105 protein-coding genes, 3 pseudogenes and 1 other annotated feature are annotated in these 115,343 nt (G+C 57.2%); of the genes and pseudogenes, 44 read left to right on the top strand and 64 right to left on the bottom strand.

Annotation, left to right across the window (positions count from 1 at the left end):
* The first annotated feature begins 272 nt into the window (after positions 1-272).
* Positions 273-509: a major outer membrane lipoprotein gene (locus tag IFU29_RS00540; RefSeq protein WP_034895178.1), complete on the top strand. Its 237-nt coding sequence runs from the start codon at positions 273-275 to the stop codon at positions 507-509.
* Positions 510-635: 126 nt separating this feature from the next.
* On the opposite strand, the gene IFU29_RS00535 is transcribed toward IFU29_RS00540, so the two are convergent.
* From IFU29_RS00535 to sufA, 7 genes are all read right to left on the bottom strand, one after another.
* Entirely contained in the window at positions 636-1,640 is a 1,005-nt protein-coding gene (locus tag IFU29_RS00535; protein ID WP_191932191.1) for a L,D-transpeptidase family protein, read from the bottom strand.
* Positions 1,641-1,712: 72 nt separating this feature from the next.
* The gene (gene sufE / locus IFU29_RS00530; protein ID WP_191932190.1) at positions 1,713-2,135 is read right to left on the bottom strand and encodes a cysteine desulfuration protein SufE; all 423 of its coding nucleotides are present in this window, start codon (positions 2,133-2,135) and stop codon (positions 1,713-1,715) included.
* A gap of 104 nt (positions 2,136-2,239) precedes the next feature.
* Positions 2,240-3,460, bottom strand: a complete 1,221-nt coding sequence (gene sufS / locus IFU29_RS00525; RefSeq protein WP_191932189.1) for a cysteine desulfurase SufS — start codon at positions 3,458-3,460, stop codon at positions 2,240-2,242.
* The gene (gene sufD / locus IFU29_RS00520) at positions 3,457-4,737 is read right to left on the bottom strand and encodes a Fe-S cluster assembly protein SufD (RefSeq protein WP_191932188.1); all 1,281 of its coding nucleotides are present in this window, start codon (positions 4,735-4,737) and stop codon (positions 3,457-3,459) included. The genes sufS and sufD overlap by 4 nt, the downstream gene beginning before the upstream one ends.
* Entirely contained in the window at positions 4,712-5,458 is a 747-nt protein-coding gene (gene sufC, locus IFU29_RS00515; RefSeq protein WP_191932187.1) for a Fe-S cluster assembly ATPase SufC, read from the bottom strand. Before sufC ends, sufD begins: the two co-directional genes overlap by 26 nt.
* A gap of 50 nt (positions 5,459-5,508) precedes the next feature.
* Positions 5,509-7,002, bottom strand: coding sequence for a Fe-S cluster assembly protein SufB (gene sufB / locus IFU29_RS00510; RefSeq protein ID WP_062743478.1), 1,494 nt, complete (start codon positions 7,000-7,002; stop codon positions 5,509-5,511).
* A gap of 5 nt (positions 7,003-7,007) precedes the next feature.
* A complete protein-coding gene (sufA, locus tag IFU29_RS00505) occupies positions 7,008-7,382 on the bottom strand; it encodes a Fe-S cluster assembly scaffold SufA (RefSeq protein WP_062743479.1) in 375 nt (124 codons plus the stop codon).
* Positions 7,383-7,772: 390 nt separating this feature from the next.
* Here sufA and IFU29_RS00500 point away from each other — a divergent pair, with 390 nt between their 5' ends.
* Positions 7,773-8,177: a hypothetical protein gene (locus IFU29_RS00500; RefSeq protein ID WP_191932186.1), complete on the top strand. Its 405-nt coding sequence runs from the start codon at positions 7,773-7,775 to the stop codon at positions 8,175-8,177.
* 63 nt (positions 8,178-8,240) lie between these two features.
* On the opposite strand, the gene IFU29_RS00495 is transcribed toward IFU29_RS00500, so the two are convergent.
* Together IFU29_RS00495 and ydiJ are read right to left on the bottom strand one after the other, a co-directional pair.
* Complete coding sequence (locus tag IFU29_RS00495; RefSeq protein WP_191932185.1) at positions 8,241-8,654, bottom strand: hotdog fold thioesterase; 414 nt, start codon at positions 8,652-8,654, stop codon at positions 8,241-8,243.
* The gene (ydiJ, locus tag IFU29_RS00490; RefSeq protein ID WP_191932184.1) at positions 8,654-11,710 is read right to left on the bottom strand and encodes a D-2-hydroxyglutarate dehydrogenase YdiJ; all 3,057 of its coding nucleotides are present in this window, start codon (positions 11,708-11,710) and stop codon (positions 8,654-8,656) included. The genes IFU29_RS00495 and ydiJ overlap by 1 nt, the downstream gene beginning before the upstream one ends.
* Before the next feature lie 242 nt (positions 11,711-11,952).
* Here ydiJ and ydiK point away from each other — a divergent pair, with 242 nt between their 5' ends.
* Positions 11,953-13,077 (top strand): AI-2E family transporter YdiK, encoded by a 1,125-nt coding sequence (gene ydiK, locus IFU29_RS00485; protein WP_191932183.1) that lies wholly within the window; start codon positions 11,953-11,955, stop codon positions 13,075-13,077.
* A 442-nt stretch (positions 13,078-13,519) separates the two neighbouring features.
* Here ydiK and ppsA read toward each other — a convergent pair whose 3' ends face one another.
* Entirely contained in the window at positions 13,520-15,898 is a 2,379-nt protein-coding gene (gene ppsA, locus IFU29_RS00480) for a phosphoenolpyruvate synthase (RefSeq protein WP_191932182.1), read from the bottom strand.
* 477 nt (positions 15,899-16,375) lie between these two features.
* On the opposite strand from ppsA, the gene ppsR reads away from it, so the two are divergent.
* The 6 genes from ppsR to IFU29_RS00450 all read left to right on the top strand — a co-directional run bounded on the left by ppsR (position 16,376) and on the right by IFU29_RS00450 (position 22,190).
* Entirely contained in the window at positions 16,376-17,209 is an 834-nt protein-coding gene (gene ppsR / locus IFU29_RS00475; protein WP_191932181.1) for a posphoenolpyruvate synthetase regulatory kinase/phosphorylase PpsR, read from the top strand.
* A gap of 147 nt (positions 17,210-17,356) precedes the next feature.
* Complete coding sequence (locus tag IFU29_RS00470; protein WP_191932180.1) at positions 17,357-18,403, top strand: 3-deoxy-7-phosphoheptulonate synthase; 1,047 nt, start codon at positions 17,357-17,359, stop codon at positions 18,401-18,403.
* A 170-nt stretch (positions 18,404-18,573) separates the two neighbouring features.
* Entirely contained in the window at positions 18,574-19,605 is a 1,032-nt protein-coding gene (locus tag IFU29_RS00465; protein ID WP_191932179.1) for a hemin-degrading factor, read from the top strand.
* Entirely contained in the window at positions 19,602-20,423 is an 822-nt protein-coding gene (locus IFU29_RS00460) for a heme/hemin ABC transporter substrate-binding protein (protein ID WP_191932178.1), read from the top strand. The genes IFU29_RS00465 and IFU29_RS00460 overlap by 4 nt, the downstream gene beginning before the upstream one ends.
* Positions 20,423-21,424, top strand: coding sequence for a FecCD family ABC transporter permease (locus IFU29_RS00455; protein ID WP_191933077.1), 1,002 nt, complete (start codon positions 20,423-20,425; stop codon positions 21,422-21,424). The genes IFU29_RS00460 and IFU29_RS00455 overlap by 1 nt, the downstream gene beginning before the upstream one ends.
* Entirely contained in the window at positions 21,414-22,190 is a 777-nt protein-coding gene (locus tag IFU29_RS00450) for a heme ABC transporter ATP-binding protein (protein WP_191932177.1), read from the top strand. Before IFU29_RS00455 ends, IFU29_RS00450 begins: the two co-directional genes overlap by 11 nt.
* Here the strand turns inward: IFU29_RS00450 and IFU29_RS00445 are convergent.
* The 16 genes from IFU29_RS00445 to IFU29_RS00370 form a co-directional block, all read right to left on the bottom strand.
* Complete coding sequence (locus IFU29_RS00445; RefSeq protein ID WP_191932176.1) at positions 22,187-23,626, bottom strand: protein adenylyltransferase SelO; 1,440 nt, start codon at positions 23,624-23,626, stop codon at positions 22,187-22,189. The two genes, IFU29_RS00450 and IFU29_RS00445, sit on opposite strands and share 4 nt — an antisense overlap.
* Positions 23,627-23,716: 90 nt before the next feature.
* Positions 23,717-24,460: an EAL domain-containing protein gene (locus tag IFU29_RS00440; protein WP_191932175.1), complete on the bottom strand. Its 744-nt coding sequence runs from the start codon at positions 24,458-24,460 to the stop codon at positions 23,717-23,719.
* Positions 24,461-24,816: 356 nt separating this feature from the next.
* On the bottom strand, positions 24,817-25,275 hold the full coding sequence (locus IFU29_RS00435; RefSeq protein WP_191932174.1) for an NlpC/P60 family protein: 459 nt from the start codon (positions 25,273-25,275) through the stop codon (positions 24,817-24,819).
* 72 nt (positions 25,276-25,347) lie between these two features.
* A complete protein-coding gene (gene btuD / locus IFU29_RS00430; RefSeq protein ID WP_191932173.1) occupies positions 25,348-26,079 on the bottom strand; it encodes a vitamin B12 ABC transporter ATP-binding protein BtuD in 732 nt (243 codons plus the stop codon).
* Positions 26,080-26,082: 3 nt separating this feature from the next.
* Entirely contained in the window at positions 26,083-26,625 is a 543-nt protein-coding gene (locus IFU29_RS00425) for a glutathione peroxidase (protein WP_191932172.1), read from the bottom strand.
* A gap of 45 nt (positions 26,626-26,670) precedes the next feature.
* Positions 26,671-27,654 carry a vitamin B12 ABC transporter permease BtuC gene (btuC, locus tag IFU29_RS00420; RefSeq protein WP_342214444.1) on the bottom strand — a complete coding sequence of 328 codons (984 nt, stop codon included), beginning with the start codon at positions 27,652-27,654 and terminating at the stop codon, positions 26,671-26,673.
* Positions 27,655-27,787: 133 nt separating this feature from the next.
* Positions 27,788-28,087: an integration host factor subunit alpha gene (gene ihfA / locus IFU29_RS00415; RefSeq protein WP_017802142.1), complete on the bottom strand. Its 300-nt coding sequence runs from the start codon at positions 28,085-28,087 to the stop codon at positions 27,788-27,790.
* Between the two features lie 4 nt (positions 28,088-28,091).
* Positions 28,092-30,479: a phenylalanine--tRNA ligase subunit beta gene (gene pheT / locus IFU29_RS00410; protein ID WP_191932170.1), complete on the bottom strand. Its 2,388-nt coding sequence runs from the start codon at positions 30,477-30,479 to the stop codon at positions 28,092-28,094.
* A 15-nt stretch (positions 30,480-30,494) separates the two neighbouring features.
* Positions 30,495-31,478: a phenylalanine--tRNA ligase subunit alpha gene (pheS, locus tag IFU29_RS00405; protein WP_191932169.1), complete on the bottom strand. Its 984-nt coding sequence runs from the start codon at positions 31,476-31,478 to the stop codon at positions 30,495-30,497.
* 84 nt (positions 31,479-31,562) lie between these two features.
* Positions 31,563-31,686, bottom strand: a sequence feature (Phe leader region).
* Positions 31,638-31,682: a pheST operon leader peptide PheM gene (gene pheM, locus IFU29_RS00400; RefSeq protein WP_133845469.1), complete on the bottom strand. Its 45-nt coding sequence runs from the start codon at positions 31,680-31,682 to the stop codon at positions 31,638-31,640. Its footprint overlaps the feature before it by 45 nt.
* Positions 31,687-31,796: 110 nt before the next feature.
* Positions 31,797-32,153, bottom strand: a complete 357-nt coding sequence (gene rplT, locus IFU29_RS00395) for a 50S ribosomal protein L20 (protein WP_062743499.1) — start codon at positions 32,151-32,153, stop codon at positions 31,797-31,799.
* A gap of 41 nt (positions 32,154-32,194) precedes the next feature.
* A complete protein-coding gene (gene rpmI, locus IFU29_RS00390) occupies positions 32,195-32,392 on the bottom strand; it encodes a 50S ribosomal protein L35 (RefSeq protein ID WP_005968897.1) in 198 nt (65 codons plus the stop codon).
* 92 nt (positions 32,393-32,484) lie between these two features.
* Entirely contained in the window at positions 32,485-33,036 is a 552-nt protein-coding gene (infC, locus tag IFU29_RS00385) for a translation initiation factor IF-3 (RefSeq protein WP_072277407.1), read from the bottom strand.
* Between the two features lie 3 nt (positions 33,037-33,039).
* Positions 33,040-34,968: a threonine--tRNA ligase gene (gene thrS, locus IFU29_RS00380; RefSeq protein WP_191932168.1), complete on the bottom strand. Its 1,929-nt coding sequence runs from the start codon at positions 34,966-34,968 to the stop codon at positions 33,040-33,042.
* A 316-nt stretch (positions 34,969-35,284) separates the two neighbouring features.
* Positions 35,285-35,428, bottom strand: a complete 144-nt coding sequence (locus IFU29_RS00375) for a hypothetical protein (protein ID WP_191932167.1) — start codon at positions 35,426-35,428, stop codon at positions 35,285-35,287.
* Between the two features lie 219 nt (positions 35,429-35,647).
* Complete coding sequence (locus IFU29_RS00370) at positions 35,648-36,403, bottom strand: DUF481 domain-containing protein (protein WP_191932166.1); 756 nt, start codon at positions 36,401-36,403, stop codon at positions 35,648-35,650.
* A gap of 442 nt (positions 36,404-36,845) precedes the next feature.
* On the opposite strand from IFU29_RS00370, the gene ghoS reads away from it, so the two are divergent.
* A complete protein-coding gene (ghoS, locus tag IFU29_RS00365) occupies positions 36,846-37,136 on the top strand; it encodes a type V toxin-antitoxin system endoribonuclease antitoxin GhoS (protein WP_191932165.1) in 291 nt (96 codons plus the stop codon).
* 98 nt (positions 37,137-37,234) lie between these two features.
* Positions 37,235-38,128 carry a fructosamine kinase family protein gene (locus tag IFU29_RS00360; protein ID WP_191932164.1) on the top strand — a complete coding sequence of 298 codons (894 nt, stop codon included), beginning with the start codon at positions 37,235-37,237 and terminating at the stop codon, positions 38,126-38,128.
* A 35-nt stretch (positions 38,129-38,163) separates the two neighbouring features.
* Here IFU29_RS00360 and IFU29_RS00355 read toward each other — a convergent pair whose 3' ends face one another.
* Positions 38,164-38,703, bottom strand: coding sequence for a YniB family protein (locus tag IFU29_RS00355; protein WP_191932163.1), 540 nt, complete (start codon positions 38,701-38,703; stop codon positions 38,164-38,166).
* A gap of 170 nt (positions 38,704-38,873) precedes the next feature.
* Here IFU29_RS00355 and hxpB point away from each other — a divergent pair, with 170 nt between their 5' ends.
* Positions 38,874-39,545 carry a hexitol phosphatase HxpB gene (hxpB, locus tag IFU29_RS00350; RefSeq protein WP_191932162.1) on the top strand — a complete coding sequence of 224 codons (672 nt, stop codon included), beginning with the start codon at positions 38,874-38,876 and terminating at the stop codon, positions 39,543-39,545.
* Positions 39,546-39,581: 36 nt separating this feature from the next.
* Here hxpB and IFU29_RS00345 read toward each other — a convergent pair whose 3' ends face one another.
* Positions 39,582-40,475 carry a LysR family transcriptional regulator gene (locus IFU29_RS00345; RefSeq protein ID WP_191932161.1) on the bottom strand — a complete coding sequence of 298 codons (894 nt, stop codon included), beginning with the start codon at positions 40,473-40,475 and terminating at the stop codon, positions 39,582-39,584.
* Between the two features lie 114 nt (positions 40,476-40,589).
* Between IFU29_RS00345 and IFU29_RS00340 the strand changes: the two genes are divergently transcribed.
* From IFU29_RS00340 to katE, 5 genes and pseudogenes are all read left to right on the top strand, one after another.
* Positions 40,590-41,804 (top strand): MFS transporter, encoded by a 1,215-nt coding sequence (locus IFU29_RS00340; protein WP_198424980.1) that lies wholly within the window; start codon positions 40,590-40,592, stop codon positions 41,802-41,804.
* A 209-nt stretch (positions 41,805-42,013) separates the two neighbouring features.
* Positions 42,014-42,775, top strand: coding sequence for a 2-dehydro-3-deoxy-D-gluconate 5-dehydrogenase KduD (gene kduD, locus IFU29_RS00335; protein WP_191932160.1), 762 nt, complete (start codon positions 42,014-42,016; stop codon positions 42,773-42,775).
* A 151-nt stretch (positions 42,776-42,926) separates the two neighbouring features.
* Positions 42,927-43,508, top strand: coding sequence for a metal-dependent hydrolase (locus IFU29_RS00330; protein ID WP_191932159.1), 582 nt, complete (start codon positions 42,927-42,929; stop codon positions 43,506-43,508).
* 173 nt (positions 43,509-43,681) lie between these two features.
* On the top strand, positions 43,682-45,079 hold the full coding sequence (locus IFU29_RS00325; RefSeq protein ID WP_062743511.1) for an L-cystine transporter: 1,398 nt from the start codon (positions 43,682-43,684) through the stop codon (positions 45,077-45,079).
* 197 nt (positions 45,080-45,276) lie between these two features.
* Positions 45,277-47,352: pseudogene (gene katE, locus IFU29_RS00320) on the top strand (catalase HPII); the annotation flags it as partial.
* Positions 47,353-47,470: 118 nt separating this feature from the next.
* On the opposite strand, the gene osmE reads toward katE, so the two are convergent.
* Positions 47,471-47,806: an osmotically-inducible lipoprotein OsmE gene (gene osmE, locus IFU29_RS00315; RefSeq protein ID WP_191932157.1), complete on the bottom strand. Its 336-nt coding sequence runs from the start codon at positions 47,804-47,806 to the stop codon at positions 47,471-47,473.
* A 196-nt stretch (positions 47,807-48,002) separates the two neighbouring features.
* Here osmE and IFU29_RS00310 point away from each other — a divergent pair, with 196 nt between their 5' ends.
* The 4 genes from IFU29_RS00310 to cho all read left to right on the top strand — a co-directional run bounded on the left by IFU29_RS00310 (position 48,003) and on the right by cho (position 51,685).
* The gene (locus IFU29_RS00310; protein WP_191932156.1) at positions 48,003-48,587 is read left to right on the top strand and encodes a TetR/AcrR family transcriptional regulator; all 585 of its coding nucleotides are present in this window, start codon (positions 48,003-48,005) and stop codon (positions 48,585-48,587) included.
* A complete protein-coding gene (locus tag IFU29_RS00305; RefSeq protein WP_191932155.1) occupies positions 48,584-49,774 on the top strand; it encodes a multidrug effflux MFS transporter in 1,191 nt (396 codons plus the stop codon). Before IFU29_RS00310 ends, IFU29_RS00305 begins: the two co-directional genes overlap by 4 nt.
* 123 nt (positions 49,775-49,897) lie before the next feature.
* Entirely contained in the window at positions 49,898-50,725 is an 828-nt protein-coding gene (gene nadE, locus IFU29_RS00300; protein WP_191932154.1) for an ammonia-dependent NAD(+) synthetase, read from the top strand.
* An 84-nt stretch (positions 50,726-50,809) separates the two neighbouring features.
* On the top strand, positions 50,810-51,685 hold the full coding sequence (gene cho / locus IFU29_RS00295; protein ID WP_191932153.1) for an excinuclease Cho: 876 nt from the start codon (positions 50,810-50,812) through the stop codon (positions 51,683-51,685).
* A gap of 76 nt (positions 51,686-51,761) precedes the next feature.
* Here cho and spy read toward each other — a convergent pair whose 3' ends face one another.
* From spy to IFU29_RS00205, 18 genes are all read right to left on the bottom strand, one after another.
* The gene (gene spy, locus IFU29_RS00290) at positions 51,762-52,250 is read right to left on the bottom strand and encodes an ATP-independent periplasmic protein-refolding chaperone Spy (RefSeq protein ID WP_191932152.1); all 489 of its coding nucleotides are present in this window, start codon (positions 52,248-52,250) and stop codon (positions 51,762-51,764) included.
* Positions 52,251-52,573: 323 nt separating this feature from the next.
* Positions 52,574-53,575 (bottom strand): succinylglutamate desuccinylase, encoded by a 1,002-nt coding sequence (astE, locus tag IFU29_RS00285; protein ID WP_191932151.1) that lies wholly within the window; start codon positions 53,573-53,575, stop codon positions 52,574-52,576.
* A gap of 72 nt (positions 53,576-53,647) precedes the next feature.
* Positions 53,648-54,976 carry an N-succinylarginine dihydrolase gene (astB, locus tag IFU29_RS00280; RefSeq protein ID WP_191932150.1) on the bottom strand — a complete coding sequence of 443 codons (1,329 nt, stop codon included), beginning with the start codon at positions 54,974-54,976 and terminating at the stop codon, positions 53,648-53,650.
* Positions 54,973-56,442 (bottom strand): succinylglutamate-semialdehyde dehydrogenase, encoded by a 1,470-nt coding sequence (gene astD, locus IFU29_RS00275; RefSeq protein WP_191932149.1) that lies wholly within the window; start codon positions 56,440-56,442, stop codon positions 54,973-54,975. Before astD ends, astB begins: the two co-directional genes overlap by 4 nt.
* Positions 56,439-57,473 (bottom strand): arginine N-succinyltransferase, encoded by a 1,035-nt coding sequence (gene astA / locus IFU29_RS00270; protein WP_191932148.1) that lies wholly within the window; start codon positions 57,471-57,473, stop codon positions 56,439-56,441. Before astA ends, astD begins: the two co-directional genes overlap by 4 nt.
* Positions 57,470-58,690, bottom strand: a complete 1,221-nt coding sequence (locus tag IFU29_RS00265; protein ID WP_191932147.1) for an aspartate aminotransferase family protein — start codon at positions 58,688-58,690, stop codon at positions 57,470-57,472. The genes astA and IFU29_RS00265 overlap by 4 nt, the downstream gene beginning before the upstream one ends.
* 427 nt (positions 58,691-59,117) lie before the next feature.
* A complete protein-coding gene (locus IFU29_RS00260) occupies positions 59,118-60,023 on the bottom strand; it encodes a bestrophin family protein (RefSeq protein ID WP_191932146.1) in 906 nt (301 codons plus the stop codon).
* A 146-nt stretch (positions 60,024-60,169) separates the two neighbouring features.
* Positions 60,170-61,612 carry a YchO/YchP family invasin gene (locus IFU29_RS00255; protein WP_191932145.1) on the bottom strand — a complete coding sequence of 481 codons (1,443 nt, stop codon included), beginning with the start codon at positions 61,610-61,612 and terminating at the stop codon, positions 60,170-60,172.
* A gap of 131 nt (positions 61,613-61,743) precedes the next feature.
* On the bottom strand, positions 61,744-62,646 hold the full coding sequence (gene lpxO, locus IFU29_RS00250; protein WP_191932144.1) for a lipid A hydroxylase LpxO: 903 nt from the start codon (positions 62,644-62,646) through the stop codon (positions 61,744-61,746).
* Between the two features lie 183 nt (positions 62,647-62,829).
* Positions 62,830-63,627 (bottom strand): SDR family oxidoreductase, encoded by a 798-nt coding sequence (locus IFU29_RS00245; RefSeq protein ID WP_191932143.1) that lies wholly within the window; start codon positions 63,625-63,627, stop codon positions 62,830-62,832.
* Complete coding sequence (locus IFU29_RS00240) at positions 63,617-65,155, bottom strand: FGGY family carbohydrate kinase (protein ID WP_191932142.1); 1,539 nt, start codon at positions 65,153-65,155, stop codon at positions 63,617-63,619. The genes IFU29_RS00245 and IFU29_RS00240 overlap by 11 nt, the downstream gene beginning before the upstream one ends.
* Positions 65,148-66,215 carry an ABC transporter permease gene (locus IFU29_RS00235; RefSeq protein WP_191932141.1) on the bottom strand — a complete coding sequence of 356 codons (1,068 nt, stop codon included), beginning with the start codon at positions 66,213-66,215 and terminating at the stop codon, positions 65,148-65,150. Before IFU29_RS00235 ends, IFU29_RS00240 begins: the two co-directional genes overlap by 8 nt.
* 20 nt (positions 66,216-66,235) lie before the next feature.
* Positions 66,236-67,786: a sugar ABC transporter ATP-binding protein gene (locus IFU29_RS00230; RefSeq protein WP_191932140.1), complete on the bottom strand. Its 1,551-nt coding sequence runs from the start codon at positions 67,784-67,786 to the stop codon at positions 66,236-66,238.
* Between the two features lie 10 nt (positions 67,787-67,796).
* A complete protein-coding gene (locus tag IFU29_RS00225; protein WP_191932139.1) occupies positions 67,797-68,408 on the bottom strand; it encodes a DUF2291 family protein in 612 nt (203 codons plus the stop codon).
* 56 nt (positions 68,409-68,464) lie between these two features.
* Positions 68,465-69,400 carry a D-ribose ABC transporter substrate-binding protein gene (locus tag IFU29_RS00220; RefSeq protein ID WP_191932138.1) on the bottom strand — a complete coding sequence of 312 codons (936 nt, stop codon included), beginning with the start codon at positions 69,398-69,400 and terminating at the stop codon, positions 68,465-68,467.
* A 90-nt stretch (positions 69,401-69,490) separates the two neighbouring features.
* Positions 69,491-70,288, bottom strand: a complete 798-nt coding sequence (locus IFU29_RS00215) for a GolD/DthD family dehydrogenase (RefSeq protein ID WP_191932137.1) — start codon at positions 70,286-70,288, stop codon at positions 69,491-69,493.
* A 13-nt stretch (positions 70,289-70,301) separates the two neighbouring features.
* Entirely contained in the window at positions 70,302-71,216 is a 915-nt protein-coding gene (locus tag IFU29_RS00210; RefSeq protein ID WP_191932136.1) for a transketolase family protein, read from the bottom strand.
* A 2-nt stretch (positions 71,217-71,218) separates the two neighbouring features.
* Entirely contained in the window at positions 71,219-72,022 is an 804-nt protein-coding gene (locus tag IFU29_RS00205; protein WP_191933075.1) for a transketolase, read from the bottom strand.
* Positions 72,023-72,400: 378 nt separating this feature from the next.
* Here IFU29_RS00205 and IFU29_RS00200 point away from each other — a divergent pair, with 378 nt between their 5' ends.
* On the top strand, positions 72,401-73,192 hold the full coding sequence (locus IFU29_RS00200) for a DeoR/GlpR family DNA-binding transcription regulator (protein ID WP_191932135.1): 792 nt from the start codon (positions 72,401-72,403) through the stop codon (positions 73,190-73,192).
* Here the strand turns inward: IFU29_RS00200 and cobA are convergent.
* The 3 genes and pseudogenes from cobA to IFU29_RS00185 all read right to left on the bottom strand — a co-directional run bounded on the left by cobA (position 73,135) and on the right by IFU29_RS00185 (position 78,419).
* Positions 73,135-73,977, bottom strand: a complete 843-nt coding sequence (gene cobA, locus IFU29_RS00195) for a uroporphyrinogen-III C-methyltransferase (protein ID WP_191932134.1) — start codon at positions 73,975-73,977, stop codon at positions 73,135-73,137. The genes IFU29_RS00200 and cobA overlap by 58 nt on opposite strands.
* A 9-nt stretch (positions 73,978-73,986) precedes the next feature.
* Positions 73,987-76,791 (bottom strand): annotated as a pseudogene (gene nirB, locus IFU29_RS00190) (nitrite reductase large subunit NirB); the annotation flags it as partial.
* Positions 76,792-77,126: 335 nt separating this feature from the next.
* The gene (locus IFU29_RS00185; RefSeq protein WP_191932132.1) at positions 77,127-78,419 is read right to left on the bottom strand and encodes a nitrate regulatory protein; all 1,293 of its coding nucleotides are present in this window, start codon (positions 78,417-78,419) and stop codon (positions 77,127-77,129) included.
* Positions 78,420-78,891: 472 nt separating this feature from the next.
* On the opposite strand from IFU29_RS00185, the gene IFU29_RS00180 reads away from it, so the two are divergent.
* The 8 genes from IFU29_RS00180 to IFU29_RS00145 all read left to right on the top strand — a co-directional run bounded on the left by IFU29_RS00180 (position 78,892) and on the right by IFU29_RS00145 (position 87,959).
* Positions 78,892-79,404 carry an SH3 domain-containing protein gene (locus IFU29_RS00180; protein WP_191933074.1) on the top strand — a complete coding sequence of 171 codons (513 nt, stop codon included), beginning with the start codon at positions 78,892-78,894 and terminating at the stop codon, positions 79,402-79,404.
* Between the two features lie 112 nt (positions 79,405-79,516).
* Complete coding sequence (gene icmH / locus IFU29_RS00175) at positions 79,517-80,737, top strand: type IVB secretion system protein IcmH/DotU (protein WP_191932131.1); 1,221 nt, start codon at positions 79,517-79,519, stop codon at positions 80,735-80,737.
* Positions 80,737-82,845, top strand: coding sequence for a type VI secretion system membrane subunit TssM (gene tssM / locus IFU29_RS00170; RefSeq protein WP_191933073.1), 2,109 nt, complete (start codon positions 80,737-80,739; stop codon positions 82,843-82,845). The genes icmH and tssM overlap by 1 nt, the downstream gene beginning before the upstream one ends.
* Before the next feature lie 13 nt (positions 82,846-82,858).
* Complete coding sequence (gene tagF / locus IFU29_RS00165; RefSeq protein WP_191932130.1) at positions 82,859-83,557, top strand: type VI secretion system-associated protein TagF; 699 nt, start codon at positions 82,859-82,861, stop codon at positions 83,555-83,557.
* 38 nt (positions 83,558-83,595) lie between these two features.
* The gene (gene tagH, locus IFU29_RS00160; protein WP_191932129.1) at positions 83,596-84,765 is read left to right on the top strand and encodes a type VI secretion system-associated FHA domain protein TagH; all 1,170 of its coding nucleotides are present in this window, start codon (positions 83,596-83,598) and stop codon (positions 84,763-84,765) included.
* A complete protein-coding gene (locus IFU29_RS00155; RefSeq protein WP_191932128.1) occupies positions 84,762-85,538 on the top strand; it encodes a PP2C family protein-serine/threonine phosphatase in 777 nt (258 codons plus the stop codon). Before tagH ends, IFU29_RS00155 begins: the two co-directional genes overlap by 4 nt.
* A 14-nt stretch (positions 85,539-85,552) precedes the next feature.
* The gene (locus tag IFU29_RS00150) at positions 85,553-86,503 is read left to right on the top strand and encodes a hypothetical protein (RefSeq protein WP_191932127.1); all 951 of its coding nucleotides are present in this window, start codon (positions 85,553-85,555) and stop codon (positions 86,501-86,503) included.
* Positions 86,504-86,537: 34 nt separating this feature from the next.
* Complete coding sequence (locus IFU29_RS00145) at positions 86,538-87,959, top strand: serine/threonine protein kinase (RefSeq protein ID WP_191932126.1); 1,422 nt, start codon at positions 86,538-86,540, stop codon at positions 87,957-87,959.
* A 54-nt stretch (positions 87,960-88,013) separates the two neighbouring features.
* On the opposite strand, the gene IFU29_RS00140 is transcribed toward IFU29_RS00145, so the two are convergent.
* Positions 88,014-88,691 (bottom strand): gamma-glutamylcyclotransferase, encoded by a 678-nt coding sequence (locus IFU29_RS00140; protein WP_191932125.1) that lies wholly within the window; start codon positions 88,689-88,691, stop codon positions 88,014-88,016.
* Positions 88,692-88,982: 291 nt separating this feature from the next.
* Here IFU29_RS00140 and IFU29_RS00135 point away from each other — a divergent pair, with 291 nt between their 5' ends.
* The 5 genes from IFU29_RS00135 to IFU29_RS00115 all read left to right on the top strand — a co-directional run bounded on the left by IFU29_RS00135 (position 88,983) and on the right by IFU29_RS00115 (position 95,452).
* Entirely contained in the window at positions 88,983-89,903 is a 921-nt protein-coding gene (locus IFU29_RS00135) for an aminoimidazole riboside kinase (protein ID WP_191932124.1), read from the top strand.
* Between the two features lie 144 nt (positions 89,904-90,047).
* The gene (locus tag IFU29_RS00130; RefSeq protein WP_191932123.1) at positions 90,048-91,592 is read left to right on the top strand and encodes a carbohydrate porin; all 1,545 of its coding nucleotides are present in this window, start codon (positions 90,048-90,050) and stop codon (positions 91,590-91,592) included.
* Between the two features lie 32 nt (positions 91,593-91,624).
* On the top strand, positions 91,625-92,998 hold the full coding sequence (locus IFU29_RS00125) for a sucrose-specific PTS transporter subunit IIBC (protein ID WP_191933072.1): 1,374 nt from the start codon (positions 91,625-91,627) through the stop codon (positions 92,996-92,998).
* Entirely contained in the window at positions 92,995-94,404 is a 1,410-nt protein-coding gene (locus IFU29_RS00120) for a sucrose-6-phosphate hydrolase (RefSeq protein WP_191932122.1), read from the top strand. Before IFU29_RS00125 ends, IFU29_RS00120 begins: the two co-directional genes overlap by 4 nt.
* A 28-nt stretch (positions 94,405-94,432) precedes the next feature.
* Positions 94,433-95,452, top strand: coding sequence for a LacI family DNA-binding transcriptional regulator (locus IFU29_RS00115; RefSeq protein WP_191932121.1), 1,020 nt, complete (start codon positions 94,433-94,435; stop codon positions 95,450-95,452).
* A gap of 34 nt (positions 95,453-95,486) precedes the next feature.
* Here IFU29_RS00115 and chaB read toward each other — a convergent pair whose 3' ends face one another.
* Positions 95,487-95,714 carry a putative cation transport regulator ChaB gene (gene chaB / locus IFU29_RS00110; RefSeq protein WP_191932120.1) on the bottom strand — a complete coding sequence of 76 codons (228 nt, stop codon included), beginning with the start codon at positions 95,712-95,714 and terminating at the stop codon, positions 95,487-95,489.
* A 393-nt stretch (positions 95,715-96,107) separates the two neighbouring features.
* Between chaB and chaA the strand changes: the two genes are divergently transcribed.
* The gene (gene chaA, locus IFU29_RS00105) at positions 96,108-97,199 is read left to right on the top strand and encodes a sodium-potassium/proton antiporter ChaA (RefSeq protein WP_191932119.1); all 1,092 of its coding nucleotides are present in this window, start codon (positions 96,108-96,110) and stop codon (positions 97,197-97,199) included.
* 66 nt (positions 97,200-97,265) lie between these two features.
* On the opposite strand, the gene IFU29_RS00100 is transcribed toward chaA, so the two are convergent.
* From IFU29_RS00100 to hemA, 7 genes are all read right to left on the bottom strand, one after another.
* Positions 97,266-97,685 carry an META domain-containing protein gene (locus IFU29_RS00100; RefSeq protein WP_191932118.1) on the bottom strand — a complete coding sequence of 140 codons (420 nt, stop codon included), beginning with the start codon at positions 97,683-97,685 and terminating at the stop codon, positions 97,266-97,268.
* A gap of 116 nt (positions 97,686-97,801) precedes the next feature.
* On the bottom strand, positions 97,802-98,656 hold the full coding sequence (kdsA, locus tag IFU29_RS00095) for a 3-deoxy-8-phosphooctulonate synthase (RefSeq protein WP_191932117.1): 855 nt from the start codon (positions 98,654-98,656) through the stop codon (positions 97,802-97,804).
* 28 nt (positions 98,657-98,684) lie between these two features.
* Positions 98,685-99,494 carry an invasion regulator SirB1 gene (gene sirB1, locus IFU29_RS00090; RefSeq protein ID WP_191932116.1) on the bottom strand — a complete coding sequence of 270 codons (810 nt, stop codon included), beginning with the start codon at positions 99,492-99,494 and terminating at the stop codon, positions 98,685-98,687.
* Entirely contained in the window at positions 99,491-99,889 is a 399-nt protein-coding gene (locus IFU29_RS00085) for a SirB2 family protein (protein WP_191932115.1), read from the bottom strand. The genes sirB1 and IFU29_RS00085 overlap by 4 nt, the downstream gene beginning before the upstream one ends.
* A gap of 8 nt (positions 99,890-99,897) precedes the next feature.
* On the bottom strand, positions 99,898-100,734 hold the full coding sequence (prmC, locus tag IFU29_RS00080) for a peptide chain release factor N(5)-glutamine methyltransferase (RefSeq protein WP_191932114.1): 837 nt from the start codon (positions 100,732-100,734) through the stop codon (positions 99,898-99,900).
* Positions 100,734-101,816 (bottom strand): peptide chain release factor 1, encoded by a 1,083-nt coding sequence (gene prfA / locus IFU29_RS00075; protein WP_191932113.1) that lies wholly within the window; start codon positions 101,814-101,816, stop codon positions 100,734-100,736. The genes prmC and prfA overlap by 1 nt, the downstream gene beginning before the upstream one ends.
* A 38-nt stretch (positions 101,817-101,854) precedes the next feature.
* Positions 101,855-103,111, bottom strand: coding sequence for a glutamyl-tRNA reductase (hemA, locus tag IFU29_RS00070; RefSeq protein ID WP_191932112.1), 1,257 nt, complete (start codon positions 103,109-103,111; stop codon positions 101,855-101,857).
* Between the two features lie 225 nt (positions 103,112-103,336).
* Between hemA and lolB the strand changes: the two genes are divergently transcribed.
* The 3 genes from lolB to prs all read left to right on the top strand — a co-directional run bounded on the left by lolB (position 103,337) and on the right by prs (position 105,909).
* On the top strand, positions 103,337-103,963 hold the full coding sequence (gene lolB / locus IFU29_RS00065; RefSeq protein ID WP_191933071.1) for a lipoprotein insertase outer membrane protein LolB: 627 nt from the start codon (positions 103,337-103,339) through the stop codon (positions 103,961-103,963).
* Positions 103,960-104,823: a 4-(cytidine 5'-diphospho)-2-C-methyl-D-erythritol kinase gene (ispE, locus tag IFU29_RS00060; RefSeq protein WP_191932111.1), complete on the top strand. Its 864-nt coding sequence runs from the start codon at positions 103,960-103,962 to the stop codon at positions 104,821-104,823. Before lolB ends, ispE begins: the two co-directional genes overlap by 4 nt.
* Positions 104,824-104,961: 138 nt before the next feature.
* On the top strand, positions 104,962-105,909 hold the full coding sequence (gene prs / locus IFU29_RS00055) for a ribose-phosphate diphosphokinase (protein ID WP_085939527.1): 948 nt from the start codon (positions 104,962-104,964) through the stop codon (positions 105,907-105,909).
* Between the two features lie 78 nt (positions 105,910-105,987).
* Here the strand turns inward: prs and IFU29_RS00050 are convergent, their stop codons facing one another.
* Positions 105,988-106,878 (bottom strand): LysR substrate-binding domain-containing protein, encoded by an 891-nt coding sequence (locus IFU29_RS00050; protein ID WP_191933070.1) that lies wholly within the window; start codon positions 106,876-106,878, stop codon positions 105,988-105,990.
* A 110-nt stretch (positions 106,879-106,988) separates the two neighbouring features.
* Between IFU29_RS00050 and IFU29_RS00045 the strand changes: the two genes are divergently transcribed.
* Both IFU29_RS00045 and IFU29_RS00040 read left to right on the top strand, forming a co-directional pair.
* Positions 106,989-108,455: an MFS transporter gene (locus IFU29_RS00045; protein WP_191932110.1), complete on the top strand. Its 1,467-nt coding sequence runs from the start codon at positions 106,989-106,991 to the stop codon at positions 108,453-108,455.
* Between the two features lie 89 nt (positions 108,456-108,544).
* Positions 108,545-109,717 (top strand): GGDEF domain-containing protein, encoded by a 1,173-nt coding sequence (locus IFU29_RS00040; RefSeq protein WP_191932109.1) that lies wholly within the window; start codon positions 108,545-108,547, stop codon positions 109,715-109,717.
* 44 nt (positions 109,718-109,761) lie between these two features.
* Here IFU29_RS00040 and ychH read toward each other — a convergent pair whose 3' ends face one another.
* Positions 109,762-110,046, bottom strand: a complete 285-nt coding sequence (gene ychH, locus IFU29_RS00035) for a stress-induced protein YchH (RefSeq protein WP_191932108.1) — start codon at positions 110,044-110,046, stop codon at positions 109,762-109,764.
* A 272-nt stretch (positions 110,047-110,318) separates the two neighbouring features.
* Between ychH and pth the strand changes: the two genes are divergently transcribed.
* Positions 110,319-110,912: an aminoacyl-tRNA hydrolase gene (gene pth / locus IFU29_RS00030; protein ID WP_191932107.1), complete on the top strand. Its 594-nt coding sequence runs from the start codon at positions 110,319-110,321 to the stop codon at positions 110,910-110,912.
* 38 nt (positions 110,913-110,950) lie between these two features.
* Here the strand turns inward: pth and IFU29_RS00025 are convergent, their stop codons facing one another.
* Both IFU29_RS00025 and IFU29_RS00020 read right to left on the bottom strand, forming a co-directional pair.
* Positions 110,951-111,622, bottom strand: a complete 672-nt coding sequence (locus tag IFU29_RS00025) for an EAL domain-containing protein (protein WP_191932106.1) — start codon at positions 111,620-111,622, stop codon at positions 110,951-110,953.
* Positions 111,623-111,759: 137 nt separating this feature from the next.
* Positions 111,760-113,241: a SulP family inorganic anion transporter gene (locus IFU29_RS00020; protein ID WP_191932105.1), complete on the bottom strand. Its 1,482-nt coding sequence runs from the start codon at positions 113,239-113,241 to the stop codon at positions 111,760-111,762.
* Positions 113,242-113,595: 354 nt separating this feature from the next.
* On the opposite strand from IFU29_RS00020, the gene ychF reads away from it, so the two are divergent.
* Both ychF and IFU29_RS00010 read left to right on the top strand, forming a co-directional pair.
* A complete protein-coding gene (ychF, locus tag IFU29_RS00015) occupies positions 113,596-114,687 on the top strand; it encodes a redox-regulated ATPase YchF (RefSeq protein ID WP_062743563.1) in 1,092 nt (363 codons plus the stop codon).
* A 214-nt stretch (positions 114,688-114,901) separates the two neighbouring features.
* A pseudogene (locus IFU29_RS00010) lies at positions 114,902-115,063 on the top strand (Arm DNA-binding domain-containing protein); the annotation flags it as partial.
* Positions 115,064-115,092: 29 nt separating this feature from the next.
* Here the strand turns inward: IFU29_RS00010 and IFU29_RS00005 are convergent.
* The coding region (locus tag IFU29_RS00005; RefSeq protein WP_191932104.1) for an integrase core domain-containing protein at positions 115,093-115,343 on the bottom strand (251 nt) is incomplete at its 5' end.

The raw sequence follows: 115,343 nt of genomic DNA, 5'->3' as shown, positions 1-115,343 counted from the left end.
TGAGTGGCGCTTTTTTTACAACTTGCGCAAAGGGGTTTCACAAAGCGTCCAATCGAAATTAACGATTTAATCACCCTAAAAGTGACCGACCTGCTGATTAAAATCGCCTGTTTTCGCTTCGTTTTTTGTAAAATAGTGGAAATGAGATGCTTCTTTGAGCGAACGATCAAATTTAAGCACGTTCTCATCAAAAAATTATTCTCATTAGAAAATACTTTGTGTAATACTTGTAACGCTACATGGAGATTAACTTAATCTAGAGGGTATTAATAATGAATCGTACTAAACTGGTACTGGGCGCGGTAATCCTGGCTTCAACTATGCTGGCTGGTTGCTCAAGCAACGCTAAAATCGATCAGCTGTCTACCGACGTGCAGACTCTGAACGCTAAAGTTGACCAGCTGAGCAACGACGTGAACGCAATCCGTTCTGACGTTCAGGCTGCTAAAGATGACGCAGCACGCGCTAACCAGCGTCTGGACAACCAGGCTCACTCTTACCGTAAGTAAGAGTTCTGGTTTTAAAAATGGCGCACATTGTGCGCCATTTTTTTTGCCTGTTACAGCTCTTGGGGGCGAACCCCCTTCCTGAACGCTCCATAACCCCCTATCAGCGATGCCGAAGCCATTAGCAGGTTACGACGCAGGTTTCTCTTTCACCGCCTCTGAAGGCTGCTGAAGCACGCTGGCGGGCACTTCCCCATCCTGCCCCACCTTTTCTCCTTCGTTAACCAGAACCGGCATCCCCGAGCGCCGTTTAATGGCGGCTTTGATCACCGCACGGTCGCTGTCATCACTGTTGATAAACTTTTTCGCCGCAGCGGTCAGGGCAATCGGCAGGGTCTGTGGATCATCCTTCTCGCTGTGGGATAGCGGCTGGTGCACTTCCAGATAGCGTTTGCCGTCCGGTTCGACCGCATACTTGATCGGCTGATTAATGATTTGCACGCGGGTTCCTTTGGGCACGCTGTTGAACAACGCTTCAATATCATCCGGACGCAGGCGGATACAGCCTGAACTGACGCGCATGCCGATACCGAAATCGGCGTTGGTGCCGTGGATCAGATAATGCTGCTGACCATAGGCCAGACGCAGCGCATACAGTCCCATCGGGTTATCTGGCCCCGCAGGCACCGTACCCGGCAGAGATTTACCTTCTGCTGCGTAACGCTTGCGGATATTCGGCGTGGGCGTCCAGGTCGGATTGGGAATTTTCTGACTGATGCTGGTGACCATCGCCGGGGTGTTCGCGCCGAGCTGGCCGATGCCGATAGGATAAACGATCACCTTGTTCTCGCCTTTCGGATAGTAATAGAGCCGCAGCTCTGCCACGTTAACCACAATCCCTTCGCGCTTAGTATCAGGTAGCAGCATCTGGGTCGGAATGGTCAGCTGCGTGCCCGCTTTGGGCAGCCAGGGGTCAGTACCGGGGTTAGCTTCGAGCAGACCCAGCAGGCCCACCTGATACTTTACCGCTACGGCCTCCAGCGGATTGCCATCATTAGGGACGACCCAGGTGGTGTTTTCACCAATCAGGCGGCTGTTATCGGGGGGAAGTGGATACTCGGTTGCACTGGCAGCCTGCATTCCGGCAAGAAAAGTAAGAACAGAAATCCCGGCTATGCGGTAAAAAAGTTTCATGCACATTTCTCGGTTTAAGTGAATAACACCCCACCTTAGCGCAGCGGGGTACTTACCGGGAAGTGTAGCAACTCACGCCTGGATGAGAATCAGCGCTTTCTTACGTATAGCACGGATCATCGCTTCCAGACCCTGCGAACGCGAGGGGGTCAGCTGTTGCGTCAGAGAGAGATCGGCAAACCAGGGGCGCACGTCGAAATCAACAATCTCCTGCGGCGTCATGTTTTGGTACAGCGCAAAGACGATGGCAATCAATCCTTTCACCAGCGCGGCATCGCTGTCGCCCTGCAGGGTGATCCGGCCCTTATCGTCCGTGCCGACAACAATCCATACCTGGCTTTGACAGCCTGGAATGATGTTTTCCGGCTGCTGTAACGCGCCGGCGGCATCGTCCAGGCGCGCGCCCAGTTCAATAATGTACAGATACTTCTCTTCCTGATTAGCGCAACGATTAAAGTTACGCACCAGTTTGTCTTTATCTGGCAGAGTTGCCATTGCTTCCTCACTATCAATCTGTTTCTGAGACGACATTGCCTGAAATGTGACAAGGGCGAGGCAAGCCTCGCCCTCAGGGCTGTATGACAGCAACGCGGTCAACGTCAGCCCAGCAAACGGTGAATACGGGTCAGACCGGCCGCCAGGCGATCGACCTCTTCTTCGCTATTATACAGAACAAACGAGGCGCGACACATGGCCGGCACATGGTAACGCTGCATCAGCGGCATCGCGCAGTGGTGACCGGTACGAATGGCGATGCCATACTGGTCAAGGAAGCTGCCCACATCAAACGCATGGTGCTTACCCAGGTTAAATGCAATCACGCCTGCGCGCTGCTGCGGCCCGTAAATGATCATATCCGGTACGGCGGCCAGCTTGTCCAGTGCATAGCGCATCAGCTGCTGCTCACGCTCTGCGATAACCTCCAGACCGAGATCGCTGACCCACTTAATGGCTGCGCCCAGGCCGACAATGGCTCCGGTGTTGGGTGAACCAGCCTCAAAGCGCCACGGTGCCGCCGCATAGGTCGTCCCCCGGGTCAGGCTGACGGTAGAGATCATCGCACCGCCGCCTTCCCACGGAGGCATGTTATCCAGTAACGCCTTGCGGCCGTACAGGATGCCAATACCGGTGGGCCCGTAAAGTTTGTGCCCGGAGAAAACATAGAAATCGCAGTCCAGATCCTGCACATCGACGGTGTGGTGCATCACCGCCTGAGCGCCATCAATCAGCGTGACAACCCCAGCGGCTTTCGCCTGAGCCACCAGCGCCTTAACCGGGTTTTCCGTACCCAGCACGTTGGAAACGTGGGTGACGGCCAGCAGGCGGGTCCGGCTATCGATCAGCGCAGGCAACTGGGTAAGATCCAGCTCACCGTCGTCGGTCAGCGGAATAAAACGCACCTCTGCCCCGGTACGCTCTGCCACCATCTGCCAGGGGACGATATTGGCGTGATGCTCCATCTCCGTAATGATGATGTTGTCACCCGGCTGCAGCTGACTGCCACCCCAGCTGTTGGCGACCAGGTTAATCGCCTCAGTGGTGCCTTTGACGAAGACAATCTCTTCAGCGGAAGCGGCATTAAGGAAATGGGCAGCCTGAACGCGCACATTTTCCATTTCCGTGGTAGCTTCCGCACTCAGCGTGTGGATACCCCGGTGGACGGCCGCGTAGCCTTGCTCATAGAAACGACTTTCTGCGTCAATGACCGCCTGTGGCTTCTGCGCGCTGGCCGCACTGTCGAGGTAAGCCAGCGGTTGCCCGTTGACCTCACGCGCCAGCAGCGGAAATTCCGCCCGAACGCGGGCCAGGTCAAATGTCATTGCAGGCCTCCTGGAAAACGCTGTGCGATACGCTGCATCACGGCTTCTTTCAACGTTTCATCGGTAATGGCTTCGGTTAACTCTGCAGCAAACGCATAAATAATCATTCGCTGCGCGGCCGCTTCGTCAATACCGCGTGAGCGCAGATAGAACATCTGCTCTTCGTCGATACGACCGATAGTGGCACCGTGACCGCACTTCACGTCATCCGCATAGATTTCCAGCTGCGGTTTCGTATCCACTTCCGCCAGACGTCCCAGCAACAGGTTGTTGTTGCTCATCTGACCGTCGGTCTTCAGGGCGTACTTCGCCACTTTAATATGACCGTTGAATACCGCACGGGCCCGATCGCGGACAATGGTTTTATGCCGTTGACGGCTCTGGCAGTAGCCTTTGTTGTGCTCAAGATAAGTCCGGCTGTCGCAGACCTCTTTATCCAGCGGAAGCATCAGGCTGTTGATGACCAGATCGCTGCCCTCGCCTTCCAGTACGCTGCTGGTGTTATGGCGGGTCAGACCCGCACCCAGCAGGAAGCTGTGGCTCTGCACACGCACATCACGGCCCAGCGTCAGGTCATTATGGGAGAAGTGGTAGCTGCTCTGATCTTCAAAACAGAGATTGTAATGCGTCAGCGCGGCGTTATTACCCACGTCCGCCGTGAAGCGCGCACCGGTAAAGTGCGTGGCGCCATTCAGGGTGAGGTAGTGCTCAATCACCGTGGCTTCCGACGCTTCATCCAGCTGTAAATGATGGCGATAGTGCGAGGTGTTCATCTCGCCGGTCGCACTGCCGCTGCTGATATGCAGCAGGTACAGCGGACGTGCGGCGGCTTTGCCACGCGGAAGCTGAATAGTGGTCACTTCCTCAGCCAGACTTTCTGTCAGGTGCAGGAATACCTCGGGCTGGATAGGCGCACTCAGTTCGCGACGTTCGGCAGCCTGCGTAACCTGGATGCTGAACAGATCGTGCTCGGTATCGCTCAGTGACGGCGCAAAGCGGCCGTCAACAAAGACCAGGCGCACAGCGTCGATGGCCAGCGCCAGACTGTCTACGGCAGCCCTGTCGAGCACCGCAGGCTGCGGCAGGACAAACTGCTGTCCCAGCAGGGTATCCAGCGGGGTGTACTTCCAGTTTTCCTGCTTGCGCGTCGGCAGACCTAAGCGCAGCAGCTGCTGCCAGTGCTGTTGGGCCTGCAGGGAGCGACTGTCACCCCGTGTTTCAAACAGGTGATGCCACTGCTGCAGTGCATTATCACTCTTGGTCGGTAAGCCAGCCATAGCCTTGCTCCTCTAACTGTTTAACCAGTGAGAAATCACCTGATTTCACAATTTTGCCCTGATACAGCACGTGGACGAAGTCCGGCTTAATGTAGTCAAGAATACGCTGGTAGTGCGTGACGATGATGAATGAACGTTTACCGTCGCGCAGGTTGTTCACGCCGTTGGCCACAATTTTCAGGGCATCAATGTCCAGACCTGAGTCGGTCTCATCAAGGATGCACAGATCCGGCTCCAGGGCGGCCATCTGCAGAATATCATTACGCTTTTTCTCGCCGCCGGAGAAGCCGACATTGACGGATCGGGTCAGCAGATCTTCAGGCATTTTCAGCATCTGGATTTTATCTTCGATAAAATCCTGGAAATCAAAGCGGTCCAGCGCTTCCTGCTCACGGTATTTACGTACCGCATTCACAGAGGTTTGCAGGAAGAACTGATTACTGACGCCGGGGATTTCAACCGGATACTGGAAAGCCATAAAGATGCCTTCGCCGGCGCGATCTTCCGGGGACAACTCAAGCAGGTCTTTACCTTTAAACTCAACGGTACCGCCGGTCACTTCATAATCTTCACGCCCTGCCAGAGTGGCAGAAAGGGTACTTTTCCCTGAACCGTTAGGTCCCATGATGGCGTGTACTTCTCCGGGTTTAATCTCCAGATTCAATCCACGCAGGATAGCTTTGTCTTCAACGCTTACCTGTAAATCTTTGATGCTTAACATAATGTTTCCTTCGCAGTGCATTCCGGCACCATGTCAATTCTTTGCGCGGGTTAGCCCACGCTGTGTTCAAGGCTGATGGCCAGCAGTTTCTGCGCTTCCACTGCGAATTCCAGCGGCAGTTCTGAGAAGACATCCTTGCAGAAACCATTAACAATCATCGAAATGGCATCGTCTTCACTGATCCCGCGTTGCAGGCAGTAGAACAGCTGATCTTCACCAATGCGCGACGTGGTCGCTTCATGCTCCAGCTGCGCGGTATTGTTACGCACTTCCACATACGGGAAGGTATGCGCCCCACATTCAGCGCCAATCAGCATGGAGTCACACTGGGTAAAGTTACGCGCGTTGGTCGCGGTTGGCATGATTTTGACCAGGCCACGATAGGTGTTCTGGCTGGTGCCGGCAGAAATCCCTTTCGAGATGATGGTCGATTTGGTGTTTTTACCAATGTGGATCATCTTGGTGCCGGTATCGGCCTGCTGGCGACCGCTGGTCAGCGCCACGGAAAAGAACTCGCCGATAGAGTTGTCACCGCGCAGGATCACGCTGGGGTATTTCCAGGTGATCGCTGAACCCGTTTCAGACTGGGTCCAGGACATCTTGCTGTTCTCGCCTTCGCACAAGGCACGTTTGGTGACGAAGTTGAGGATACCGCCTTCTGAATCACCGCCGGAGAACCAGTTCTGCACCGTAGAGTATTTCACTTCGGCGTCTTTATGGATGATCACTTCCACCACTGCCGCATGCAGCTGGTAGGTGTCACGCACGGGCGCGGAACAGCCTTCGATGTAGCTGACGTAGCTTCCTTCATCGGCAATCAGAATGGTGCGCTCGAACTGACCGGTCTTCGCCGCATTGATGCGGAAGTAGGTCGACAGTTCCATCGGGCAGCGTACGCCTTTCGGGATGTAAACGAAGGTACCATCCGACGCGACGGCGGAGTTCAGCGCGGCAAAGAAGTTGTCGTTTGCCGGGACAACCGTGCCCAGATACTGTTGCACCAGTTCAGGATGTTCGTGAATAGCCTCGCCGAAGGAGCAGAAGATAATGCCCTCTTTCGCCAGCTTATCGCGGTAAGTGGTAGACACCGACACCGAGTCAAAAATGGCATCAACGGCCACTTCCTGGCCTTCACGTACCGGCACACCCAGCTGTTTAAACGCGTCTTCCACTTCCTGGGTCAGATAGTTGGGGGCGTCGGTGCCGGAAGCCTGAGTAGCTCCCGGTTCAGAGGCACAGCTGTCATCACAATTACCGCAGGATGGGGCGGAATAGTAGCTGTAATCCTGATAATCGAGCTTTTTATAGTTCGCCTTCAGCCAGTGTGGTTCTTCCATTTCAAGCCACGCTGCGAACGCTTTCAGACGGAAATCGAGCATCCACTGAGGTTCGTTACGTTTGGCCGAAATGGCACGCACCACATCTTCATTGATGCCGTGCTCGAATTCTTCAGTTTGCAGTTGGGTAAAGAAGCCCTCTTTATAATTCTGAGGGCTGCCTTCCCAAACCTGTACATCATCAGATGTGTCAGTATTACTAGGCATAAGGTTCACTCAACGCCAAAGCTCTCACCACAGCCGCAGGCGTGTTGAGCTTTAGGGTTATTAAATTTGAAAATCTGATTCAGGCCTTCGCGCACGAAATCAACTTCCGTGCCGTCGATGTAGGGCATCGCCTGGAGGGGCACGATTAATACCGCGCCGTTATGGCTGAACACCAAATCATCCGCCGCTGATTCTTTCGCCATATCCATGGTGTAACCAAAGCCGGCACAGCCGGAGGTCTTCACGCCAAGCTTCAGGCCCTTAATCTCAGGGTCACCTGCGGCCAGGCTGATGATTTGTTTTGCTGCGCTGTCAGTGAGCGTCAGCCCTTTCCAGATAAAGTCTTCTGGAGAAAAAGTGGCAGGATTTGCTGATTGCATAATTTACCTCACGATACGATAGCCCTTCGGGCTAGTGTCCCTATGTTAGTGATAACCTGAACCACTTCAACCTCTTGTTTTGCAGGGATAAAGGCTTCAGGTCCAATTTAGAGACGCTTTTCTAAGTTTAGACCCTGTAAAACAGATTGCGCGTTGGCGAAAAGCAGCCTGGCGTGGAAAGATAAGCGTTTGAAAACAAGATGTTTATATTTTGTTATCTTCAACAAACTCTTCATCTGTTTAATTCTAGCTGTTCCTCACACCGCATTTATCGGTATCACCAATTTTTCTGAGAGGTGGCATATATCGATAAAAATTCCCTCTCAGTGATTGAATATTAACGCAGTTATAATATGATAATGATTATCATTAGCGCGAGTGGAACCCGTCATGAATCTGTCGATGAGTGCGTGGCTGCAACATAAAATTGATGAATATAAGTTTTCCGTCCGTGACATCACCGTCGATTTCTACATGGCGCAGGCCAAATTAAACCGGCCTGAATGTTCAATTGAACAGCTGCGTCAGTTCAATGACACCTGCCTGGATATGGCCGAACTCTGCCAGCTAAACGGCGACGATCAGAGTTATCTGCACGCTCTGGGTAAACTTCATCAACGTCTGATTGTTGAGTTAAGCAACACCTCCCGCGAACGGCTGTACCGGATGCAGGCCTGGCAACTGGCGCGCCACTCCCTCAGCCGCCTGTGTCATCAGCTGGCAATGAACGGCGAATGGGATAAAGCGACCGTGTTGCAAAGTGAATTCGTGAAGCACGCGTCGTGGATTATGTGATCCTGAGGGGATTATACCGCGTGCCAGGGATACGAAAAACCCCGTAAAAAACGGGGTTATAGCTCAAATGACCGCAGTAGTGAGACGGGACGTACAGCACAGGCGGTTTTTATCGTCGAAAATTTCGATTTGCCACACCTGGTGCCGTCGGCCGACATGCACCGCCCGACAGACCCCACGCACCTCCCCTTCTCGCGTGGCACGCAGATGGTTGGCATTAATTTCCAGCCCGACCACCTGCTGTTCACCTTCGGTACAGAGATAGCCCGCCATCGAGCCCAGCGTTTCGGCCAGTACCACCGATGCGCCGCCGTGCAGCAGGCCAAACGGCTGCCTGGTGCGCGTATCTACCGGCATCACCGCCTCGATCCGGTCATCCGCCAGGACGGTAAAACGAATGCCAATATGCTCGACCAGGGTCTCTTTACTCCCCTGATTAAGTTGTTCAAGCGTTGCAGGACGTTGCCAGATAGACATCAGACGATCTCCAGTAGTGCCTGCAGAGGGTGGCGTATTCCGTTACCTTCAACGCGTTTCACCTGACTGCGGCAGGAATAGCCCGTCGACAGACAGCGCTGACGGGGCAGATTTTTCATGGCCTGCTGCCAGGACAGGGCGTAAATTCCCAGCGAATTCTCCAGGTTTTTGGCTTCATGGCCGTAGGTCCCTGCCATACCGCAGCACCCCACGCTGACGTTTTCAAGCGTTGCACCAAAGCAGGCAAAGATGGTTTCCCACTGTTTGACCGACCCGGGCAGCGCGGTGACTTCCGTGCAGTGGCCAAACAGATACCAGGCCTGCCCCTCCGACTGTGGCGGCGCACTACGCCCGGCAAGGGCATGTTGCAGCCATTCATGTACCAGCTGGACGTGGAAGTCGCCTCGTTGATCGCCCAGCACCTGCTGGTATTCATCGCGATAGCAGAGCACCAGTGCCGGATCGACGCCAACCAGCGGTATATTCAGTCTGGCCACGCGGTTGAGGAATTCTGACGTCTTTTGCGCTGTGCGCGTAAACTGCTGCAGAAAGCCCTTAATATGCTGGGCTTTTCCGTTCGGAGAGAACGGCAGTACCACCGCCGTGTAGCCCAGCTTTTCAATCAGCCGGACAAAGTCTGCTATCAGGCGGGCTTCGTAGTAGCTGGTAAACGGATCCTGGACCACCAGCACATACTGCGCACGCTGTTCTTCGCTCATCTGTTCAAGATCCTCCAGCGTAGTGCCCAGCGCACGGTGACCGGCCAGCTGCTGTTTCAGCGTCGGTGACGACAGCAATGGCAGATCGACCATACCGATATGACGCTGGCTGAGCGACTTCACCCACGGCTGCCGCAGGAAGAAGTTAACGGTTTTCGGCGCTTTCGCCATCAGCGGGGCATAACTTTCTACTGTCGCCACCAGATAGTCACTGGCAGGACGCAGATAACGAGTGTGGTACAACTGCAGGAAGCGTGAGCGGAAGCCAGGAACGTCGATTTTAATCGGGCACTGCGTCGAACAGGCCTTGCAGGCCAGACAGCCCGACATCGCCTCTTTAACCTCATGGGAAAAATCATACTGACCGCGCTTCGCCTGCCAGCTGTTGCGGGTCCGCTGGATCAGGCCGCGCAGGCTGATCCCTTTCGCCGGTAGCTGCTGCTCCAGCACCTGCGGATCGACGCCCTGCTCTGCCAGCAGGCGCAGCCATTCGCGCGTGAGCGTGGCCCGACCTTTTGGCGAATGCATCCGGTTACTGGTGATTTTCATTGACGGACACATCGGGCTTTTCGCATCAAAGTTGAAGCACAAACCGTTGCCGTTGCACTCCATCGCCCCCCGCCAGTCGGTGCGTACGTTTATCGGGATCTGCCGATCCCAGGTTCCACGCTTCACCGCATCGACTTTCAGCATCGGGTCGTCCACCCCCAGCGGAGCGCAGATCTTGCCGGGATTAAGCCGGTTAGCCGGGTCAAAGGCGGCCTTGATGCGGCGCAGCTCGTCGTAAAGCGTTTCACCAAAGAACGACGGGCTGTATTCTGCACGAAAGCCCTTACCGTGCTCCCCCCACAGCAGACCGCCGTAGCGCGCCGTCAGCGCCACCACCTCGTCGGAGATCTGCTTCATCAGCCTCTCCTGCTGCGGGTCGCACATATCCAGCGCCGGGCGTACGTGCAGCACCCCTGCGTCGACGTGGCCGAACATGCCGTAACTCAGGTTATGCCCGTCGAGCAGCGCACGGAATTCCACAATATAGTCAGCGAGGTTCTGCGGCGGTACGCAGGTGTCTTCAACAAACGGGATCGGCTTGGCACGCCCTTTCGCATTCCCCAGCAGGCCTACCGCCTTTTTACGCATCCCATAGATACGTTCAATTCCGGCGACGTCGTTACACAGCTGGTAGCCGATGATTCCCCCCTCCTGCTGCGCCATCAGTGCGTCGAGACGCTGGCACAGTGCATCCACCTGACTGTCGATCAGCGGCTTATCATTACCGGCAAATTCAACCATGTTCAGGCCGAGCATCTCTTTATCCGGGACGTCGGTGATCAGTTCGTTCACGGAGTGCCAGACGATATCTTCACGCGCCAGGTTAAGCACCTTTGAGTCGACGGTCTCGACCGACAGGGCGTTGGCTGCCACCATAAAGGGAGCATTGCGCAGCGCAGAGTCAAAGGAGTCATACTTGATATTCACCAGCCGCCGCACTTTTGGGATCGGGGTGATATCCAGCGTGGCCTCAGCGATAAACGCCAGCGTCCCTTCGGCCCCGCACAAAATGCGCGTCAGATCGACCTGTTGCAGGTCATCACTCAGGACATGGCGCAGATCGTAGCCGGTGAGGAAGCGGTTAAGTTTGGGGAACTTTTCGATAATCAGGTCTCGCTGCAGTCGGCAGCGGTCGAGCACCACGCGATAGATCTGGCCCTCAGCACCTGGCTGACCGGCGCGTCTTTCGGCTTCACTGACCGGTATCGCGCAGGTGTCCAGCACCTCGCCGCCCAGCAGAACCGCTTTCAGCCCCAGCACATGGTCAGAGGTCTTACCGTAAACCAGCGAGCCCTGACCGGAAGCATCAGTGCTGATCATGCCCCCCAGGGTGGCACGGTTGCTGGTGGACAGTTCCGGTGAGAAAAAATAGCCGAATGGCTTGAGGTAAGCATTCAGCTGGTCTTTGATGACGCCCGCTTCAACCCGTACCCAGCCCTCTTCAACATTTATCTCCAGAATACGCTTCATATGGCGCGACAGATCCACGACAATGCCCTGATTCAGAGACTGGCCGTTGGTGCCAGTGCCGCCGCCGCGCGGTGCATACACCAGCGAGCTGAAGCGGGTTTCTGCGGCCAGGCGCGCAATCAGCGCCACGTCGGTGGTGGACCGGGGAAAAATGACCGCATCCGGCAGCAGCTGATAGATGCTGTTGTCGGTGGACATCATCAGGCGGTCAGCATAGCTTGTCGCCGTATCGCCGGTAAAACCGTTCTGTTTTAAGGCATCCAAAAAACTGAGCACCAGCGGAACGAGACCCGGCGCCTGGGAAATCTGTGGGATCATTATCGGGTGACCAAAAAGTTAGGTGAATCGTTTGCGTTGCTTACACTGCGCAGTTATCCGTTTTATCACATTTTTTTATGACCTGCCGTTATTTCAAAAAACGAAGCAAAAGAATAACCTGTTGTCTCTGTCGTCAAATCGTTTCATCCATCATGATTAAAACGCCAGGGTCAGCATAACCGATGCGCCTGCGCTGATTTTAAGCGTTAAATCGTATTTTTACCTGAGGTCATTGTTAACCGATGAAGAACCCGCAAACTGGTTGGGATCTACCGCAAATCGTGTTTTTACTGCTGTTTATCAGCCTGACGATCGTGGCATGTTTCTGGGTCGTCCAGCCCTTTATTCTGGGATTTGCCTGGGCCAGCATGGTGGTGATCGCCACATGGCCGCTGATGATTAAAATTCAGGGCTGGCTCTGGGGCCGTCGTGGGCTGGCGGTGCTGGTCATGACGCTGCTGCTGATTCTGGTGTTTATTATTCCTGTCGCCCTACTGGTCAACAGCCTGATAGAGAACAGTGCCCCACTTTTTGCCTGGCTCAGTTCCGGCCACGTGCAGATGCCGGAGTTACACTGGCTGAGAAGCACTCCACTGGTGGGCAGAAAACTCTATTCGGCTTACCACAACCTGGTGGCCGGAGGGGGCTCGGCGCTGATTGCACAGATACAGCCTTATATAGGCCGCACGACCGGATTCTTCTTTGCCCAGGCCGGTCATTTTGGCCGTTTTATGATGCATATTGGCCTGATGTTGCTGTTCAGCGTACTGCTGTACTGGCGCGGTGAGCAGGTCGGCCACGGCATTCGCCACTTCGCTTTTCGCCTGGCCTCGCGCCGGGGAGATGCCGCCGTACTGCTGGCAGGGCAGGCCATTCGCGCCGTGGCGCTGGGCGTGGTAGTTACGGCGTTAGTTCAGGGGGTTCTGGGCGGTATTGGACTCGCAATCTCCGGTATTCCTTATGCAGCCATCCTGACGGTACTGATGATTCTTTCCTGTCTGGTACAGCTAGGCCCCTTGCTTGTGCTGGTACCGGCCATCATCTGGCTGTACTGGAGCGGCGATACCACCTGGGGTACCGTGCTGCTGGTATGGAGCTGCGTGGTCGGCACGCTGGATAATGTGCTACGCCCGATGCTGATTCGCATGGGTGCAGACCTGCCGCTGATCCTGATCCTCTCTGGCGTTATCGGGGGACTGATTGCGTTTGGTATGATCGGCCTGTTTATCGGTCCGGTGGTGCTGGCGGTCTCTTACCGTCTGGTTTCTGTCTGGGTACATGAAGCCCCGCCACCGGATGAAGACGCCCTGGCGGTGGTGGAAGAACTGGCGGAAATCGAGGCCGAGTCGCACCAGCCAAAAGCATAGTTTCGTCTTGTTTGCAGCCAGAATGCTGGCTGCAAACATTAATATCTGGAATATTTTCTTCCGCTAAATTCTGCTTTTCATTAACGGAATTTATCACTAAACCCCGCTTTTTATCCTTTTCAGGCCAGACTCAACACCGTTGCTGATATTTTATTCACCTTATTGCGTTAAAAATCGCCGGTCAGGCAGCAAAGTATTATGACTTTTAAACTAATGAGATGATTCTTAAAGACGTCAGAAACGCGGTTGCATAGTATGGATACCAAGTTTGAAACCGCCTCAACGGTTTCTGAACAAAGCATTTCCCCTGAGTAAAGAATTGCTGTGTGTAGTCTTTGCCCATCCCCTGTGATGGGCTTTTTTTTGTCTGAAATTTGACATAAAAAAAGACGCCCTGTGAGGGCGTCTGTGAAAAAAGGGTCAATTTACTGACAGAAACGGGTTATTGCTTCAGTTCAGCCAGACTCAGCCAGGTTTGTACAACGGTATCCGGGTTCAGTGACAGACTGTCTATCCCCTCTTCCATCAGCCATGCGGCAAAATCCTCGTGATCGGACGGACCCTGCCCGCAAATCCCCACATATTTTCCCTGCTTCTTCGCGGCGCGGATGGCCATCGACAGCAGCGCTTTAACCGCATCATTACGCTCGTCAAACAGCTCAGACACCACACCGGAGTCGCGGTCAAGGCCAAGGGTCAGCTGGGTCATGTCATTGGAGCCGATAGAGAAGCCATCAAAATACTGCAGGAAGTCCTCTGCCAGCAGAGCATTGGAGGGAATTTCACACATCATGATGATTTTCAGCCCGTTTTCCCCGCGCTTCAGCCCCTGACGCTCCAGTTCCTCAACAACGGCCTTCGCCTGGGCCACGGTGCGCACAAACGGCACCATGATCTCCACGTTGGTCAGCCCCATCTCATTACGTACCCGCTTCACTGCCGCGCACTCCAGGGCGAAACAGTCGCGGAAGCTGTCGGCCACGTAGCGCCCGGCACCGCGGAAGCCCAGCATCGGGTTTTCCTCCTCAGGTTCGTAGCGTTCGCCGCCCACCAGATTGGCATATTCGTTTGTTTTGAAGTCGGACAGGCGCACTATCACGCGCTTGGGTGCAAAAGCCGCCCCCAGGGTGGCGATCCCTTCCGTCAGACGACTGATGTAAAACTCCACCGGGTCATCAAAGCCTTTCATAAGCGCACGGATCTGCTGCTGCAGTTCCGGCGTCTGCTGATCGAACTCCAGTAACGCTTTCGGGTGAACCCCAATCATGCGGTTAATAATGAATTCAAGGCGCGCCAGCCCCACACCTTCATTAGGCAGGCAGGCGAAATCAAACGCACGGTCGGGATTACCGACATTCATCATGATCTTCAGCGGCAGCGACGGCATTTCATCCACCTGCGAGCTTTTGACCTCAAAGTCGAGCAGCGTGTCGTAAACGTAGCCAGTGTCGCCCTCGGCGCAGGAGACCGTCACCTGATGTCCATCTTTCAAAAGATCGGTGGCGTTACCGCAGCCCACCACCGCCGGGATCCCCAATTCGCGCGCGATAATCGCAGCGTGGCAGGTGCGTCCACCACGGTTGGTGACAATCGCCGAGGCCTTCTTCATGATCGGTTCCCAGTCCGGATCGGTCATGTCGGTCACCAGCACGTCACCTTTTTCGATGCGGTTCATTTCACTGATGTCATGGATCACCTTTACCTCGCCGGCACCGATGCGGTGGCCAATGGCGCGGCCTTCCACCACGACCTGACCTTTGCCCTGTAGCGTGTAACGCTCCATGACAGAACCGTTCGAGCGAACCGTTTCCGGGCGCGCCTGGACGATAAACAGTTTTCCGGTGTGGCCGTCTTTGGCCCACTCGATGTCCATCGGGCGCTGATAATGTTTTTCAATCTGCACGGCCTGGGCTGCCAGCGCTTCTACTTCGCTGTCAGTCAGGGAGAATCTGTCGCGGTCGGCTTCAGGCACATCTTCAATTCTGACCTGTTCGCCATGCTCCCGCGAGTCGGCATACACCATACGGATCTTTTTCGATCCCATATTGCGCCGCACGATGGCCGGACGGCCTGCAGCCAGCGTTGGCTTATGCACGTAAAATTCATCGGGATTCACCGCCCCCTGCACCACCATTTCGCCTAATCCCAGCGCAGAAGTGATAAAGACCACCTGGTCAAACCCGGACTCGGTATCAATGGTGAACATCACGCCGGAGGACGCGAGGTCAGAACGCACCATCCGCTGTACGCCAGCGGAGAGCGCCACGCCACGATGGTCATAACCCTGATGTACGCGATAAGAGATGGCACGGTCATTAAACAGCGACGCATACACATGCTTCACCGCCACCAGCACGGCATCATAGCCCTGTACGTTCAGGAAAGTTTCCTGTTGCCCGGCGAAGGAGGCATCCGGCATATCTTCAGCCGTGGCAGAGGAACGCACGGCGAACGAGGCCTCAGCATCATCAGCAGAGAGCTGGTTGTAGGCCTCATGAATGGCTTTTTCCAGCGCGGGAGTAAAGGGCGTTTCAACGATCCACTGACGGATCTGCTTACCTGCCTTCGCCAGCTCATCAACATCATCAATATTGGTCTTATCCAGCAGATCGTAGATACGCTGATTGACGCCGCTTTGATCGAGAAACAGGTTAAACGCTTCTGAGGTTGTCGCAAAACCGTTAGGCACGGAGACGCCCAGAGACGACAAGTTAGTAATCATTTCACCCAGAGAGGCATTTTTCCCTCCCACCCGATCCACATCGTTCATGCCAAGCTGGTCATACCAGAGCACAAGCGGCAATTCGCCTTTATTGGACATTGAAGCAATCCTTGTAAGATTTAATTTAAGAATATTAGGGACACAGCATTGCTTTCTGAGACTGGCACAAATGGACAGGATTGATAAAGTGTTGAATCGTTCAAGCAGACGATAATTTTATTTTTTAAGAATACTCCGCGTTAAAATCCGCGTTGCGCAACAGGGTGAATAATAAATTAATGCTAATATTCAACGACATATAACCAATGGAATAGCAGAAGGAAAATAGCACTTGCGCAACGAAAAAAGGATTCCCTGAACGCATATTTTTAACGCTAAGGGCGGTAAAAATGAATAGTAAAAAGAAACATCATTTCAATTTATACTCTCTTCTACGATTCGTCTTATTTTATAAAAATAAAAAGTTCATATCACTATATAATGAATTTTTTATTTTGTTTTGCAGGTGGAATCACCATTTGCTTTATCGATGCAAATTAATTTAGTCTGCCATTACCCCCCGTATGCGGAGACAAAATGGACGTGAACGCCGAACGCAGTGTTTTTTATATTTCAGACGGTACGGCCATTACGGCCGAGGTACTGGGCCATGCCGTCCTGTCCCAGTTCCCTGTTGCCACCCAGAGTGTCACCCTGCCGTTTGTGGAAACGGTGCAGCGGGCTCAGGCGGTCAAAGCGCAGATCAATGCGCTGTATCAGCAGAGTGGCGTTCGCCCGCTGGTATTTATTTCGATTGTTACGCCAGAAATCCGCGACATTATTTTACAGAGCGACGGTTTCTGTCAGGATATTGTCCAGTCCCTGGTGGCCCCGCTCCAGCAGGAGTTGGGGGTCGAACCGGACCCGATAGCCAATCGCACCCACGGCCTGACGGCCGGTAACCTGGGCAAATACGATGCCCGCATCGCGGCCATTGACTACACCCTGGCGCATGACGACGGGATCTCATTGCGCGGGCTTGAAGCGGCTCAGGTGATCCTGTTGGGGGTATCACGCTGTGGCAAAACGCCCACCAGCCTCTACCTGGCGATGCAGTTCGGCATCCGCGCCGCCAACTATCCGTTTATCGCTGACGATATGGATAACCTGAAGCTGCCTCCGGCGCTGAAGCCCTTCCAGAATAAGCTGTTCGGCCTGACGATTGACCCGGAGCGGCTTGCCGCTATCCGTCAGGAGCGCGCGGAAAACACCCGCTATGCCTCAATGCGCCAGTGCCGTCTGGAGGTGGGTGAAGTGGAAGCCCTGTTCCGCACCCATCAGATCCGCTACCTCAACAGCACCAATTATTCCGTAGAAGAGATCGCCACCAAAATCCTCGATATCATGGGTCTTACCCGACGGATGTACTGATTTTTCCGGCTCCTCCCGGGATCTCAGGAGCCGGAAATGCTATTCCCCTGCTGTTTTGCGGTTGAAATCATCGCGGTTTGGTTTATGGTGAACGCCATTACTTCCCGGTATTCCTGCCGCTGTGAAGACAACATTTTAGAGACGCCCATGAACAAAACAGATGAACTGCGGACCGCGCGCATCGACAGCCTGGTGACGCCTGCTGAACTGCAGGACCGCCTGCCGATCACTCCGTCCATCGTCCAGAATGTCACCACCTCACGTCAAAAAATTGCCCGCATCCTTAACGGTGAAGATCCGCGCCTGCTGGTGGTCGTCGGCCCCTGCTCGCTGCACGATCCTGCCGCCGCGCTGGAGTATGCGGAGCGGCTGAATACCCTGCGGGATAAATATAGTCAGCGCCTGGAAATCGTCATGCGCACCTATTTCGAAAAACCACGCACGGTAGTGGGCTGGAAAGGGCTGATTTCCGATCCTGACCTGGACGGCAGCTTCAGGCTCAACCACGGGCTGGCCGTGGCGAGGAAGCTGCTGCTGGATATCAATGCGCTGGGGATGCCGACCGCCACTGAATTTCTGGATATGGTGATCGGGCAATTTATTGCCGACCTGATCAGCTGGGGGGCCATTGGTGCCCGCACTACGGAGAGCCAGATCCATCGCGAAATGGCGTCTGCCCTCTCCTGTCCGGTAGGTTTCAAAAACGGTACTGACGGCAATACGCGTATAGCGGTGGATGCTATCCGGGCCGCACGCGTCAGCCACATGTTTCTGTCGCCCGATAAACGCGGACAGATGACCATCTATCAGACCAGCGGCAATCCTTCCGGGCATATCATTATGCGCGGCGGCAAAACACCGAATTACCATGCTGAGGATATTGCGGATGCAGTGGCCCACCTGCGCGAGTTCAACCTGCCGGAGCAGCTGGTGGTCGACTTCAGCCACGGTAACTGCCTCAAACAGCACCGCCTGCAAAAAGCGGTGGCGGACAGTATCTCGCAGCAGATCCGTCAGGGTTCAAGGGCCATTGCCGGCGTGATGATTGAAAGCTTCCTGCAGGAGGGCACGCAGAAGGTCATACCTGATACCCCGCTGGTTTATGGCCAGTCGATTACTGACCCCTGCCTGGGCTGGGATGACACGGCCAGCGTCCTGCAGCAGCTGGCGGACGCCGTCGACAGCCGCTTCTGACCCCAGAGCCGGCCCCTTCCGGGTCGGCTTTTTCCGCTCTCTGCCCCGCTTTGCGTAAACTGTTACTTCCGCGTTAATTTTACTTGCACCCCGCCGCCTTTCATTGATAATGATTATCATTATGATAATGAATCCCCTTTCCCTTTAGCGGCTTCCGTGAGGACACAGCAATGACAGCACACTACCCGCACTATTGTGAATTAAAACAACAGCACCCGGAAAAATACGCCCGCGACCTGGCGGCTATAATCGGGATCAGTGAGGCTGAACTGACGGTGGCCCGCATCGGCCATCAGGCTCAGGCGCTGCGTCCGGCGATGCGTGAGCTGCTGCACGCGCTGGAAGCCGTGGGAGAAACTAAATGTATCACCCGCAACGATTATGCCGTGCATGAGCAACTCGGCGTGTTCAGCAATATTCACCTTAACGACCATGCCGGTATCGTACTGAATCCACGCGCGCTGGATCTGCGGGTGTTCGTCAATCAGTGGGCCAGCGTTTTTCATCTGCAGGAGATGACCACTCATGGCGAGCGTCAGAGCATTCAGTTTTTTGATCTGCACGGTGACGCCGTGCTGAAAGTGTATGCCACCGGGAATACCGACATGGCCGCCTGGCAGCAGCTGATTACCGGTTACCAGACAGAAGCGCCAGCCTCATTCAGCGTGACTGCCGCTGTCCCGGCCTCCTTTTCCGGTGAGACTGATGCCGCGCGCATCGAGTCCGAATGGCGGACAATGACCGACGTACATCAGTTCTTCCGCCTGCTGAAAAAACATGCCGTCTCACGTCAGCAGGCCTTCCGTGCAGTTAGCGATGACCTGGCGCAGCAGGTCAGCAATCAGTCGCTGGCCTCGCTGCTCGAACTGGTGCGACAGGATGGCAATGAAATCATGATTTTTGTCGGCAACCGCGCCTGCGTTCAGATATTCACCGGCCCGGTGGAAAAAGTCCTGCCGATGCGTAACTGGCTGAACGTCTTCAATCCGGCCTTCACCCTGCATCTTCAGGAAGAGCAGATTGCTGAAAGTTGGATCACCCGCAAGCCGACCGCCGATGGGATGGTTACCAGCCTGGAGCTGTTTGCGGCCGACGGTACGCAGATTGCCCAGATCTACGGTCAGCGCAGCGAAGGCCAGCCGGAGCAGACGCGCTGGCGTGAGCAGCTAGCCGCGCTCAGTGCGGAAGGAGCCAGCGTATGAAAGCCCGCTTTATCGCCCTGCTCATCCTGCCGCTGGCGTGGACGACCGCCGCCGCAGAACGAATCGTCAGTATCGGTGGTGATGTTACGCAGATCATCTACGCCCTGGATGCCCAGCAGGCGCTGATAGCACGCGACAGTACCAGCCTGCATCCGGCCGTGGTCAAAAAACTGCCTGACGTGGGCTACATGCGTCAGCTGAATGCAGAAGGGATCCTGGCGTTGAAGCCCACCCTGGTGATCGCCAGCGAACTGGCTAAACCTGCGCTGGCGCTGCAGCAGGTCGCGCAAAATGGCGTCAACGTGGTTGATGTCACCGGAAGAGCCGATATTGCCGCCATCAGTGAAAAGATTGCAACGGTCGCCGCCACCCTGCACCGGGAAGAGACCGGGAAAGCGTTACAGGACCGGATCAAAAAGCAGCTGGCCAGCATTCCGGCTAATCCCCTGCCGGTAAAAGTGCTGTTTATCCTCGCTCATCAGGGCATGGGCACCATGGCCGCGGGCAGCGACACCTCTGCAGATGCGGCGATCCGGGCCGCCGGCCTGCAAAATGCGATGGCCGGCATCCGCCGCTATCAGCCGCTGTCGCAGGAGGGGGTGATCGCCAGTGCCCCGCAGCTGATTGTGGCAACGCGAGACGGTATCAAAACGCTGGGCGGTGAAGCGAACCTGTGGAAACTGCCGGGTATCGCACTGACGCCGGCAGGTAAGGATCAGCAGCTGCTGGTGGTGGATGACATGGCGCTGCTGGGCTTTGGTATTGACACCCCGGGAGCGATCCTGAAACTGCGTCAGGCGGCGGAAGCCCTGCCGTGATGCCGGTCAAAATGCTACGCTGGCTCGGCGTGCTTTTTCTGCTGCTGATCGTGTTTGCCATCAGCGCGGCGAACACCGGCGCGATGTCGCTGACGCTTCCCGTACTGTGGCGATCCGGTCCCGACAGCAGCCTGTGGCAAATCTGGTTTACCATCCGCCTGCCCCGGGTGCTGCTGGCGGTGATAGTTGGCGGGGCGCTGGCGCTGTCCGGCTGCGTGATGCAGGGACTGTTCCGCAATCCGCTGGCCGACCCCGGTCTGCTTGGGATCAGCAGCGGTGCAGCGCTGGCCGTAGCGATCTCAATCGTACTTTCTCTGTCATTACCCGGCGTGCTGATGCTCTACCTCCCTTTACTGGCCGCCTTCCTTGGCAGCCTGGCGGTGACGCTGGTGATCTTCCTGCTGAGCCGGCAGGGACTGACCGGTCTCAGCCGCCTGCTGCTGGTGGGTATTGCTATTAACGCCCTGTGCGGCGCGGCCGTGGGGGTACTCTCCTGGCTGAGTACCGACCAGCAGCTGCGCCAGCTGTCACTGTGGGGCATGGGCAGTCTGAGTCAGGCGCAGTGGCCAACGGTGCTGGTCTGTGCCTCGGTGGTACTGCCCTGTATGGTGCTGGTTCAGCGGCTGGCCACCCGCCTGAACCTGCTCCAGCTGGGCGAAGAAGAGGCGCATTATCTGGGTGTGGACGTACCGCGTACGCAGCGCTACCTGCTGGTACTGAGCGCCTTCCTGGTGGCCTCTGCCGTTGCCGTCAGCGGCGTGATCGGCTTTATTGGCCTGGTCGTACCGCATCTGATGCGCTTCTGGCTGGGCGGCGACCACCGCTGGCTGCTGCCTTCGTCACTGATGAGCGGGGCGATCCTGCTGCTGCTGGCCGATACGCTGGCGCGTACCCTCGTCGCCCCGGCGGAAATGCCGGTGGGTCTGCTGACCAGCCTGATCGGTGGCCCCTGGTTCCTGTGGCTGATCCTGCGCCGCCGCGGAGGTCTTAATGGTGAATGAACTGAGTGCCAGCGGGCTGAGTTACCGGCGTGACCAGCGCTGGCTGATCGACGATGTTTCACTTACCCTGAAACCGGGCGAACTGGTCTCACTGATCGGCCCGAACGGGGCGGGAAAGTCTACCCTGCTGCGCCTGCTGACCGGGTTTATCACCCCTCAGCGCGGTGAGTGCCGGCTACACGGTGAGCCACTGGCGCAGTGGTCGGCAGCCCGTCTCTCTCAGCAGCGCGCGGTCATGCGCCAGCAAAGTAGCATGGCATTTCCGCTTAGCGTATTTGATGTGGTCGCGATGGGCCGGGCCCCCTGGCCGGGCCCGGTGCGGCCGGTGGTGGACGCAGTAATGGCGCTCACTGGCTGTGACCGACTGGCGCGCCGCGACTATCTGCAGCTGTCCGGTGGTGAACAGCAGCGGGTGCAGCTTGCCCGGGCGCTGGCCCAGCTGTGGCGGCAGAACGGCCCTTCCGGCTGGCTGTTTCTGGATGAACCCACGTCAGCGCTGGATCTTTACCATCAGCAGCACCTGTTGCGTTTGCTGTCTCAGCTGACGCAGCAGTATCCCCTCAGCGTCTGCTGTGTTCTGCACGATCTGAACCTGGCTTCGCTGTGGTCCGACCGGGTAATGCTGCTGGCAGAGGGGCGACTGGTGGCCGAGGGTCGCCCGCAGGCGGTGCTGAATGAAGCCACGCTGACGCGCTGGTATCATGCTGACGTAATAGTGCATCCCCACCTGACTGAAGGCGTCCCTCAGATCGCGCTGCGCCGCTAGCTGGAACAGCTCACTTCCAGTTTTTTACCCCACTCAGGCGGCCGACGTGTCAGATCGCTAAACTCTGGCGCGTCGTCAAACGGCCGCAGCAGCGCCTGATGCAGCCGGGTCAGCACGCTGATATCGTCCTGCTCTGCCTGTTCTATCGCCTGCTGCGCGAGGTAGTTGCGCAGGACCAGCGCCGGGTTGGCTCGCTTCATTGCCTGCTGGCGCTCGTCGTCGCTGCGCTCCTCCTGTAACAGCCGCTGACGGTATACGTTGTACCAGTCGTCGAACGCCTCCCGGTCTATAAACTCATCACGCAGAGGCGAACGCGACGCCTGTTGTTCCGTCTGGCTCAGCTGCCGGAAGGTGCGGGTATAATCACTCCCCTCTTTCGTCATCAGCGACAGCAGGCCGGTCAGGATATGATTATCGTCTTTACCGGCCGTCAGCAGACCCAGCTTCGCCCGCATCTTTTCCCCCCAGCAGCGCATCAGCTCTGTTTCATACCCAGAGAGCGCCTGTTTTAACTGTTCAGTGCTCATCAGCCCCGACAGCGCGTGCGCCAGACGGTTAAGGTTCCACAGACCGATCATCGGCTGGTTTTCAAAGCTGTAACGCCCCTGGTGATCGGAGTGATTGCAGATAAAGCCCGGCTGATAATCGTCGAGAAAACCATAGGGACCATAGTCCAGGGTCAGACCGAGAATCGACATGTTATCGGTGTTCATTACCCCGTGCGCAAATCCCACGCTCTGCCAGCTGGCGATCAGCCGTGCGGTGCGCTTCACCACGTCGCTGAACCACAGCAGGTACTTATCCGACTCCTGCTGCCACTGTGGCCAGTGATGGTGGATCACGTAGTCGGCCAGCTGGGTTACGGCATCCTGCTGGCCAAGGTAATAAAAGTGTTCAAAGTGGCCAAAACGCACGTGACTCTCTGCCACGCGCAGCAGCATGGCACCCGGCTCTGCCGTTTCGCGGTAGACGGGTTCATCACTGGTCACCACCGTCAGCGCGCGCGAAGTGGCAATGCCCAACGCCTGCATCGCCTCTGAGGCGAGGAATTCACGTAGCGTGGATCGCAGCACTGCACGGCCATCCCCCATTCGTGAATAAGGTGTCAACCCGGCCCCTTTCAAATGCCAGTCAACCTTGCGGCCGTCAGAGAGCTGCTGTTCGCCCAGCAGCAGGCCACGCCCGTCACCGAGCTGACCGGCCCAGACGCCAAACTGATGCCCGCTGTAAACCTGTGCCAGAGGCTGCATACCAGCCATAAGGTTCTCACCGCTCCACAGACCCACGTTCTCCGCACTGAACAGGCTGTCATCCAGCTCCAGCTCCTGCGCCAGCGGCGCGCTGTGATACAGCAGGCGAGGGTTTTTTAACGGCGTTGGCTGTACCGCAGTGTAAAACCCGTTCATCTCCCGGTACCAGGTGTTATTAAATTGCATGGCGCCTCCGTCAGTGCCAGTGGGAACATCCCCGCAGGCACAGACAGTGTAGTGCGCCACGAGGTTGCCAAACACAGAGAGTTTACAGGGTTATTGCAGCACCCTCTCCCGCAGAGGGACGGGAGATTGGGTCAGAAGTATCAACTCGTCTTCGCAGACGGAGGGGAACAGCGCGCTTTGAATACCGTCGAAGGGATAGTCGCGCACTTTCTGCAGGCTGGGTAAATCATCCGCACCCTGAATAACAATTTCCTGGCAGTGGGGTTTGACATGGTCAAGGATAGCGCTGATAAACGGATGAAAAGATAACCGCTTAATATTGTGCTGAATAAAACCCCTGTCCAGCTTAATACGATAAAACAGATCGTCAAAAACGGCTTTTGACGTCGTCTTTCCGGCCCCATAGTTATTCAGACTTAAGTTAAATTTCTCACTCAGCGCCAGCAATATACTATTATCTCTGCCGGCATTTAAACCGGGAAAGCTTTCGCTGATTTCCAGCTCAATGCAATCCAGCTGGCGCATTTTTTTCAGAATAAACTCACTTTCGAGGATCGTCCGGGCCAGTGGCATATCAATATTTATAGCCACTTTAATTTCATGGTTACTAAAAAAATCGGAGTGTTTGTCAAGAAGATTAATTTGCTGCTGCAACAACAGGACACGCTGGCGGTCATTTAATAATGCCGTCATGATCTCCTGGGGCATAGCCAGATGGCTGCCTGCATGAGTAAAGTGAGTTAACATTTCAACAGACGTCAATCGCCCGCCAGGACTGTATACCGGGCAAAATGCTGTGTAAGTTGTACAATCCGCTTCCAGAAAGATGTTCATCTTATTCGCCATTATTAAGCGGCACTCACCGCATCCTATATCAACCATATAGGACAAGCAACAGCGTAAAGAGACTGTCACGTTGCGGAAATTCAATTGCAGTGTGCTTTTGCTTGTAATCCAGATCGTTAAGCTAACACAAAACTGACATAAACGATGCTTCTTGATATCACTAACCTGACATCATGAATTAATGACGGGTTTCTTTTTACGTTACATTTACTAAAAAGTGGTCAGATGTCACCTGAAATGGGTACTGAGAGGAATTATGCGAAAAGATGTATTTTAAATTCCTTTCGCATATTCAATCCAGGCTGCTGCCTATTAACGCCGGTGGAGAAAGTTATTGTTGGTGGTTAAATACGCCGGGCCTGCCAGAAAACTTTTCGCCAGTAGACATTATCCAGGGACGATCGTGTAACCCCCTGACTGGTAGAAGCATGGATAAACTGGTTATCCGTATCGTAAATGCCGACGTGCAGGCCATTTTCCCCGCTGCCCGTTTTGAAAAAAACCAGATCCCCGGGTAACAGCTGGGATTTGTCGATCTTGGTGCCAATGTCGGTCTGGGCTGTCGTCGTGCGGGGTAACTGCATATTAAAACGATCGCGGAAGGTGAGATAAACAAAACCGGAGCAGTCGACGCCACCACGACTCATACCGCCATAGCGATAGGGAGCCCCCCGCCACTGGCCAAGCTGGTCGTTCAGCTGGGCAATCACCGTGATGGAGTCTGAGAGCCGCCCGTCCGGCGCAGGCGCGCGACTGCTACAACCCGCCAGAAGAATGACTATAAGCACCAGCCAGAAACGCATAACGACTCCCTCAGTAAAAAACAATTGGTAACTGTACGATAATAGCAACTGTCCGCGCCCGGTGCGATCCGCTCACCGCCAGGTTGTCAGCATAGCCTGCCCTGCGGCTTCCACCCGGCGAAATGGGACCTGATACAGCGCGCTAAGGTGCTCAGGTGTCAGCACCTCCTGCGGGCTGCCCTGCAGAGCAGGCTGCCCCTGACGCAGCAGCCAGATGCTGTCGGCAGAGTGCAGGGAGTGATTCAGGTCGTGGCTGCTCATAATGATGCTGACGCCGCCCGCTGTCAGAGACGGCAGAAGACGGTCAAAAGCCGCCTGCTGGGCAATATCCAGCCCGGTCATCGGCTCATCAAGCAGCAGTAGCTTGCCTTCCGGTTGGCTGATCTGCAATAACACCGCCGTCAGGCGCACGCGCTGCCACTCGCCACCGGAAAGCTGCGTGACCGACCGGGAGAGTTTATTGTCAATCTGCAGCGCGGCGGCCAGTGACAGCAGCGTGGCCTCGTGCCCCGGCCGGGCGTGCATCTTTAAATAATGCCAGACCGGCATCTGCCCCGGGGGTGGCTGCTGCTGCGAAAGATAGGCTCGCTGGCGGGCCAGTGCCTGCCCTGACCAGTCACCCAGCGACCGGCCGGCAAGCCGCACCTGCCCCGCCCCGTTCAGCAGACCGGCGATCCGCGCCAGTAGCGAGCTTTTCCCTGCGCCGTTCGGCCCCACCAGATGAATTTTCTGTCCGCAAGCCACCTGCGCACTGAAGGGAAACAGGCGCTCCGCCAGCGCAACGCCCGTGAGTTCCAGCAGCATGAATTATGCCAGCGCCTGATGAATGCTCGCCAGCAACTGTGGATCCTGCGGCGTGGTATCCGGCGAGTAACGCGCTAACACCGTACCGTCACGACCAACGAGAAACTTTTCAAAGTTCCACAAAATATCTCCGGTCTGCCTGGGCGCACGTCCTTTACTGATCATTCGCTCAAGGAAACCGCTGCCTTCCGGTGCTACGGCTTCTGGCCGGGCAGCCACCAGCTGCGCATAGAGCGGATGCCGCTGCGGGCCGTTCACCTCAGTCTTGCTGAACATCGGGAAGGTAATGCCGTACGTGGTGCTGCAGAAGGCCTTAATCTCAGCGTCTGTCCCTGGCTCCTGCTCAAGAAAAGCATTGCACGGGAAACCCAGCACCGTCAGCCCCTGACCATGCATCGCGTTGTGCAGTTTTTCCAGCTCTTCATACTGCGGCGTGAGGCCACATTTTGAAGCGACGTTAACCACCAGCAAAACATCGCCCTGCCACTGTGCGAGAGTTGTTTTTTCGCCGTCCAGCGTCACCAGTTCTGTATCAAAAATACTCATTGTGTCTTCCTGTTTTAACGTTAGAAGATAACAGCCGTCTGGCTGTCAGCGGTGGCTCAATAATAGCCAGATAAACACCGGCGCGCCCAGCGTCGCCGTTACCACTCCCACCGGCAGTTCAGCAGCGGTCAGCGCCACCCGGGAAATAATATCAGCAGCCAGCAGCACCCCGGCACCGGCCAGCGCGGCGGCTGGCAACAGAATACGATGGTCGGTCAGCCCATTGAGCCGCAGAATATGCGGGATCACCAGGCCGATAAAGCCGATTGCCCCGGCGAGCGCCACGCTGACGCCGACCAGCCAGCCGGTCGCCAGCACCAGCAGAGTTCGCCAAAGCACCAGCGGCAGACCGAGCTGTTGTGCAGAAACTTCCCCCAGCGCCAGAAGATTAAGGGCATAAGACTGGCAGGACAGCCAGATCAGCGCCGGGATCAGCGCCAGCATCAGCCAGCCGTAGCGCCAGTCAACCCCGCTAAACCCGCCCATCATCCAGTACATCAGCTGCCGCAGATCCAGACTGCTGCTGAAGTAGACCGCCCAGGTCATCACTGCACTGCAGATAATGCCCAGTGCCACGCCCGCCAACAGCAGGCGGCTGCTGGAGAGGTGCCTGCGGGCGAAACGCAGCAGAACCGCCGTCACCAGCAGCGCCCCGATAATGGCGCTGAGGCTCATCAGCCACGGCTGGCTGCTGCCGGCAAAAATACACAGCACCAGGCCCACGCCCGCTCCGCCGGACACCCCCAGCAGGCCAGGCTCCGCCAGCGGGTTACTGAACAGCGCCTGCAGGGCAGCACCGGTCACGGCAAGCGAGGCCCCGACCAGCAACACGGCCAGCGTGCGGGGAAAACGAAGTTGCCAGACAAACAGCCGGGCATCGGGGGTTAACCATTCGCCAGGCGATATCCAGCGGTCGCCTGAACAGAGGCTCAGCGACAGCAGCAGCAGGCACAATATCCCTAATCCACTCAGCCAGCGGCGTGAGCGACGGCGGGCGGCAGCGATCTCCAGCGAAAGCAGTGTCATAATTGACGTTTTTTAAAGAAAACAGAGAGTTAATTGTAGAGGTTAATCGGCAAAAAGGAAGAGGCAGTGACAGCACAGCGCGGTCACAGGCGGAAAGGAAAAAGGCCGCTTGCGCGGCCTTTTTGAATGGCTGAAATCAGTCTTCTTTCGGTGAAGCGTTCTCAACCCGGCTTTTCAGTTTCTGGCCTGGTCGAAACGTCACAACCCGGCGAGCCGTGATGGGAATATCTTCACCCGTTTTAGGGTTACGTCCCGGACGTTGATTCTTGTCGCGAAGGTCGAAGTTGCCAAATCCTGACAGTTTAACCTGCTCACCGTTTTCTAAAGCACGACGCACTTCTTCAAAAAACAGTTCAACCAGCTCTTTGGCATCCCGTTTGCTAAGACCAAGCTTCTCAAACAGGTATTCAGACATTTCAGCTTTTGTAAGCGCCATAGGTTCAATCCCTCAAGGATGCTTGGAATCGCTCTTTCAGTGCCTCTACGCATTTCGCAACGGTAGCGGCAATCTCCTCTTCTTCGAGTGTCCGGCTGGTATCTTGCAATATCAGGCTGATAGCGAGGCTCTTAAAACCATCATTTACGCCCTTACCACGGTACACGTCAAACAAGTTTACGCCAACTACCTGATTTACGCCAACTTTCTTACACTCGGTGATAATATCTGCTGCTGGCACGTTTTCGGCAACTACTACGGCGATATCACGACGGTTTGCCGGGAAGCGTGAAATGCCACCGGCATCAGGCAGGACGCGGTCTGCAACCTTGTCCCACAGCAGTTCAAACACCACGGTGCGGCCGTTAAGATCCAGTTTACGCTCAAGTTCCGGATGGACCACGCCCATAAATCCGATATGTTCACCGCGTAAATAAATCGCCGCGCTCTGCCCTGGATGGAGTGCAGGATGGGACTCTGCGACAAACTGAATGTCATCGAGCTTACCGGTTAACTCCAGCAGTGACTCTAAATCACCTTTCAAATCATAGAAGTCTACCGGACTGCGCGCCAGATCCCAGTGCTCTTCATGACGATGGCCGCTGATCACGCCCGCCAGCATAACGTCCTGACGGATCCCGAGGTTTGCCTGTGTATCAGGCACAAAGCGCAAACCGCTTTCGAACAGGCGTACGCGCGACTGCTGGCGGTTCTGGTTGTACACCACCGCGCCCAGCAGGCCGCTCCACAGCGACAGACGCATTGCGGACATCTCAACGGAGATCGGGCTGGGTAAGACCAGATTTTCTTCTCCCGGGTGCAGCAGGGCCTGAATTTTCGGGTCAACGAAGCTGTAAGTGATGGCTTCCTGATACCCTTTGTCGACCAGCAACGCTTTAACGCGCTTCAGAGACAGGCTGGCTTCACGATGCTTCGTCATCACCAGACCGGCCTGAACCGGCACATTGGGAATGTTATCGTAACCATAGACGCGGGCCACTTCTTCCACCAGGTCTTCTTCAATAGCGATATCAAAACGCCACGACGGTGCGACCGCCTGCCATTCGCCCTGACCTTCCGTCACGTCACAGCCCAGACGACGCAGAATGTCGCTCACCTCAGCATCCGCAATAACGTGGCCGATCAGACGGTCCAGCTTTTCACGACGCAGGGTGATAGTGGCACGTACAGGCAGCATCGCCTCATCGGTAACATCAATCACCGGACCGGCTTTGCCGCCGCAGATATCCAGCAGTAGACGTGTCGCCCGCTCCATCGCCTTGTGCTGCAATGCCGGGTCAACGCCACGCTCGTAGCGGTGTGACGCATCGGTATGCAGACCATGACGGCGGGCACGGCCGGTAATCGACAGCGGGCTGAAAAAAGCACATTCGAACAGCACGTTCTGAGTCTCTTCGTTGACGCCGGAGTGCTCACCGCCGAAGATACCGCCCATGGCCAGCGCTTTTTTCTGATCGGCAATGACCAGCGTATCGCTGTTCAGCCTGGCTTCGTTCCCGTCCAGCAGCGTCAGGGTTTCGCCCTCTTCTGCCATACGCACCACGATGCCCCCTTCCAGACGGTCGAGGTCAAAGGCATGCATCGGCTGGCCCAGCTCCAGTAGAACATAGTTGGTGACATCAACAACCGGATCAATTGAGCGGATCCCGCAACGACGCAGTTTCTCTTTCATCCACAGCGGCGTAGCCGCTTTGACATTAATACCTTTGACCACGCGTCCCAGATAACGTGGGCAGGCGTCGCTGGCGTCGACACTGATCGGGAAACTGTCCGGCACGGTTGGGGTAACAGGGGTGATTTCTGGTGCGGTCAGCGGCAACTTGTTCAGCACGGCAACGTCACGGGCCACGCCGATAATACCCAGACAGTCGGCGCGGTTTGGCGTCACGCTAATCTCAATGGTGCTGTCATCCAGCTTGAGATAGTCTCGGATATCACTACCGATGGCGGCTTCCAGCGGCAGTTCAATAATGCCGTTGTGGTCGTCGGAAATACCCAGTTCCGAGAATGAACAGAGCATCCCCTCCGATGGCTCACCGCGCAGTTTTGCCGCTTTGATTTTGAAGTCGCCTGGCAACACCGCACCCACAGTGGCGACAGCCACTTTCAGCCCCTGACGGCAGTTCGGTGCCCCGCAGACGATATCCAGCAGGCGATCGCCACCGACGTTGATTTTGGTCACGCGCAGTTTATCGGCATTCGGATGCTGGCCGCACTCCACCACTTCACCGACGACGACGCCGTGAAAAGCACCGGCCACCGCCTGCACGCCGTCCACTTCCAGACCGGCCATGGTGATTTGATTGGACAGGGCTGCACTGTCAATGGCCGGGTTGACCCATTCACGTAACCAGAGTTCACTGAATTTCATTGGTTTTACCCGCCCTTATTTAAACTGTTTGAGGAAACGTAAATCATTTTCGAAGAAGGCACGCAGGTCGGTCACGCCGTAACGCAGCATGGTCAGGCGCTCCATTCCCATGCCAAAGGCGAAGCCGGAGTAGACTTCCGGGTCAATGCCGACGTTGCGCAGCACGTTCGGGTGCACCATGCCGCAGCCGAGCACTTCCAGCCATTTACCGTTTTTACCCATCACATCCACTTCTGCAGAAGGTTCGGTGAACGGGAAGTAGGACGGACGGAAACGCACCTGCAAGTCCTCCTCAAAGAAGTTGTTGAGGAAGTCGTGCAGCGTGCCCTTCAGATTGGTAAAGCTGATGTTTTTATCGACGATCAGCCCTTCCATCTGGTGGAACATGGGGGTGTGCGTCTGATCGTAGTCATTACGATACACGCGGCCTGGCGCAATAATGCGGATCGGCGGCTGTTGCTCTTTCATCGTGCGGATCTGCACGCCAGAGGTCTGGGTACGCAGCAGGCGGGTGGCATCAAACCAGAAGGTATCGTGATCGGCGCGGGCCGGGTGATGGCCGGGGATATTCAGGGCATCAAAGTTATGATAGTCATCTTCGATTTCCGGGCCGGTTTCTACAGAGAAACCGAGCTCACCGAAGAAGGTTTCGATACGGTCGATTGTGCGGGTCACCGGGTGCAGACCGCCATTTTCGATACGACGGCCCGGCAGTGAAACATCAATCGTTTCCTGAGCCAGGCGCGCGTTCATCACCGCAGACTCCAGCGCATGCTTCTGCGCGTTCAGCGCTTCCTGCACCTGCTGTTTGGCCTCATTGATCACCGCACCCGCTGCCGGACGCTCTTCCGCAGGCAGTTCACGCAAGGAGGTCATCTGGAGCGTAAGATGCCCTTTTTTACCCAGGTATTCGACGCGAACGTTATCTAACGCGGCGACATCCTGAGCATCATTGATGGCGGCTTTCGCGCTCGCCACCAGGTCTGCGAGATGTGACATGCTTTCCTCTTCTTCCAGCCACACAGGCTGGTCTGTTTTTTTCAGGACGAATAGCCGCCCGGTCGTTATTTTAAAAGTGCTGAAACGAAAAAAGCCTCCACGAGGGAGGCTTTCAGCGCGATTTTTCGTTTCTTTTCTTTGCGCTAAAGCCCCCGATAATCAGGCGCTAAAGTAAAAAAAGAAACGGAAAATAGCAGTGTTCATGATTAGCTGACCTTAATGCAGTTTCGGTGCGCTCTATTGAAAGGCCGTAGGGTAAAAATGTCAATCTTTTCAGGTAATAAAAAAGAGGGAGACCAGCTCCCTCTTCAATCTGGCTTACGCCAGAGCTGATTTCGCTTTTTCTACCAGAGCAGCAAATACTGCTTTGTCGAATACGGCGATGTCAGCCAGAATCTTACGGTCGATTTCGATCGACGCCTTTTTCAGGCCATTGATGAAACGGCTGTAAGACATACCGTTAGTGCGGGCTGCAGCGTTGATACGCGCAATCCACAGCTGACGGAACTGGCGCTTCCGCTGACGACGGTCACGGTAAGCATACTGACCAGCTTTGATAACAGCCTGGAAAGCAACACGGTATACACGTGAACGTGCACCGTAGTAGCCTTTAGCTTGTTTTAAGATTTTCTTGTGACGTGCGCGAGCAACTACACCACGTTTTACACGAGCCATTTAGCTCTCCTATGTATATTCTGAATGAATTAAAAAATTACTTATGCGTACGGCAGGCAGGCAATAACCAGACCCAGATCGCCTTTAGACACCATACCTTTAGGACGCAGGTGGCGTTTACGCTTAGTAGATTTTTTAGTCAGAATATGACGCAGGTTAGCGTGTTTACGCTTGAAGCCGCCACCGGCGGTCTTCTTGAAGCGCTTGGCCGCGCCACGTACAGTTTTAATCTTTGGCATTTAAAAAATATCCACTTCGCATTGTTAATAAAATGAACCAGACAGGCGCATCTCACCGCGCGCCGAAACGCGCGGCAAGAAGACTTTAGGGCCTACTGTTTCTTCTTGGGAGCGAGCACCATAATCATCTGACGGCCTTCAATCCTTGTAGGGAATGATTCGACCACTGCCAGATCAATATCTTCACACAGGTCTTTACGGACGCGGTTAAGCACTTCCATACCGATCTGCTGGTGCGCCATTTCACGACCACGAAAACGCAGTGTGATCTTGGCTTTATCGCCATCTTCCAGAAAGCGAATCAGGTTGCGTAGTTTTACCTGATAGTCGCCATCATCGGTACCAGGACGGAACTTAATTTCCTTAACCTGGATGATCTTTTGCTTCTTCTTCTGTTCTTTAGAAGATTTGCTTTTTTCGTAAAGGAACTTGCCGTAATCCATTATACGACAAACGGGCGGCTCGGCGTTGGGGCTGATCTCTACCAGATCAACGCCCGCTTCTTCAGCTTTTTCCAAAGCTTCATTCAGACTGACAATACCAATCTGTTCGCCATCGACGCCAGTCAGACGAACCTCAGTAGCGCGAATTTCTCTATTTATGCGATTAGGACGCGCCGGTTGAACTCGTTTTCCGCCTTTAATACTTTATTCCTCCAATTGATGAAGATTGCGACTGCGGATTTCACCCTGCAGTTTCGCGATCACTTCGTTTACATCCATGCTGCCCAGGTCTTTACCGCGGCGGGTGCGAACGGCCACTTTGCCAGCTTCCACCTCTTTATCACCACAGACCAACATATACGGGACACGACGTAAAGTATGTTCACGGATTTTAAAGCCTATCTTCTCGTTTCTCAAGTCCGCTTTTGCACGAATGCCCGCATTTTGCAGTTTTCGGGTCAATTCTGCAACATATTCGGACTGACCATCGGTGATATTCATCACCACAACTTGTACTGGCGCTAACCAGGTCGGGAAGAAACCGGCATATTCTTCGGTTAAAATCCCGATAAAGCGCTCCATGGACCCCAGGATTGCACGGTGAATCATCACTGGCACCTGGCGTTCATTACTTTCGCCCACATAGGAGGCACTCAGACGGCTCGGCAGTGAGAAGTCGAGCTGAACGGTACCACACTGCCATGCACGATCGAGGCAGTCATGCAGCGTAAATTCAATTTTAGGGCCGTAGAACGCGCCCTCACCCGGCTGATAATCAAACGGGATATTGTTTTCTTTCAGTGCAGCGGCCAGGTCAGCCTCTGAACGGTCCCACAGGTCATCACTACCGATACGTTTTTCAGGACGGGTAGAAAGTTTCACCACGATTTTTTCAAAGCCAAAGGTGCTGTACATATCGTACACCATCTTAATACAGCCATTGACCTCATCGCGGACCTGGTCTTCTGTACAGAAGATGTGGGCATCATCCTGGGTAAAACCACGCACGCGCATCAGACCGTGTAAGGCACCTGACGGCTCATTACGGTGGCAGCTACCAAACTCTGCCATACGTAACGGCAGGTCGCGGTAAGATTTTAGACCCTGATTGAAAATTTGCACGTGGCCGGGACAGTTCATTGGCTTAATGCAGTATTCACGGTTTTCAGAAGAGGTGGTAAACATCGCCTCTTTGTAGTTTTCCCAGTGCCCGGTTTTTTCCCACAGCACGCGGTCCATCATAAACGGACCTTTCACTTCCTGGTACTCATACTCTTTCAGCTTGGTGCGAACAAACACTTCCAGCTCACGGAAGATAGTCCAGCCATCGTTATGCCAGAAGACCATGCCCGGCGCTTCTTCCTGCATATGATAGAGGTCAAGCTGCTTACCGATTTTACGGTGGTCGCGCTTCGCCGCCTCTTCCAGACGCTGCAGGTAGGCAGCCAGCTGTTTTTTATCGCCCCAGGCCGTACCGTAAATACGCTGCAACATTTTATTGTTGCTGTCGCCACGCCAGTAAGCGCCAGAAATTTTCTGCAGCTTGAAGTGGTGGCAAAAGCGCATGTTAGGCACGTGCGGGCCACGGCACATGTCCACGTATTCTTCATGATGGTACAGGCCAGGACGGTCATCATGGCTGATATTTTCATCAAGGATGGTGGTTTTGTAGGTCTCACCCCGCGCAGCAAAGGCGTCACGCGCTTCCTGCCAGCTGACTTTCTTCTTGATAACGTCGTAATTCGTCTCAGCTAACTGGTGCATACGCTTTTCCAGCAGCTCAATGTCTTCCTGGGTCAGTGTGCGGTCAAGATCGACGTCGTAGTAAAAACCGTTATCGATAACAGGACCGATAGCCATTTTGGTATCTGGCCACAGTTGCTTGATCGCATGCCCTAACAGGTGGGCGCAGGAGTGACGAATAATTTCCAGACCCGCTTCGTCTTTAGCGGTGATGATTGCTACGCTGGCGTCTTCGGTGATCGGATCAACCGCATCCACCAGTTCGCCATTGACACGGCCGGCAATACAGGCTTTCGCCAGGCCAGGACCGATGTCCAGAGCAATATCCATCACGCTAACGGCGTGGTCGAACGAACGCTGACTTCCATCAGGAAGAGTAATAACAGGCATGAAACGTCCTTAATTGCAGTGGTAACCCACACGTAAGATTACATGCAAATTTAAATTTTTCTTTATACAACAAGCACTTTGCACTTGAAACCGACTCACATTTGCCAGTTTGGTGCACTGCCTGGTACACATTATCGAAAGTGTTTGTTTTACCAGTCACTTACGAAGGAGAACCATCTTACACGCCATGAGTCGAAATTGCACGGATAGCAGGGTTATACCACGTGCTGCGGGAGGACCAGGGAGCTCACCTTCCCCCTTGCCGCTCGGGCTGAAGAACGCTTGCCGTGTGGCAAAAAAAACCGCCCGCAGGCGGTTATAGTGAGTCAGGCTTATCCCCGGACTCGGGAGCAGAAGCGGGATCGTCCTTGCTTTTTTTCTGCGGCGGGTGTTCAGGCTTTCCATCGCCAGGGTGGGGTACATAGTCCGGGTGATCACCCTCTACGGGACGGTCTGACATAAATCCTCCTGTATGACTGACATTCAAAACAGAGTCTAGTCCGCCCCGGCGCCTTAAGCCTAACGGAGCCCGAAGGGTTTTATCACCCTGTTAGGGGCCCGGGATCGGTTCGCGCTTCGCGTGCAAACGGCACGGGATGTCAGTGGTCAGGGGTCAGGGGGGAACGGTCGCTGAGGAGGCAAAAGAACACGAGCCGCAGGGTGCGGCCCGTGCAAAAGATTACATCGCGTAGGAGAGCGTGATCGTCGTTTTGGTATCGGTATGATCCGGTGCCGATTCCGGTGGATTCTGGTTCCACGTCACGTTGTAAGCCATCTTCAGCGCAAAGTGATCGTTGATAGCCACCTGCAGGCCCGTTTCGGAGTTGACGGTGGTATCGTCGCTACCCAGTACGGAAACACCCTGAACGAATTTGGTGGTGTCGGTTAACTGCCACTGATAGCTCAGGGCGCCGTAGGCCAGCGCCTGCGTTTCATGACCGCCTTCATGGTAGTCGTCATAGCGCACGCCAGGACCGGCTTCCACACGCAGCGAGTGTACCGGGCCATTCAGCAGCTGGCGACCGTAACCGGCAGCGAGAATAGAACGGCCGTCATAACCGTTAAAGCGGTCACTCAGCCAGCTTGCCTGACCGAACAGATAATCAGCGGTGTTGATGTTGTAACGTGTACGGCCACCGACCTGATAGGTCTCTGATGAGCGCTCATCATTTGAAGAGGCGTTGCTGGCGTTACCCCACAGGCTGTAGGCGAAGCTGGGCGTATACCAGGTCAGGTTGGTATTGGCGGTCGCTGACGAACTGGTGGTGTTGCCCGACTGCGCCATATAACCGGCGGCGGCGTTACCTTCAAAATCTTTTTTCGCCGTGGAAGGGTCATCCATAACCGTGAAGACGTTATTATCCGCCAGGGCTTGATGACAGAATGCTCCCCCGGAGAGCAACAGAACTACAGACAGCTTATTAAGCGCTTTCATTTAAATGTGACCCGTACGACAGTTTTTAAAAGAGTGAGTCTGAAGCGTTTTGAAGGACGATCAACGCATTTTACGGTTATAATCGTAACAATTTGTTAATTCGCTCTTTTTCCAAAGCATCATGACAAAAAGAGACCGCTAATAAGAAGATTCCCATTAACGCGGCGCATTATAGAGGGTATTTGGTAAGAAAACACCTGCCTGAAAATAACAATTAACGTTAACCCCCACCGTTTTGTGGCCAAAAAACGTCAGCAATGTGACCAAATGTAAATTTCACCCGCCCCACCCTCTCGCCTTTCCCACGCTGACGCAGCGACGCGCACAAATGCGTTAATCGGGCTTTTCGTACTGCGATATTCTGATTTCACTGCTTCCCGGGCAGGGATGAGCTACGCTAAAAAAATGTTTTTTAACGCTGTTTTTAATCAAGAGGTGAAGGATGAGCAATCATGGGATTGGCCAGTATGTGGTGACGTTTCATTATAATGAGAAAGGGTTATCCGACCTGCTGGAGCTGAGTAGCGCCCTGGTCAACGGTGGGTTTTCCACCACGCTGAAGGACGATAACGGTCAGCCGCATGAGCTGGGCACGAACAGCTTCGGCATGATTACCACGCTGTCAGAAGAAGAGATCCGCCAGCAGGCGGCAGGGATTGGCGAGCTGATCCTTGGCGAAGCGCCCGAGGTTGAGGTGCAGTCCTGGGAAAGTTTTCGCAAAAATAGTGGCTAAGTTTTTGTAAAGACGAAGGCTTAACGTGCGCAAACGCAAATATTGGTTATTCTTTAAGCGCTACCATAGTGAAATCACAGCGAAAAGAGGAGTGTCCTATGTGGTCAGCCATCAGTCGTCTGTTGAGTGAACAGTGGGGACCTGCAGAGATCACCGGGCGAACCGAGCTGCCCGGTGGCGATGTACACCCTGCCTGGTATTTGCGCTACGGAGAGCACGAGGTCTTCGTCAAATGCAATCAGCGTGACATGCTGGACCTGTTTACCTGGGAAGCAGACCAGCTACAGCTGCTGGCACGCAGCCAGACCGTGCGCGTGCCGGCCGTCTATGGCGTGGGCAGTGATCGTGAAAGCAGCTTTTTGTTGCTGGAGTATATTCCGCTCAGGCCGCTGGATGCCCACGGTGCCTTTCTACTGGGGCAACAGCTGGCGCACCTGCATCAGTGGAGTGAGCAGCCGCAGTTCGGGCTCGACTTCGACAACAATATCACCACCTCCCTGCAGCCGAACAGCTGGCTTAAGCGCTGGTCAGTCTTCTTTTCAGAGCAGCGAATAGGCTGGCAGCTGCAGCTGGCTGCGGAAAAAGGGATTCAGTATGGCGACATCGAGCTGATTGTGCACTGTACACAGAAGAAGCTGGAGTCACATCATCCTGAACCCTCTCTGCTGCACGGCGACCTCTGGCCAGCCAACTGTGCCGGAAGCGACAGCGGCCCGTGGATATTCGATCCCGCCTGTTACTGGGGTGACCGCGAGTGCGATCTGGCTATGCTCTCCTGGCATCCGGACATTCCGGTGCAGGTTTACGACGGCTATCAGTCGGTCTGGCCGCTGCCCGGTGATTTTCTGCAGCGGCAGCCGGTCTATCAGCTTTATTACCTGCTGAACCGGGCAAACGTTTTTGGCGGGCACTGGCTGGGTGAGGCCCAGCGGGCGGTGGGGGCATTGCTGGATGATGATGCGCTGGGGAAACGCCACGCGCGCCCGGCTTAGCGCCGGGTCACACGCGGCATAGCGAGGCCGGGAGCCTAGTAAATAAACCCGGCCAGCTTAAGCACAAAATACCCGGCGACAACGATCAGCACCGGCAGGATGTACAGCGGGAAAATCTGCAGGAAAATAGTGTGCCGCGGCACCACGATCTTCGCTTCCAGCTGCTCACGGCTGTGCCCTTCTGTTCCGCGCGCTTTCTCCAGGATCATCTGGTCTTCAATACTTTCACGCAGAAAACGCGTCTGACGCCACATCCGTGCGCCGGAAGCCTGCAGAGCAAGCCCAACGAAAATCAGCGCATAGATCGCCCAGAAAAGGAGATTGGTGCTGTGATTAAAGTCCGGAACGGGCGAATGCGTCCAGAAACCGGAGAGAAAACCGGTATTGAAGCGCACCATGTCAATCATTACATGGGCAAAATCCTGCATCACCGCATTGATGCCTTCACGCTGTTCACGGCTCTTTTCCATAAAGCCAAGCAGTGAAATCAGCGTTGATACCAGCGCGGGAATAAATATAACCCAGCCCAGGATACGTTTTATAATCGCAACCCTGCCAGCCTGTTGATACGTCATGCGTTCTCCTGTCCTTCCGATGTCTGCCTGTCAGTTTACCTGCAGTGACGTAAAAGTGCCTGCAAAATACAGACTTAATCACCGCTTTGCACACGCTGGCCCGTCGGATGATAACTTTTCCCCCGCCGCTTCGTGGTAAACTGCCACAAACTGTCAAATGGAGCCGTAGCATGACTTATCACCGCCCCGTACTTGCCGCCATTTTTGATATGGACGGCCTGCTGATCGATTCAGAGCCGTTATGGCAACAAGCCGAGCTGGATATCTTCACTACCCTTGACATCGACCTGAGCCGCCGCGGTGAAATGCCGGATACGCTGGGACTGCGCATCGACCAGGTGGTACGCATGTGGTATGAAACCCTGCCGTGGAATGGGCCTTCCCAGGCGGAAGTCACCCAGCGGATCATCAACCGGTCATTAAGCCTGGTAGAAGAGACCCGGCCGCTGCTGCCTGGCGTTAAGCAAGCGCTTGAGCTCTGCCGGTCAGAAGGGCTGAAAATTGGCCTCGCCTCTGCCTCTCCGCTGTTTATGCTGGAAAGCGTGCTGGAGATGTTCAGCCTGCGCGACTACTTTGAGGTACTGGCCTCAGCGGAATCCCTGCCTTACAGTAAACCGCACCCGCAGGTTTATCTGGATGCCGCTGCCCGCCTGGGTGTGGATCCACTGAACTGCGTCACGCTGGAAGACTCTTTCAACGGCATGATCGCGACGAAAGCAGGACGGATGCGATCCATTGTGGTCCCAGACGCCATCCATGCCGCCGATCTGCGCTGGTCACTGGCGGATGTCAAACTCAGCAGCCTTGAGGAACTGACCGCACAGCACCTGCACGGTCGCTGAATACATACCGGGCGCTGCACGAAGCCGCCCGGCGCTTTACCCCGGCCTCACCTGTCCGCGATATTTTACCGCAGCCACAAAGGCGGCAAAGGCCGGAGAGATGTTTCTTCTGTTGGGGTAGTAGAGGTGGAAGCCCTGAAAATACGGGCTCCAGTCAGCCAGCACCTCGGTCAGTCGCCCGTCCTCAATATGAGGCCGGGCCATAAAATCAGGAACATACGCCAGCCCCACCCCATCCAGCGCCGCGTTGAGGACAGGGAGAGTACTGTTGGACATCAGCTGTCCTTCTACCCTGACATTCATCTTCTGCCCCGCTTTCTCAAATTCCCACGCGTAGATGCTGCCTCCCACGCTATGGCGGATGTTAATGCAGTGATGAGCGGTCAGATCCCGGGGATGCGTGGGGATCGGGTGCTGTTTAAAATAGCCGGGTGACCCGACTACCGACAGACGCCAGTCGGGCCCAAGGCGAACGGCGATCATATCCTGACTGATCGACTCCCCGAGACGTATCCCGGCATCAAAACGTTCACTGACAATATTGGTGAAGCCGTAATCAATACAGATTTCGACATTGACGTCAGGATACTGGCGGAAGAAGGCCGGTAATACCGGGCGCAGCAGCTGTTCAGCGGCGTCATCTGAACAGGTCAGCCGGAGGCTTCCCGCCGGTTTTTCCCGCAGCTCCCCCATGCGTTCAATTTCAGCATTAATCTGCTCGAACAGCGGGCCGACTGACTGCATGAGTCGTTCACCGGCGTCGGTGGGGGCAACGTGACGCGTTGTCCGCGCAAGCAGCCTTACTCCCAGCCTCTCTTCCAGTTTTTTCACGGTATGGCTGAGTGCCGAAGGGCTGACGCCCAGCCGGAGGGAGGCTTTAGTGAAGCTTTGTTCGCGGGCGACAGCCAGAAAAGCCAGGATATCATTCATACGGCGCTCGTTAGATTAATGAATATTATTCAAAAGTTCATCAAAATTACCCCACCTTATCAGCGTACTCAAAGCGTTTTATTCTCTGGCACGGTTATGGAAGGGAACAGCGTTATGAATACCATTGTGAAGAAAGCAAAGAACCGCGCCGATCAGCGCACCCCGTCAGCATGGGGAGCCGTATTTTCTATGGCCCTTGGCGTTGTGGTACTCATCGCTTCTGAATTTATGCCGGTCAGCCTGCTAACGCCGATTGCGCAGGATCTTGGCATCAGCCAGGGCAGTGCCGGACAGGCCATCTCGGTATCGGGCATGTTTGCCGTTATGACCAGCCTGCTGAATACGCCACTCACCGGCCACTGGGACCGTAAAAAAGTGCTGATGAGCTTCACCTTTCTGCTGATCGTCTCCGGCCTGGTCGTCACGCTGGCAGCAGACGGCATCACATTTATGGCGGGCCGTGCGCTGCTGGGGATGGCTATCGGTGGCTTCTGGTCGATGTCGACCGCCACGGTGATGCGCCTGCTTCCCACCCATGCGCTGGCAAAGGGGCTGGCATTAATCAACGGCGGCAATGCGCTGGCGGCGACGGTCGCCGCCCCGCTGGGCAGCTTTCTCGGGCAGTATACTGGCTGGCGCGGAGCCTTCTTTATCGTGGTGCCGCTGGCCGTGGTGGCGTTTGTCTGGCAATGGCGCAGCCTCCCGCTGATGCCAGTAGATCGCCGCCGCCACGGCGTCGCTAATCCTTTTGCCCTGCTGCGTCAGCCTCAGGTTGCGCTGGGCATGGCGGGGATCCTGTTTCTGTTTATGGGACAGTTTGCCCTCTTTACCTACCTGCGCCCGTTACTGGAGGAGGTCACGCGGGTATCGGTCACCCAACTTTCACTGATTTTATTCGCGCTGGGGGGATTTGGCCTTGTCGGTACGTGGCTGATAGGGCGTTTGCTTCAGCACAGGCTTTACGCGTGGCTGGTAGCCATTCCGCTTGCCATGGCACTGATCGCCATACTGCTGATTGTGATGGCCGATGCGGTGATCCCCGTCAGTCTGCTACTGGCTTTCTGGGGTCTGATCGCCACACCGGCCCCGGTCGCCTGGGGTCTCTGGCTCAGTAAGGCGCTGTCGGAGAATGCCGAAACCGGCGGTGGGCTGATGGTGGCCACTATCCAGCTGGCCATCACCGCCGGCGCCGGACTGGGCGGCATCCTGTTTGATGCCTCTGGCTGGTGGAGCCCTGCGGCACTGGGGGCGGGTTTACTGGTTACGTCGGCCGGTTTCGCCCTCGCGGCCCAAAAAAACGGCAACGCCGTGCGATCGTCCCGGCGCTGATCCCTGCGCCAGGTGCTGGGGAAACGGTGCCTGGCGCAGCGCAGCTCTCGCCTTTTATCCATTTCTAACGATTAACGTTAAAAATAATAAAACATCGTTTCATTTTTGTTGTAATCAATCCACCATGTGCCTATGCTTCCTGTACCGGCCCGCGCGCCCCGTTCTGCTGTTTTCACTGCGCGTGCCCACTGACCTATAAGGAAGCCAGGATGATCCTGAATACATTTAATCTTGAAGGCAAAGTGGCCATGATCACCGGCTGCAACACCGGTCTTGGCCAGGGAATGGCGCTGGGTCTGGCTCAGGCGGGATGCGATATTATTGGCGTCAACCGCTCAGCCGCCAGTGAAACCGCAGAAAAAGTCGCCGCGACCGGACGTCGTTTTATCAGTATTACGGCGGATCTGTCCGACAACCGGTGTATCGACAGCGTGATGACGCAGGCGCTGGCCGCCTGTCCCCGGCTGGATATTCTGGTCAATAATGCCGGGATTATTCGCCGGGCAGACGCACTGGACTTTACGGAAGCTGACTGGGATGAGGTGATGAACCTCAACAGCAAGACGCTATTTTTCCTGTCACAGGCGGTTGCCCGCCGTTTTATCCGGCAGGGGCACGGCGGTAAGATCATCAATATCGCCTCGATGCTGTCGTATCAGGGCGGCATCCGTGTGCCTTCATATACTGCGTCAAAAAGCGCCGTACTGGGGCTGACCCGCCTGATGGCCAACGAATGGGCTGCGCACGGGATCAACGTCAATGCCATCGCTCCGGGCTATATGGCCACCAATAACACCGAACAGCTGCGCGATGATGAAGAACGCAATCAGCAGATCCTGCAGCGTATTCCCGCCGGCCGCTGGGGCCAGAGCAGCGATATGATGGGGCCGGTGGTGTTTCTCGCCTCGCCGGCCTCTGACTATGTCAACGGTTTCACCCTGGCCGTCGACGGCGGCTGGCTGGCTCGCTGAACCTGAACGGTACGAGAGGGCGCGACCGCCCTCTTGTTCAACTTACGATCCATCACACTTTATTTATCTTTCGTTACAGCGTCACATATTTATTCTACTGTATATATTCCCTATACTGGATACATTGACAGTTATGTAGCCAGGTATTCTCATGACGGCCGAGGGCCATCTTATCTTTGCCATTGCCAGCGCTATTTTCGCCAAGCGTGCTGAACTGACGCCGGTGCTGGCCAGCGCTGACTGGTGGCATATCATTCCGGCCACGCTGCTCACCTGCCTGCTGCCGGATATCGACCACCCGAAATCCTTTCTGGGGCAGCGCCTTGCATGGCTGTCGCACCCCATCGCGCGGGCGTTTGGCCACCGGGGCTTTACCCACAGCCTGCTGGCGGTGGTCGGTGGCGTGGCTCTGCTGCAGTTGAAACTGCCGTCGGGCTGGCTGATCCCGGCGGATGCCTTCCAGGGGATGGTGCTGGGTTACCTCAGCCACATCGTTGCCGATATGCTGACGCCCGCTGGCGTGCCGCTGCTGTGGCCGTGCCGCTGGCGCTTCCGCCTGCCCCTGCTCCGAAGCCAGAAAGGCAATCAGCTCGAACGCGCCCTGTGCCTCGCCCTGGTGGGCTATGCCATCTGGTTCCCCCCCGGCGCGCTGCCTTTTGGTGCATCAGACTGGACCAGCCAGGTAGTCAGCTCTGCACAAAATCACATCGAGCGCTTTATAAAGCAGCAATAAGCTGAAAAAACGGACAAATATGTGCAAAAAATTATAAATCATTCCGTTTGGATATAAGGCCGCACCACCACTAACTGATACCATTCCGTCACTGGTTTACTTACTGCGCGCCAGAAATTAACTGCCGCAGGCATGACTACACCGTAGTCCGTTTTTTTTTGGAGATATTGGGAATGAATTTTCCACTGATTATTAACCTGGTGGTGTTTGTTGCACTGCTGCTGCTGGTGGCCAAAGCCAGCCGCACGGGCTGGAGTCTGTCGAAAAAAGTGCTGGTTGGCCTGGTGGTCGGGGTCCTTTTCGGCCTGGCGCTGCATATCATCTATGGTGAAAACAGCCCGGTGATTAAAGAATCGGTCAGCTGGTTTAACCTCGTGGGTAACGGTTATGTCCAGCTGTTACAGATGATCGTGATGCCGCTGGTCTTTGCCTCTATTCTCAGCGCCGTAGCGCGCCTGCACAATGCCTCTTCGCTGGGCAAAATCAGCCTGCTGACCATTGGCGTACTGCTGTTTACCACTGCCATTGCGGCGGCGGTCGGGGTGTTCGTGACCTGGCTGTTCGGTCTCAATGCCAGCGGTCTGGTGCAGGGTGCGCAGGAAACCGCGCGTCTGGCTGCCATTCAGAGTAACTATGTCGGCAAGGTTGCTGACCTCAGCGCGCCGCAGCTGCTGCTGTCGTTTGTGCCGAAAAACCCGTTTGCCGATCTGACCGGGGCCAGTCCGACCTCTATTATCAGCGTGGTGATCTTTGCGGCATTCCTCGGTGTCGCCGCCCTGCAGCTGCTGAAAGATGACGTTGAGAAAGGTCAGCGCGTACTGAAAGCCATCGATACCCTGCAGGCCTGGGTGATGAAACTGGTTCGCCTGATTATGAAGCTGACCCCTTACGGCGTACTGGCACTGATGACCAAAGTCGTTGCCACTTCTAACCTCAGTGACATTATCAAGCTGGGGAGCTTTGTGCTGGCCTCCTACCTGGGTCTGGCCATTATGTTTGCCGTCCACGCTCTGCTGCTGTCGGTCAACGGCGTCAACCCGCTGCGCTTCTTCCGCAAGGTGTGGCCGGTGATCACCTTTGCCTTTACCAGCCGCTCCAGCGCCGCTACCATCCCGCTGAGCGTGGAAGCACAGACCCGTCGTCTGGGTATTCCTGAGTCGATTGCCAGCTTTGCCGCCTCCTTTGGGGCAACCATCGGTCAGAATGGCTGTGCCGGCCTGTACCCGACGATGCTGGCGGTGATGGTCGCCCCCACCGTGGGCATCAATCCGTTTGATCCGATGTGGATTGCGACGCTGATCGGTATTGTCACCCTCAGCTCTGCCGGTGTGGCTGGCGTCGGCGGCGGTGCCACTTTCGCTGCGCTGATTGTGCTGCCAGCGATGGGTCTGCCGGTTACTCTGGTGGCGCTGCTGATCTCCATCGAACCGCTGATTGATATGGGCAGAACCGCGCTCAACGTTAACGGTTCCATGACGGCCGGTACGCTCACCAGCCAGTGGCTGAAGCAAACCGACCGGCAGATCATGAACACCGATGCGGATAACGAAGCCGAACTGGCCCACCGTTAATCCGTTGCTGACGGGCCGTCCCCCTGACGGCCCGTTTCTTTTTCCCTCCCTGATTCGCCATATCCCTTCATTTCTCAGGCGTATACTGCTCACTGTTCTATAGTTACTGGTGTCTTAATGCGGTCACCGGAGCAAACAGCATGTCAAAAAATACGCAACACCCCGACCAGCCACAGCCTTCCTGCCCTGTGAATAGCAAAGTAGAGGCCCTTGAACCCTTCCGTAAGGGCGGTAAAAACCAGCCGCTGACCACCAATCAGGGGACGCGAATTGCAGACGATCAGAACTCGCTGCGCGCAGGTACCCGTGGCCCGACCCTGCTGGAAGACTTCATCATGCGTGAAAAAATCACGCACTTTGACCATGAGCGTATCCCGGAGCGCATCGTGCATGCCCGCGGTTCGGCGGCGCACGGTTACTTCCAGCCCTATCGTGATATGAGTCACGTCACCAAAGCGGGTTTTCTGGCCTCACCTGACACCATTACCCCGGTTTTTGTACGCTTTTCTACGGTTCAGGGCGGCGCCGGGTCAGCAGATACCGTGCGGGACATCCGCGGTTTCGCCACCAAATTTTACACAGAGGAAGGCGTGTTCGATTTAGTCGGCAATAACACGCCGGTGTTCTTTATTCAGGATGCCCATAAATTTCCGGACTTCGTCCACGCGGTCAAACCCGAGCCCCACAATGAAATGCCTCAGGGCGGAAGCGCCCATGACACCTTCTGGGATTACGTCTCCCTGCAGCCGGAAACGCTGCACAACGTTATCTGGGCCATGTCCGATCGCGGCATTCCGCGCAGCTATCGCACCATGGAAGGCTTTGGCATCCATACGTTCCGGTTTATCAATGCCGAAGGGCGGGCCACTTTTGTGCGTTTTCACTGGAAGCCAGTGGCAGGCAAAGCCTCCCTGCTGTGGGACGAAGCGCAGAAGCTGAGCGGGCGTGATGCCGATTTCCACCGTCGTGACCTGTGGGAATCAATCGAGGCCGGTGACTTCCCTGAATACGAGCTCGGTGTACAGCTCATTGAGGAAAGCGACGAATTTGCCTTCGACTTCGATCTGCTTGACGCCACGAAACTGATCCCCGAAGAACTGGTGCCGGTGGAACTGATTGGCAAAATGGTCCTCAACCGTAACCCGGATAATTTCTTCGCAGAAACAGAACAGGTCGCCTTCCATCCCGGCCATATCGTACCGGGTCTGGACTTCACCAACGATCCTCTGCTTCAGGGGAGACTGTTCTCCTATACCGATACGCAGATCAGCCGCCTTGGCGGTCCTAACTTCCATGAAATCCCGATTAACCGTCCCGTGTGCCCCTACCATAACTTTCAGCGCCAGGGGATGCACCGCATGGATATCGATACCAACCCGGCCAACTATGAGCCAAACTCAATCAATGATAACTGGCCAAGGGAAACGCCCCCTGCTGCCCGCCACGGCGGCTTTGAGAGCTATCAGGAGCGGATTGAAGGACATAAAGTCCGTGAGCGTAGCCCCTCGTTTGACGAGCACTATTCGCAGCCGCGCCTCTTCTGGCTGAGTCAGACCCAGGTAGAACAGCAGCATATTATTGATGCCTTCTCCTTTGAATTGAGCAAGGTCGGCCGCAGCTACATCCGGGACCGGGTGGTCGATCAGCTGACGCATATCGATATTTCCCTCGCGCACAGCGTGGCAGAAAACCTGGGGATTGCGCTGACCGAAGAGCAGATGCAGACAGCACCGCCGAAAGATGTCAACGGACTGAAGAAGGATGCCAGCCTCAGCCTGTATGCGGTCCCCAGCGGTAATATTAAAGGGCGTCAGGTGGCGCTGCTGACAAGCGACGGCGTTGATGCCGCCGATACGCTGGCCATTCTGCAGGCGCTGAAAACCCAGGGCGTACATGCGAAGCTGCTGGCACCCCACATGGGCCAGGTCCGTGCCAGCGACGGCTCACAGCTGCCGGTTGATGCCACCTTTACCGCGCTGCCCTCACTGGCCTTTGATGCGGTCATTGTCCCGGAAGGGAATATTGATGCCCTGCTGCTACGCGGCGACGCTTGTTACTTCCTGCTGGAAGCCTATAAGCATTTGAAGGTCATTGGTCTGAGCGGCGGGGCACGCCGTTTTGCCGCGCAGTTTGGTCTGGCTGATGACGAACAGGAGGAAGGGGTGATTATTGATACGAAAGCGGAAGGCGTTCTGATGAGCGAATTCCTGGCGGCCATGGCCGCACACCGTATCTGGTCGCGCAGTCAGAAGGCGTTAAGCGTACCGGCATAATCCGTCCGGTTACGGGTCCGTTCTCGCCGGCAAACGCCGGTGGGAACGGAAAACAGCCGAAAAGCAGACATAAAAAAACGGCCACCGAAGTGGCCGTTTTTTGTCAGACAGGGATCGTTTACTGATTAACCTGCGGGTCGGTATCGTAATCTTTACAGCTCTGGAAGCCGTAATTCATCACGCGGCCGGTGTCAGCGTAGCTGACAAAGTAGGTCTGCTGCTTACCGTCGCGCTCACCAATGACATACGTCTGGCAAGTACCACGGGCGTGTACCATGGTGATTTCAGTAGAAGGAGGTCCGGCAATGTCACGAACCTGCTGGCGCGTCATTCCTTTTTTCACATCCTGGACAACAGGCTTAGTCGCATAGCTCTCAGCGCGATCGTAAGCCGTACAACCTGATAACACAGCCAGTGCCACTGCAGCACCAATTAGTCCCGTAACTTTACGCATTTATTATTCCTCGTGTCATTTCCGTGTAAGCATAAGCCTGGAATACAAATGCAGATTTATCAACTTTTTGGCGTCAATTTATTATCACTTTATGCGTGTCACGCTTATAATCCGGCAGTGAGAATGACCCTTCGCATGTCAACCCGGTTTTGTGCATTTGCCCTGACCGAATGTCCAAGCGAACAGCGGAGCGACAATGAGCCTACAGACAGAAGCCCGCGATGCCCGTCATCGCCTGCGTCAGGACGAAATTATCACCGCCGCCCGTCGTTGTTTTCGCCAGCACGGCTTCCACGCCGCCAGCATGGCGCAGCTTGCCAGCGAGGCACAGCTGAGCGTCGGCCAGATCTATCGCTATTTCGCCAGTAAAGACGCAATCATTCAGGAAATCGTCAGGCGGATTATTGATACCCGGCTGCAGGAGATGCTCAGTACCAGCAGTAATGTCCACCTGCCCGAGCTGCTGGCCTGGCGCGAGGTGAACAATGAAGAGGATGAGGCGCTGATGATGGAAGTAGCGGCAGAAGCGACCCGCAGCCCCCGCGTGGCAAAAATGATGATCGAAGCGGATGAGCGTATGTTCAGCCATGCCTGCGAGAAAGTCGCCCGCCTTTACCCGGGTTTTAGTGAAGAGCGTATCCGCGCCAGCGTAGAGATCCTCGCCGTCATGGTCGAGGGTACCGCCTGCCGGCGCATTACGCCGCAAAAAGCCTCACCAGAACGTCTGCATGTCCTGTATCAACACATTAACGACCTTCTTTTTAAATCAGAGGATTCATGACACCTGTTCACTCCCGACGTCTTGGCTATGCCATTACGCTCGGACTGCTGGCGGCCCTCGGCCCGCTGTGCATCGATCTGTATCTGCCCGCCCTGCCGGAGCTGGCACGCGACCTGAATACGCCGACCGCCACCGCACAGCTTAGTCTGACGGCCGGGCTGTTGGGACTGGGGCTGGGTCAGCTGTTTTTTGGCCCCCTGAGCGACAAGTACGGGCGTATCCGCCCGCTGTTGCTGTCGCTGGTGCTGCTGCTAATCGCCTCCATCGGCTGTGCACTGGCTCAGGATATTCACCAGCTGCTGCTGGCCCGCCTGTTTGAAGGGCTGTCCGGCGCGGGGGGCGCTGTGCTGTCACGCGCTATTGCCCGTGATATGTACAGCGGGCATGAACTGACCCGCTTCTTCGCCCTGCTCATGCTGGTGAACGGGCTGGCACCGATTGCGGCCCCGGTGATGGGCGGCGCACTGATGGCGTTCCTTGACTGGCGCGGCCTGTTTATGGTCATTGCCCTGATCGCCCTGATGTTGTTTATTCTGGCGCGCGTCAAACTGCACGAAACACTGCCGGTAGCGCGACGCAGCCAGGGCAGTATTTTCTCCGCCTGGGCCGCGCTGGGGCAGGTCATTACGCATCGTCCGTTTATGGGCTTCTGTCTGACCCAGGGCTTTATGATGTCAGGGATGTTTGCCTATATCGGCGCTTCCCCCTTTGTGCTCCAGCAGATCTATCAGCTCTCTCCGCAGGCCTTCAGCTTCTGCTTTGCCGCCAACGGCGTCGGTCTGATTATCGCTTCCCAGGTCAGTGCGCGTCTCTGCCCGCTCTGGGGTGAGTATCGCGTACTCAAAGGCGGGCTGACGCTGGCGTTTATTTCATCGGCCAGCCTGCTGCTGGCCGGGTTAACCGCTGCGGCGCTGCCGCTGGTGCTGGTTGCCCTGTTCTTTACCGTCGCCAGCAACGGCGTTATTTCGGTGACCGCCTCCTCACTGGCGATGCAGAGCCAGGGCCATCGCGCGGGCAGCGCGTCAGCCGTGATTGGCGTCACCATGTTTACGCTGGGCGGCATCAGTGTGCCAGTGACCGGCATCGGTGGCACCTCGGTGCTGACCATGACCGCCACCATTTTTGGCTGCTATATGCTGGCCATCCTGATGTTTACCGGACTGGCGCAAAAGCCCAAAAAAGAGTAAGCCCTTAACGCGTGGCGCGGATAATAACGGATTGAATGTTGTTGTTTCACGCCAGGCGCGTTAGCTTTAAGAGATATACATCGCGTGTCGCCGTTCGCCGGCGCTGAATCTGAGGAGAGGTCAATGGCATTGCAACAGGAAATTATCGCGGCGCTGGGCGTCAAACCCACAATTGATGCCCGTGAAGAAGTTCGTACCAGCGTCGAGTTTCTGAAGTCGTATCTGAAAACCTATCCGTTTCTGAAATCACTGGTGCTGGGGATCAGCGGCGGTCAGGACTCCACTCTGGCCGGCAAGCTGTGTCAAACCGCTATCAACGAACTCCGTGCAGAAACAGGCGATCAAGGCTATCAGTTTATTGCCGTACGTCTGCCGCACGGTGTCCAGGCAGATGAACAGGATTGCCAGGATGCGATTGCGTTTATTCAGCCGGATCGCGTATTGACGGTGAATATCAAAGCGGCCGTACAGGCCAGCGAGCAGGCGCTGCGTGACGCCGGTATCGCTCTTTCTGATTTCATCCGCGGCAATGAAAAAGCGCGTGAGCGTATGAAGGTCCAGTACAGTATTGCCGGTATGACCTCAGGCGTGGTGGTTGGCACCGATCATGCGGCCGAGGCCGTGACCGGTTTCTTCACCAAGTATGGCGATGGCGGTACGGACATCAATCCCCTTTTCCGCCTCAATAAAGGCCAGGGCAAACAGCTGCTGAAGGCGCTGGGCTGCCCTGAGCATCTGTATCTCAAGCACCCCACGGCCGATCTGGAAGACGACCGTCCCGGCCTGCAGGATGAAGTGGCTCTGGGGGTGACGTATGAGATGATTGACCGCTATCTGCAGGGCGAAACTATCGATTCTGCAGCGGCTGCCACCATTGAGAACTGGTATCTGAAAACCGAGCATAAGCGACGTCCTCCGATCACTGTTTTTGACGATTTCTGGAAAAAATAACCTGCCGGGGCGAACTGAATTCCCGGTTCGCCCCGCAAAATTCCTCTGCTATACTGTATATCTGACCAGTTAGTGGAGTTGTGAGTGACAAGAAAAGCTGCCAGCCATCGCCTCGAATTCGAGGCTGAAGCCATCTATCAGTATCCCGAACAGCTGCGTCCGTGGATCGCTGACCTGCCCAACCTGCCCGGCGTTTATATTTTTCACGGTGAGAGCGAGACCCTGCCGCTGTATATTGGCAAAAGCGTCAATATTCGCACCCGTGTGATGTCACATCTGCGGACCCCGGCAGAAGCGCGAATGCTCTATCAGGCCCGCCGCATCAGTTTTATCCCGACCGCCGGAGAGATGGGAGCCCTGCTGCTGGAAGCACAAATGATCAAGCTGCAGCAGCCGCTGTTTAATAAGCGACTGCGTAAGAACCGCCAGCTCTGTTCCCTGCTGCTGCGGCACGACCGCCCGGAAGTGGTGTACGCCAAAGAGGTCGATTTTTCGCATACGCCGGACCTCTTCGGCCTGTATGCCCACCGCCGGGCGGCGCTGGCGACGCTGCAGAAAATTGCCGATGAGCAGCAGCTCTGCTTTGGCCTGCTGGGTCTGGAGCCGTTAAGCAAGGGGCGGCCGTGTTTTCGCTTCAGCCTGCGCCGCTGCGCCGGTGCCTGCTGCGGCAAAGAACCGCCTGAGGCGCATCAGCAGCGCCTGCTGGCAGCGCTGGAGGCCGTGCGGCTACAGTGCTGGCCCTGGCCGGGGGCTATTGCGGTGGTGGAACAGGGCGTGATGCACAAGCAGATCCATGTGATCAATAACTGGCTCTATCTGGGCTCCGTCAGCGAACTCGAAGACGCCGCTGCACTGTGCAGTACTCCGCCGGGCTTCGACAGTGACGGTTACAAAATCCTCTGCCGGCCGCTGCTGTCGGGTAAGCTACCGGTGATCCCCCTGCCCGTTTCTGGGGCATAAAAAAGACCGCCGACGCTGACCACCGCCGTTCTGGCAAGGTGGGCAACGTCGGCGGTCTCTGTTTAATCAGTGACTTTTAGTCTTCTGCAGGAGGCATTTTACCTTCATGCTGAGGCTTTTCTGTCAGACGTTTCTCAAAATTCTGATTAAACTGTTTTTTCTGCTCTGGCGTCAGGACGTTATACAGCTTGTTCTGCGTTTCCAGCATCGACAGCGCGCGCGCTTTGCCGTTTGCTGACATTTCAGTCGCCTGCGCGTCGGCCTTACTGCGGTCGAAGCTGTCAGCCGCAATAATGCTGTGCACCGCACGGCGCTCTTCCAGAGAAGGACGCTTCATCTCTTTGTGCGAGGCTTTCATGATGGTGCGCATCTGCTCTTTCTGCGCATCGGTCAGATTCAGCCCTTTGAACATTTCGTGCATCCCACCGTGACGCGGTGGCTTATGCATCAGAGGTTTGTCTGCGCCCGCTGGCGGCGGCGTTAGGGTATCCGCTGCGGCATGAACGATACCCGCAGTGCCAAGAGCCAGTGTAGCGGCAACAACAAAAGAGGTTAATTTACGCATAATATTGTCCTTATAGTTCAGTCTGTGGCAATTCAGTTGTCGTGATGTCGAAAGCAAGTTTACGACGCTGAATGTCAATTACCCAGAGCCTGGGTAAAGCCCTGAAAGCATAAAAGACAGATTGACGCCAATCATGGAGAGAATGCGAAGGATTGAGTGAGGAATTGCAAAAAAATATGAATTTACAGGGGTTTGTGCAGAAACTGTGGAGAAGTGTAATACGCGTGTCCGCATAGCGAAAGGAAAAAGTGAGGGTTTATGGCGGAAAAAAGAGCAATGGACAATGCGGCCGTCAAACGGCCGCAGCGTCAGCACCGACGCGGTTACGGCGTCGACCCCAGCGCTTCATTATGCGCGGTGTCTTCCACCAGCATCAGACCGGCACGCAGGCCGCTGGCGACGTCAGGATTCGGGAACAGAACAAACTCCTGCGCCTGCTGCACGTAATAGCGTTTGTCGCCATCTTCAGCCAGCAGGGCCCCCTGCGGAAAGGCGGTAAAGTTCAGGGTGTCGCCGCTCATGTGCAACACAAACCGGTCGGTATGCCGGGTGATCTGCTGTGAAACGCGATAGCGGCGCGGCGCGGCGGCAACTTCAGGCAGCGTCCCCCCGCTGATCAGCGCGTCCAGCGCCTGCACGGCAGCACTGAACTGACTGAGGTCGTTTTCCCCGAACGGCAGCGCCTTACCCAGCTCCAGCGTGCAGCTGGCCGCCTGGAAATGCTGGCTGCTGTAATGGGTAAATGTCCCGCCCGGGGAGCGGTGAAATACCAGCGCTTCCAGCCCGGCCGCCGCCAGCCAGTCCATAAAGGTTTCCGGCCACGGCGTATCACGCTGCGGCATGACGCCAAAGCGGGTATGGTACGAGCCTCGAATGGCCGTGTGCATATCGATATGCCAACGCACCTCTTCGTACTCTCCCGCCTGCCAGAAGTTTTCCATTGCCTGCTCAAGACGCCAGGCGCGGCGAGCTTCCGGGCAGTCTTCATACTGCTGCCAGCGACCACCGAACATCCGGTTCATGTCCCCGTGCAGATAACGTTTATTCTGCCGCAGTGCCGCCGGGTTGCCGTAGATCACCAGCAGACGGGTTAACAGCGGCCGCTCGCCGCGCAGCAGCGAGTCCACCATCTGCTCGAGGATCTCGACGGGGGCGGTCTCATTGCCGTGTACGCCCGCCGAAACCACCAGCGCCATGGATACGGTCTCAGGCGGGGTAATTTCAAGAATGCCCACGTCAATCCAGCGCCAGCTCAGATGCTCATTGCGTCCTTCTGGCTGGGCAGGGATCTGCCCGTTGAGGGTTAAGGTGAGGAAATCCTGCATTGCTACTCCTTACATCAATCGCCGTTCAGCCCTGACAGGCCGGAGAAAACCTCCGGCCCTGCGATCATCGCGTTACTGCTGAAAACGGTAAACATTGCCTAAGTTTAGCAGCTTAGTGAGCTCATCGAGAGCTTCACGTCCTTCCCGCAGCAAATGAGGGTCCGCGAGGTCGGCCTGCGACAGGCGATCGCGGTAGTGCCGCTCCACCCAGCCGTTAAGGGTGGCAAACAGCGTATCATTCATCATCACGGCCGGATTAACGGCCGCCTGCTGTGCGGCGTTCAGCACTACGCGCAGGCGCAGACAGGCCGGGCCGCCGCCGTTACACATGCTTTCGCGCAGGTCGAAGACCTTCAGTTCATCGATGGGGCCGCCGCTGGCCGCCAGCTCACTCAGATAAGACCACACGCCCGGGTGACGGCGCGCTTCATCGGGCAGAACCAGCAGCATTTTGCCGTCGGGCTTGCTTAACAGCTGGCTGTTAAACAGATAGGTCGCCACTGCATCGGCGACGCTGACGCGGTCGTCAGGGACCTCGATGGGCGTGAAGCCCGGCACCTTCTCCGCCAGCCCGGCCAGCAGCGCCGGCTGGTGTAAAAAAGCCTGCTGATGACAGAACAGGACCTGCTGATTGCTGACCGCAATGACATCGTTGTGAAAAACGCCCTGGTCAATCACCGCAGGATTTTGCTGGGCGAAAACGGTGCGCGCGGCGTCGAGCTGATGCAGACGGCTGACGGCTTCGCTGGCTTCACGGGTCTGACGTGCCGGGTAGCGAGACGGTGCCACGCTGCCGTCCATCTCGCTGCGGCCATAAACAAACAGCTGTACCCCCGCGTCACCGTAGTGCTGGCCGAAACGGTTATGGTTAGCCGCCCCTTCATCACCAAACATGGCCACCTGCGGCAGTGCATCATGCACGCTGAAGTGCTGAGGATCGCGGAATATCGCCCGCAGCAGTGCCCCGGTGGTCGGCGCCTCCATCGCGCGGTGAAATTTATTATTCAGGTTGGCAACGGTCAGGTGCACCCGGCTGTCGGCGCTGTCGGCAGAGGGCGACACCGTGGCGGCATTGGCCACCCACATGGCAGAGGCAGAACTTACGGCAGAGAGCAGCGCCGGATTCTGTTTCGCCGCCTGCGCCAGCACCTGCTCGTCGCTACCGCTGAAGCCGATCTGCCGCAGCGCATCAATGTTAGGACGCTCGTGCGGTGGGATCACTCCCTGCAGAAACCCCCTCTCCGCCAGGGCTTTCATTTTCATCAGCCCCTGAAGCGCCGCCAGCTTTGGATTAGACACCTGGTGCTGATAGCGTGTTGAAGCCTCATTACCAAAGGAGAGCCCCGCGTAGTGGTGGGTCAGCCCGGGCAGACCGTCAAAATTCACTTCAAGGGCTTTCATGGCGTCTCTCCCTGCGCGCTAAAATCCAGACCCGGGGAGAGCGTGGCGGGCAGCGACAGGTCAGCCGACTCCAGCGACGCCATCGGCCAGGCGCAATAATCGGCGGCATACCAGGCGCTGGCGCGGTGGTTGCCTGACGCGCCCACCCCGCCAAACGGTGCGGTACTGGCCGCCCCGGTCAGCGGTTTATTCCAGTTGACGATACCAGCACGCGCCTCAATCAGCAGGCGTTCAAATTTCTCACGCTGCGGTGAAATCAGCCCGCAGGCCAGCCCGTAACGGGTGTCATTAGCGATGCGGATCGCACTGTCAAAATCGTCATAGCGTATCACCGTCAGCAGCGGGCCAAAGACCTCTTCATCGGGCAGATTCTGCAGGCCAGTCACGTCAATAATACCCGGCGTCAGGATGGCACTGCTGCGCTGCGGCCACTGCATGGGCAGCAGTACCTGGCCACCAGCATCCACGCGTGCCTGCCATTCACTGAAGATTTTTTCAGCCGCCTGCAGGGAGATGACGCTGCCCATAAACGGCTGCGGTTCAGCATCCCAGCGTCCGGTACGGATGCGGGCGGCCACCTCCACCAGCCGCCGGAGAAAAGCATCCCCCGCCGCACCGCGCCGCACCAGCATTCGCCGGGCGCAGGTGCAGCGCTGTCCGGCGCTGATAAAGGCAGACTGGATAGCAATATGCACGGCCCCTTCAATATCATCGGGATCTTCCACGATCAGCGGGTTGTTACCACCCATTTCCAGCGCCAGCATTTTTTCCGGCTGACCGGCAAGCTGACGGTGTAACTGATAGCCGGTGGCCGCGCTGCCGGTAAACAGCACGCCGTCAACCTGCGGCTCTTGCGCCAGCGCCTGTCCGGTGTCCCGCCCGCCCTGCACCAGATTGAGCACGCCATCCGGCAGTCCGGCACGCTGCCACAGCCGCACGGTCAGTTCGGCGGTCATCGGCGTCAGCTCGCTGGGTTTGAACACCACGCAGTTTCCGGCCAGCAGTGCAGGAACAATATGCCCGTTCGGCAGGTGTCCCGGGAAATTATAGGGGCCAAACACCGCCATCACCCCGTGCGGGCGGTGGCGCAGGGAGCTGTCGCCACTGCTCTGCTCCCCGGTACGGGCGTGCCAGGCGCGGACGGAGATCGCCACTTTGTTGATCATCGCCTGCACTTCAGTCTGGGTTTCCCAGCGGGGTTTACCCGTTTCGCGCGCGATGGCTTCGCTCAGTGCCACTTTGTTTTTTTCCAGCAGACCGGCGAAGGCTTCGGCAACGGCCTGACGCTCAGAGAACGGACGGCGGGCCCAGGCGGGAAAAGCGGCACGCGCCGCTTCGCAGGCGGCGGTCACCTGGGCTGCGGTGGCGGTGTTACCTTGCCATAACGGCTCTCCGTCAACCGGACTGGTTTTACTCAGGATCTCACCGCCACCGGCCAGCCACTGACCATTAATACAGTGCGTCATGCTTTCTTCTCCTCGCGACAAAGTGTCACTACCCGCAGGTTGTCCCCCGGCTGGCAGCCTAAAATTTCGGCCTGGGCCGCCGTGACCGCGACGGTGTCGCGCTGTGGATCGGCAGGCAGCAGCATCACCCGGAAGTGATGATAGTTTTCATTAGAAACCAGGCACAGCGGCAACGTATCATCCTGACGCTCGCTCAGGGAGACGGCCATCAGACGGCTTTTCCGTATCGCCCGCACCCGGTCAATATCACACTCAAGGGTCGGGCCGCCGTCGAAAATATCGACGTAATTCTGGAAGTGAAAACCTTCTGCTTCCAGCACGGCCCGCGCCGGGGCGGTGTGCGGATGTACCTGGCCTATTACCGCCTTCGCCTCTTCCGACAGATAATCGATATACAGCGGATGCTTCGGCATCAGCTCGGCGATAAACGCCTTTTGCCCGGTGCCGCACAGGTAGTCAGCATCGGAAAATGACATGGAGAAAAAGCGACTTCCGACGCTGTCCCAGAAGGGTGAGCTCCCCTGCTCATCAATCACACCGCGCATTTCAGCGACCACTTTCTGCATAAAGTGCTGGCGAAAACCGGCCATAAACAGAAAGCGCGACTTGGACAGCAGATAGCCGTTTTTACCGTTGCGGTAGTCGGGATCGAGGAACAGCGTACAGAGCTCACTGCTGCCGGTGTGGTCATTACTGAGCGACAGCGTGGGCAGCATGTTGTAGACGTTCAGCTCTTTGGAGGCATGAACCTGGGTACCTACGCGAAAGTTGTACCACGGGTCCTGCAGACCCACGGCCACTTCAATCGCACAGATGCCCACCGCTTTTTTGCTTTCACTGTCTGCCAGCACAAAAACGTATCCCTGTTCCGCATCCGGCAGTTTGCCCTGCCAGGTTAACAGCGAACGATCGATACGTGCTGACAGCGTGTCGCTGTCGGCAGGCAGCGAGGTCAGGCCCCCGCCGGTTTTCCCGGCGAGGTGCAGTAACTGCGCGAGATCGTCTCGTTCAACGGGACGAATAAACATCATACGCGGGCTCCTTCAGTGACGGCGCGGCAGGCGCGTTCGAAGCGAGCCAGCCCCTCTTCTACTTCCTGGCGGGTGATAATCAGGGAAGGCGCGAAGCGCACGACACTGGCTCCGGCGATCAGCACCATCAGGCCCTCGGCGGCGGCCGCCTGGTTGATCAGTTTGGCTTTTCCCTGGTAATCCTGATTCAGTACGCAGCCGATCAACAGCCCCAGACCGCGAATTTCGCTGAACAGCTGCAGACGCTGGTTGATCGCCGTTAAACCGTCAACAAACCACTGATGGCGTTCAGCGACCCCGGCCAGCACTTCCGGGCGATTTATTAATTCCATCACTTTACCGCCGACCGCACCGGCCAGCGGATTGCCGCCGTAGGTGGTGCCGTGGCTGCCCACATTCAGATGGGCGGCCAGGGTCTCGGTGGTCAGCATCGCCCCGATAGGGAAGCCGCCGCCCAGCGCTTTCGCCGTGGTCAGCACGTCCGGCGTCACGCCGTAGTGCATGTACGCATACAGCGAACCGGTGCGGCCGACGCCGCTCTGCACTTCGTCAAAAATCAGCAGCGCACCGTGACTGTCACACAGCTCGCGCAGGCCGCGCAGAAAGCCGGGTTCCGCCGGCACCACACCGCCTTCCCCCTGAATAGGTTCGACAATCACCGCGCAGGTCTGGTCGTTAATCAGCGCGGCGGCTGAGGTCAGATCGTTATAGACCGCATGCTCGATTCCCTGCGGTAAGGGGGCAAAATCTTTCGAATACGCTGGCTGCCCCCCGGCGGATACGGTAAACAGCGTGCGGCCGTGAAAGGCATTTTTGAACGCCACAATACCGTTTTTCTGCGGTTGCCCGTTATCCATCGCCACCTTACGCGCCAGTTTCAGCGCGGCTTCGTTAGCTTCTGCCCCGGAGTTACAGAAAAATGCCCGGTCGGCAAAGGTGGCATCGATCAGCTGTTTCGCCAGGCGCAGGATCGGTTCATTGGTATAACCATTGCCGGTGTGCCACAGCAGGGCAGCCTGCTGCTGTAAGGCGCGTTGCAGCTCGGGATGCGCATGCCCGAGCGCATTGACCGCAATACCCCCGGCAAAGTCGATGTACGACTTCCCTTCCTGATCCCACAGTGTCGAACCCTCTGCCTTTACCGGAACAAAGCTGGCCGGGGCATAGGTGGGAACAATCCATTGATCAAAATTTTCACGGGTAACTGACGGTTGCATGGCGGCCTCGTTATTCACATTACCCTGCGCAGGCAGGGTGAATTAAAAGTTTAATTAATGTTAATGAAATGATTCATTGCAGCTCTACTGTAGATTGCACACCGCGTGCCAGCCAGAGAAAAAAATGCATAAACCGGGACCAAACACCGTATATCAATAAGTTACGCAAGATCGCTATTCATCGTTAATGCATAGAAAGTGAATAACAATCTGATCAACGGGGGTTTACAGCATAATAAAAAGCAGAATTATGCAGTGGCGAAATAAAATATCGAATGTGTGATCGAAGCCGGAATTTGGTTTTAAAAAGAGGCAGTTAACGCCCTGAAAAAGGTCAGGCGCACCAGGGTGGCGCACCTGAACCGGGCATGTGGCGGTAATAAGGGAAGCGTAAGGGGGGACTGATAACCGGGCAGCAGCCCGTCCGTCAGGTCAGCCGGTAGCGACTGTCCGGGCGCGGAGTGTCTGGCAGATCCTCGTCCAGATTCATTTCACGCAGGTTGATCTCAATGTTGGTACACATGGCATCCAGCGGCAGGTGGTTAGTCGCCAGGCCGAACGGCATCTCCAGCTCTTCCGCCAGCGTATCCAGCGACAGGAAGGTATAGGCAATAAACACTGAGACCAGCGGCGTCATATAGTGCAAATCGGGCACCAGGGCAAAAGGCAGCAGCGTACAGAACAGATAAACGGTTCTGTGCAACAGCAGCCCGTAAGCGAACGGTACCGGCATGCTGGCCAGCCTTTCACACCCGCCCAGCACCTGAGAGAGCTGATTGATATTGCTGTCCATATGCATATACAGGATGTCGGAAAGATTCCCGCGACGACGCTGCTCGGCCAGCCACTGGGAGAGCTGCAGCTCAATAAAGTTGGTTGGCGAACGCCGTTTCAACACCTCCTCCGCCTCCTCCCCCAGATAGCGGCGAAGATCCTCGCGCGCGTCGCTGTGGCGCAGCTGGTGTTTCAGGCTATAGGAAAAGGCCAGCAACAGAGAGGTGACGCGCGGCGCATCGGCGGGTGAAATGGCCAGCGCAAGGCGCTGCAGCGTGCGGCAGGCGATAAGCAGGTTGCCCCAGAACATACGTGCTTCGATAAAACGACCGAAGCAGACGCTGTTACGGAACCCGAGGAACACCGCGATGGAGACCCCCAGCAGGCTGAACGGCGCCAGGGTCAGCTTAATACCCAGCGTTTCGTACCAGTCGAGACAAAAAATGGCGATCAGGGACATCAGTAAATTCAGCGACAGGCGGAACCAGATGCCCGGCAATACCGAACCGTGCCAGGCGAACAGGCGGATAAACCAGTGACTCTCAGGGCGGATGATCATGATGTGCAGTTGAATGGGATTTTCCGCAGATTGTGCAGAAAATCCCCGCGCCTGAGAAGCGGTATTTTGTGACTTTGATCACCTTTATTTCAGGGCGGCATATTGACAAAAACCCCCGATTCAGCGGTCAGCACAATCCGCTGAATTCAGGGTGCCATCAGGTCGAAACTCCCGACGTCAGCGGGCTGTAGCGTGACCGGTGGGGCCAGCTTCAGGGTGATCCAGTTAGATGTCACCCGCTGCTGCCGACTGTCTTCCAGCGTAACTGACAGATGATACTCATTGCTGGCCCCTTCACTACTGTCCCAGGCCGGGACAATAATGCTCCAGCCCTGAACACTGGCCTTCTCGGTCGGCGGTGTCAGGCTCAGGGCCTGGGTATCGCCCTGCCAGCTGACCGCCCTGATCGGGTTGCTGTTGCGCACCTGTAGCTTCAGCGCCAGGGTTTCACCCGGCTGTACCTGCCACGGAGGGGTGGCGAGGAACACTGACAGCGTTTTCCGCTGCCGGAACTCCATTACCGGTGAATTATTACGATTCACTTCATCATAGCGGCTGCCGCTGAGGGACTTCGCCGCCGCGACATTGCTGGCCGAAAGCTGCTGCCTGAGGGAGACGCCGATGCGGTAATTCATTTTTAAAGCAAACTGATCCTGTGACTCGCCGCTGTCCCCCTCTTTATGGCTGGCGGAGAGGGTAAACAGGGGCACCGGCGTATAGTTCACCCCCAGCGACACGGCCGTGGGGTTAGACATCACATTCCCGCTGTTAAACAGGTCGACCCGCTTGCCCAGATACTGCTCATAGCTCAGGCTAACCCCGAGCTGGCGGTAAAACGGTAAATACCCCTGGGTGGTGATGTCATACCCCCGCGCCATGCGCATCTGCGAAGTGCTGTTGCGGTTTTGCCAGCCCGTCAGAGGATGGTAGTAGTTGGCAGAAAAACGCAGGTACTCGCCCCAGGCTTCCGCACCCAGCGAGCCACGCTGCTGATGAGATTCGAACAGGTCGTCGACAAACGCGTTGTAACCCACCCGCCAGCTTCCGGCGATCCAGCGCTGCCCGACGCCAGCATTGCCTACCGTGCCATAGTCGGTCTGCTGGACGCCAAGCTGGCTAAAGGTCAGATACTGATAGTTGTCCTGCCACGGCGTGAACAGCTGGGCTGAGGTGCCGTTAAAACTGCCTTCGTCATCGACCGCCAGCGACACGCTGGCCCGGCCATAGGGGGAGAGCAACTGCTCCCCCTCGCTGGCGGCACGCTGGGTGGCGGCATCACGAAACTGATTAAATGCCCACTGCCCGGCCTCTTCGCGCAGCGATCGGTCACTGTCGTTGTTCATGCTCGCTTCACCGATGCTTTTCGCCGCCTGGGCAATTTTTGCCGCCAGCCCGCTATCGGTATCGGTGATCCCCATTCCCGGCAGCTGTTGCTGCATCTGACGGAATCGGGTGGGGTCATCAAACGGCGCATCCGGGACACGCGTCGCCTGATCGAAGGCCAGCGCAGGGGCAAGCGGCAAGCCGCAGAGGGCCAGGGAAAACAGCAGGAATGACGAAGGGAAAAACCCGTGGCGAAATCTGTTCATAACCTCAAAAGCAATTTTATTATCTGTGTAAGTGTGAGTTGCTTCACAAAATCATACCGATAACCTTAGCACAGAAAAAGCCGGTGAGGCGAAAAGCCGGCCGCCTGCCTGAGCGCAGCCAGCCCGGACGTTTACAGTGAACGCCAGATAGCGACGGCAATACCGCCAAACAGCAGCCATTTAATCGCGTAATAGCAGGGTTTATTCCACGCCTTCAGGCGTTTCCCCACCTTGCGCACCGCATAGAGGTATTTAAAGATGCGGTTGATGCCGCCGGTGCGGTCGCTGTCACCGTTGGGTGCCGCTGCTGCCCCTACCAGATGACGGCCAACGCAGTGATTAACCGCCTGGGTCCAGCGCCAGAGCATGGGCCGTTCGATGTCGCAAAACAGGATCAGCCGGGGCTGCCCGCTGGTGTTTTCCGCATAGTGAATGTAGGTTTCATCAAAAACCACCTCTTTGCCGTCGCGCCAGCTGTAGCGCACGCCATCGACCTCAATAAAACAGCGGTCATCATTCGGCGTGATCAGCCCCAGGTGGTAACGTAGCGACCCGGCATAGGGGTCACGATGGCGCGGCAGGCGGCTGCCGTCCGGCAGCGAGGCGAACATGGCGGCTTTCACCGAAGGCAGACGGCGCAACAGTGCCGTGGTGTGGGGGCAAAGCGCGGCCGCTGAGGGGTGCGCCTCGTCATACCATTTCAGATAAAAGCGCGTCCAGCCGGTTTTAAAGAAAGAGTTAAATCCCGCGTCGTTATAGCGATCTGACGCTTTGATCTCTTGCAGCGCGAGCAGGCCCTGCCCCTCCTCGCGAATCGTCAGCCAGTTTTCGCGCAGCGTCTTCAGCTCGGGAAATACCTCCGGGGGGAGAAAAGGCGTGGTGGGAAGGCGGGAAAATAGATACATAAAGACATTAAGAGGGGCGACAAAGGTCGAGTGATCGGCCAGCTGCCGCCAGAATCCGTAGCGGACCTTCCCTCTTAAGTGCACGTACAGTACGGTCAAAATCCAGATAACTAACACGAAATATTTCATTTTGCTCTGCCCGTCAGTTGACCGGGATCGTCCTGCTGATCCCGTCGTGAATTGTCAGCCTGCGTTGTGCGGATGAAACGAACCTTCCACCGGAAAATGCACAACAGGAGCGAGTATAATGACTTTTCAGCCGGGCAAAATGGCAGTGGCACGGAAAGGCCGGGGATCGGCTGGCAGACCGCATCAGGACATAATCAGCCCGCCGTCAACGTTGATCGTCTGCCCGGTAATATAGCGCGCATCGTCGGAGGCGAGAAACGCCACCAGCCCGGCGACATCCTCCGGCTGGCCGGCCCGTTTCAGTGGGATCCCCTGCACCCACTCGGCCATCAATTCCCCTTTGCCATATTTTTTCTCCGCGCTGCTGAGGATCTCTCCCCAGACGCGATCGTTGTAGTCCCACATTTCGCTTTCAATAATCCCGGGACAGAAGGCGTTAACCGTAATGTTCCAGGGGGCCAGCTCCTGTGACAGGCTCTGGGTAATGCCGATCACCCCCATCTTGCTGGCGGCATAGTGCGGGGTATAGATAAACCCCTGCCTTCCCTGCCCAGATGAAGTGTTGATCAGGCTACCGGACTGCTGCCTGACCATATATTTTGCCGCTTCACGGCAGCACAGCCAGACGCCGGTGGTATTCACCGCCAGAATTTTATCAAAGTCGGCTTTCGGCATTTTGTCGAAGGTATCAATGGTGATCACCCCGGCATTCTGGATCGACACATCGATGCTGCCAAACCGCGCCGCCGCCTCACGGTACAGCGCCTGTACCTGAGCTTCATCGGTGACATCGACCTGTAAGGCAAGGATCTCACTGCCCCACGTTGCCTTTATCCGATCTGCAGTGGCCAGTACACGTTCGGCATTGGACACCATGACCAGGTTCGCGCCGTCGCGGGCAAAACGTTCGGCGATACCGGCCCCGATACCGCGACAGGCTCCTGTAATGACCACGGTCTTACCACTAAAATCACGATTCATCTGCTGCTCCTTTAGATAGAATGGGGGTGACAGGCTGCCAGAGAGTGCGTTGCACTGCCGCCTGCCAGCCCAGCCAGCTCTGCTGGCAGAGGTCATGGCGCTGCGGGTCCGGCAGCCACAGGTCGTGCTCGGGCATCAGCGCCAGCAGCTGCCCGTCGTTCAACTGACCCAGGGTGCGACGGGCAAGCAGCCCGGCCCCTATCGCCGACAGCTCCGGGGTGCTGCTGCGCGCCACCGGGCAGCCCAGCAGGTCCGCCTGGAACTGCATCAGCCAGGGGTTTTGCGTTGGTCCGCCGTCTACCATCAGCGTTTCCAGCCGGAAGTCTGGATGCTGGCGCATGGCCTCAATCACGTCGGCAATCTGGTAGGCGATGGCCTCCAGCGCGGCGCGGATCAGGTGCGCAGGGGTCACGCCCCGGCTCAGGCCACAGATCACACCGCGCGCCTGGTCGTCCCACCAGGGGGCACCGGTACCGGTCAGCGCCGGAACAAAACAGACACCCAAAGTAGAATCAACACTGGCGGGAAGTTCGTGCAGCGCCCGGCTGAGAACCTGCCCCTTACCGTCAGTCAGCCCGGTAGCCTGTGCCATCCACGCTACGCCATCCCCGGTATGGGGAATATTGCCTTCCAGGCCATATACCCGCCGTTCGCCGTCATGCCAGGCCACCGTGGTTGCCAGCGAGGTGATGCTGGTGTCCGGCGTATCCAGCGGGGCCATCACCGATGACCCCGTTCCGTAGGTGGCTTTGACTCCGCCCGGCGCGCCCAGTCCGTGGCCGTAAAGCGCGGCGTGAGAATCGCCGACCATCGCCATCACCGGCAGGCCATCCGCAATCCCCGTCAGACCACGGGTGACGCCAAACAGGCTGCCGGAAGGGCAAATCTCAGGCAGGGCCGCGCGTGGAATGCCAAACAGGGCCAGCATCGACGCATCCCAGTCACCGCTGCGCAGGTTCAGAAGCTGAGTGCGTGCGGCATTGGAGACATCGCAGCGGAACTGCTGACCGCCGGTGAGGTTCCACAGCAGCCATGCGTCAATGGTCCCCAGACAGAGCTCACCCCTGGCCGCCCGCTGATGACCGTCCGGGGTATTGTCCAGCAGCCAGCGCATTTTCGAGGCAGAGAACAGCGGTGCCACCGGCAGTCCGGTAACGGAACGGATAAGTTCTTCCTGATGGTCACGCTTGAGCTGTTCGCAGAAGGCCCCCGAGCGGGAGCACTGCCAGGTAATCGCCGGGCCCACAGGACGCCCACTCTGACGATCCCAGCCGACGGCGGTCTCGCGCTGATTGCTGATCGCCAGCGCCGCCACGCGCTGTTCCCCGACGATGTTAAGCACTTCCCGCAGCACCGTCAGCGACGTATTCAGCAGGATAAGCCCATCCTGTTCAACCCAGCCCGGCTGCGGTGTGGCGACGGTCAGCGGCCGCGAGGCTTTTGCCACCACCTGACCGCACGCGTCCAGCGCCACCGCTTTCACATTGCTGGTCCCTTCATCCAGGGCAACAATCAGGTCTCTAGCCATGGCTGACCTCAGAGAGCGGCGAGGCCGCCTGCTTTTTTTCATGGCGACGCATCAGCACCACTTTGCTTTGCAGTTTTTGCTGGAACTGGTCGATGACCACGGCGGTGACAATCACCAGGCCCTTAATCACCATTTGCCAGAAGTCGCTGACGCCCATCATCACCATGCCATCAGCCAGGAAGACGATGACGAATGCGCCGATAATCGAGCCGGAGACGCGGCCACGTCCACCCGCCAGCGCCGTCCCGCCGAGTACCGTGGCTCCGATGGCGTCCATCTCAAACATATTACCGGTCATCGGATGCGCCGTTTGCAGCTGCGACGCCACCACCAGTCCGACCAGAGCAGCACAGAGCCCTGAGAAAGCGTAAACAAACACTTTCACTTTGATAACCGGCACCCCGGCCAGGCGGGCCGCAGGCTCATTCCCGCCGGCCGCATAAATGTAGCGGCCGAGGGGCGTTTTACGGGTGATATACAGCCCGGTCAGCAGGAAGCCCACCATCAGCCAGATCGGAAAGTAGATCCCGAGGAAGCTGCCGGAGCCAAGCAGGGAAAAGCCGGTATTGCCTAACTGCGGCACACCGACCAGATTGGCGTAGGTGCTGCCGTCGTTAAACAGCAGCGCGGCACCGCGAGCGATATACATCATCCCGAGGGTACAGATGAACGGTGCGACGCCCAGACGGGTGATCACCGCGCCGTTGATAAAGCCGAGCAGGATGCCAAACACCGCCACCGCGAGGATCACTTCCGGTACGTTGAGAAACAGCACCTGCCCGCCCCAGATCGGTACGCCGCTGGTGAGCAGCGCACCCGCCACCATGCCGCAGATCCCGGCGACCGCCCCCACCGACAGGTCAATGCCGCCGGTGAGGATCACCAGCGTCATGCCTATCGCCAGCAGGCCGGTGATCGCCACGTGCTGGGTCATGATCAGCAGGTTAGACAGAGTGAGAAAGTTCGGCACCATCACGCTGAAAAAGCCCACCACAATCAGCAGAGCAATAAAAGTTCGGGCCTTCAGCAGGTACATATAGAGCAGATATTTTTGATTCATTTTTTCTTCCTCAGGCCCGCTTATTCATGCGGTGTTGACGCAGTGATTAACGTTTCGCGCGTGACATCAGCACGCAGGAGATCGGCTGTAATTCGCCCGTCGGCCATCACCAGAATACGGTCGGCCAGCGCCATCACCTCATCCAGCTCTGACGATGAGAACATCACGGCCAACCCTTCCTGCGCCATTTTGCCGATCAGCTGATATACGTCGGTTTTTGCCCCCACGTCGATACCGCGCGTCGGTTCATCCAGCAGCACCACTTCAGGTCCGGTCATCAGCGCCTTACCCAGCACCACTTTTTGTTGATTGCCGCCGCTCAGGGAGGTGATTGGCAGGTCGGTATCGCTGACTTTGATCGCCAGACGCTGCACCATATCGTTGACCTTTTCACTCTCCTGCTGCGGGCGCAGCAGGCCCAGCGCGCGCCGGAATCCACGCAGGCTGAGGTCGCTTAACGTCATGTTGGTTTTCACCGACATCATGCCGATCATCCCCTCGCCTTTACGATCTTCAGGCACCAGTGCAATGCCTTTTTTCAGCCGGTACTGGAAGTCCCGTTTGTCGAGACATTCGCCGTTCAGCGAAACCGTGCCGTGCTCGCAGCCCATCAGGCCGATCAGGCCTTTGAACAGCTCGGTACGCCCGGCCCCGAGCAGACCATAGATACCCACCACCTCGCCCTTGCGCAGGCTGAAGCCGACGTCATTCAGCTTGTAGCCGCCGTCCTGGCGCAGCGCGGTCAGCCCGCTGACCTCCAGCACGACCGCCCCCTGGCGGGCCGGGGCATAGTCAAACTGTTTTTTCTTGTCACCGACCATCTGCGCGATGATCCACGGCACGCTGGCATCACGCACTTCACGCTCGCTGATAAACCTCCCGTCGCGAAAAATAGTGATGTGGTCGCCAATCTCCATCAGCTCTTCCAGACGGTGCGAAATGTAGATAATGGTGACGCCACGCCGTTTCAGGGCCGCAATCACGCTGAACAGTACTTTCACTTCCGACTGGCTGAGTGCCGAGGTCGGTTCGTCCATAATCAGAACCCGGGTATCTTTTGACAGCGCACGCGCAATTTCCACCAGCTGCTGGTGACCAATGCCCAGTTCCCCGAGCGGCGCGTAAGGATCGACATCCAGCTCCAGCCGTTCCAGCAGGGCTTTCGCCAGCTGGTACTGATATTTCTCATTAATCCGGCCGCGCTGGAAAAACTCATTACCGATAAAGATGTTGTCCATCACGTTCATATTCGGGAACAGGTTCAGCTCCTGAAAAATGATGCTGATGCCGTGCTTTTCTGCCTGCTGTGTGGAGTGCAGCGAGACGGCCTCCCCCTCAAGGAAAATCTGCCCGGAAGACGGTACTTCCACCCCGGCCAGCATTTTCATCATGGTGGATTTACCGGCCCCGTTCTCCCCGATCAGCACGTTGACCTTGTTGCGATAGACGCGGTAGTTCACCTGGTCGAGTGCGGTGACACCGGGATAGAGGCGCGACACATTGCGCGTTTCAATCACCACCTCTGACGGCGCGTCGCGCTCCGGCAGCAGATCGATTTGATATTCAGCCATCATGCCCCCTCTATTTGCGTACCACGTGGGCCGGCGTGATGTCCGGCGGCGTCTGCGGAACGTCCCAGCTGCTGAAGACCCCGTCAACCTCGACGTTATCGCCCACTTTCGGCTGAAACTTTTGCACCTCCGCCGAGGCCAGGTTGTTGATGGCACGCCCGTAGTCGCCAAAAAGCACCTGATCGTTGAAGTCCTGATAGCTCACGCCTTGATAAGCGTCCCGCAGCGCGGTACCGCGGATAATCGGGCCGATCTGCACCACCACCTCCTGACCGCTGACGTCTTTCACCGTCATTTTTCCGCTGCGCGAGGTGGTGTTCACCGCCGTGACCGCCCCCTGAATTTTCACGCTGAACACGCACGGGTTTTCATCCTGACTGCGGTATCCTGAAGCCTTGCAGGCGGCATCAAAATCTTTTGCCGCGGCCAGCGATGTCATCATCTCGCCCAGCGGTTTTGCCGTGCTCACTATCTGCGGCACAATCTTTTGCTGCCAGGTAGCAGTGACGTTTGCCATCGCCGGATTGGGGGGATTTTTTAAATCGGCCAGCTCCTGCTGCGACACAATACGGCAGCCGCCAAGGGCTAAAGTGGCCATTGCCAGCCAGACTCGCCTGGACATAATGCTCTCCTTTGCGCCCCCACAGGGGCGCAGCAACATCGTGTAAAAACGTTAACTCAGGATTTGAAATTAAAGTCCTGCACTTTGTCTGCATTGCCCTGGTTAATCAGGATGCCGCGGAACATGACGCGCTGTTTTTCTGGCTTGATGCCTTTCTGCAGGAAGTTGTCGATATCCGTCACGCCCTGGGCGGCGATGGCCTGCGCCTGTAACATCACAGTGGCTTTCAGCGTCCCGGCTTTGACCGCATCGCGTTCGTCGTTGCTGCCGTCAATGCCGACCACGATCACGTCGTCACGTCCGGCAGCCTTCAGCGCGGCAATCGCCCCCAGCGCGACCGGACCGTTACCGCAGATCACCCCTTTCACATCCGGGTGTGCCTGCAGAATGCTGTCCATAATGCGTTTACCGTCGATCAGGGTACCTTTAGCGTCCTGTCGGGCGATGCTTTTCATCTCCGGGTACTGATCCAGTACCTGGTGGAAGGATTTGGAGCGGGTAACGCAGTTATTGTCGGCGAGATTACAGGTCAGTTCGGCATAGCTCCCCTTCTCGCCCATCTTTTCGACGAAGACGTTGGCGACATCGGAACCTGCCTGGAAGTTGTTATGAGTGATCTGCTCCAGGGCGACGTCATCCACCGGTATTTCACGGTTAATCAGCACCACAGGAATACCCGCCTCTTTGGCTTTTTTAATGGCCGCGACGCTGGCGGTAGAGTCGGCGTTGTCGAGGATAATGCCCTGCACTTTTTTGCCGATGGCGGCATCAATCAGTTCGCTCTGCTTTTTCACATCTTCACCGTGGGACAGCACGGTGGTTTTATAGCCCAGCGCCTGAGCCTTCACATTGGCGCCTTTCGCTTCAGAGGCGTAATACGGGTTATCGAGGGAATTCACCAGGATCATAATGGTGCCTTTCTCCGCCGCAAACGCGGCATGAGAGAAGGAGCAGGCGGTCGCAACGGCTAACAGCGTTAAACGCATTTTCATATTGATGTTCTCGCAATTTGTTATGTTGTTATGTGTAGGTACAGCGTTGATTCTCAGTTTCTCTGGTCTGGGCGAAGTACTTCTTAAGTCTTACCAAATAGTGAAACCACCATCGATCATCAGATCGGCTCCGGTGATCATGTCGCTGCCGTTGCCAGCAAAAAACAGAACAGCGGCAGCAATTTCGTCCGTGTAGGCAAAGCGTCCCATCGGGATCAGCTGCTTCATCGCCTCCCCTTTTTCACCACGCCAGGCTTTCTCGCCCATCGGCGTCAGCACCACGGTCGGCGACAGGGTATTAACGTTAATTTTGTGCGGCGCAAACTCTTTCGCCATCACTTTGGTCATCCCCAACAGCCCGGCTTTCGCTGAGGTATAGGCCACATGGTTATCAATGGCGATGGAGGCCGCCTGCGAGGCGATATTGATGATCTTTCCGCCTTTACCCGCTTTCACCATGCGTTTTGCCACCGCCTGCGAACAGAGGAATGGCCCGGTCAGATTGACAGCCACCTGCTTCTGCCACTCGGCAAATTCCGTTTCCAGTACAGGCTGCAACATCACGTAGCCCGCGCAGTTCACCAGAATGTCGATCTGTCCGTAGTGTGCTTCAACCTGTGCAATTGCCTGCTCGACAGAGTCCGGGTCGGTCACATCACACTGAACAAACTGAACGCAATCGGCGGCAAATTGCCCGGCTACCTCTGCCACTTTGCTCTGTTCAAACGCCGGGTACAGCAGCGCCAGCTTTGCGCCTTTCTCCAGCAGCATCTGGTTGCTGGCCATGGCGATCCCCCCCAGCCCGCCGGTAACGACGGCGACCTTACCGCTCAAATCGCCGTTAATGTCTACGCCGTAGCGCAGATTGACGTCATATTCGTGACTCATTTCCAGACTCTCCTTAAGCGGCAACAAGATTTTCTAACGTGGCGCGCAGGCCTTCAGCATCGATGCGGAACTGGCGACGCAGGGCAGCACGACTGCTGCTGTGGGTAAATTCATACGGCGGGATACCCAGCGGAATAAAGCGCTGGCGCAAGCTGTGCTGATGCAGCAGCTCGCCGATAATGCTGCTCAGACCGCCACTCAACACATGTTCTTCCATGGTGATCACCTGACGGTGTGCGGTAATCAGCTTGATGACCGCCGCTTCGTCCAGCGGCCACAGAGAGGGCAGTGAGACGATGGTGATGCTGTCATCTTTAGCGGCCAGCGCTTCATGAGCCAGCGTCCCCAGGCAGAACACCACGGTGTCTTTACCCTGCTGTAACACCTCTGGTTTACCCGGCACAAACTGGTAATCGGCATCATGCAGCAGCGGCACTTTGTCGCTGTCCATACGGATATAAACCGGGCCTTTGTGGCTGATGGCATGGCGGGCGATGGCGCTGGCCTGGATCGCATCTGCTGGCGCGAAAATCTGCAGATTACCCATCGAGCGGGCGATAGCGATATCATTAGTACAGTGGTGGGTTGCCCCCAGTGGGCCGTAAGCAAAACCGGCATTCAGGCCGAGCATCTTGACGTTGGTTTCTGAGTAGCAGACATCATTTTTCAGCTGCTCATTCGATCGGGCAAACAGGAATGGGGCCGCATTAGCGGTAAAGACGGTGCGGCCGCTCAGTGCCACTCCCGCCGCCATTCCCACCATGTTCTGTTCGGCAATGCCGACGTTGATCACCCGGTCCGGGAAGGCTTTTTCAAACGGGGCAATTTTTGACGTAGAGGTGGAGTCGGCCACCATCACGCTGAGGTCTGCTCCCTCATTCTGGGCTTGCACCAGCGTAGCAATCACGGCGTCGCGTAAGTCTTGCATGATTAATCCTCCAGCTCGGCCAGCCCAAGGGCCAGCTGTTCATCGTCAGGGACGGCGTGATGCCAGGCCGGGACATTGGCCATAAAGGAGATACCGTGCCCTTTTTCGGTATTGGCTAAAATAACGCGGGGTTTGCCGATGCCCGGCTGGTTCACGGCCGCCGCTATCGCTGCGGGATCGTGGCCGTTGCACTCCAGCACTTCAAAACCAAAGGCCAGCCATTTATCGGCCAGCGGCTCCAGCGGCATGATGTCCTCGGTTTTACCGGCCAGTTGCAGGCGGTTGCGATCAACAATCGCCACCAGATTTTCCAGCCTGAATTTGCTGGCTGACATGGCGGCTTCCCAGTTCGACCCCTCTGCCAGCTCGCCGTCGCCCAGCAGCACAAAGGCCCGACGATGGGCGCGGCCAGAGAGTTTGTTTCCCAGGGCCAGGCCGACACCAATCGACAGCCCGTGACCTAATCCTCCGGAGTTGATTTCCACCAGTTCAGGCAGCTTCTGGTGGATGGGGTGCCCCGCCAGTAGCGTATCGTCGCCCATAAACTGGTCGAGGATGGCCGGATCAATGAGCCCCATCGCCGCTGCGCTGCAGTAAAGCCCGCCGGCCCCGTGGCCTTTGGACAGGATGAAGCGATCCTGATCCGGACGCGGACGGCTGCGATCCATCACTGCCATAAACAGGGTGCAGATGATATCCACCTCCGAGAGGTCGGCACCGGTGTGACCTTTACCTGCCCGATGATTCATTTGCAGTACGTAGCGCCGGGCCTGGCGTGCCGTCTGTTTGATTGCCTGAAAGTCCATCATTACCTCTTCATCTGTGACGCCGCGGGCGGGATAGCGTACTGATATGACAGTCTGCTGCGGCAATTTCGTTTTCGAATAAAAATATACGCTATCGTTTATTATCATATTGTGGGGTGGATCATATTTCAAACAAAAGCACAAAAAAGAAACAACACCTTATAAATCAATAAAATAACCGCTAAATATGACAATACCTATTGGTTCTGGAATGTTAAAAGCCAGTTAAATCAACAAAATGAGCAATGTAGACTTTCATTCGAAAATGAAAGGTCCATTTCGCTGTTCTCGCAATTGCTCCGGTCGGGGGTTACTATTTAGCGCAGCAGCCCGGCTGGTGGCCCTGCGACCCGCTTTCAGGTAAAGGGAGTGACTGACATGAAAAACAAAAATGAACAGCTGGCTGATATGCAGCAGCGGCGGGAAAAAATCCTGGAGATGATCCGTGAGGATGGCACCGTCACGGTGAAAAGACTGAAAGAGACGTTCGGCCTGACAGAGGCGACGCTGCGCACAGACCTGCGGATGTTACAGAAAGAGGGGCACGTGCAGCGCTATCACGGCGGCGCAACGCTGATGACAGGCAAGCAAAATACCGGCGCGCTGCTGCTGGAACGGCAGACCCATCTGGAGGCGAAAGATGCCATTGGCCGGCTGGCTGCCCGGCATATCGAAAACGGCGATACGGTGATTTTCGATTCCGGCACCACTACCACCGCTATCGCCAATCATATGGCACACATCCGGCGGCTGTCGGTGGTCACTAATGCGGTCAATATCGCCCTGAAGCTGGGCGGGGAGCCGGGGATCAATATTCTGCTCACCGGCGGAACCTTTAAGTTTCCGACGCTCTCCACCTCGGGTGAAAAAGCGGCCAGCTTTTTTGAAAACGTGCTGGCAGAAAAGCTGTTTCTGGCGACGGCCTGTATCTCCCCCCGCCTGGGCCTCAGCTTCCCCAGTGAAACCGATATCAAAGTGAAAAGTGCGATGATCCATTCAGCCAGCACCGTTTATGTGGTGGCCGATTCCAGCAAAATCGACAAAGTCTCGATGTTTGCGCTGCCGTGCGAGTGGAGCAAAATCCACTATCTGATCACCGACAGCGGCATCAGTCAGGCGTCAATTGCGGCCTTTGAAGCGCTGGGGATCACCGTGCTGGTGGCTGCCTGAACGGCATCCGGGTGATAAAGACTCACGACGTCGCCCACAATTAACAGACTCGGCGACTGCGGCCGGTGTAAGGCCACGGTCTGCGCCAGCCGGTCGAGGCGGGTGATCAGGGTGCGCTGGTCTGCCCGCGTTCCCCGCTCGACAATCGCCACCGGGGTACCGGCATCACGCCCGGACAGGATCAGCTGTTCGCTTAAGGCTTCACACCAGGTCAGCCCCATATAAAACACCAGTGTCTGACGTGCGTCGCGCAGGCTCTCCCAGTCCAGTCGCGGCTTACCGTCGCGCCCGTGACCGGTAATAAAGCGCACCGACTGGGCCAGATCGCGGTGAGTCAGCGGGATGCCGCTGGCGGCAGCACAGCCGGTGGCAGCGGTAATACCGGGCACAATATGGCAGGTTACCCCGGCTTTTTGCAGCCACAGCATCTCCTCACCGCCCCGGCCGAAGATAAAGGGATCGCCCCCTTTCAGCCGGACAACCTGCCGCCCGGCACAGGCCAGATCTTCCAGCAGCTGGTTAATCTGCGACTGTTTCATCCCGTGGAAGCCCGGCGTTTTTCCGACGTCGATGCTCAGCGCACCCGCCGGGATCAGCGCAAGGATCTCCGGGCTGACCAGGCGGTCAAAGATGACGACCTCTGCCTGTTCAATCAGGCGCAGCGCGCGAACCGTCAGCAGATCAACGGCCCCCGGCCCGGCCCCTACCAGCCATACGGCCCCCTGCTGGCCGGGAACCGCCTTCCCGGCCAGCAGTTTATCAAGAGAAGGAATTTTCGCAGTCATCGGTTACCCTCAAGCGGTGATCGTTTTTGCGGCCTGCACCAGCGGCGTGCTGGCGACCCAGACCTGTCCCTGTTCCACTTTTACCGGCCAGCAGCGCTGTGAGAGGGCCGGATTATCCAGGCTCTGCCCGTCACGCAGGCGGAAACGCTGTTTGTACAACGGCGAGATCACCAGCGCATCACCGCCGCTGTCCCCGAGCAGACCGCGCGACAGCACGTTAGCCCCGGTTCCCGGCTCAAGATCGTCCAGCGCGTAAACCTGATCGTCGAGACGGAACAGCGCAATCGGCTGTGAGCCCAGCCGTGCGCCAATCCCTGCCTGCGGTGGAATGTCCTCGATCTGGCAGACGGCATTCCACAGTGAGGTGGGTTGCACCTCGTTAACCGAGCGGCGGAACAGCGCCACGCGATCGGGGCTGGCCAGCGTGGTCTGCCATTCACACTGGTAGCTGTCGACCACGCGCTGCATGTCCGCTTCCAGCTCGGCGGCCACGCCGAGGACGTCATCAATCACCACCTGACGCAGATACGTCAGACCCCCTTCGAGGTTATCCATCCACACGCTGGTGCGCTGCAGGCGGTCAGCGGTAAGGATGTAAAACATCAGCAGGCGGTCGACGTAGCACAACAGGGTTTCATCATCCAGATCGCTGGCAAACAGATCGGCATGACGCGGTTTCATTCCCCCGTTGCCACAGACATAGAGGTTCCAGCCTTTGTCGGTGGCAATCACCCCAATGTCTTTACTCTGGGCTTCGGAACACTCACGCGTACAGCCGGACACCGCCATTTTGATTTTGTGCGGCGAGCGCAGGCCCTTGTAGCGGTTCTCCAGGCGGGCGGCAAACCCCGTAGAATCCTGAACACCGTAGCGGCACCAGGTGGAGCCCACGCAGGACTTCACGGTGCGCAGCGATTTGCCATAGGCGTGGCCGGTTTCAAACCCGGCGGCCAGCAGCTTCTGCCAGATTTCGGGCAACTGCTCCAGCTGGGCACCAAACAGGTCAATACGCTGTCCCCCGGTCACTTTGCAGTACAGGCCATATTCTCGGGCGATCTCACCAATAGCGATCAGCCCTTCCGCGCTGACCTCACCGGCGGGCATCCTTGGTACTACCGAGTAGGTACCGTCCTTTTGAATATTGGCAAAATAGCGATCGTTGGTGTCCTGCAGCGGCAGCAGGGCCGGCGTCAGCAGATACTCGTTCCAGCAGGAGGCCAGCATCGACCCCACCAGCGGTTTGCAAATCTCACAGCCGCTGCCGTGTCCGTGTTTCGCCAGCAGCTGTTCGAAGCTTTTGATCTGGCCGACGCGGATCAGCGAATAAAGCTCCTGGCGCGACCACGGGAAGTGCTCACAGATGTCTTTCTTCACCTCCACGCCCAGGTCTGCCAGCTGGAACTCCATCACCTGTTTGACCAGCGCAGCACATCCTCCGCAGCCGGTTGCAGCTTTGGTGCTGGCCTTCAGCGAGGCCATATCACTGCAACCGGCTTTGACTGCGGCGCAGATATCCCCTTTGGTCACGTTATGGCAGGAGCAGACCTGCGCACTGTCCGGCAGTGCCGCCACGCCCAGGGCTTTCGTCGGCGCACCGGCGCTTTGCGGCAGGATCAGAGTTTCCGGTGCATCCGGCAGGGCCATGCCGTTGAGCATCAACTGCAGCAGAAGGCTGTATTCGCTGCTGTCCCCGACCAGCACGCCACCGAGCAGCGTTTTACCGTCGGCGGAAACCACAATCTTTTTATAAATTTCATGGGGTTCACTGGTCCAGTAATAGCTCTGGCTGCCCGGGGTCGCCCCGTGGGCATCGCCCATGGAGGCCACTTCCACCCCCAGCAGTTTGAGTTTGGTACTCATGTCTGCACCGCTAAAGGCGGCCGCTTCCCCGGCCAGGTTCGCGGCCAGCACACGTGCCATCTGGTAACCCGGGGCGACCAGACCATACAGATTGTCCTGCCAGGCGGCACATTCACCGATGGCGCTGACGGCGGGATCGGAGGTCCGGCAGCCGTCATCAATCACCACGCCCCCGCGCCGGCCCAGCGTCAGCCCGGCTGAGGCCGCCAGGTGGTCGCGCGGGCGGATACCCGCCGAAAACAGCACCAGATCCGTTTCCAGCTCGCTGCCATCGGCAAAATTGAGCCGCAGCGTACCGTCTTGCTGCACGTCAATACTCTGGCTTGCCTTGCCGGTCAGTACCTTCACCCCTAGCGCTTCGATCTTACGGCGCAGCATCGCGGCACCGCCCTCATCCAGCTGTACCGCCATCAGGCGGGGAGAGAGTTCCACCACCGCCGTTTCCAGCCCCAGCGTCTTCAGCGCATTGGCCGCTTCCAGGCCCAGCAGTCCGCCGCCGATCACCACCCCGCGTTTTGCCGTAGCAGCCTTTGCCGCCAGCGCATCCAGGTCGTCGAGTGTGCGATACACAAAGCAGGATGCGTGCTCACTCCCCGGGATGGGGGGCACAAACGGGCTGGAGCCGGTGGCCAGCACCAGCCGATCGTAACCCTGTACGCGCCCGTCGGCTTCACGCACCTGCTGCTGCTGCCGATCGATAGCCACGATCTGACGACCGGTTCGCAGCTGTATGCCGTTCTGTTGCATAAACCCTGGCGGCACCAGCGACAGTTCGGCGTGCCCCTTACCGGCAAAGTATTCCGACAGGTGGACGCGGTCATAGGCGACATAGCGCTCCTCACCGTACACCACTATCTGGAACTGCTGATGCAGCCCTCTGCTGACCATCTGCTCCAGGAAGTGCTGGCCGACCATGCCATGCCCGATCACCACCAGCGTGGGTTTACCGGCGGCTTCTGCCGTCTTGCCGGTGGTGGGTACTCTGCTCTGTGCATTGCTCATCATTGTCACTCCCTGAAAAACTCCAAAAAAAAAGCGCCCACCCCCATGCGTAATGCATGTGGCTGGACGCCGTTATCCAAAGAGGGGTTACACCGCCATTGGCGAAACCGCTCCGTTTTACGTTGTCTTGCCTGTGGCAAGTGCTGCGCCAGAACGCGCTACGCTAAAGCGTCTCTGTTCTGGCGGTCTTGTACTCCCTCAGGACGGGCTGACCCGCTGTCAGCCGCAGATTCCACTGACTGGCACGCCGTGGTGAAGTCGCGGTGGCACCTTCGGTGCGCAGACGACTACTTTTTCGCAGGTTCAAACGCGGAAGCCACCGCGACCAATGCGCTGGCAATCTCCACCATGCGCTTATTCTGGTTCATCGCCATTTTACGTAATGCCTGCCAGGCCTGTTCTTCACTGTAGTCGTGATGGCGCATCAGCAGCACCTTGGCGCGATCGATCTGCTTACGCTCCTCAATGCTGGCGCGCAGGGCAGCCAGCTCATCATCCTGGTCCTGAAGGCGTTTTGACTGCTGCTGGATCATCGCCAGCAGTGAACGTCCCAGCCGAGGGGTAAGCGCGTCGGCCTCCAGCGGCTCTGCCGGAGACGGGGGCGGCCAGGGCTCTCCGGCGATAAACACGCTCCACGCCGGTTCATTCGCTCTGTTCTGCATCTGCTGCTGCAGCAGATCGTCCGTCAGGCATTGCCCCTGCGACTCGGCCAGGGCAATGCTCTGCCGGCAGCGCTGCATCAGGGCCCGGGCCAGCCTGTCCTCAACGGTTTTCATACCGTCAATCCGCCGCGTCAGGCACTGATGCCAGCGCAGCGCCATTGCTGCGTCCGGCTCATCCGTACGTGACGCGGTGCAGGCAATGCGCCTCAGCCGCTCGATATCACTCTCTTCCTGCGCCACCTGCTGCCAGCGTTGCAGGCTGTCAGCGTCCGCAAAACCGGCGAAGTGGCTAAAATTGCGCTCCTGGCTGTCGATCAGCGCGACTAGCTGCTGGATCAGGGCCGGGGTGAGGCCGCCCGAGGCAAACCCCGCAGACCCCGCTGCCCGCTCCTGCCCGGCCAGCTCTTTGCCCTGCATAAAGCTAAACATAGCAATCAGCGCGCGGGAAACGCCAGGGTCCGAAGCGGTATCCACCATTTCAAACACCAGGTTCAGCAGTTGGCGAATAATGTGATTGAACTGCGCCATCGCCTCGTCATGAGACAGGGTGCGCTGCTGCACCTGCTCATGCAGGGCTTCCCGTTCACCCAGCGCCTGCAGCGCTGTGGCAATCCGACTGTAAAGTCGGCTGGAGACCAGACCGTCGCTCTCGTCTTCCGGCAGCGCAGGAAGCAGGGCAATCACCTCACTCTGGCTGCGGCTGACACGCTGCCCGCACTGTGACAGTTCGTCACCGAACACCTGTCCTGAAGTGCAGAGCCACAGATTGCTGGCTCCCCGTTCTCGCTGGATCTCATGGATCAGCTGGCTGACTTCTGTGGTCAGCCTGCCGCTTTGTAAAAGAGAGCGCAGGCTGGCGATTTCCCGCTGGCGCGAAGCCAGCAGATACGCCAGCGGAGAAGGCTCCCCCCCACTCATCGGTCACACCCTGCTGTTTTTCTCATTGGCCTGACACCTCACCCTTTTTTCGTGCACCGCGCGGAAACCGCCTGGCACTTGCCTGAAAACGGGCGTAACGATAACCGCCCTGAACCGGCGGCAATCAATCAGTTATGCTGCTTCATTCGCGCGTGTCAGCATCAGGTATTGCGTGGTTTTCAGGCGGACAGCATAACGCAGGACGGAATACCGGTTATTGACGCTAATCAAATTGCCGTTTTGTCACCTTTCAGGCAAACTCTGTCACGCCCGCCGTCCGCACTATCATGTTCATCCGGCGTCCGCAATGGTTTCCATTCCCAAAAGCGTCAGGTAAACTGGCGTAAGAATTATCTTGATGTAAACCTGTGAATTTTCCTCCCGGAACGTACAGGCCACACCGCGTGCAATCACGCGTTCCTGGAGTCGCTCAGAGTCGCCCTGTCGCATCTGAAAAGAACCCGATTATTTGATGATATTCACGAGGACCATTGTGAAAACTAGCATCGCGTTTACCCTGCTGGCCGCGCTCACGTTATCGGGATGCAAAGCCCCCCCTCCTGCGGTCACTGACGACACGGTTGTCGCCAGCGTCGTGGATGGTGTGACGCTAACGCATCGTCATGCGGTAAAAGCGCCCACGTCTTTCACGCCGGTGAATGAGAACTACCGTGCGCTTTATAACGCCTCCGTAATGACCAGCCCGGACTATGGCGGCAAAGTGGTGCGCTATCTGGAAAACGGCAAGCCTTTTCTGGTGCTGGGTGAAGTGGAGAACCGCTGGTTTGCCATCGCTGACGTCGATCAGCAGCAGCTCGTCGGTTACGTGCCGCTGAAAGCCGGGGTGAAAAGTGACCTGTACGACGCCACGCTGCGCAGCGATCGTCCACGCCCGCGTAAAAACAGCAAAAAAGTATGCGTTGATGTTGGCGGCAAGAGTAAAGCCTGCCGCAACAATAATACGGCGACCTGGATTCTGGAGTAACGCGCCTGATAAGGCTCTTCGCTGCCAGGGATGGCAGCCAACGCGTTTCGTCCTCGTCCGGTAAAGTTTCCTATTTTGCCTCCTGGCATACAGCCGAGAATAACACATCCTCATGACGTCGGAATTTCCTGTTGACCCCGCCACACCGGTCAACCAAGACAATGCCTTGCTGGTCGCCGCCTCGCCGTTGCTTAACGCAATTGTCCAGATCCGCCTGGCGGCTACCCATGACGACCCGGCCGGTTTACGCCTGCAGCTAATCGATGAAATGCGACAGTTTGAGGCACGCTGCAAACAGGCCGGTATGCCTTTTGAAATGATTATTGGTGCCCGCTACTGCCTGTGCGCCGTGCTGGATGAAGCGGCGGCGCAAACGCCGTGGGGCAGTCGCGGTGTCTGGTCGGGCAATGGCCTGTTGGTCACCTTTCACAATGAAAGCTGGGGCGGTGAAAAAGTCTTTCAGCTGCTGTCGCGCATTTCACAAAATCCCGGCCAGCACCTCTGGCTGCTGGAAGTAATCCATTTCTGCCTGCTGCTGGGCTATGAAGGCCGCTACCGCAGTATGGACAACGGCCGGCTGCAGCGCGACGGCGTACGCTCCCGACTGGCGCAGCTAATCCGCGAGGTTCGCGGCGAACAGCAGCAACAGCGCCCGCAAACCGCCGTTGCCGCCGGGCAGAGCTCGCTCTGGCGTCCGCCAGTTCCCCTGTGGGTCTGCGTCACTCTGGCGACGTTTATCGGCTGCATGATATTTTCCACCCTGAACTGGCGGCTGGGCAACGCGGCCGAACCGCTGCTGCGTCAGATCTGGCAAACTCCGCTGCCGAAGGTGGTGGCCGGCCAGCGCAGCACGGCCCCGCAGGCGCTGCTCGATCTGCGCCAGCGCCTGAGCGACCTGATTACGGAGCGCAAACTCGATGTGGCCGACAGCAGCAACGGCAGTAAAGTGATCCTGCCTGCTGACCGGTTGTTCGACCCGGCCACAACGGTGCTCTCTCCTGAGGGACGCGCGCTGATCGCCCGCGTGGCGACCGCGATGGAGTCGGCAAAAGGCACCATCCTGGTCAGCGTTTTCACCGACGATGAGCGGGTGCTTTCCCGCCGTTTCCCGTCCAACTATGAATACGCTGCCGCCCAGGCCCGCGCCGTCAGCACCATGATGGCCCAGCTGATGTCCCAGCCGGGGATCAGCGTTCGCGCCCAGGGACGCGGTGACAGTGGCGCGCTGTTACCGAACGACAGTATGGAGAATCGTGCGCAGAACCGCCGTGTCGAAATCACCCTGTTCGCTGCCCCGGAATCAGACGACAGCCACTCTACGGGGAAAAAATGATGTTTAAGACCTTCTTTTCACTGCTTTCCAGCCGCCTGCTGTGGGGTCTGACCGGCGTCACTGCCCTTTCGGCGCTGATCTGGATGGTGGGCCCGCTGCTGTCACTGACCCCTCTGCAGGCGCTCGACAGCCCACTGAACCGTCAGTTGTTAATCGGCCTGACCTACTTTTTATGGATACTTTTTCAGCTTATCCCTCAGCTCTACCGCGCCTGGTTTAACAGCAAGCTGCTGACGCGCCTGCAGATCAGCAATATCGATCATGCGGAACTGCAGGCGACGGGAGAGATGCTGGATAACCGCTTCAGTGAGGCGGCGCTGCTGTTAAAGAAAACCCAGTTCGGCAAGCGCCGGGGATGGTTACAGCGCTTCAGCGCCCAGTATCTCTATCAGCTACCCTGGTATCTGATCGTCGGCGCACCCGGCGCAGGCAAAACGACGGCGCTGGTGAACTCCGGCCTGGATTTTCCGCTCAGTGATGCGCTGGGTAAAAGTGCATTACGCGGCATCGGCGGCACCCGCCACTGCGACTGGTGGTTTACCGGGCAGGCGGTGCTGCTGGACACCGCCGGGCGCTATACCCTGCAGGAGAGCCAGCGCGCACGGGATGCCAGCGAGTGGCAAACCTTCATTACCCTGTTGAAACGCTACCGTCCGCGTCAGCCGATCAACGGCGTGATCATGACCCTCAGCGTCGCCGATCTGCTCAGTGACTCGGCGGAAGTTCGCCATGCGCAGGCCAGCGCGCTGCGTCAGCGCATGGCGGAACTCCACCAGCAGACCGGCATCGCCTTCCCGGTGTATATCATGGTGACCAAAACCGACCTGCTGAAAGGCTTTATGTCCTACTTCGCCCGGCTGGATAAGCCGCAGCGCGAAGAGGTCTGGGGCTTTACCTTCCCGTGGGAGCCGGGACGGCAGAGCGACCGTCGTCTGCATACGCAATTTGAACAGCGTTTCCAGCAGCTCTCCTCACGGCTGATGGCGGAACTCAGTGGCAAAATGGCACAGGAGAATGATCTCACCCTGCGCGCCGAATGTTTCCAGTTCCCGCAGGAGTTCAGCGCATTACGTCCCCTGCTGGCCGAATACCTTGATACTGTTTTTTCGCCGGACACCAGCGAAACCCCGTGGGCCGTGCGCGGGATGTTTTTCACCAGCGGTACGCAGGAAGGCCTGCCCTTTGACCGGGTGATGGGCGAACTGTCACGTAAGCTGCAGTTGCCACAGCCCCAGGGGCAGTCGATCGCCAGCTGGGACAGCGTAAACCGCAGCGCGCCCATTCCAGCCAATAAAGGGCAAAGCTTCTTTATTCACGGCCTGCTCTGCGATGTGGTGTTTAAAGAGAGCCGTCTGGCGGGCAGTGACCGCTCCTGGGAAGATCGCAACCGCCTGCTGCACCGTACCGGTTACGTGGCGCTCGCGGTCGCTCTGCTTGCCACAACGGGCCTGTGGCTGACCAGCTACACGAAAAATCAGCACTACCTGCAGGAGGTTGCTGCGCGCTTACCCGCCGTGACGCAGCAGGCAAAACAACTCGCCGGGGATAACCGCGGGGATATCCTGGATCTGCTACCCTTCTTAAACAGCCTGGTAGCGCTGCCGCAAAGCCGCAGTTTTGCGCTGGAAGCCCCCCCGCTTTCGCTGCGTGGCGGACTGTACCGTGGCGACCAGATTAGCGATGCCAGCTGGGGACTGTATCAGGGCGCACTGAGAGCCCTGCTGCTGCCCCGGGTGGCGCAGACGATCACCCATACGCTGCGTAACGATGATGGTAAAGATGCGGAGTTCAGTCGGAACGCTCTGCGCGCCTACCAGATGCTGTACCAGCCGCGCAGCTATGACGGTGAGTTTCTGCGCGGCTGGGTAATGCAGAACCTGCAGCGCAGCCTGCCGGCCAGCGTGACAACGCGCCAGCTGCAGCAGCTTGACTGGCATTTGAGCCAGCTGCTGGATCGTCAGATCCTCAGTTCCCCCTACGTGCGTGACAATGCGCTGATGGTGAAAAGGGTGGCGTTAAATCTGGATAATGCCGGACGACCGGCAAATGCCGCTGGATCTGCCGCGATGAGTGAACCGGATCCGGTGCCTCTCAGCCCGGTTCACTGATAAGGTCATCATAATGGCAGAAAAGAATGACCTGGGATGGTATGGCAAGCTGCCAACAGCAGGCGATTTCCTGCAGCGCCGGATCCCGGAAGCGCTGATTGACAGCTGGTCTAACTGGTTTCAGCTCGGACTGGCGCACTGGCATAACCATCACGACGGCACCACCGATCCGTTCAGCCGTGCTCCGGTCTGGAATTTTGCCCTGCCTGCTACGCTGGGCGTCCAGCGAGTGCAGATCGGCTGCCTGATGCCGTCCCGTGACCGGGTCGGTCGTGCCTGGCCGCTGCTGGCGCTGCAAAGCGTGCCGGTCAGCGCCTGGCACCCGGCCCAGCTGTCAGTTTCCGGGGACTGGTTTCAGGAGCTGGGGGGCACCTTGAACCAGGCCGTGCAGCAGCTGCACTCCGTGGACTGGCTGGAGCAGGCGCTGCACGGCATACCGCCGCTGTCGCTGCCCGACACCGGACGCTCCGATATCATGGATGTGATTGGCTATCAGGATCTGCCCTGCACGCTGGGCTGGCGGGAAGTGGCGCAGCGCTTCGATCCGCTGCAGTACACCAGCTACTGGTGGACTAATCAGAGTGACGGCTATCCGCTGACCAGTCACAAACACAGCGGCAATCTGACCGCACAGCTTTTTTCACAGCTCTTTCATCCGGCAGCCGGGCTGAAGCCGGGCCGTCACGGACTCTATCCTCCGATGTTCGAATAGAGTGATTAGGCCAAAGGGCCTCATTGCAGGAAAAACGCATGAGATTGACCATTTTGCAGAACCAGGGCGATGATCCCATCGTCTGTGATTTTGTGCCCCCTGGTGGCACCATTGGCCGCAGCGTTGATAATGATCTGGTCCTGCCGGATCCTGACCGGGCAATCTCACGCCTGCAGGCGCTGGTGCACGTTGCCGCCAGCGGTGAATGCCGCCTGACGAATCAGGGCAGCGTGATTGCGGTGATCCACAACGGCAGCGCCCTGCAGCGCGGCAGTCAGGTGACGCTCGGACACGGCGATACGCTGGCCATCGGCCCTTATCAGATTGACGTCAGCGACCCGCAGCGCGTCAGTGAGCACCCCCAGGAGCATATCGACCCCCTGTCGCTGTTTGCTGACGACAACGACAGCACGGACGACCCGCTGGGAATGCAGCAGCGCGCGGAAGAGTCGGCTGTACCGCGTCAGGACGACGGGTGTGCCGAGGCCGCCGGGCGGCGATCGGCACGGCAGACCTCCGCCCGCCTGGGCATCGACCCGCTTGGCCAGGAGATCCCGGCCAGCGGCCAGGACCCGTCCAGCGGCAGCAACCGTGAACAGCGTCTGATGGCGGCCCTGCTGGAAGGCATGGGGCTGGACGCGACGCTGGACAAAACGCCGTTGACCGAAGATCAGATGCGCATGACCGGGCGGATGCTTAGTTTGTTCTCGCAGGGCACCGTTGCGCTGCTCTCCTCCCGTTCGATCCTGAAACGCGGGGTCAAGGCAGAGATGACCATGATCCTCAACGAGGCCAACAACCCGTTTAAGATCCTCCCCTCCGGTAAAACGGTGCTGATGCAGATTTACCAGAGCCAGATGCCAGGGTTTATGCCACCAGAACAGGCGGTGCGCGATGCCCTGGTGGATCTGCAGGCGCATCAGTTAGGGATGATTGCCGGTATTCGCGCCATCATTGCAGCGATGCTGCAATCATTTAACCCGCAGCGTCTGGAAGAGCATGCCCGCCGCGATGGCATGATGCCGCGCATGACCCTGAGCAGCGGCAAAAAAGCGGCACTGTGGGACTATTTCCTGCGCCACTATCAGAGCACCTCGGGTGAAATCGAGGATGATTTCCACACGCTGTTTGGCGAAGCGTTCCTCCACGCCTACGACATGGAAGTGAATCAATATAAAGATTCGCAAACCCGCCCGGAAGACCTATGAATATAACTTACTCTGCTACCACACAGACTGGTGCCCGCGACAGCAATCAGGACACCACCGGCGCACTGCTGGGACAGCATGCCGCCTGCTTTATGGTGTGCGACGGCGTGGCCGGACGGGCGGGCGGTGAACTGGCCGCCACCATTGCCCGGGATACCCTGCTGGCCCAGCTTGATGTCGATGCCCCACTCCGGCCCGAGCGCACAGCGGCCCTGATTGAAACGACCGAGCAGGCTATTCTCAGCGCGCAGAGGAATAATCCGAATTTTCGCCAGATGAGTACCACCCTTGCGGCGCTGTTTATCGACCGGGATACTCTGCATGGCTGGTGGGTACACGCCGGGGACAGCCGGGTTTATCTTTTCCGCCGGGGGGTAGTACACAGCGTGACCCGTGACCACAGCCTGGTCCAGCAGCTGCAGGACGCAGGTTATGAAAACACGGGAATTAACAGCAACTTACTTTATAATGCACTGGGTGCCGATGTGGCCCATCCGCACGGATTCAGCGAGGTGCTGGCGCTGGAAGATGGCGATGCCTTTCTGATTTGCACCGACGGGTTCTGGAGTCATCTTGCCCCCGCCGAGATGGAACAGGCGTTACGTATGGTCAATTGCCCTGAGGAGTGGCTGGCACTGATGCAAAAAGCCATCGACCGCAGCGCAAAAACAGATAATCTGAGCGCCGTGGCGGTATGGATTGGTTCTCCCCAGGAGACCACATTACTCTTTTCCATGGCGGACTCTGCTCGTTTTCTTCCGCCGCGCGATTAACACCAAGGAATGTTATGAAATTTTGGTTGCCAGCTACGTTGACTCTGTTGTTCGCCACCACGGCCCAGGCGGCAGACTATCGGGCGGTCTATTCCCCCAGCCTGGAGCTGGAAGTGTTTATCGATAATGTCTCCAGCAATGCGCCCGCTGCCTGGTGCCAGGAGACGCTGAACCTGCGTATTGTTTCCGGCAAAAGTACCGAGTCAGATATTCTGACCCGCTTCTTACCGCGCGTCGGCAACCTGCTGCAGAATCAGTGTGGAAAGCTGCTGGAGCTGCCGTGGCAGATGACCAACGCGCGGGGCACCGTGCTGGCTACCGGTACGGCAGCGAAGGAGCAGAGCTGGCGGCCGATTGTCACCGCGGATGCCACCGCCACTGCCACCGCCAGCAACGCTGCACCACTCGATCTGTCGCAGCCGGCGAATGCTGAACCTCTGCAGCATTTTGACCTGCCCGATGGCTGCCATTTCCGTACCTGGTGGGACGATAATGGCAGATCGCTGTTTATTCCCGTGGATAAAGCCATGAGCTGCTCAACGGAGGGCTGGCTGGAAGGCCCCGGTACGCTTACCCTGGCCCACGGCGAGAAAAACCAGTCGCTGGCGGTCAGTTTCTATCAGGGCTACCCGCTGGCTCATCTGCACCCGGCCCCGGAACAGCTTGATGTGGTATCGGTTAACAATCAGCGTCTGGTGCTGGCGCGGGACGATGCGCCGAACAGCTGGCTGGTACTGCCTTTCAACAACAGCCTGCACGTCTGGTCGTTTGACGGCACGCTGCTGATAAAAATGGACAAAGCTCAGGCCAGTAACGGTGCGGCGTTAAAAACGGCAGTCGATGCCGCGCGCAAAACCTGGTCAGGCATTATCGATGCAGGTGTAAAGATGAATGTGCTGCTGGTGGATGACCTGCACGCCGATCTGGCCGACCCGGCGATTGGCGCCTGGCGTACCGTTAACTAACCCCCGCTCATCAGGGCGCCACGAGAGTTTCACTATGTCAGCAAACGAACAACAAAAAAATGTACCCAACGCTCTCCCCGCTGGCTACCGTTTTAACGAGTTTGAAATCAAAGAAGTGATTGGCGGGGGCGGGTTTGGCATTGTCTACCGCGCCTGGGATCACCTGCTTGAACGCACCATTGCGATCAAAGAATATCTGCCGGTCTCGCTGGCCAGTCGGAATGAAGATCTGACCATTACGCTGCGCGGCGAGCGCTATCAGCGCCTGTTTAACGCCGGGCTGAACAGTTTTATTCAGGAAGCACGCCTGCTGGCACGCTTTAATCACCCTGGCCTGTTGCACGTCCTGCGCTTCTGGGAGGAGAACGGCACGGCCTACATGGGCACACTGTTCTACAGCGGCATGACGCTGAAAGCGTGGCAGCAGACCAGCCCGGAGACCATCAACGAAGCGTGGATCCGCCAGCTGTTACCGCCGTTATTCGGGGCGATCAACACCATTCACCGCGCCGGTTATCTGCACCGTGATATTTCGCTGGATAACATCCAGATCCAGGACAACCAGCTGCCGGTGCTGCTCGATTTTGGCTCGGCGCGTAAGGAGATTGGCAATCTCTCCGATGAAATGGAGATCATGCTCAAACCCGGCTATGCGCCCATCGAGCAGTACAGCGAGGAGGGGGACAGCGATCAGGGCCCGTGGACCGATATTTACGCGCTGGGCGCGGTGCTGCATACGCTGATCACCGGTAATCCCCCGCCGGTCAGTGTGGTGCGCTGTATTGAAGATCGCTATCAGCCTCTGAGTTCACTGCGGCCAGAGGGGTATTCCCTGCCGTTACTGCATGCCATTGACCAGGCACTGCAGATGGAGCCCCGGCAGCGACCGCAGTCGGTGGATGAACTGGCGGCGCTGATCGACCTGCCGGTCAGTGAGATGGAGGCGCTGGTGGCCACCGTGCTGGTGCCCCAGGAGGAACCGCTGCAGCTGCCTGACCCGGAACCGGTGGTTCTGGCCGTCAACCCGGCCGCTGGTGCCGCCGAACCCGTGATGCCGCCGCGCGTGGCAAAGCGTCTGTCACGACCGCTGCTGTTACTCAGCGGGCTGGCGGTGATCGCGGTTGCGGCGCTGGTATGGGGGCTGAATCATGACGACAGCGTGCTGCCGGAGCACTCTGCTGCTGCCAGCAACAGTACGCCTGCCGCGACACCCTCCCCGGCCGCTATCCCGGCCAGCGCGCCAGCGATGGCAACGGTATATCTGAAGTTGAGCAGCGATGAGGCGTTACTGCTGAATGGCAGCGTGATGGAAGTCATGCCAAACACCAGCGGTTACGCCTCACTTAATCTGGCTGCGGGTGATTACCATCTGGAAGTGCGAAGTGCCAGCGGCGTGCGCAGCCAGCAGTTGAAAATCGATCGGGCGGGAACCTGGCTGATTAACCCGGGGCGCTGAGTCTTTATGCCTGTGCATCAGGGAGACCGGTGGTGCGGTCGCCCTGGTGGCACCCTAACCCACCAGCCCGTTATGGCACGCCTGGAGCTCGCGCACCCGCTGAACCAGATCAGTCAGGCAGTCGTCATACATGCCGCGCTGCTTCAGCTCCGTTTCCAGCGAAAACAGATACTGCGCATTGGTGCCTAACGGCCCTTTTGCCTGGGCGATCAGCGGCGCGATAGTTTTCGGGCAGGAGTCTGACTCATACAGGGCGTGGCGCGGATCCATCACAAACACCAGCGCGGTTACGGTCCGGCCATCGTCCAGCGCCAGATCACACCAGGTGGGCAGGTAGCAGCCGGTGATCATCTCACGCTTCCACAGTAGCTCCAGCTCTTCATGCAGCCTGGCTTCCGGCAGACAGAAGGCCAGTCCGGTAGTCTGCCCGCCCTCTTTCAGCGCCAGCATGCGCCCGGGCTGACTGGCCGTACCGCGACCGGCCGTCAGCCGCAGGCAGAAGGCGCGATGCCAGCCCTTCAGCGTGCCGGCGGCCACTTCATCCGCTTCGAATACCGGGTTCCACATCAGTGACCCGTAACCAAAAATCCATACCGGACTGTTATCCGGACGGCAGGCCATGGCCGCTGCCAGCGAGGCGGCACGCTGTTCGCAGGTCCACAACAGCGTTTCTTCAATATCACCAAAGGCCGTTTTGCAGTCCGCCTTTAATAAAAAATCTCGTGTTAACATTGCCCCCTCCCACTCCACTGCTTAACGTCCACGCTGTCCTGACTGAGTCCTTTAACGATCTGATTTTCGCAAAAAATTGAGTGCGATGAATGACCTTATGCATTTCCGCGTGCGCAATCAAGTTTGAAGGCGATCACAAAAGAAAAAAAGTTTCACTTAAGTTTGTCGGCAGCAGGCGCGAAATCTTTACCCTCTGAGCGCCTCCTCCGCCACAAACTGATAAAAAGAACTTTGATTTTTTTGCTAAACCAGTTTAGCTTTTCGGCAGATAATCACTTAAGGATAATGATGATGAGCAATAAAATCTGGGTACTGGGCGATGCGGTAGTAGACCTGCTGCCTGAGGGAGAGACACACCTGCTGAAGTGTCCCGGCGGTGCCCCGGCCAATGTCGCTGTCGGTATTGCCCGCCTGGGCGGCAACAGCGGCTTTATCGGCTGCGTCGGCGACGACCCGTTTGGACGCTTCCTGCAGCAGACGCTGCGCGATGAGAACGTCGATATTGAGCGGATGTATCGCGCACCGGGCCAGCGTACATCAACCGTGCTGGTCAGCCTGGATGCGCAGGGCGAACGCCAGTTTACCTTTATGGTGCGCCCCTCAGCTGACCTGTTTCTCACCGCTGACCGCCTGCCGGCGTTTCGTGCCGGTGAAGGCCTGCACCTGTGTTCCATTGCCCTGAGCGCTGATCCCTCCCGCAGTACGGCCATGGAGGCGATGCGGGCAATTAAAGCGGCAGGAGGCTGGGTGAGCTTCGACCCTAACCTGCGTGAGGATCTGTGGGCAGATGCGACGGAGATGGACGCAGTGCTGGCCAGGGCCTTTGCGCTGGCAGACATTATCAAGCTGTCAGAGGATGAACTCGCTGAACTGACCGGCAATGACGGGCTTTCCGACGGCATCGCGGCATTTACCGCGGCTTATCAGCCATCTCTGCTGCTGGTGACCTGCGGCAGCGAGGGCGTCAGCCTGTGGCAGAACGCTACGGTACAGCACTTCCCCGCTCCGTCAGTGGAGGTGGTCGACACTACGGGAGCGGGCGATGCGTTCGTTGCCGGACTGCTGGCAGCGCTGGCGACGGAAATCGATCCGCTGACTCCCGTCCGCCTTGACCAGGCCATCCAGCAGGCGCAGCGCAGCGGTGCCGCCGCGACCACCGCCAAAGGTGCCATGACCGCCCTGCCGCACGCCGCCGACCTCGCCCGATTCTGATCCCTTCCCCGCACAAATTGCCAACCCGGTCACACTTCCTAAACCGGGTTAGCAAATCTGATTGAACAGCACATTCCTGTTAGCTTACTCTCTGCGTCGAACCGGTTTAGCAAAAACAAAACAATCACACTGGGAACCGTGCAAATGATCACACCTCGTAGACTGGCTGTTGCCATCAGCCTCGCCTTAGCCACCCCGGCAGTCAGTTTCGCCGCCCCGACGCTCACCAGCCTCGAAGCGCGACTGATGGCGATGGAGCAACGCCTGCAAAAAGCAGAAGATCGCGCGGCCACGGCAGAAAACCGTGCCGACGCGGCAGAGCAGAAAATTGTCAGGCTGGAAGCCCGCTCACAGCAGCAGCAAAAGCAACCGCAGCAGGCTACGGCCCCCGTTGCCGCGTCCGCCAGCGTCGCGCCACCCACTGCCGCACCGGTGGCCACCAGCAGGATCGCAGATGGCTTTGAGTTCCACGGCTATGCGCGCTCCGGCCTGATCATGAACGACTCGGCCGCCGGGACACAAAGCGGCCCCTTCCTGACGCCCGCCGGTGAAACCGGGGGAGCCGTGGGTCGTCTTGGTAATGAAAACAACACCTATGTTGAGCTGAACTTTGAGCACAAACAGCAGCTGGCGAACGGCGCAACAACCCGTTTCAAGGCGATGCTGGCCGACGGACAGCGTGACTATAACGACTGGACCGGCAGCACCACCGAGCTGAACATCCGTCAGGCCTTTGTCGAACTGGGCAATCTGCCAACATTCACCGGTGCGTTTGATAACACCACCCTGTGGGCCGGTAAGCGCTTTGACCGCGATAACTTCGACATTCACTGGCTGGACTCCGACGTGGTGTTCCTCGCCGGGACCGGCGGCGGGATCTATGACGTGCAGTTGACCGACGGCCTGAAGAGCAACTTCTCGCTGTATGGTCGTAATTTTGGTGATATTGAGGCGATTGATAACACCATTCAGAACTACATTGTCACCAGCAACAACTTTGCCGGTCCGTTCCAGCTGATGGTCAGCGGCCTGCGTGCAAAAGATAATGACGAGCGCCTGAACCCCAGCCGTGAAAATGATAATGCGGGGGATACCGGCGTTCATGCCATGCTGGCCCTGCATAACGACAGCTTCTGGGGCCTGCGCGAAGGCACGGCCAAAACCGCCCTGCTGTACGGCCGCGGGCTGGGTGCCGAAGTTAAAGGCGTGGGTTCTGACGGCAACCTGACGCAACAGGCGGAAACCTGGCGTCTGGCCAGCTATGGTGTGACGCCGCTGAATAAGACCTGGAGCTTTGCCCCCGCCGTGCTGGCCCAGACCAGCAGCGACCGTTACGCCGCAGGCGATCACTATCGCTGGGCCACCGTTAACGCGCGGCTGATCCAGGAGATCAATCAGAACTTCGCCCTCGCGTACGAAGGCAGCTATCAGTATATGGATCTCGAACCACAGGGGTACAAAGACCGCCAGGCCGTGTCCGGCAGTTTCTGGAAGCTGACCGTGGCCCCGACCTTTAAAGTGGCCGACATTGGCGACTTCTTTACCCGCCCGGAAATACGCGTCTTCGCCAGCTGGATGGACTGGAACAGCTCGCTTGACCGCTATGCCAGCGACGACTCGTTCGGCAGCAGCGGCTTCAGCGCCGGTGGCGAATGGAACTTTGGTGTCCAGATGGAAACCTGGTTCTGACAGCTTCATCACAATAATGAAAAGGTGACATGATGGATTTTGAAAAAACAGCCCGGGAACTTCTGCCGTTACTGGGTGGACGCGAAAATATCGCCAGCGCCGCGCACTGCGCCACCCGCCTGCGTCTGGTGATGGTCGATGATGAACTCGTGCAGAAAGAGGCCATTGAAGCACTGGACGGAGTGAAAGGGTGTTTCCGCAATGCAGGACAGATGCAGATCATTTTCGGCAGTGGCATCGTCAACAAGGTGCATGCGGCGTTTGTGAAAGAAGCGGGCATTAATGAGTCCAGCAAAAGTGAGGCCGCCGATATCGCCGCGCAAAAGCTGAATCCGTTTCAACGCATAGCACGCGTACTGTCGAATATCTTCGTGCCGATTATCCCGGCGATTGTCGCTTCGGGCCTGCTGATGGGCCTGCTCGGTATGGTGAAGACTTACGGCTGGGTCGATGCCAGCAGCGCCCTGTTTATCATGCTGGATATGTGCAGCTCGGCGGCGTTTATCATTCTGCCAATCCTGATTGGCTTTACCGCCGCACGAGAATTCGGTGGTAACCCTTATCTTGGGGCTACCCTGGGCGGCATACTGACCCACCCCGCGCTGACCAACGCGTGGGGCGTCGCCAGCGGTTTCCACACCATGAACTTCTTTGGGCTGGAAATTGCGATGATCGGCTATCAGGGCACCGTTTTCCCGGTGCTGCTGGCCGTCTGGTTTATGAGCCACTGTGAAAAACGACTGCGCCGCGTGATCCCCGATGCGCTGGATATCATTCTGACCCCGTTCCTGACCGTGATCATCTCCGGCTTCATCGCCCTGCTGATTATCGGCCCGGCGGGACGGATGCTGGGTGACGGGATCTCACTGGTTCTCAGCACGCTGATTGCCCATGCGGGCTGGCTGGCGGGGCTGCTGTTCGGCGGGCTGTACTCGGTGATTGTGATCACCGGTATTCACCACAGCTTCCATGCTATTGAGGCCGGGCTGCTGGGCAACCCGTCAATTGGCGTTAACTTCCTGCTGCCGATCTGGTCAATGGCCAACGTGGCCCAGGGGGGCGCATGTCTGGCGGTATGGTTTAAAACCCGGGATATCAAGGTGCGCAGTATCGTACTGCCCTCAGCGTTTTCTGCCATGCTGGGTATTACCGAAGCGGCCATTTTTGGCGTGAACCTGCGCTACATCAAGCCCTTTATTGCCGGGCTGGTCGGCGGTGCGCTGGGCGGAGCCTGGGTGGTGACGATGCACGTCAATATGACGGCGGTTGGCCTGACTGCCCTGCCGGGGATGGCTATCGTGCAGGCCAGCTCCCTGCTCAACTATCTGATCGGCATGGTGATCGCCTTTGGTACAGCATTCGTACTGTCCCTGCTGTTGAAAATTAAATTTGAGGTGAAAGCATGAGTGAAGCCCACCTGTTAAAACAGGCGCTGCGGTCGGTAATCTCCGGCCAGCAGCGGGCCGCCGCGGATCGCCACCGCCCGGTATGGCACCTGGCCCCACCGGTCGGGCTGATGAACGATCCGAACGGCTTTATCCACTTCGACGGGCGCTATGTGCTTTGCTACCAGTGGAACCCGATGGCCTGCGCACACGGTGCCAAGTTCTGGGGCCAGTGGAGCTCAGAGGATCTGGTGAACTGGCGGCACGAGCCGATCGCGCTGGTCCCCTCGGAGCCCTGGGAGAGTCACGGCTGCTATTCCGGCAGCGCGGTGGATAACGCGGGTGTGCTGACGCTGCTCTACACCGGTAACGTTAAGTTTGCCGACGGCAGCCGCACCGCCTGGCAGTGCCTGGCCACCCGCGATGAACACGGCGAGTATCAAAAACACGGGCCGGTACTGGCACTGCCGGAGGGATACACCGGCCACGTACGCGACCCGAAGGTGTGGCAGCACGAAGGCCAGTGGTACATGGTGCTGGGTGCACAGAATCTTGCGTCCGAGGGGAAAGTGCTGCTGTTCCGTTCCCCCGATCTGCACCAGTGGACGTCGCTGGGTGAGATCGCTGGCAGCCAGCTTAACGGACTGGGTGATTTCGGCTATATGTGGGAGTGCCCTGACCTGTTTGAACTCAGCGGCACCGCAGTGCTGGTGGTCTGCCCGCAGGGGCTGCCTGCAGAGACCTGGCGCTGGCGTAATACCTTCCAGAGCGGCTATTTTTGTGGCCGCTTTGACTATGACAGCGCGCAGTTTCAACACGGCGAGTTTCATGAGCTTGATCACGGCTTCGAATTTTATGCGCCGCAGACCTGCCTCAGTGCCGACGGCCGCCGTCTGATGATGGGCTGGATGGGGATCCCCGACGGGGATGAGTTCTTCCAGCCGACCCGCGACAACGGCTGGATGCACACCATGACCTGCCCGCGCGAACTGACGCTGCGCGGCGATCGGCTGGTTCAGCACCCCGCCCGCGAACTGCAGCAGCTGCGCTCGCGGGAGAGGAGCCTCGCGGGTCCTGCCGGGACACTGCCGCCGCTGGACATCGACAGTGCCGAGATAGAAATGACGATCAGCGGTACGTGCCAGGCGGATTTTGCCGGAGCCCTGCATCTCAGCGTTAACGCACAGGGGTTAACGTTACAACGTCACAATTTACGCAGCGGAAAACCGGAAGAGCGTTACTGGCAGGGAGAGGTAAAGACTCTGCGTGTGCTGTGCGATCGCTCAAGCGTGGAAATCTTCATCAACGACGGCGAGGCTGTGATGTCATCGCGCTATTTCCCGTCACAGCAGCCGCAGCTGCGCTTTGCCGGTACGGGGCAGATCGGGCTGCGTCACTGGAGCTTGCGGCAATGCGTGATAGAATAAGCCGATGAACCCTCAGCCCTAAGCCACTGTGACTAAAAACAAACGCATCACCATTAACGATATTGCCCGGCTGGCGGGCGTCTCTAAATCCACGGCCAGCCTGGTCCTCAATGGCCGTGGAAAAGAGCTGCGCGTGGCTGAAGCCACCCGCGAACGCGTGCTGGAGATTGCCCGCCAGCAGCACTATCAGCCAAGCATTCACGCGCGCGCCCTCAACTCCGCCCGCAGCCATACCCTCGGGCTGGTGGTGCCTGAAATGACCAACCAGGGCTTTGCCCGCTTTTCACACGAGCTGGAGATGCTGTGCCGGGATGCCGGCCTGCAGCTGCTGATTGCCTGTACGGCAGAAAACGCCAGTCAGGAAACCCTGGCGGTCAACAATCTGATCCAGCGGCAGGTAGACGGCCTGATCGTCGCCTCCAGCCAGCTGAACGATACCGAGTATCAGAAAATTAACCAGCAGCTGCCGGTGGTGCTGTTTGACCGCCATCTGGGCGAGTCCAGCCTGCCGCTGGTGATCACCGATGCCACCAGTCCTACCGCCACTCTGATGGAAGGTGTGGCGCGTCAGGGCTATGAGGAGATCTATTTCTTTGGCGGACAGCCGCGCATCTCCCCTACCCGCGACCGCCTGGCGGGCTTTCGCCTTGGGCTGGAGCGCGCCGGGGTCGCCGTTAAACCTGAGTGGATTATGCACGGTCACTACCACGCCAGCTCAGGCTATGAGATGTTCGCGGAACTGTACGCGCGGCTGGGCCGCGTGCCGCAGGCGCTATTCTGCGCCGCCTGCGGCCTGCAGGAGGGCGTACTGCGCTACCTCAGCCAGCACGACCTGCTGAACACGCCGATGCACCTGAGCAGCTTCGACGACCACTATCTGTATGATGCCCTGTCGGTGCGCATTGATACCGTCGCTCAGGATGAACGGATGCTGGCCTGGAACTGCTTTGAAATGGTCACACAGCTGATAGATGAACAGACGCCGGAGGTGACCCAGCGCTGGCTGCCTGCCCGCCTGAAATGGCGGCGGGCGGTCGCCGCAGTCTGACGGCCAGCAACAGGGCGCGCTGCACCATGCGCCCTTACTTTTTATGCCACTTATCGTCATCCCCCTTCTGGTACTGGTGTTTCACCGCCGCCCAGGCGACCTTGTGCGCCACCTCCTCGCGTGAGTCATCACCGCGCCGGTCCTGACGCTCTTTATACTGATCCCAGGCGCTGTTAAACGCTTCCATATAGATGTCCTGCGCGTGGGCAGGCAGGACACGTCTGACGCTGTCGGGTAACGCGCTGCGATTGTCATAAGGCATGGTTTCTCTCCTCTCAGTGTCTGATGTAAGCCTGGTACAACTGCCTTTTTTTTCAAGTGCGGATTTTACACCGCAATATAGCATTCTGGTGCTATAAGGCATTATTTCAGCCTTTATCACATTGAGTTAGCGTACTTCCCTGCTTACATTAATTTTTTTATTCTCATAAAGTCGGATGATTTTCATTACGATAGGAACTTAAGAGGAATAAATAGCGGGTAGATGAACTTTTTTAAGTCAAACCGTAAAAGGACGTAAATTTCTTCAGTTTTGGCGAAAAAAAGGTTATACTTTCGCCACTTGTCTTTCATATTGTCAGACTATGTTTAACAGACCCGTGGCAGAATCTGCTATTTCCGGGTCCACAGGATACAAGATAAGGAGCGTTTGCCTATGAGTGCGCAAGAGAGCAGTAAAACCCGCCACACCGAGTATTCCCTCATCTTACCTGTCGCTGCATTAATCATATTATGGTTCTGGGGTAACACCGCTACCTTCTCCCTGGTCGTCGTCATTAACCTGATTGCCCTCGTTGCGATCCTCAGCAGCGCCTTCAGCGTCGTCCGTCACGCTGACGTACTGGCACACCGCCTGGGCGAACCCTACGGCTCCCTGATCCTCAGTCTTTCCGTTGTTATCCTTGAAGTCAGCCTGATTTCCGCATTGATGGCCACCGGTGACGCTGCCCCGGCGCTGATGCGCGATACGCTCTACTCGATCATTATGATTGTGACCTGCGGACTGGTGGGCGCGGCGCTGCTGCTCGGCGGACGCAAATTTGCCACACAGTATGTGAACCTGGCCGGGGTAAAACAGTACCTGATTGCCATCTTCCCGCTGGGGATTATCGTCCTGGTGTTCCCGAACGCCCTGCCCGGCGGTAATTTCACCGTAATGCAGGCGCTGCTGGTCTCGGGGATCTCCGCCGCGATGTACTGGGTTTTCCTGCTGATTCAGACCAAAACGCACCAGAGCCTGTTTGTCTATGAGCATGAGGACGAAGGGGACGACCCGCACCACGGCAAACCTTCGGCCCACTCCAGTGCCTGGCACACCGTGTGGCTGCTGATTCATCTGGTTGCGGTGATTGCGGTCACCAAGATGAACGCCAATACGCTGGAGTCGCTGCTGACCGAACTGAAAGCCCCGGAACAGTTTACCGGGTTCCTGGTCGCACTACTGATCCTCTCCCCTGAAGGGCTGGGAGCCATCAAAGCGGTACTGGCTAATCAGGTACAGCGTGCGATGAACCTGTTCTTCGGCTCCGTGCTGGCGACGATTTCCCTGACGGTACCGGCCGTGACGCTGATCGCCACCCTGACCGGGCAGCAGCTGATCTTTGGTCTTGAGCCGCCGCAGATGGTGGTGATGATTGCCGCGCTGCTGCTGTGTCAGATTTCGTTCTCGACCGGGCGTACCAATGTGCTGAACGGCGCCGCGCATCTGGCGCTGTTTATTGCCTACCTGATGACAATCATGCTGTAAGTCTTCGTGGCATAAGAAAGGGGCGGGCCGGTCTTATGACCGGCCCGCCCCTTTCATACATTCTGATTACTGGGCCTGATACTCCAGAGTATGCCCGCTACCCGTCAGCGTCAGCGTCATCCCGCTCAGCCTGACCTCTGCACCCCTGGTCAGCACAGCAGATAACGTCTGCTCCCACTGGTTAAGCTGCGGATCGCTGCACATCATGCGTGTCGAGGCCAGCTGCGGCACACTCAGACGCCCCTGCTCCAGCTTACCCTGACCGAAGAAGCGATTACACATCACGCCGCTCACCTTCAGATCCTCACCAAAACCAATACCCGGCTTCATGCCCTGATGTGGCGTGACGGCCTGTCCGTCAACGGCACTCAGCGTAAACAGGCGGTTAGCTAACTGGGCGGCGTCCGGCGCGTCAGCGCGGGTCTGCGCATTGCTGCATCCGTTCAGGGCCAGGGCGCCCGCGAGTAATAAGATGATTTTTTTCATAGAAACTCCTTAAATTACTTTTCCATTGTAGGTCAAAAAAAGCGGTAGATTCAGGCGGGGTACAGCGCAGAAAAAAGGCGGGCCCGTTTGCTGGCCCGCCTGAGGATAAGGTAAAATTAGTTGCTGGTATCCAGTTCAGCAAAGCTTTTGACCAGGTCATCAATCGCTTTCATCTGCACCAGGAACGGTTCCAGTTTGTCCAGCGGCAGCGCGGAAGGACCGTCGCATTTCGCATTGGCCGGGTCCGGGTGCGCTTCAATAAACAGGCCAGCTATGCCAACGGCCATGCCGGCACGCGCCAGCTCGGAGACCTGGGCACGACGGCCGCTGGAGGCCGAACCCATCGGGTCGCGGCACTGCAGGGCATGGGTCACATCGAAGATCACCGGGCTGCCGTTAGAGACCTGCTTCATGACGTTAAAGCCCAGCATGTCGACCACCAGATTGTCATAACCGAAGTTAGCACCGCGATCGCACAGGATCACCTGGTCATTGCCACCTTCCGCAAACTTATCCACGATATTGCCCATCTGCCCGGGGCTGACGAACTGCGGCTTCTTGATATTGATCACCGCGCCGGTTTTCGCCATCGCTTCCACCAGATCGGTCTGACGCGCAAGGAAGGCCGGGAGCTGGATAACATCCACCACATCCGCCACGGCCTGCGCCTGGCTGGCTTCATGCACGTCAGTGATGATTTTCACCCCGAATGCCTGCTTGATCTCCTGGAAGATTTTCATGCCCTCTTCCAGGCCCGGGCCACGGTATGAATGAATAGAGGAGCGGTTGGCTTTATCAAACGAGGCTTTGAACACGTAAGGAATACCCAGTTTCTGAGTAACCGTGACGTAGTGTTCGCAGATACGCATAGCCAGATCGCGCGATTCCAGCACGTTCATGCCACCAAACAGGACGAACGGCAGATCGTTTGCGACCTTGATATCACCAATGCTAACCACTTTTTGTTTCATATCTTCGCCTTTATAGAGTTCACTTCAGTTAGTGAAGGGTAATCTGTTTCTGTTCTATTGAGTGAATCTGCACTTTGATCATTTCACTGATCGGATCTTCCGGACACTGCTCAACGAAGTAAGTTAAATCGCTCAGCGCCACGTGATCGCACTCCAGCTGGGCAAAAATCAGCCCCCGATCGCGAATCTCATACGGATCTTCCGGGTCCATCTGCACCAGCACCTGGCTGACGTGCAGCGCCATCTCCATCTGCTTCTCATCCATCAGGGCCGATTTCAGCGTATCCAGCATTTTACGCAACACCATCAGCGGCTCGGCCTCCTGCAGATCGTCATCATAGAGTTCGGCAACCGGCCCGATGTTGCCCTTCAGCCACACTTCCAGCGTGTGTTCATCCAGGGTTTCACCATCGAACGGGTTAATTAACCACATGTCTTCATCTACCCATTCGGCACGCAGGATCAGCTGCGTGGGGAAGATCACCGGGAACAGGGGTAAATCAAGCTTATCGGCGATATGCAGGAAAATCACCCCCAGCGAGGCGGCTGTTCCCTGACGGCTTTTCAATACGTTATCCAGCCACAGCATATCAGACAGGCGATAAACCCCGCTGGCACCGCCAAAACCCCAGCGGCCCCAGAACAGTTCAATCAGCTGCTCAACCTGTAAATCCGCAGCCAGATCTGACGAAATTTCAGTCCGTGCTTCGGTCACCAGCGCCGATAACTGCTTTCTGACCTCTTCTGCCGGGAAATCGCTGCGAATGGCCAGCGATGCGGTAATCACCGCCTCACTCAGCGGCGCAGCGGTAAAATCAAAATCAGCGATAGACGTCATACAAACCCCAGCAGTGGCATTTTAGTTGTGGCGAGATACACGATGGCCACAATGGCGACTAAGGCCACAATGAAGGCTATCCAGCGCACTTTTTGCGCGCGTGGGCGACGCCCTAAAGCAATAAAACCCAGCACGATATAGATGATAACGCCAAACAGCTTCTCAGTCAGCCAGTTACCTTGTGGGCTGAACGGATAAAAATGGGTGATCGCCACCAGCAGCGTGCCTGACAGCAGCAGCAGCGTATCATTAAGATGGGGAATAATCCGCACCCAGCGGCGCTGCAGCAGGGAGGAGTGCGTCTGAAGCCAGTAAAAGCGCAGCACAAACATCAGCAGTGTGATCGCGACGGTGAACAGATGGAACTGTTTCAGCGGAAGATACCAGCCAGCCATAAATTTCCTTATTTACCTTGATGTTGTCCGAGTGTCACACGGTCATTGCCGCCATAATCCTGACAGGTTTCCACGGCGTGAAAATGGTGCTCACGCAGTATGTCACGCACCTGCTCACCCTGCTGCCAGCCGTGTTCCAGCAGCAGCCAGCCGTTCTGACTCAGGTATGAGCCTGCCTGTGCAGCAATCATTTTAATATCGGCCAGGCCGTGATCGTCTGCGACCAGCGCACTGGCGGGTTCGAAACGCACGTCGCCCTGCGCCAGATGGTCATCGGCGGCATCAATGTACGGCGGATTACTGACGATGACGGCATACTGCTGGTCGGCCAGCGCAGAAAACCAGTGACTTTGCAGGAAGGTCGCGTTGGGTAGCGCCAGTTGGTGGGCGTTATGCTGTGCCAGCGCGACGGCCGCAGGAATGCGATCCACGCCGGTGATCTGACAGTCACGACGTTCGCTGGCCAGCGCCAGCGCTATCGCCCCGGTACCGGTGCCCAGGTCCAGGATCTGACAGCCCGCGACGGGCAACCGCGCCAGCGCCTGTTCCACCAGCATTTCGCTGTCCGGGCGCGGGATCAGCGTATCGGGCGACACCGTCAGCGACAGGGACCAGAACTCACGTTCTCCGGTCAGGTACGCCACTGGTTCGCCCGCTGCCCGGCGGGCAAGCAGCGCATCCAGCTGTACCTGTTGCTCTGCCGTCAGCAGCACATCGTCAAAGGCAATCAGCCAGGCACGGGATCGACCGGTCACTTTCCCCAGCAGGATCTCAGCATCCCGCTTCGGACTGTCGCTGTCAGGCAGTTGAGCGATGGCCTGACGCCGCCATGCGCGGATCTGCACTACTCGTTCCCGGCGAGGGCGGCCAGCTGATCGGCCTGATATTCCTGCACGATTGGCTCAATCAGCGCATCCAGCTTCCCTTCCATCGCCTCGTCGAGACGGTAGATAGTCAGATTGATACGGTGATCGGTCACACGTCCCTGCGGGAAGTTATAGGTGCGGTTACGATCTGAACGATCGCCGCTGCCCAGCAGGTTGCGGCGCGTAGACGACTCCTGCTCCTGACGGCGCGCCATCTCTGCGGCTCGAATACGCGATCCCAGTACGCCGAGTGCTTTTGCTTTGTTTTTATGCTGGGAACGTTCGTCCTGACATTCCACCACAATGCCGGTCGGCAGGTGGGTAATACGGATGGCGGAATCGGTGGTGTTAACGTGCTGCCCCCCCGCTCCGGACGAACGGAAGGTATCAATTTTCAGATCGGACGGGTTAATTTCCGGCAGTTCGGCTTCCGGGACTTCCGGCAGCACGGCGACGGTGCAGGCCGAGGTGTGAATGCGTCCCTGAGACTCGGTTTCCGGGACGCGCTGCACGCGGTGACCACCGGACTCGAACTTCAGCCGGCCGTAAGCGCCTTCGCCGATCACTTTCGCAATCACTTCTTTATAGCCGCCGTGTTCACCTTCATTGGCGCTCATCACCTCTACCCGCCAGCGGCGTGATTCGGCGTAACGGCTGTACATGCGGAACAGGTCTCCGGCAAAGATCGCCGCTTCGTCACCGCCGGTTCCAGCGCGAATTTCCAGATAGCAGTTACGCTCATCGTCAGGATCTTTCGGCAGTAACAGCACCTGTAACTGCTGCTCAAGGGCTTCACTGGCCGTACGTGCTTCTTTCAGCTCTTCCTGAGCCATCTCGCGCATTTCCAGGTCATCGAGCATCATTTCAGCGGTCTCAATATCTTCCTGGGTTTGCTGCCACTGACGGAAACACTGACTGACGTCGGTTAGCTGGGCATATTCACGGGAGAGCGCACGAAAACGATCCTGATCGGCAATCACGCCGGCATCACCCAGCATGGCCTCCACTTCCTCGTGGCGCTCCTGCAAGGCTTCCAGTTTGGCAACAATAGAAGGCTTCATTCGTATTATTTTACCTTGTAAAAAAGAGGCTTGAAACGCTATTCCAGCCCGAGGCTGTCGCGTAAAATTTGCAGGCGTTCGCCATCACCATCACGGGCGGCCTGCTGAAGAGATTTGGTTGGGGCGTGGATCAGACGGTTGGTCAGCTTATGGGCCAGGTCACGCAACACCTCTTCGGCATTACCGCCCTGCTGGAGAGCGGCAATAGCGCGCGCTTCCAGTTCTGCCCGCACCTGTTCCGCCTGTGAGCGGTAATCGCGGATGGTTTCAACGGCGCTCTGCGCCCGCAGCCAGGACATAAATTCGCTGCTTTCCTGCACCACGATGGTTTCAGCCTGCACGGCGGCGGCCTGGCGCTGGGCCATGTTGCTTTCAATAATCGCCTGCAGATCGTCCACGCTGTAGAGGTAGGCGTTGGGCAGTTTGCCCACTTCCGGCTCGACGTCACGCGGTACGGCAATATCGACCAGCAGCATGGGCTGGTTGCGACGCTGCTTCAGCGCACGCTCCACCATCCCTTTGCCGATAATCGGCAGCGGGCTGGCGGTTGAACTGATAATAATGTCGGCTTCAGCCAGACGGGCGTCGATCTCCGCCAGGCTGATCACTTCGGCCCCAACTTCATCTGCCAGCGCCTGGGCACGTTCCCGGGTGCGGTTAGCAATCATCAACTTCTTCACTTTGTGCTGATGCAGATGCCGGGCGGCCAGCTCGATGGTTTCCCCTGCCCCGACGAGCAGGACGTTCACCGTCGAGAGAGATTCAAAAATCTGCCGCGCCAGCGTACAGGCGGCAAAAGCCACTGACACGGCGCTGGCACCGATCTCGGTTTCGGTTCGCACGCGTTTGGCTACGGAGAAGGACTTCTGGAACATGCGCTCCAGCTCGCTGGAAAGCGAGTGGCCGCGCTGGGAATCGGCAAAGGCTTTTTTCACCTGACCGAGAATTTGCGGTTCACCCAGCACCAGCGAGTCCAGCCCGCTGGCAACGCGCATCAGATGGCTGACCGCGTCGTTATCATGGTGCCAGTAAAGGCTTTTGCGCACTTCATCAACACTCAGCTTGTGGTAATCACACAGCCAGGTCACCAGTTGCTCTTGCAGGTTTTCCTGCTCCCCGACGCTCAGATACAGCTCGGTTCGGTTACAGGTAGACAGCACAACGCCGCCCTGTACCAGCGGCTGTGCCAGCAGGCTTTCCAGCGCCTGTTCCAGCGTGTCTGGCGAGAACGTAACACGTTCACGCAGCGCCACAGGTGCCGTTTTATGATTGATGCCGAGAGCCAGTAACGTCATGGTACCAGGTTGGGGTTATCCCACAGTTGATAGGGTTTTGTGTGGCGCATTCTACAAGATGCGCGGGATCAATTAAAGTCATGGTTGGCCTATCCCTGTAACAAGATATACCTCTTGTCGATCAAATGAGACAATTTGCACATTGACGCGGCCGTTTTAGCTGGTTAGCGTGGTCGGTTGATGACGGCATGTATGCCGAACTGAGTCTGAGGAGCTGACCTGATGTTGTTAATGCCGAATCGCCGCCTGCTGCGGCTTCTTCCCCTTGCTGCCGTGGTACTGGCTGGCTGTGTCACGCCGGAATCTGCACAGAAACCCGGGCAGAGCCCGACATCACCCCAGTGGCGTGAACACCAGCAGGCCGTGGAAAAAATCACGCAGTATCAGACCCGCGGTGCCTTTGCCTACCTCTCTGACCGGCAGAAAGTTTACGCCCGTTTTAACTGGCAGCAGACTGCCCCAGACCGCTACCGCCTGCTGCTGACCAATCCGCTGGGCAGCACCGAGCTGCAGCTCGATCAGCAGGGTCAGGTGGCACAGATTGTCGATAACAAAGGCAAACGTTATGTCAGCAACGACGCGGCGAAGATGATCTCTCAGCTCACCGGCATGAGCATTCCACTGGATAACCTGCGTCAGTGGATCCTCGGCCTGCCGGGCGATGCGAAGGATTACACCCTGGATGACCAGTACCGCCTGCGTGAAGTGAACTACAGCCAGGACGGTAAACAGTGGAAAGTGACCTATCAGGGCTACGACAGCCAGCAAACGCCGCAGCTGCCGTCAAATCTTGAACTGCGCGAAGGCGACCAGCGCATCAAACTGAAGATGGACAGCTGGACCGTAAAATGATCACAACCTGGCCTGCCCCGGCAAAGCTGAACCTTTTTCTCTACATCACCGGCCGTCGCCCTGACGGCTATCACGACCTGCAGACCCTGTTTCAGTTTCTGGATTACGGCGATACGCTGACGATTGAAGCCAATGACAGTGGCGAACTACAGCTGATGACCCCGGTCGACGGCGTGCCCGATGCGCAGAACCTGATTGTGCGGGCGGCAGAACTGCTGCGCACCCAGGCCCGGGCGCAGGGTGTGCTGCCGGTAACGGCGGGAGCCACGCTGGCCGTTGAGAAGCGCTTACCCATGGGCGGTGGCCTCGGCGGTGGTTCCTCCAATGCGGCCACGGTGCTGGTAGCGCTCAACCACCTGTGGCAAACCGGCTTCAGTTTTCAACAGCTGGCAGACTTTGGCCTGCAGCTGGGTGCGGACGTCCCGGTTTTTGTGCAGGGTTTTTCCGCCTTTGCCGAAGGCGTTGGCGAACAGCTCACCCCCGTTTCCCCGGCGGAAAAGTGGTATCTGGTGATGCACCCGGGCGTCAGCGTCGCCACCCCGCTGGTGTTTAACGATCCCGACCTGAGCAGAAATACGCCGAAACGCGAAATCAGCGCCTTATTAGCGAGCAATTTCCGCAATGATTGTGAGGCAGTAGTAAGAAATCGTTTTCGCGAGGTTGAACAGCTTGTTTCCTGGCTGCTAGAATACGCGCCGTCGCGCCTGACTGGAACGGGTGCTTGCGTGTTTGCTGAATTCGACACCGAGTACGCCGCACGCCAGGTGCTTGAGCTGGCCCCGAAAAATCTGCAGGGGTTTGTTGCGCGAGGTGTTAATATCTCGCCGCTGCACCGCAGACTTTCTGGGCAAATGAGTTGATGTGACAGTGTCACTCCTGTTCCGGACGCTGCACAGCTGCTCTATATGACACACACCCGTATGAAACCGTAAGCGGTATTCCGCCCAGTGCCGCTAACGATATTTCATTCTCTGGACGCAAAGCCTGAGGTTCCTCTCGTGCCTGATATGAAGCTTTTTGCTGGTAACGCCACCCCCGAACTAGCACAACGTATTGCCAACCGCCTTTACACCAGCCTGGGCGACGCCGCCGTCGGTCGTTTCAGCGATGGTGAAGTGAGCGTACAAATTAACGAAAATGTACGCGGTGGTGATATTTTCATCATCCAGTCCACCTGTGCCCCCACCAATGACAACCTGATGGAACTGGTTGTGATGGTTGACGCCCTGCGCCGTGCCTCTGCGGGTCGTATCACTGCCGTTATTCCTTACTTTGGCTATGCACGTCAGGACCGCCGCGTGCGCTCTGCCCGTGTGCCTATCACCGCGAAGGTCGTTGCTGACTTCCTGTCCAGCGTCGGTGTTGACCGCGTTCTGACCGTGGATCTCCACGCAGAACAGATTCAGGGCTTCTTTGATGTCCCGGTTGATAACGTATTTGGTAGCCCGATCCTGCTTGAAGATATGCTGCAGATTGGCCTGGTGAACCCGATTGTGGTTTCCCCGGACATCGGCGGCGTGGTTCGTGCCCGCGCTATCGCGAAACTGCTGAACGACACCGATATGGCCATTATCGATAAGCGCCGTCCGCGTGCCAACGTATCTCAGGTGATGCATATCATCGGTGATGTTGCCGGCCGTGACTGTGTGCTGGTTGACGATATGATCGATACCGGTGGCACCCTGTGCAAAGCAGCGGAAGCGCTGAAAGAGCGTGGCGCTAAACGCGTGTTCGCCTATGCGACTCACCCGATCTTCTCAGGTAACGCAGTTGAAAATCTGCGTAACTCAGTGATTGATGAAGTCGTGGTCTGCGATACCATCCCGCTGCCGGAAGAGATTAAAGCGCTGCCAAACGTGCGTACCCTGACCCTGTCAGGCATGCTGGCTGAAGCGATCCGTCGTATCAGTAACGAAGAATCGATTTCTGCGATGTTTGAGCACTAATCACGGCGTGACCGGGCTGGCCTCTGGCCCGTCAGGTCAGGCTGCATAAAAGGGGACAGGCTCACGCCTGTCCCCTTTTTATTGACTCAGTGCAATATGCTCTGCCAGGTAATCGATCAGCACCCGCAGCTTGGGTAAAAGATGGCGATTTCCCGGCCACAGCAGTGAAAACTGCCCTCCCGCCCGGATAGAGTCGTCCAGCACGCTGCACAGTTCGCCACGCTGCAGGGCGTCTGCAATGGCAAAATCCGGCACGTAAATCAGCCCCAGCCCGCGCCGGGCAGCAGAAATTTTCGCTTCCAGATTATTGAAAACCAGCGGCCCGGACGGCGTCTGCGGCTGCCCTTTGCCACCGTCAAACTGCCACGGCTGGATCTGACCATTGCCGGAAAAGCGATACAGCAGGCAGGTGTGCTGCGCGAGATCGGCGGGAACGCGCGGGGTGCCGCGCTGACGTAAATAGCCGGGCGACCCGACAACGCGAAAACGAAATCCCCCCATCCTGCGCGCCTTCAGCCGGGAATCAGCAAAGTCCCCGCTGCGCAGCACTGCGTCATAACCCTCGCCGATCACGTCGACCAGCCGGTCATTAAAATCAAGATCCAGCTCGATTTCGGGATACTGCCGGGTAAAGCCGGGCAGCAGCGGCAGCAGCAGGTGATAGCCTGTCGCCGGCAAGCTGAGACGCAGCCGGCCACGGGGTGCGGCCATCAGCTTCGACAGCTCCTGCTCCGCCTCTTCCAGTTCGGCCACAATGCGCTGGCTGCGCTCAAAAAACAGCTGTCCCTCCTCAGTCAGACTCAGGCTGCGCGTGCTGCGGTTAAACAGGCTGACGCCGAGACCGGCCTCCAGCCGGGCGACGCTTTTGCCAATCGCCGACGGCGACACGCCCAGCCGTTCGGCGGCTGCCACAAAGCTGCCCAGCTGCGCGGCTTTCACAAACGCATTCAGACCACTCAGACTCTCCACACTGCTCATCAGAGACTTTTTGTCCTTTATCTGCGGCCATCTGGCCTGTTTATCGACGGATACTGCCAATTTATCCTGCTTACCTGTCTGAATAAAGTGGAGTATGCAAGATGAGTTACCTGACACTGTCGTCACCACGTGGCCGCCTGAGTCTGCTGGCGGTATGCAGTGCCGCGCTGATGCTGCCCCTGAGCTTTTCGGCCGGGGTCATTGCCACCCCGGCTATGGCCCTGCAGCCGGGGGCATCGCCTCTGGCACTCAGCTGGATCACCAATGCCTTCCTGCTCAGCTTTGGCAGCCTGCTGATGGCGGCAGGCAGCCTGGCCGACCGCTACGGCCGCAAGCGGCTGTTTATCAGCGGCGTCAGCTTCTTTACGCTGCTGTCGCTGATGAGCAGCTGGGTGCCCTCGCTCGTCTGGCTGGACGTGATAAGAGCGCTGCAGGGGGCCGCCGCAGCGGCGGCACTGGCCGGCGGTGCTGCGGCGCTGGCCAGTGCGTTTGACGGCGAAGAACGGGCACGGGCCTTCAGCCTGCTGGGCACCAGCTTTGGCACGGGCCTGGCCGCCGGGCCAGTGATCGCGGGTAGCCTGATGGCGCTGGCGGGCTGGCACAGCGTCTTCCTCTGCTGCGCCCTGTTCGGCGTGCTGGCTCTCGTTACCGGCCTCCGTGCCCTGCCAGAGTCGCGGGACCCCGCTGCCGCTGCACCGGACTGGCCCGGTATTATTACCTTCAGCGCCACGCTGACGCTGTTTACCTGGGGGATGTTGCAGCTGGCTGACGACAGCCGCGGGTCGCTGGCCCCCGCGTTACTGTTTGCCTCCCTGGCCGCAGGCCTGCTGTTTATCGGTATTGAACGCCGCAGCGCCCGACCCATGCTGGATCTCAGCCTGTTTCGCTATGGTCGTTTTGTCGGGATCCAGCTGCTACCGGTGGCCACCTGCTACTGTTTTGTTGTCCTGCTGGTGCTGCTGCCGCTGCGCTTTATGGGGTATTACGGCGTTGATGCACTGACCACGGGCCTGCTGATGCTGCCCCTCTCCCTGCCGATGCTGGTCATGCCGTCACTGGCCGTCATTCTGTCCCGGCGCATCCCGCCCGGCACCCTCTGCTGCGCGGGGCTGGTTATGGCCGCTGCCGGCATTGGCCTGCTCTCCCTGGTCACCCCGCACAGTTCGCTGCCGCTGACGCTGCTGGCCATGCTGCTCACCGGGATCGGCAGCGGTCTGCCCTGGGGGCTGATGGATAATCTGTCGGTCAGCGTAGTCCCGCCAGAGCGCGCCGGGATGGCGACCGGGATTTTCAGCACGGTGCGGGTGGCAGGCGAAGGCGTGGCGCTGGCCAGCGTCAGTATGCTGTTCAGCCAGCTGCTCATACATCAGCTGGCCGCGCGGGGCGGATCGCCGGAAAGCGCGCGCCTGCTGGCCAGCTACCATCTTTCCGGGCTGTCGCTTCTGCCGCTGGCCGAGCAGGCTTTTCAGCAGCTGCTGTGGGTGCTGATGGCCCTCACCCTGCTGTGTGCTGTAGCAATCTGGCGCTGCCTGTTGCCTGCACGTCCAGAGCTTTCTGGTAATGATTAATTTTTTACTGGAACGCTTCAGCGCCCCCTGTTGGTGAGTATTTTTTAGTGATATTTTGCTGTCATTGCTCACCCAGGAATAATCCTAGAATGCGTCTTGACGTCTACACGCTGTTTGTCTGCGAACTGTATGTGCTGGCTTTTCTCGGCATTATCATGGTCTTCGCCTGGCGCGGAGCGCAGTACAACCGGGTTCTGGGGTTTAACTGCCTCTCGCTGCTGTTAAGTATTGTGGCGGTCGGCCTGAGCAGCCTGCGCAGCTCCGGCATGATGTTTCTGCCCATCGTGGTGGGTAATCTGCTGATCCTTTGCGCTTACGGACTTCAGCTGAATGCGTTCCGGGCGCTGCGTGGCGCACGCTTCAGCTGGCTGTGGATCATGAGTCTGACGCTGTGGGCCGGGCTGTGCCTGCTTCCGGGCTTCTATTATTCCCTGTCGTCGCGCATCCTGTTAAGCGCCCTGCTGTGCATGCTCTTCACCTCAGCGATGATTTATGAGCTACAACGTGCGCGGTCCCTGCTGCCGGTCACCTGGTGGCCTGCGCAGCTGCTGCTGGGCATTCATCTGACATTTAACGTGACGCGGGCGCTGCTGGACGGCGGTATCCCCAGCCCGCTGCACGGCGCGATCGGCGGTTCGACCTTCTCGGTCTATGTGATTCTGGAGTCTATTCTGGTGGTGATTGGCCTGAGCTTTACAATGATGGCGATGGTCAATGAGCGCACGCAGATTGTCTATCGCCAGGCTTCGCTGCTTGACCCTCTGACCGGCGTGTGGAACCGCCGTGCCCTGTTCGAAAAAACGCGCCAGCTGGCCACCAGCGGGCGCTGCAGCCAGCAGCCGCTGGCAGTGATGCTGTTCGACCTTGATCATTTTAAAACCATCAACGACCGGTTCGGTCACTCACAGGGCGACCGGGTACTGACGGACTTCTGTCGTCAGGTGGCCGGACAGCTGCCGCCTGACAGCTATTTTGCCCGCCTGGGGGGCGAAGAGTTTGCCGCCGTGGTGATGTGTTCCGAAGAAGAGTGCGTGCAGGTGGCGGAGCGCATTCGCCAGGCGGTGGAGCACTCCTGCCCGGAGAACGTCCGATACAGCGTCAGCATTGGGGTGGCTAGCTGCAGCCCGGAACGTGAGAACATTGAAAATCTGATGACGGCAGCCGACGAGGCACTGTATCAGGCGAAGGCAGCAGGAAGGAATCAGGTGAAAACGTTTGGTGAGACTTTAAGCGGTCTGGAGGGACGTTTTCTGGCTGGATAAGAGGCTACCAGTCCCCGGTCGGATGGAGACTGGCACAGAGGGAATCAACGGTGAGGCTGATGGCCGCCGCCGTGACGACAGCGTTTGTCACCGCAGTGACGTATCCAGTAGTAACGGTCAGCAATTTTTTCCCGACCGCTGATTCTGGCCCCGACCAGCCACAGCAGCGCGCCAATAAAGATGCTAAAGATGGCACCATGAACCATAAACTGCGGCAAGTTGAGCTGCGGCATCTGATTAAGCACCGAGTAACCGACACCGCCAATCATCACCACCAGACCGAATACCATCAGGGCATTGCCCATCATATGTGAATGTCTACGTTTCATTGCGCACCTCCAGTCAGTATAGAAAGGCAACTCCGTTGCCAGATGCAGACAGTCTAGGCAAACTTTAGCGGTACTGATGAGTGAGCGATCACATTTATCGCTAATACTTTGACAAAACTTTACGTCTAAACGGCTATTTTTATATAGAAAACGTATTATCACGCTACTGTATTATTGTGATTTTCATCACAACAGTGGCAGATCTTTGAGTTATCGCGGCCGCTTCAGTAAACTAGCTGTTTTCACCCCGCACGCTTCAGGAAAATCCACTCGTGAGCAGCATCAAACTGATTGTTGGCCTTGCCAACCCCGGCGCTGAATACGCCGCCACACGCCATAACGCCGGTGCCTGGTATGTTGACCTGCTGGCTGAACGTCATAATCAGTCATTAAAAGAAGAGAGCAAATTTTACGGCTACACCGCGCGTTTAAACTTGGGCGGTGAGGATGTGCGCCTGCTGGTACCCACCACCTTTATGAACCTGAGCGGTAAAGCCGTCGCCGCCATGGCGACCTTTTACCGCATCGCCCCGGAAGAAATCCTCGTGGCTCATGACGAGCTGGATCTCAACCCCGGCGTGGCGAAATTTAAGCTGGGTGGCGGCCACGGCGGTCATAACGGACTGAAAGATATTATCAGCAAGCTGGGTAACAGCCAGGAGTTCCATCGTCTGCGCATTGGCATCGGCCATCCCGGCGATCGAAATAAAGTGGTGGGTTTTGTGCTGGGTAAACCCCAGGCGGCAGAACAGACGCTGATTGATAACGCGATTGATGAAGCGGCACGCTGTACCGAAGTGTGGCTAAAAGAAGATCGCCTGAAGGCGATGAATCGCCTGCACAGTTTCAAAGCCGCCCTGCCTTAGCCGGTCACCGACAGCGCCGCTGCGGGCCCGGCCCGCGATCAGTGGTGTTCACAACGGCGGTGATCCTGGCTTTCCAGGCACTCCAGCGTCAGAGAGGGGCTGAAATAGCCCTCTATCCCCCAGACCTTGCTTTTACGCAGTAAATCCAGCTGCCCGTCCCCCGCCACGCCCCCGACAATCACCCGGTTAGTGTATTCCCGGATGTGATTAATCAGCACGGTAAAGAACGGCTTATCGACGTTTTCCAGATAGAACTGGCGGTCGAGCTTCACGGCTTCAAACATGTTGGACTGCAGCGCGTTCAGATTCGCATCCCCCGCCCCCAGGTCATCCAGCCACAAAATATTGAGCTGTTCAATCAGGGTCCGCAGCAGCGGATTGTTCATTCCGTCGTGCAGGTTAGGAAAGTCTTCGGACAGCTTCAGCCGTACGAAAGGCAGCTGGCTGAGGATCTGCTGAATAAATGACGACTCCGTCACCGCCCGGGCCAGCTGAAAATCGATAGCGACGCTGCACATCAGCCCCTGTTGGCGAAAATAGTCGCCGTGCTCCTCGACAATCAGCAGCTGATTGAGCAGCCGATTCTGGGGAGACAGCGAGGTTACCGGCGGCCCGTTCGGGCTCCCCGCCTGCGGCCGATAGCTGAGGTCAATGGCGATTAATTCGCCACTGAGCGTATGGACTGGAATACAAAGGAAATCGTTTTTCATGCTGCCGGGCCAGTTAACGGGCGTCCTGCCAGTGAATAAAATCGCCGTACAGATAAACTATAGAAGTTAACTCTGCCTTCGCCGTCGTAAGACGACGATTTTTAAGTTATCGGCAGGACCGGCAGTAGCTTTATGGTTCAGGCATCGTTGCTGGCAACTTTATAATCAGGGTCGTCAAGTTCGTGGCTGCAGAACGGTCCGGCCTGCTGTAACAGGCTGATGCAATCCTCACTCAGATGGCGCAGGCGCAGGGTTTTCCCCGCTTCAAGATAGCGCAACGTCAGTTTATCAATGGCTTCGACGCCGCTGGAGTCCATCACGCGGGTACGGGCAAAATCAATTACCACGCTCTCCGGGTCCAGTTCCGGGTGGAACAGCTCCTGGAAGCTGGCGGTGGAGCCAAAGAACAGCGGCCCTTCCAGCTGATAGGTCTTCTGCCCTTCCTGCTCTGACTGCGCCAGGATGGTAATGCGGGCATGCTGCCATGCGAAGACCAGCGCCGAGATAATCACCCCGCAGATCACCGCCATCGCCAGATCGGTAAAGATGGTCACCAGCGTCACCGCCACCATGATCACCGCATCGGCTTTTGGCATACGCTTCAGGCGGCGCAGGGAGCTCCATTCAAAGGTATTAATGCACACCACAAACATGATCCCGGCCAGCGCGGCTACCGGCAGCAGTGCAATATAGTCCGACAGGCTGATCACAAACAGGATCAGCAGCAGCGCCCCGACCAGATTAGAGATGCGCCCGCGCCCGCCGGAGGTAAAGTTGATAATCGACTGACCGATCATCGCACACCCTGCGAAGCTGCCGAAGAATCCGCAAATGGTGTTGCCGATGCCCTGCGCCACACACTCCTGGTTACCTGAGCCTTTCTTGCTGCCCATTTCATCAAGTACCGCGAGGGTCAGAAGGGACTCAATCAGGCCTACCAGTGCAATCACCACGGCGTAAGGCAGCACAATTTTCAGGGTTTCCCAGGTCAGGGGGGCCGTAGGCAGATGGAACTGCGGCAGTGTCCCGGCGATATCAGCCAGGTCACCCACGCGTTTCGTATCCAGCCCCAGGCCTATGGCCAGCGCACTGACGGCAATTAGCGCGGCCAGCGACCCCGGAATGGCTTTTGTCAGCTTAGGGAACCACCAGACAATCAGCATCGCCAGAGCCACCAGCGCATACATTACCGGCCCCTGCCCCTTAATCATCGGGAACTGCGCCAGCATGATGACAATCGCCAGCCCGTTAACAAAACCGTAAATCGCTGGCTGTGGCACCAGCCGGATAAACTTACCGAGGCGCAGTACGCCGATGGACAGCTGGATCAGCCCGGCCAGGATGGTCGCCAGCAGCACGTACTCATAGCCATGCTGGGTTATCAGACTGATCAGAACCACGATGATCGACCCGGCCGCCCCGGAGATCATGCCGGGTTTACCGCCGAAGAAGGCCGTCACCAGCCCGAGGATAAAGGCGGTATGTAAACCGATGGTCGGCGACAGCCCGGCCAGCAGAGAGAAGGCGGTCGCTTCCGGGATCAGCGCGACAGACACCACGGCACCGGCCAGCACGTCGTTTTTAACGTGACTCGCCCTGAAGTTGCTCAGGTTAAACATGGTCATTCCATAATTTTTTCATGTGATCGACTTTCTGCGCCACAGAGTACGGGCACAGCTGGCTCGTCAGAGTGACGAGTGGCGGCAACAGGCGTTGCGCTGGAGGGAAGGACTTAAGGTGGCGTAAGCAGGAAGCGATGCATCTGCAGGGTTCTCCGGTTTCTGTAAAGACACGTCAGTATGGGAAAATGTGAGCACGATCTCAAGGAATAACTTCACCCCGCTTCCGGAAATCAACCGCCGCCAGGCTAAAATTACGTGTATAATGCGCGGAAACTTTTTAGACAACCGTCTGTGACACTATCAGGGCACATATTAGTGCGTTGATTATCAAGAAATTAAGGTGATTCAAACATGGGATTCAAATGCGGTATTGTGGGCCTGCCAAACGTCGGGAAATCCACCCTGTTCAATGCGTTAACCAAAGCGGGCATCGAAGCAGCTAACTTCCCGTTCTGTACCATTGAGCCGAATACTGGCGTGGTGCCCATGCCTGACTCCCGTCTCGATCAGCTGGCGGAAATTGTTAAACCGCAGCGCATTCTGCCCACCACCATGGAATTCGTCGATATCGCCGGCCTGGTGAAAGGCGCGTCTAAAGGCGAAGGCCTGGGTAACCAGTTCCTGACCAACATCCGTGAAACTGAAGCCATTGGCCACGTGGTGCGCTGCTTCGAGAACGATAATATTATTCATGTGAATAATAAAGTCGACCCGGCTGATGATATTGACACCATCAATACCGAACTGGCACTGTCCGACCTGGATACCTGTGAACGTGCCCTGCAGCGCGTGCAGAAGAAAGCCAAAGGCGGCGACAAAGATGCGAAAGCGGAACAAGTTGCCCTGGAGAAGTGTCTGCCGCACCTGGAAAAAGCCGGGATGCTGCGTGCGCTGGATCTGAGTGATGACGATAAAGCCGCTATCCGCTACCTGAGCTTCCTGACCCTGAAGCCTACCATGTATATCGCCAACGTGAACGAAGACGGTTTTGAAAATAACCCGTACCTGGACATCGTGCGCGCGATTGCCGAGAAAGAAGGCTCAGTGGTGGTGCCGGTCTGCGCGGCGGTGGAGTCTGATATTGCCGAGCTGGAAGATGGCGACCGCGAAGAGTTTATGGCGGAACTGGGCATTGAAGAACCGGGCCTGAACCGCGTGATCCGCGCCGGTTACGCCCTGCTGAACCTGCAGACTTACTTTACCGCAGGCGTTAAAGAAGTCCGTGCATGGACGATCCCGGTCGGCGCTACCGCCCCGCAGGCCGCCGGTAAAATCCACACCGACTTCGAAAAAGGCTTTATCCGTGCTCAGACCATCGCCTTTGATGACTTCATCACCTACAAGGGTGAACAGGGTGCGAAAGAAGCCGGTAAAATGCGTTCAGAAGGGAAAGACTACGTGGTCAAAGATGGCGACGTGATGAACTTCCTGTTTAACGTCTAAATAAAATGAGTTGTCTCATGAGTTCTCATTGGATCTCATGACACTCAGTAAGCCCTTTTAAATCCACGCAATTGCGTGGATTTTTCATTTCATAGCGTCTCAAATAATTTCGTAGAAACGCAATTAAAAATGAGTACATGGATGAGTACAACATTCTTCAATCTTCATTTTAAGTGAGTACAATAACGATATAATAAATAAACAAGGCCCCGTTATGCTCAACGATACACTATGCCGCACTGCCAAGCCGAAAGAAAAACTCTATCGACTTAATGATTTCAACGGTCTCTACCTCGAAGTGAAACCCAATGGCAAAAAGGCATGGCGCTATCGGTTTAAACTCAACGTTAAATCCAGCATGTTTGCGCTGGGTGAGTGACCTGCCCCCAGGATTAGATACAACGCTCACTTAGTAATGTCGGATCCTTCACTATCAGAATTACCCTTTCTCCAGGCCGCCGCAAATTCAGACGGCGTCTGATAATTCAGCGCGGAGTGCGGGCGGCACTCATTATAATCCTGACGCCATTCACTGATGGTTTTCCTGGCATGACTGACGTCACTGAACCAGTGTTCATTCAGGCATTCATCGCGAAAGCGTCCGTTAAAACTCTCAATAAATCCGTTCTGCGTTGGCTTGCCCGGCTGGATTAAGC

Source organism: Erwinia persicina, from assembly GCF_014838825.1.
In the GTDB taxonomy this organism is placed as follows: domain Bacteria; phylum Pseudomonadota; class Gammaproteobacteria; order Enterobacterales; family Enterobacteriaceae; genus Erwinia; species Erwinia persicina_A.
The sequence above is the reverse complement of the archived record's forward strand: the minus strand, read 5'-3'. Positions and strand labels throughout refer to the sequence as shown.

Bases quoted from the DNA above. Each gene is read 5' to 3' on its own strand.
- IFU29_RS00540 (WP_034895178.1), top strand. From the start codon at position 273: ATGAATCGTACTAAACTGGTACTGGGCGCGGTAATCCTGGCTTCAACT.
- IFU29_RS00535 (WP_191932191.1), bottom strand. From the start codon at position 1,640: ATGAAACTTTTTTACCGCATAGCCGGGATTTCTGTTCTTACTTTTCTT.
- sufE (WP_191932190.1), bottom strand. From the start codon at position 2,135: ATGGCAACTCTGCCAGATAAAGACAAACTGGTGCGTAACTTTAATCGT.
- sufS (WP_191932189.1), bottom strand. From the start codon at position 3,460: ATGACATTTGACCTGGCCCGCGTTCGGGCGGAATTTCCGCTGCTGGCG.
- sufD (WP_191932188.1), bottom strand. From the start codon at position 4,737: ATGGCTGGCTTACCGACCAAGAGTGATAATGCACTGCAGCAGTGGCAT.
- sufC (WP_191932187.1), bottom strand. From the start codon at position 5,458: ATGTTAAGCATCAAAGATTTACAGGTAAGCGTTGAAGACAAAGCTATC.
- sufB (WP_062743478.1), bottom strand. From the start codon at position 7,002: ATGCCTAGTAATACTGACACATCTGATGATGTACAGGTTTGGGAAGGC.
- sufA (WP_062743479.1), bottom strand. From the start codon at position 7,382: ATGCAATCAGCAAATCCTGCCACTTTTTCTCCAGAAGACTTTATCTGG.
- IFU29_RS00500 (WP_191932186.1), top strand. From the start codon at position 7,773: ATGAATCTGTCGATGAGTGCGTGGCTGCAACATAAAATTGATGAATAT.
- IFU29_RS00495 (WP_191932185.1), bottom strand. From the start codon at position 8,654: ATGTCTATCTGGCAACGTCCTGCAACGCTTGAACAACTTAATCAGGGG.
- ydiJ (WP_191932184.1), bottom strand. From the start codon at position 11,710: ATGATCCCACAGATTTCCCAGGCGCCGGGTCTCGTTCCGCTGGTGCTC.
- ydiK (WP_191932183.1), top strand. From the start codon at position 11,953: ATGAAGAACCCGCAAACTGGTTGGGATCTACCGCAAATCGTGTTTTTA.
- ppsA (WP_191932182.1), bottom strand. From the start codon at position 15,898: ATGTCCAATAAAGGCGAATTGCCGCTTGTGCTCTGGTATGACCAGCTT.
- ppsR (WP_191932181.1), top strand. From the start codon at position 16,376: ATGGACGTGAACGCCGAACGCAGTGTTTTTTATATTTCAGACGGTACG.
- IFU29_RS00470 (WP_191932180.1), top strand. From the start codon at position 17,357: ATGAACAAAACAGATGAACTGCGGACCGCGCGCATCGACAGCCTGGTG.
- IFU29_RS00465 (WP_191932179.1), top strand. From the start codon at position 18,574: ATGACAGCACACTACCCGCACTATTGTGAATTAAAACAACAGCACCCG.
- IFU29_RS00460 (WP_191932178.1), top strand. From the start codon at position 19,602: ATGAAAGCCCGCTTTATCGCCCTGCTCATCCTGCCGCTGGCGTGGACG.
- IFU29_RS00455 (WP_191933077.1), top strand. From the start codon at position 20,423: ATGCCGGTCAAAATGCTACGCTGGCTCGGCGTGCTTTTTCTGCTGCTG.
- IFU29_RS00450 (WP_191932177.1), top strand. From the start codon at position 21,414: ATGGTGAATGAACTGAGTGCCAGCGGGCTGAGTTACCGGCGTGACCAG.
- IFU29_RS00445 (WP_191932176.1), bottom strand. From the start codon at position 23,626: ATGCAATTTAATAACACCTGGTACCGGGAGATGAACGGGTTTTACACT.
- IFU29_RS00440 (WP_191932175.1), bottom strand. From the start codon at position 24,460: ATGAACATCTTTCTGGAAGCGGATTGTACAACTTACACAGCATTTTGC.
- IFU29_RS00435 (WP_191932174.1), bottom strand. From the start codon at position 25,275: ATGCGTTTCTGGCTGGTGCTTATAGTCATTCTTCTGGCGGGTTGTAGC.
- btuD (WP_191932173.1), bottom strand. From the start codon at position 26,079: ATGCTGCTGGAACTCACGGGCGTTGCGCTGGCGGAGCGCCTGTTTCCC.
- IFU29_RS00425 (WP_191932172.1), bottom strand. From the start codon at position 26,625: ATGAGTATTTTTGATACAGAACTGGTGACGCTGGACGGCGAAAAAACA.
- ihfA (WP_017802142.1), bottom strand. From the start codon at position 28,087: ATGGCGCTTACAAAAGCTGAAATGTCTGAATACCTGTTTGAGAAGCTT.
- pheT (WP_191932170.1), bottom strand. From the start codon at position 30,479: ATGAAATTCAGTGAACTCTGGTTACGTGAATGGGTCAACCCGGCCATT.
- pheS (WP_191932169.1), bottom strand. From the start codon at position 31,478: ATGTCACATCTCGCAGACCTGGTGGCGAGCGCGAAAGCCGCCATCAAT.
- rplT (WP_062743499.1), bottom strand. From the start codon at position 32,153: ATGGCTCGTGTAAAACGTGGTGTAGTTGCTCGCGCACGTCACAAGAAA.
- rpmI (WP_005968897.1), bottom strand. From the start codon at position 32,392: ATGCCAAAGATTAAAACTGTACGTGGCGCGGCCAAGCGCTTCAAGAAG.
- thrS (WP_191932168.1), bottom strand. From the start codon at position 34,968: ATGCCTGTTATTACTCTTCCTGATGGAAGTCAGCGTTCGTTCGACCAC.
- IFU29_RS00375 (WP_191932167.1), bottom strand. From the start codon at position 35,428: ATGTCAGACCGTCCCGTAGAGGGTGATCACCCGGACTATGTACCCCAC.
- IFU29_RS00370 (WP_191932166.1), bottom strand. From the start codon at position 36,403: ATGAAAGCGCTTAATAAGCTGTCTGTAGTTCTGTTGCTCTCCGGGGGA.
- ghoS (WP_191932165.1), top strand. From the start codon at position 36,846: ATGAGCAATCATGGGATTGGCCAGTATGTGGTGACGTTTCATTATAAT.
- IFU29_RS00360 (WP_191932164.1), top strand. From the start codon at position 37,235: ATGTGGTCAGCCATCAGTCGTCTGTTGAGTGAACAGTGGGGACCTGCA.
- IFU29_RS00355 (WP_191932163.1), bottom strand. From the start codon at position 38,703: ATGACGTATCAACAGGCTGGCAGGGTTGCGATTATAAAACGTATCCTG.
- hxpB (WP_191932162.1), top strand. From the start codon at position 38,874: ATGACTTATCACCGCCCCGTACTTGCCGCCATTTTTGATATGGACGGC.
- IFU29_RS00345 (WP_191932161.1), bottom strand. From the start codon at position 40,475: ATGAATGATATCCTGGCTTTTCTGGCTGTCGCCCGCGAACAAAGCTTC.
- IFU29_RS00340 (WP_198424980.1), top strand. From the start codon at position 40,590: ATGAATACCATTGTGAAGAAAGCAAAGAACCGCGCCGATCAGCGCACC.
- kduD (WP_191932160.1), top strand. From the start codon at position 42,014: ATGATCCTGAATACATTTAATCTTGAAGGCAAAGTGGCCATGATCACC.
- IFU29_RS00330 (WP_191932159.1), top strand. From the start codon at position 42,927: ATGACGGCCGAGGGCCATCTTATCTTTGCCATTGCCAGCGCTATTTTC.
- IFU29_RS00325 (WP_062743511.1), top strand. From the start codon at position 43,682: ATGAATTTTCCACTGATTATTAACCTGGTGGTGTTTGTTGCACTGCTG.
- osmE (WP_191932157.1), bottom strand. From the start codon at position 47,806: ATGCGTAAAGTTACGGGACTAATTGGTGCTGCAGTGGCACTGGCTGTG.
- IFU29_RS00310 (WP_191932156.1), top strand. From the start codon at position 48,003: ATGAGCCTACAGACAGAAGCCCGCGATGCCCGTCATCGCCTGCGTCAG.
- IFU29_RS00305 (WP_191932155.1), top strand. From the start codon at position 48,584: ATGACACCTGTTCACTCCCGACGTCTTGGCTATGCCATTACGCTCGGA.
- nadE (WP_191932154.1), top strand. From the start codon at position 49,898: ATGGCATTGCAACAGGAAATTATCGCGGCGCTGGGCGTCAAACCCACA.
- spy (WP_191932152.1), bottom strand. From the start codon at position 52,250: ATGCGTAAATTAACCTCTTTTGTTGTTGCCGCTACACTGGCTCTTGGC.
- astE (WP_191932151.1), bottom strand. From the start codon at position 53,575: ATGCAGGATTTCCTCACCTTAACCCTCAACGGGCAGATCCCTGCCCAG.
- astB (WP_191932150.1), bottom strand. From the start codon at position 54,976: ATGAAAGCCCTTGAAGTGAATTTTGACGGTCTGCCCGGGCTGACCCAC.
- astD (WP_191932149.1), bottom strand. From the start codon at position 56,442: ATGACGCACTGTATTAATGGTCAGTGGCTGGCCGGTGGCGGTGAGATC.
- astA (WP_191932148.1), bottom strand. From the start codon at position 57,473: ATGATGTTTATTCGTCCCGTTGAACGAGACGATCTCGCGCAGTTACTG.
- IFU29_RS00265 (WP_191932147.1), bottom strand. From the start codon at position 58,690: ATGCAACCGTCAGTTACCCGTGAAAATTTTGATCAATGGATTGTTCCC.
- IFU29_RS00260 (WP_191932146.1), bottom strand. From the start codon at position 60,023: ATGATCATCCGCCCTGAGAGTCACTGGTTTATCCGCCTGTTCGCCTGG.
- IFU29_RS00255 (WP_191932145.1), bottom strand. From the start codon at position 61,612: ATGAACAGATTTCGCCACGGGTTTTTCCCTTCGTCATTCCTGCTGTTT.
- lpxO (WP_191932144.1), bottom strand. From the start codon at position 62,646: ATGAAATATTTCGTGTTAGTTATCTGGATTTTGACCGTACTGTACGTG.
- IFU29_RS00245 (WP_191932143.1), bottom strand. From the start codon at position 63,627: ATGAATCGTGATTTTAGTGGTAAGACCGTGGTCATTACAGGAGCCTGT.
- IFU29_RS00240 (WP_191932142.1), bottom strand. From the start codon at position 65,155: ATGGCTAGAGACCTGATTGTTGCCCTGGATGAAGGGACCAGCAATGTG.
- IFU29_RS00235 (WP_191932141.1), bottom strand. From the start codon at position 66,215: ATGAATCAAAAATATCTGCTCTATATGTACCTGCTGAAGGCCCGAACT.
- IFU29_RS00230 (WP_191932140.1), bottom strand. From the start codon at position 67,786: ATGGCTGAATATCAAATCGATCTGCTGCCGGAGCGCGACGCGCCGTCA.
- IFU29_RS00225 (WP_191932139.1), bottom strand. From the start codon at position 68,408: ATGTCCAGGCGAGTCTGGCTGGCAATGGCCACTTTAGCCCTTGGCGGC.
- IFU29_RS00220 (WP_191932138.1), bottom strand. From the start codon at position 69,400: ATGAAAATGCGTTTAACGCTGTTAGCCGTTGCGACCGCCTGCTCCTTC.
- IFU29_RS00215 (WP_191932137.1), bottom strand. From the start codon at position 70,288: ATGAGTCACGAATATGACGTCAATCTGCGCTACGGCGTAGACATTAAC.
- IFU29_RS00210 (WP_191932136.1), bottom strand. From the start codon at position 71,216: ATGCAAGACTTACGCGACGCCGTGATTGCTACGCTGGTGCAAGCCCAG.
- IFU29_RS00205 (WP_191933075.1), bottom strand. From the start codon at position 72,022: ATGGACTTTCAGGCAATCAAACAGACGGCACGCCAGGCCCGGCGCTAC.
- IFU29_RS00200 (WP_191932135.1), top strand. From the start codon at position 72,401: ATGAAAAACAAAAATGAACAGCTGGCTGATATGCAGCAGCGGCGGGAA.
- cobA (WP_191932134.1), bottom strand. From the start codon at position 73,977: ATGACTGCGAAAATTCCTTCTCTTGATAAACTGCTGGCCGGGAAGGCG.
- IFU29_RS00185 (WP_191932132.1), bottom strand. From the start codon at position 78,419: ATGAGTGGGGGGGAGCCTTCTCCGCTGGCGTATCTGCTGGCTTCGCGC.
- IFU29_RS00180 (WP_191933074.1), top strand. From the start codon at position 78,892: ATGATATTCACGAGGACCATTGTGAAAACTAGCATCGCGTTTACCCTG.
- icmH (WP_191932131.1), top strand. From the start codon at position 79,517: ATGACGTCGGAATTTCCTGTTGACCCCGCCACACCGGTCAACCAAGAC.
- tssM (WP_191933073.1), top strand. From the start codon at position 80,737: ATGTTTAAGACCTTCTTTTCACTGCTTTCCAGCCGCCTGCTGTGGGGT.
- tagF (WP_191932130.1), top strand. From the start codon at position 82,859: ATGGCAGAAAAGAATGACCTGGGATGGTATGGCAAGCTGCCAACAGCA.
- tagH (WP_191932129.1), top strand. From the start codon at position 83,596: ATGAGATTGACCATTTTGCAGAACCAGGGCGATGATCCCATCGTCTGT.
- IFU29_RS00155 (WP_191932128.1), top strand. From the start codon at position 84,762: ATGAATATAACTTACTCTGCTACCACACAGACTGGTGCCCGCGACAGC.
- IFU29_RS00150 (WP_191932127.1), top strand. From the start codon at position 85,553: ATGAAATTTTGGTTGCCAGCTACGTTGACTCTGTTGTTCGCCACCACG.
- IFU29_RS00145 (WP_191932126.1), top strand. From the start codon at position 86,538: ATGTCAGCAAACGAACAACAAAAAAATGTACCCAACGCTCTCCCCGCT.
- IFU29_RS00140 (WP_191932125.1), bottom strand. From the start codon at position 88,691: ATGTTAACACGAGATTTTTTATTAAAGGCGGACTGCAAAACGGCCTTT.
- IFU29_RS00135 (WP_191932124.1), top strand. From the start codon at position 88,983: ATGAGCAATAAAATCTGGGTACTGGGCGATGCGGTAGTAGACCTGCTG.
- IFU29_RS00130 (WP_191932123.1), top strand. From the start codon at position 90,048: ATGATCACACCTCGTAGACTGGCTGTTGCCATCAGCCTCGCCTTAGCC.
- IFU29_RS00125 (WP_191933072.1), top strand. From the start codon at position 91,625: ATGGATTTTGAAAAAACAGCCCGGGAACTTCTGCCGTTACTGGGTGGA.
- IFU29_RS00120 (WP_191932122.1), top strand. From the start codon at position 92,995: ATGAGTGAAGCCCACCTGTTAAAACAGGCGCTGCGGTCGGTAATCTCC.
- chaB (WP_191932120.1), bottom strand. From the start codon at position 95,714: ATGCCTTATGACAATCGCAGCGCGTTACCCGACAGCGTCAGACGTGTC.
- chaA (WP_191932119.1), top strand. From the start codon at position 96,108: ATGAGTGCGCAAGAGAGCAGTAAAACCCGCCACACCGAGTATTCCCTC.
- IFU29_RS00100 (WP_191932118.1), bottom strand. From the start codon at position 97,685: ATGAAAAAAATCATCTTATTACTCGCGGGCGCCCTGGCCCTGAACGGA.
- kdsA (WP_191932117.1), bottom strand. From the start codon at position 98,656: ATGAAACAAAAAGTGGTTAGCATTGGTGATATCAAGGTCGCAAACGAT.
- sirB1 (WP_191932116.1), bottom strand. From the start codon at position 99,494: ATGACGTCTATCGCTGATTTTGATTTTACCGCTGCGCCGCTGAGTGAG.
- IFU29_RS00085 (WP_191932115.1), bottom strand. From the start codon at position 99,889: ATGGCTGGCTGGTATCTTCCGCTGAAACAGTTCCATCTGTTCACCGTC.
- prfA (WP_191932113.1), bottom strand. From the start codon at position 101,816: ATGAAGCCTTCTATTGTTGCCAAACTGGAAGCCTTGCAGGAGCGCCAC.
- hemA (WP_191932112.1), bottom strand. From the start codon at position 103,111: ATGACGTTACTGGCTCTCGGCATCAATCATAAAACGGCACCTGTGGCG.
- ispE (WP_191932111.1), top strand. From the start codon at position 103,960: ATGATCACAACCTGGCCTGCCCCGGCAAAGCTGAACCTTTTTCTCTAC.
- IFU29_RS00045 (WP_191932110.1), top strand. From the start codon at position 106,989: ATGAGTTACCTGACACTGTCGTCACCACGTGGCCGCCTGAGTCTGCTG.
- IFU29_RS00040 (WP_191932109.1), top strand. From the start codon at position 108,545: ATGCGTCTTGACGTCTACACGCTGTTTGTCTGCGAACTGTATGTGCTG.
- ychH (WP_191932108.1), bottom strand. From the start codon at position 110,046: ATGAAACGTAGACATTCACATATGATGGGCAATGCCCTGATGGTATTC.
- IFU29_RS00025 (WP_191932106.1), bottom strand. From the start codon at position 111,622: ATGAAAAACGATTTCCTTTGTATTCCAGTCCATACGCTCAGTGGCGAA.
- IFU29_RS00020 (WP_191932105.1), bottom strand. From the start codon at position 113,241: ATGTTTAACCTGAGCAACTTCAGGGCGAGTCACGTTAAAAACGACGTG.
- ychF (WP_062743563.1), top strand. From the start codon at position 113,596: ATGGGATTCAAATGCGGTATTGTGGGCCTGCCAAACGTCGGGAAATCC.